This is a genomic window from Variovorax paradoxus NBRC 15149, from assembly GCF_001591365.1.
Classification (GTDB): domain Bacteria; phylum Pseudomonadota; class Gammaproteobacteria; order Burkholderiales; family Burkholderiaceae_C; genus Variovorax; species Variovorax paradoxus.
Genome location: NZ_BCUT01000001.1, coordinates 891,849 through 1,002,699, shown reverse-complemented (window position 1 = coordinate 1,002,699; position 110,851 = coordinate 891,849). Strand labels below are relative to the sequence as shown.

At 66.6% G+C, this 110,851-nt stretch carries 109 protein-coding genes, 1 other RNA gene and 1 pseudogene (2 of these 111 only partly in view); 47 read left to right on the top strand and 64 right to left on the bottom strand.

All coding sequences use genetic code 11. The features are described from left to right. Positions 1-1,425, bottom strand: partial view of a DNA gyrase subunit A gene (gene gyrA / locus VPA02S_RS04745; protein ID WP_012746763.1) — the 5' portion only. 1,221 nt of this gene lie to the left of the window's left edge; only the first 1,425 of its 2,646 coding nucleotides appear in the window; its start codon is at positions 1,423-1,425; its stop codon lies beyond the left edge, outside the window. 225 nt (positions 1,426-1,650) lie between these two features. On the opposite strand from gyrA, the gene ompA reads away from it, so the two are divergent. The 16 genes from ompA to ntrC all read left to right on the top strand — a co-directional run bounded on the left by ompA (position 1,651) and on the right by ntrC (position 18,057). Beyond that, the gene (gene ompA, locus VPA02S_RS04740) at positions 1,651-2,304 is read left to right on the top strand and encodes an outer membrane protein OmpA (RefSeq protein WP_012746764.1); all 654 of its coding nucleotides are present in this window, start codon (positions 1,651-1,653) and stop codon (positions 2,302-2,304) included. A gap of 126 nt (positions 2,305-2,430) precedes the next feature. Beyond that, the gene (ubiG, locus tag VPA02S_RS04735) at positions 2,431-3,159 is read left to right on the top strand and encodes a bifunctional 2-polyprenyl-6-hydroxyphenol methylase/3-demethylubiquinol 3-O-methyltransferase UbiG (protein ID WP_062362455.1); all 729 of its coding nucleotides are present in this window, start codon (positions 2,431-2,433) and stop codon (positions 3,157-3,159) included. Continuing rightward, complete coding sequence (locus VPA02S_RS04730) at positions 3,156-3,824, top strand: HAD-IA family hydrolase (RefSeq protein WP_062362452.1); 669 nt, start codon at positions 3,156-3,158, stop codon at positions 3,822-3,824. Before ubiG ends, VPA02S_RS04730 begins: the two co-directional genes overlap by 4 nt. Before the next feature lie 12 nt (positions 3,825-3,836). Then, positions 3,837-4,221: a transfer-messenger RNA gene (gene ssrA / locus VPA02S_RS04725) on the top strand. A gap of 139 nt (positions 4,222-4,360) precedes the next feature. Further along, positions 4,361-5,956: a class I SAM-dependent methyltransferase gene (locus VPA02S_RS04720; protein ID WP_244883378.1), complete on the top strand. Its 1,596-nt coding sequence runs from the start codon at positions 4,361-4,363 to the stop codon at positions 5,954-5,956. A gap of 41 nt (positions 5,957-5,997) precedes the next feature. Beyond that, positions 5,998-7,734 carry a gamma-glutamyltransferase gene (ggt, locus tag VPA02S_RS04715; protein WP_062362446.1) on the top strand — a complete coding sequence of 579 codons (1,737 nt, stop codon included), beginning with the start codon at positions 5,998-6,000 and terminating at the stop codon, positions 7,732-7,734. 60 nt (positions 7,735-7,794) lie between these two features. Then, positions 7,795-8,544 carry a pseudouridine synthase gene (locus tag VPA02S_RS04710; RefSeq protein ID WP_062362443.1) on the top strand — a complete coding sequence of 250 codons (750 nt, stop codon included), beginning with the start codon at positions 7,795-7,797 and terminating at the stop codon, positions 8,542-8,544. Between the two features lie 81 nt (positions 8,545-8,625). Beyond that, a complete protein-coding gene (locus VPA02S_RS04705) occupies positions 8,626-9,633 on the top strand; it encodes a YncE family protein (protein ID WP_012746770.1) in 1,008 nt (335 codons plus the stop codon). Continuing rightward, on the top strand, positions 9,617-10,429 hold the full coding sequence (locus VPA02S_RS04700; RefSeq protein WP_062362440.1) for a polysaccharide deacetylase family protein: 813 nt from the start codon (positions 9,617-9,619) through the stop codon (positions 10,427-10,429). Before VPA02S_RS04705 ends, VPA02S_RS04700 begins: the two co-directional genes overlap by 17 nt. Positions 10,430-10,439: 10 nt before the next feature. Beyond that, complete coding sequence (locus tag VPA02S_RS04695; protein ID WP_018903080.1) at positions 10,440-11,414, top strand: sterol desaturase family protein; 975 nt, start codon at positions 10,440-10,442, stop codon at positions 11,412-11,414. 38 nt (positions 11,415-11,452) lie between these two features. Further along, the gene (locus VPA02S_RS04690) at positions 11,453-12,337 is read left to right on the top strand and encodes an EI24 domain-containing protein (protein ID WP_062362437.1); all 885 of its coding nucleotides are present in this window, start codon (positions 11,453-11,455) and stop codon (positions 12,335-12,337) included. Continuing rightward, positions 12,334-13,134 carry a competence/damage-inducible protein A gene (locus VPA02S_RS04685; protein ID WP_174545052.1) on the top strand — a complete coding sequence of 267 codons (801 nt, stop codon included), beginning with the start codon at positions 12,334-12,336 and terminating at the stop codon, positions 13,132-13,134. The genes VPA02S_RS04690 and VPA02S_RS04685 overlap by 4 nt, the downstream gene beginning before the upstream one ends. A gap of 146 nt (positions 13,135-13,280) precedes the next feature. Then, positions 13,281-14,696, top strand: a complete 1,416-nt coding sequence (gene glnA, locus VPA02S_RS04680; RefSeq protein ID WP_012746775.1) for a type I glutamate--ammonia ligase — start codon at positions 13,281-13,283, stop codon at positions 14,694-14,696. 211 nt (positions 14,697-14,907) lie between these two features. Next, the gene (locus VPA02S_RS04675) at positions 14,908-15,414 is read left to right on the top strand and encodes a hypothetical protein (RefSeq protein ID WP_012746776.1); all 507 of its coding nucleotides are present in this window, start codon (positions 14,908-14,910) and stop codon (positions 15,412-15,414) included. Between the two features lie 4 nt (positions 15,415-15,418). Beyond that, a complete protein-coding gene (gene glnL, locus VPA02S_RS04670; protein ID WP_012746777.1) occupies positions 15,419-16,498 on the top strand; it encodes a nitrogen regulation protein NR(II) in 1,080 nt (359 codons plus the stop codon). Between the two features lie 23 nt (positions 16,499-16,521). Then, on the top strand, positions 16,522-18,057 hold the full coding sequence (gene ntrC / locus VPA02S_RS04665) for a nitrogen regulation protein NR(I) (RefSeq protein ID WP_012746778.1): 1,536 nt from the start codon (positions 16,522-16,524) through the stop codon (positions 18,055-18,057). A 142-nt stretch (positions 18,058-18,199) separates the two neighbouring features. Here the strand turns inward: ntrC and VPA02S_RS04660 are convergent, their stop codons facing one another. From VPA02S_RS04660 to VPA02S_RS04650, 3 genes are all read right to left on the bottom strand, one after another. Next, positions 18,200-18,712, bottom strand: a complete 513-nt coding sequence (locus tag VPA02S_RS04660) for a hypothetical protein (RefSeq protein ID WP_062362431.1) — start codon at positions 18,710-18,712, stop codon at positions 18,200-18,202. After that, positions 18,712-19,497: an exodeoxyribonuclease III gene (xth, locus tag VPA02S_RS04655; protein WP_012746780.1), complete on the bottom strand. Its 786-nt coding sequence runs from the start codon at positions 19,495-19,497 to the stop codon at positions 18,712-18,714. Before xth ends, VPA02S_RS04660 begins: the two co-directional genes overlap by 1 nt. 210 nt (positions 19,498-19,707) lie before the next feature. Next, positions 19,708-20,595 carry an SDR family NAD(P)-dependent oxidoreductase gene (locus VPA02S_RS04650; protein WP_062362429.1) on the bottom strand — a complete coding sequence of 296 codons (888 nt, stop codon included), beginning with the start codon at positions 20,593-20,595 and terminating at the stop codon, positions 19,708-19,710. A gap of 66 nt (positions 20,596-20,661) precedes the next feature. On the opposite strand from VPA02S_RS04650, the gene VPA02S_RS04645 reads away from it, so the two are divergent. Next, the gene (locus tag VPA02S_RS04645; RefSeq protein WP_062362426.1) at positions 20,662-21,147 is read left to right on the top strand and encodes a MarR family winged helix-turn-helix transcriptional regulator; all 486 of its coding nucleotides are present in this window, start codon (positions 20,662-20,664) and stop codon (positions 21,145-21,147) included. Between the two features lie 622 nt (positions 21,148-21,769). Here the strand turns inward: VPA02S_RS04645 and ggt (VPA02S_RS04640) are convergent. Further along, positions 21,770-23,401: a gamma-glutamyltransferase gene (gene ggt, locus VPA02S_RS04640; RefSeq protein WP_018903073.1), complete on the bottom strand. Its 1,632-nt coding sequence runs from the start codon at positions 23,399-23,401 to the stop codon at positions 21,770-21,772. 88 nt (positions 23,402-23,489) lie between these two features. Further along, positions 23,490-24,476, bottom strand: a complete 987-nt coding sequence (locus tag VPA02S_RS04635; protein ID WP_081247497.1) for a Bug family tripartite tricarboxylate transporter substrate binding protein — start codon at positions 24,474-24,476, stop codon at positions 23,490-23,492. Positions 24,477-24,578: 102 nt separating this feature from the next. Here VPA02S_RS04635 and VPA02S_RS04630 point away from each other — a divergent pair, with 102 nt between their 5' ends. Next, entirely contained in the window at positions 24,579-25,547 is a 969-nt protein-coding gene (locus VPA02S_RS04630; RefSeq protein WP_062362424.1) for a LysR family transcriptional regulator, read from the top strand. Between the two features lie 71 nt (positions 25,548-25,618). Here the strand turns inward: VPA02S_RS04630 and VPA02S_RS31290 are convergent, their stop codons facing one another. Further along, the gene (locus VPA02S_RS31290; protein WP_081247496.1) at positions 25,619-26,038 is read right to left on the bottom strand and encodes an Arm DNA-binding domain-containing protein; all 420 of its coding nucleotides are present in this window, start codon (positions 26,036-26,038) and stop codon (positions 25,619-25,621) included. 12 nt (positions 26,039-26,050) lie between these two features. Beyond that, positions 26,051-26,950, bottom strand: coding sequence for a LysR substrate-binding domain-containing protein (locus VPA02S_RS04625; protein WP_062364419.1), 900 nt, complete (start codon positions 26,948-26,950; stop codon positions 26,051-26,053). 103 nt (positions 26,951-27,053) lie between these two features. On the opposite strand from VPA02S_RS04625, the gene VPA02S_RS04620 reads away from it, so the two are divergent. From VPA02S_RS04620 to VPA02S_RS04610, 3 genes and pseudogenes are all read left to right on the top strand, one after another. Continuing rightward, positions 27,054-28,220: a mandelate racemase/muconate lactonizing enzyme family protein gene (locus tag VPA02S_RS04620; RefSeq protein ID WP_062362421.1), complete on the top strand. Its 1,167-nt coding sequence runs from the start codon at positions 27,054-27,056 to the stop codon at positions 28,218-28,220. 41 nt (positions 28,221-28,261) lie between these two features. After that, a complete protein-coding gene (locus VPA02S_RS04615) occupies positions 28,262-29,227 on the top strand; it encodes a tripartite tricarboxylate transporter substrate-binding protein (RefSeq protein WP_062362418.1) in 966 nt (321 codons plus the stop codon). Between the two features lie 98 nt (positions 29,228-29,325). Continuing rightward, positions 29,326-29,759: pseudogene (locus VPA02S_RS04610) on the top strand (phosphate acyltransferase); the annotation flags it as partial. A 743-nt stretch (positions 29,760-30,502) separates the two neighbouring features. On the opposite strand, the gene VPA02S_RS31280 reads toward VPA02S_RS04610, so the two are convergent. The 8 genes from VPA02S_RS31280 to VPA02S_RS04575 all read right to left on the bottom strand — a co-directional run bounded on the left by VPA02S_RS31280 (position 30,503) and on the right by VPA02S_RS04575 (position 39,202). After that, positions 30,503-32,179, bottom strand: a complete 1,677-nt coding sequence (locus tag VPA02S_RS31280) for a tannase/feruloyl esterase family alpha/beta hydrolase (protein ID WP_081247495.1) — start codon at positions 32,177-32,179, stop codon at positions 30,503-30,505. Positions 32,180-32,250: 71 nt separating this feature from the next. After that, the gene (locus tag VPA02S_RS04600) at positions 32,251-33,207 is read right to left on the bottom strand and encodes a Bug family tripartite tricarboxylate transporter substrate binding protein (RefSeq protein ID WP_062362411.1); all 957 of its coding nucleotides are present in this window, start codon (positions 33,205-33,207) and stop codon (positions 32,251-32,253) included. Positions 33,208-33,230: 23 nt separating this feature from the next. Beyond that, positions 33,231-33,428 (bottom strand): DUF2783 domain-containing protein, encoded by a 198-nt coding sequence (locus tag VPA02S_RS31275; protein WP_081247494.1) that lies wholly within the window; start codon positions 33,426-33,428, stop codon positions 33,231-33,233. 10 nt (positions 33,429-33,438) lie between these two features. Beyond that, on the bottom strand, positions 33,439-35,139 hold the full coding sequence (locus tag VPA02S_RS04595; protein ID WP_062362408.1) for an FAD-dependent oxidoreductase: 1,701 nt from the start codon (positions 35,137-35,139) through the stop codon (positions 33,439-33,441). Positions 35,140-35,233: 94 nt separating this feature from the next. Then, on the bottom strand, positions 35,234-36,193 hold the full coding sequence (locus VPA02S_RS04590; RefSeq protein WP_062364417.1) for an MBL fold metallo-hydrolase: 960 nt from the start codon (positions 36,191-36,193) through the stop codon (positions 35,234-35,236). Between the two features lie 510 nt (positions 36,194-36,703). Continuing rightward, a complete protein-coding gene (locus tag VPA02S_RS04585) occupies positions 36,704-37,489 on the bottom strand; it encodes an IclR family transcriptional regulator (RefSeq protein WP_162269812.1) in 786 nt (261 codons plus the stop codon). Between the two features lie 4 nt (positions 37,490-37,493). Beyond that, positions 37,494-38,309 carry an IclR family transcriptional regulator gene (locus VPA02S_RS31270; protein ID WP_081247492.1) on the bottom strand — a complete coding sequence of 272 codons (816 nt, stop codon included), beginning with the start codon at positions 38,307-38,309 and terminating at the stop codon, positions 37,494-37,496. Positions 38,310-38,443: 134 nt separating this feature from the next. Then, a complete protein-coding gene (locus tag VPA02S_RS04575; protein WP_062362400.1) occupies positions 38,444-39,202 on the bottom strand; it encodes an SDR family oxidoreductase in 759 nt (252 codons plus the stop codon). A gap of 114 nt (positions 39,203-39,316) precedes the next feature. On the opposite strand from VPA02S_RS04575, the gene VPA02S_RS04570 reads away from it, so the two are divergent. Next, the gene (locus VPA02S_RS04570; protein ID WP_278880785.1) at positions 39,317-39,901 is read left to right on the top strand and encodes a TetR/AcrR family transcriptional regulator; all 585 of its coding nucleotides are present in this window, start codon (positions 39,317-39,319) and stop codon (positions 39,899-39,901) included. 99 nt (positions 39,902-40,000) lie between these two features. On the opposite strand, the gene VPA02S_RS04565 is transcribed toward VPA02S_RS04570, so the two are convergent. From VPA02S_RS04565 to VPA02S_RS04550, 4 genes are all read right to left on the bottom strand, one after another. Beyond that, a complete protein-coding gene (locus VPA02S_RS04565; protein ID WP_062362397.1) occupies positions 40,001-41,326 on the bottom strand; it encodes an NAD(P)/FAD-dependent oxidoreductase in 1,326 nt (441 codons plus the stop codon). Positions 41,327-41,346: 20 nt separating this feature from the next. Continuing rightward, positions 41,347-42,066, bottom strand: coding sequence for a cupin domain-containing protein (locus tag VPA02S_RS04560; RefSeq protein ID WP_018903065.1), 720 nt, complete (start codon positions 42,064-42,066; stop codon positions 41,347-41,349). A gap of 41 nt (positions 42,067-42,107) precedes the next feature. Continuing rightward, positions 42,108-43,589 (bottom strand): aldehyde dehydrogenase family protein, encoded by a 1,482-nt coding sequence (locus tag VPA02S_RS04555; RefSeq protein ID WP_018903064.1) that lies wholly within the window; start codon positions 43,587-43,589, stop codon positions 42,108-42,110. A gap of 156 nt (positions 43,590-43,745) precedes the next feature. After that, positions 43,746-44,582: a nucleotidyltransferase gene (locus VPA02S_RS04550; protein WP_062362394.1), complete on the bottom strand. Its 837-nt coding sequence runs from the start codon at positions 44,580-44,582 to the stop codon at positions 43,746-43,748. A 130-nt stretch (positions 44,583-44,712) separates the two neighbouring features. Here VPA02S_RS04550 and VPA02S_RS04545 point away from each other — a divergent pair, with 130 nt between their 5' ends. The 8 genes from VPA02S_RS04545 to ligD all read left to right on the top strand — a co-directional run bounded on the left by VPA02S_RS04545 (position 44,713) and on the right by ligD (position 53,839). Then, complete coding sequence (locus tag VPA02S_RS04545; protein ID WP_012746795.1) at positions 44,713-45,489, top strand: metallophosphoesterase family protein; 777 nt, start codon at positions 44,713-44,715, stop codon at positions 45,487-45,489. Between the two features lie 144 nt (positions 45,490-45,633). Continuing rightward, complete coding sequence (locus VPA02S_RS04540) at positions 45,634-45,813, top strand: DUF3606 domain-containing protein (RefSeq protein ID WP_012746796.1); 180 nt, start codon at positions 45,634-45,636, stop codon at positions 45,811-45,813. Positions 45,814-45,865: 52 nt separating this feature from the next. Next, entirely contained in the window at positions 45,866-46,822 is a 957-nt protein-coding gene (locus VPA02S_RS04535; protein ID WP_062362391.1) for a cation diffusion facilitator family transporter, read from the top strand. A 79-nt stretch (positions 46,823-46,901) separates the two neighbouring features. Then, positions 46,902-47,081 (top strand): hypothetical protein, encoded by a 180-nt coding sequence (locus VPA02S_RS04530; RefSeq protein WP_062362388.1) that lies wholly within the window; start codon positions 46,902-46,904, stop codon positions 47,079-47,081. 174 nt (positions 47,082-47,255) lie between these two features. Next, the gene (locus VPA02S_RS04525) at positions 47,256-48,761 is read left to right on the top strand and encodes an ATPase domain-containing protein (protein WP_062364416.1); all 1,506 of its coding nucleotides are present in this window, start codon (positions 47,256-47,258) and stop codon (positions 48,759-48,761) included. A 65-nt stretch (positions 48,762-48,826) separates the two neighbouring features. Next, on the top strand, positions 48,827-50,314 hold the full coding sequence (locus VPA02S_RS04520; RefSeq protein ID WP_244883372.1) for a hybrid sensor histidine kinase/response regulator: 1,488 nt from the start codon (positions 48,827-48,829) through the stop codon (positions 50,312-50,314). After that, a complete protein-coding gene (locus VPA02S_RS04515; protein ID WP_012746801.1) occupies positions 50,304-51,317 on the top strand; it encodes a lysylphosphatidylglycerol synthase domain-containing protein in 1,014 nt (337 codons plus the stop codon). Before VPA02S_RS04520 ends, VPA02S_RS04515 begins: the two co-directional genes overlap by 11 nt. Then, positions 51,296-53,839, top strand: a complete 2,544-nt coding sequence (gene ligD, locus VPA02S_RS04510; RefSeq protein ID WP_062362384.1) for a DNA ligase D — start codon at positions 51,296-51,298, stop codon at positions 53,837-53,839. The genes VPA02S_RS04515 and ligD overlap by 22 nt, the downstream gene beginning before the upstream one ends. Here the strand turns inward: ligD and VPA02S_RS04505 are convergent. From VPA02S_RS04505 to VPA02S_RS04490, 4 genes are all read right to left on the bottom strand, one after another. After that, positions 53,826-54,065: a hypothetical protein gene (locus VPA02S_RS04505; RefSeq protein WP_012746803.1), complete on the bottom strand. Its 240-nt coding sequence runs from the start codon at positions 54,063-54,065 to the stop codon at positions 53,826-53,828. The two genes, ligD and VPA02S_RS04505, sit on opposite strands and share 14 nt — an antisense overlap. A 160-nt stretch (positions 54,066-54,225) precedes the next feature. Further along, entirely contained in the window at positions 54,226-55,347 is a 1,122-nt protein-coding gene (locus tag VPA02S_RS04500) for a phosphatidate phosphatase App1 family protein (RefSeq protein ID WP_062362381.1), read from the bottom strand. Next, on the bottom strand, positions 55,344-55,877 hold the full coding sequence (locus VPA02S_RS04495; RefSeq protein ID WP_012746805.1) for a dihydrofolate reductase: 534 nt from the start codon (positions 55,875-55,877) through the stop codon (positions 55,344-55,346). The genes VPA02S_RS04500 and VPA02S_RS04495 overlap by 4 nt, the downstream gene beginning before the upstream one ends. A gap of 4 nt (positions 55,878-55,881) precedes the next feature. After that, positions 55,882-56,721 (bottom strand): thymidylate synthase, encoded by an 840-nt coding sequence (locus VPA02S_RS04490; protein WP_062362379.1) that lies wholly within the window; start codon positions 56,719-56,721, stop codon positions 55,882-55,884. Positions 56,722-56,757: 36 nt separating this feature from the next. On the opposite strand from VPA02S_RS04490, the gene nthA reads away from it, so the two are divergent. Genes nthA through VPA02S_RS04475 form a run of 3 tightly spaced genes read left to right on the top strand, consistent with a single transcriptional unit; the run spans position 56,758 to position 58,420 of the window. Beyond that, positions 56,758-57,387, top strand: a complete 630-nt coding sequence (nthA, locus tag VPA02S_RS04485) for a nitrile hydratase subunit alpha (RefSeq protein ID WP_062362376.1) — start codon at positions 56,758-56,760, stop codon at positions 57,385-57,387. Next, a complete protein-coding gene (gene nthB, locus VPA02S_RS04480; protein WP_062362374.1) occupies positions 57,384-58,049 on the top strand; it encodes a nitrile hydratase subunit beta in 666 nt (221 codons plus the stop codon). The genes nthA and nthB overlap by 4 nt, the downstream gene beginning before the upstream one ends. After that, positions 58,046-58,420 carry a nitrile hydratase accessory protein gene (locus VPA02S_RS04475; RefSeq protein ID WP_062362372.1) on the top strand — a complete coding sequence of 125 codons (375 nt, stop codon included), beginning with the start codon at positions 58,046-58,048 and terminating at the stop codon, positions 58,418-58,420. Before nthB ends, VPA02S_RS04475 begins: the two co-directional genes overlap by 4 nt. On the opposite strand, the gene VPA02S_RS04470 is transcribed toward VPA02S_RS04475, so the two are convergent. Beyond that, a complete protein-coding gene (locus VPA02S_RS04470; RefSeq protein WP_062362370.1) occupies positions 58,417-59,850 on the bottom strand; it encodes an FAD-binding oxidoreductase in 1,434 nt (477 codons plus the stop codon). The two genes, VPA02S_RS04475 and VPA02S_RS04470, sit on opposite strands and share 4 nt — an antisense overlap. Next, entirely contained in the window at positions 59,847-60,254 is a 408-nt protein-coding gene (locus VPA02S_RS04465) for a DUF2069 domain-containing protein (protein WP_062362367.1), read from the bottom strand. The genes VPA02S_RS04470 and VPA02S_RS04465 overlap by 4 nt, the downstream gene beginning before the upstream one ends. Before the next feature lie 100 nt (positions 60,255-60,354). Between VPA02S_RS04465 and VPA02S_RS04460 the strand changes: the two genes are divergently transcribed. Next, positions 60,355-61,566: a YihY family inner membrane protein gene (locus VPA02S_RS04460; RefSeq protein ID WP_012746812.1), complete on the top strand. Its 1,212-nt coding sequence runs from the start codon at positions 60,355-60,357 to the stop codon at positions 61,564-61,566. Between the two features lie 6 nt (positions 61,567-61,572). On the opposite strand, the gene VPA02S_RS04455 is transcribed toward VPA02S_RS04460, so the two are convergent. After that, positions 61,573-61,911 (bottom strand): Mpo1-like protein, encoded by a 339-nt coding sequence (locus tag VPA02S_RS04455; RefSeq protein ID WP_062362366.1) that lies wholly within the window; start codon positions 61,909-61,911, stop codon positions 61,573-61,575. A gap of 101 nt (positions 61,912-62,012) precedes the next feature. Here VPA02S_RS04455 and VPA02S_RS04450 point away from each other — a divergent pair, with 101 nt between their 5' ends. Together VPA02S_RS04450 and VPA02S_RS04445 are read left to right on the top strand one after the other, a co-directional pair. After that, positions 62,013-62,396: a thioredoxin family protein gene (locus tag VPA02S_RS04450; protein ID WP_062362363.1), complete on the top strand. Its 384-nt coding sequence runs from the start codon at positions 62,013-62,015 to the stop codon at positions 62,394-62,396. A 13-nt stretch (positions 62,397-62,409) separates the two neighbouring features. Continuing rightward, on the top strand, positions 62,410-63,075 hold the full coding sequence (locus tag VPA02S_RS04445) for an NAD-dependent epimerase/dehydratase family protein (RefSeq protein WP_062362361.1): 666 nt from the start codon (positions 62,410-62,412) through the stop codon (positions 63,073-63,075). A 3-nt stretch (positions 63,076-63,078) separates the two neighbouring features. Here VPA02S_RS04445 and VPA02S_RS04440 read toward each other — a convergent pair whose 3' ends face one another. Further along, positions 63,079-64,017 carry a LysR family transcriptional regulator gene (locus VPA02S_RS04440; RefSeq protein ID WP_062364414.1) on the bottom strand — a complete coding sequence of 313 codons (939 nt, stop codon included), beginning with the start codon at positions 64,015-64,017 and terminating at the stop codon, positions 63,079-63,081. A gap of 111 nt (positions 64,018-64,128) precedes the next feature. On the opposite strand from VPA02S_RS04440, the gene VPA02S_RS04435 reads away from it, so the two are divergent. Together VPA02S_RS04435 and VPA02S_RS04430 are read left to right on the top strand one after the other, a co-directional pair. After that, complete coding sequence (locus VPA02S_RS04435) at positions 64,129-65,550, top strand: M20 family metallopeptidase (RefSeq protein WP_062362358.1); 1,422 nt, start codon at positions 64,129-64,131, stop codon at positions 65,548-65,550. 23 nt (positions 65,551-65,573) lie between these two features. After that, complete coding sequence (locus VPA02S_RS04430) at positions 65,574-66,557, top strand: Bug family tripartite tricarboxylate transporter substrate binding protein (protein WP_062362355.1); 984 nt, start codon at positions 65,574-65,576, stop codon at positions 66,555-66,557. 10 nt (positions 66,558-66,567) lie between these two features. On the opposite strand, the gene VPA02S_RS04425 is transcribed toward VPA02S_RS04430, so the two are convergent. Continuing rightward, the gene (locus VPA02S_RS04425) at positions 66,568-67,380 is read right to left on the bottom strand and encodes an alpha/beta fold hydrolase (protein ID WP_062362352.1); all 813 of its coding nucleotides are present in this window, start codon (positions 67,378-67,380) and stop codon (positions 66,568-66,570) included. Between the two features lie 333 nt (positions 67,381-67,713). Further along, the gene (locus tag VPA02S_RS04420; RefSeq protein ID WP_012746820.1) at positions 67,714-69,030 is read right to left on the bottom strand and encodes an O-acetylhomoserine aminocarboxypropyltransferase; all 1,317 of its coding nucleotides are present in this window, start codon (positions 69,028-69,030) and stop codon (positions 67,714-67,716) included. Positions 69,031-69,173: 143 nt separating this feature from the next. Here VPA02S_RS04420 and VPA02S_RS04415 point away from each other — a divergent pair, with 143 nt between their 5' ends. Further along, complete coding sequence (locus VPA02S_RS04415; protein WP_012746821.1) at positions 69,174-69,614, top strand: CBS domain-containing protein; 441 nt, start codon at positions 69,174-69,176, stop codon at positions 69,612-69,614. Positions 69,615-69,643: 29 nt separating this feature from the next. Here the strand turns inward: VPA02S_RS04415 and VPA02S_RS04410 are convergent, their stop codons facing one another. After that, on the bottom strand, positions 69,644-70,624 hold the full coding sequence (locus VPA02S_RS04410) for a Bug family tripartite tricarboxylate transporter substrate binding protein (RefSeq protein ID WP_086012196.1): 981 nt from the start codon (positions 70,622-70,624) through the stop codon (positions 69,644-69,646). Between the two features lie 8 nt (positions 70,625-70,632). Continuing rightward, positions 70,633-71,727 (bottom strand): adenosine deaminase, encoded by a 1,095-nt coding sequence (gene add / locus VPA02S_RS04405; RefSeq protein WP_174545051.1) that lies wholly within the window; start codon positions 71,725-71,727, stop codon positions 70,633-70,635. Between the two features lie 84 nt (positions 71,728-71,811). Between add and VPA02S_RS04400 the strand changes: the two genes are divergently transcribed. After that, on the top strand, positions 71,812-72,768 hold the full coding sequence (locus VPA02S_RS04400) for a LysR family transcriptional regulator (RefSeq protein WP_012746824.1): 957 nt from the start codon (positions 71,812-71,814) through the stop codon (positions 72,766-72,768). Between the two features lie 22 nt (positions 72,769-72,790). Here VPA02S_RS04400 and VPA02S_RS04395 read toward each other — a convergent pair whose 3' ends face one another. Continuing rightward, positions 72,791-74,008 carry a polyhydroxyalkanoate depolymerase gene (locus VPA02S_RS04395; RefSeq protein WP_012746825.1) on the bottom strand — a complete coding sequence of 406 codons (1,218 nt, stop codon included), beginning with the start codon at positions 74,006-74,008 and terminating at the stop codon, positions 72,791-72,793. 99 nt (positions 74,009-74,107) lie between these two features. On the opposite strand from VPA02S_RS04395, the gene VPA02S_RS04390 reads away from it, so the two are divergent. Next, positions 74,108-74,764, top strand: a complete 657-nt coding sequence (locus VPA02S_RS04390; protein ID WP_012746826.1) for a glutathione S-transferase — start codon at positions 74,108-74,110, stop codon at positions 74,762-74,764. Positions 74,765-74,789: 25 nt separating this feature from the next. Here the strand turns inward: VPA02S_RS04390 and VPA02S_RS04385 are convergent, their stop codons facing one another. Further along, positions 74,790-75,611 (bottom strand): IclR family transcriptional regulator domain-containing protein, encoded by an 822-nt coding sequence (locus VPA02S_RS04385; protein WP_012746827.1) that lies wholly within the window; start codon positions 75,609-75,611, stop codon positions 74,790-74,792. A gap of 112 nt (positions 75,612-75,723) precedes the next feature. Between VPA02S_RS04385 and VPA02S_RS04380 the strand changes: the two genes are divergently transcribed. Continuing rightward, positions 75,724-76,719: a Bug family tripartite tricarboxylate transporter substrate binding protein gene (locus tag VPA02S_RS04380; RefSeq protein WP_012746828.1), complete on the top strand. Its 996-nt coding sequence runs from the start codon at positions 75,724-75,726 to the stop codon at positions 76,717-76,719. Between the two features lie 22 nt (positions 76,720-76,741). After that, positions 76,742-78,091: a Rieske 2Fe-2S domain-containing protein gene (locus VPA02S_RS04375; protein WP_012746829.1), complete on the top strand. Its 1,350-nt coding sequence runs from the start codon at positions 76,742-76,744 to the stop codon at positions 78,089-78,091. On the opposite strand, the gene VPA02S_RS04370 is transcribed toward VPA02S_RS04375, so the two are convergent. Genes VPA02S_RS04370 through VPA02S_RS04350 form a run of 5 tightly spaced genes read right to left on the bottom strand, consistent with a single transcriptional unit; the run spans position 78,088 to position 81,604 of the window. Next, positions 78,088-78,435 (bottom strand): DOPA 4,5-dioxygenase family protein, encoded by a 348-nt coding sequence (locus tag VPA02S_RS04370; protein ID WP_012746830.1) that lies wholly within the window; start codon positions 78,433-78,435, stop codon positions 78,088-78,090. The genes VPA02S_RS04375 and VPA02S_RS04370 overlap by 4 nt on opposite strands. Before the next feature lie 21 nt (positions 78,436-78,456). After that, entirely contained in the window at positions 78,457-79,509 is a 1,053-nt protein-coding gene (locus VPA02S_RS04365; protein ID WP_012746831.1) for a polyketide cyclase, read from the bottom strand. 32 nt (positions 79,510-79,541) lie between these two features. After that, positions 79,542-80,501 carry an SAM-dependent methyltransferase gene (locus VPA02S_RS04360; protein ID WP_012746832.1) on the bottom strand — a complete coding sequence of 320 codons (960 nt, stop codon included), beginning with the start codon at positions 80,499-80,501 and terminating at the stop codon, positions 79,542-79,544. A gap of 14 nt (positions 80,502-80,515) precedes the next feature. Continuing rightward, positions 80,516-80,941, bottom strand: a complete 426-nt coding sequence (locus VPA02S_RS04355) for a thiol-disulfide oxidoreductase DCC family protein (RefSeq protein ID WP_012746833.1) — start codon at positions 80,939-80,941, stop codon at positions 80,516-80,518. 57 nt (positions 80,942-80,998) lie between these two features. Next, a complete protein-coding gene (locus VPA02S_RS04350) occupies positions 80,999-81,604 on the bottom strand; it encodes a GbsR/MarR family transcriptional regulator (RefSeq protein ID WP_012746834.1) in 606 nt (201 codons plus the stop codon). 118 nt (positions 81,605-81,722) lie between these two features. Here VPA02S_RS04350 and VPA02S_RS04345 point away from each other — a divergent pair, with 118 nt between their 5' ends. Continuing rightward, positions 81,723-82,817, top strand: coding sequence for a PA0069 family radical SAM protein (locus VPA02S_RS04345; protein ID WP_012746835.1), 1,095 nt, complete (start codon positions 81,723-81,725; stop codon positions 82,815-82,817). A gap of 240 nt (positions 82,818-83,057) precedes the next feature. Here the strand turns inward: VPA02S_RS04345 and gnd are convergent, their stop codons facing one another. Then, positions 83,058-84,482 carry a decarboxylating NADP(+)-dependent phosphogluconate dehydrogenase gene (gnd, locus tag VPA02S_RS04340; RefSeq protein WP_012746836.1) on the bottom strand — a complete coding sequence of 475 codons (1,425 nt, stop codon included), beginning with the start codon at positions 84,480-84,482 and terminating at the stop codon, positions 83,058-83,060. Positions 84,483-84,601: 119 nt separating this feature from the next. Between gnd and VPA02S_RS04335 the strand changes: the two genes are divergently transcribed. Together VPA02S_RS04335 and VPA02S_RS04330 are read left to right on the top strand one after the other, a co-directional pair. Further along, positions 84,602-85,576: an AraC-like ligand-binding domain-containing protein gene (locus VPA02S_RS04335; protein ID WP_012746837.1), complete on the top strand. Its 975-nt coding sequence runs from the start codon at positions 84,602-84,604 to the stop codon at positions 85,574-85,576. A 123-nt stretch (positions 85,577-85,699) separates the two neighbouring features. Next, positions 85,700-86,428 carry an alpha/beta fold hydrolase gene (locus VPA02S_RS04330; RefSeq protein WP_012746838.1) on the top strand — a complete coding sequence of 243 codons (729 nt, stop codon included), beginning with the start codon at positions 85,700-85,702 and terminating at the stop codon, positions 86,426-86,428. On the opposite strand, the gene VPA02S_RS04325 is transcribed toward VPA02S_RS04330, so the two are convergent. From VPA02S_RS04325 to VPA02S_RS04280, 10 genes are read right to left on the bottom strand one after another with little or no spacing between them, the layout of a single operon-like run. Further along, positions 86,425-87,036, bottom strand: coding sequence for a 3'-5' exonuclease (locus tag VPA02S_RS04325; RefSeq protein ID WP_012746839.1), 612 nt, complete (start codon positions 87,034-87,036; stop codon positions 86,425-86,427). The genes VPA02S_RS04330 and VPA02S_RS04325 overlap by 4 nt on opposite strands. Continuing rightward, positions 87,033-87,419 (bottom strand): TfoX/Sxy family protein, encoded by a 387-nt coding sequence (locus tag VPA02S_RS04320; protein WP_012746840.1) that lies wholly within the window; start codon positions 87,417-87,419, stop codon positions 87,033-87,035. Before VPA02S_RS04320 ends, VPA02S_RS04325 begins: the two co-directional genes overlap by 4 nt. Positions 87,420-87,438: 19 nt before the next feature. After that, positions 87,439-87,828: a VOC family protein gene (locus VPA02S_RS04315; RefSeq protein WP_012746841.1), complete on the bottom strand. Its 390-nt coding sequence runs from the start codon at positions 87,826-87,828 to the stop codon at positions 87,439-87,441. A 26-nt stretch (positions 87,829-87,854) separates the two neighbouring features. Then, the gene (locus VPA02S_RS04310) at positions 87,855-88,358 is read right to left on the bottom strand and encodes a GNAT family N-acetyltransferase (RefSeq protein ID WP_223262442.1); all 504 of its coding nucleotides are present in this window, start codon (positions 88,356-88,358) and stop codon (positions 87,855-87,857) included. Between the two features lie 36 nt (positions 88,359-88,394). Next, positions 88,395-89,270 (bottom strand): S-formylglutathione hydrolase, encoded by an 876-nt coding sequence (fghA, locus tag VPA02S_RS04305; protein WP_012746843.1) that lies wholly within the window; start codon positions 89,268-89,270, stop codon positions 88,395-88,397. Beyond that, positions 89,270-90,193 carry an alpha/beta fold hydrolase gene (locus VPA02S_RS04300; RefSeq protein ID WP_012746844.1) on the bottom strand — a complete coding sequence of 308 codons (924 nt, stop codon included), beginning with the start codon at positions 90,191-90,193 and terminating at the stop codon, positions 89,270-89,272. Before VPA02S_RS04300 ends, fghA begins: the two co-directional genes overlap by 1 nt. A gap of 21 nt (positions 90,194-90,214) precedes the next feature. Beyond that, a complete protein-coding gene (locus VPA02S_RS04295) occupies positions 90,215-91,321 on the bottom strand; it encodes an S-(hydroxymethyl)glutathione dehydrogenase/class III alcohol dehydrogenase (RefSeq protein ID WP_012746845.1) in 1,107 nt (368 codons plus the stop codon). A 41-nt stretch (positions 91,322-91,362) separates the two neighbouring features. Further along, positions 91,363-92,001, bottom strand: coding sequence for a glutathione S-transferase family protein (locus VPA02S_RS04290; protein ID WP_012746846.1), 639 nt, complete (start codon positions 91,999-92,001; stop codon positions 91,363-91,365). After that, positions 91,998-92,861 carry an aromatic ring-hydroxylating oxygenase subunit alpha gene (locus VPA02S_RS04285; protein ID WP_012746847.1) on the bottom strand — a complete coding sequence of 288 codons (864 nt, stop codon included), beginning with the start codon at positions 92,859-92,861 and terminating at the stop codon, positions 91,998-92,000. Before VPA02S_RS04285 ends, VPA02S_RS04290 begins: the two co-directional genes overlap by 4 nt. A 13-nt stretch (positions 92,862-92,874) precedes the next feature. Further along, on the bottom strand, positions 92,875-93,552 hold the full coding sequence (locus VPA02S_RS04280; protein ID WP_012746848.1) for a Rieske 2Fe-2S domain-containing protein: 678 nt from the start codon (positions 93,550-93,552) through the stop codon (positions 92,875-92,877). A gap of 55 nt (positions 93,553-93,607) precedes the next feature. Here VPA02S_RS04280 and aroQ point away from each other — a divergent pair, with 55 nt between their 5' ends. Next, complete coding sequence (aroQ, locus tag VPA02S_RS04275; protein ID WP_012746849.1) at positions 93,608-94,048, top strand: type II 3-dehydroquinate dehydratase; 441 nt, start codon at positions 93,608-93,610, stop codon at positions 94,046-94,048. A gap of 24 nt (positions 94,049-94,072) precedes the next feature. Here the strand turns inward: aroQ and VPA02S_RS04270 are convergent, their stop codons facing one another. From VPA02S_RS04270 to garD, 14 genes are all read right to left on the bottom strand, one after another. Beyond that, positions 94,073-95,620, bottom strand: a complete 1,548-nt coding sequence (locus VPA02S_RS04270) for a SpoVR family protein (RefSeq protein WP_012746850.1) — start codon at positions 95,618-95,620, stop codon at positions 94,073-94,075. Further along, positions 95,617-96,909 (bottom strand): YeaH/YhbH family protein, encoded by a 1,293-nt coding sequence (locus VPA02S_RS04265; protein ID WP_012746851.1) that lies wholly within the window; start codon positions 96,907-96,909, stop codon positions 95,617-95,619. The genes VPA02S_RS04270 and VPA02S_RS04265 overlap by 4 nt, the downstream gene beginning before the upstream one ends. A 69-nt stretch (positions 96,910-96,978) precedes the next feature. Beyond that, positions 96,979-98,901, bottom strand: coding sequence for a PrkA family serine protein kinase (locus VPA02S_RS04260; RefSeq protein ID WP_012746852.1), 1,923 nt, complete (start codon positions 98,899-98,901; stop codon positions 96,979-96,981). A 660-nt stretch (positions 98,902-99,561) separates the two neighbouring features. Next, positions 99,562-100,698: a molecular chaperone DnaJ gene (gene dnaJ / locus VPA02S_RS04255; protein ID WP_012746853.1), complete on the bottom strand. Its 1,137-nt coding sequence runs from the start codon at positions 100,696-100,698 to the stop codon at positions 99,562-99,564. A 97-nt stretch (positions 100,699-100,795) separates the two neighbouring features. Continuing rightward, complete coding sequence (gene dnaK, locus VPA02S_RS04250) at positions 100,796-102,733, bottom strand: molecular chaperone DnaK (protein WP_012746854.1); 1,938 nt, start codon at positions 102,731-102,733, stop codon at positions 100,796-100,798. A 112-nt stretch (positions 102,734-102,845) separates the two neighbouring features. Continuing rightward, entirely contained in the window at positions 102,846-103,421 is a 576-nt protein-coding gene (gene grpE, locus VPA02S_RS04245) for a nucleotide exchange factor GrpE (protein ID WP_027730027.1), read from the bottom strand. A gap of 167 nt (positions 103,422-103,588) precedes the next feature. Further along, a complete protein-coding gene (locus tag VPA02S_RS04240) occupies positions 103,589-103,939 on the bottom strand; it encodes an FKBP-type peptidyl-prolyl cis-trans isomerase (RefSeq protein ID WP_012746856.1) in 351 nt (116 codons plus the stop codon). A gap of 106 nt (positions 103,940-104,045) precedes the next feature. Beyond that, on the bottom strand, positions 104,046-104,510 hold the full coding sequence (locus VPA02S_RS04235; protein ID WP_012746857.1) for a winged helix-turn-helix transcriptional regulator: 465 nt from the start codon (positions 104,508-104,510) through the stop codon (positions 104,046-104,048). Between the two features lie 179 nt (positions 104,511-104,689). Further along, on the bottom strand, positions 104,690-105,541 hold the full coding sequence (gene asd / locus VPA02S_RS04230; RefSeq protein ID WP_012746858.1) for an archaetidylserine decarboxylase: 852 nt from the start codon (positions 105,539-105,541) through the stop codon (positions 104,690-104,692). 115 nt (positions 105,542-105,656) lie between these two features. Then, positions 105,657-106,649 carry a Bug family tripartite tricarboxylate transporter substrate binding protein gene (locus VPA02S_RS04225; RefSeq protein ID WP_012746859.1) on the bottom strand — a complete coding sequence of 331 codons (993 nt, stop codon included), beginning with the start codon at positions 106,647-106,649 and terminating at the stop codon, positions 105,657-105,659. Between the two features lie 40 nt (positions 106,650-106,689). Then, positions 106,690-107,781 (bottom strand): lactonase family protein, encoded by a 1,092-nt coding sequence (locus tag VPA02S_RS04220; protein WP_012746860.1) that lies wholly within the window; start codon positions 107,779-107,781, stop codon positions 106,690-106,692. Continuing rightward, positions 107,778-108,758 (bottom strand): tripartite tricarboxylate transporter substrate binding protein, encoded by a 981-nt coding sequence (locus VPA02S_RS04215; RefSeq protein ID WP_012746861.1) that lies wholly within the window; start codon positions 108,756-108,758, stop codon positions 107,778-107,780. Before VPA02S_RS04215 ends, VPA02S_RS04220 begins: the two co-directional genes overlap by 4 nt. A gap of 59 nt (positions 108,759-108,817) precedes the next feature. Beyond that, complete coding sequence (locus VPA02S_RS04210) at positions 108,818-109,579, bottom strand: SDR family NAD(P)-dependent oxidoreductase (RefSeq protein WP_012746862.1); 762 nt, start codon at positions 109,577-109,579, stop codon at positions 108,818-108,820. 17 nt (positions 109,580-109,596) lie between these two features. Next, positions 109,597-110,851, bottom strand: partial view of a galactarate dehydratase gene (gene garD, locus VPA02S_RS04205; protein ID WP_012746863.1) — the 3' portion only. 335 nt of this gene lie beyond the right edge of the window; the window shows 1,255 of its 1,590 coding nt (coding positions 336-1,590); its start codon lies off the right edge, out of view — the gene reads right to left on this strand; its stop codon occupies positions 109,597-109,599.

Below are 110,851 nucleotides of genomic sequence, written 5' to 3'. Positions count from 1 at the left end.
GGTCAGGCGCTGCAGGCGCATCTGCAGGATTTCCTGGGCCTGGGTTTCCGACAGGCGGTAGAGGCCGTCCGAGCCCATGCCGAACTCGCGCTCCAGGCCCTCGGGGCGGTAGTCGTCGGCATTGACCACGCCGCCGTCTGCGCGCGAGCGCGTCAGCATCTCGCGCACCAGCTTGCTGTCCCAGCTGCGGGTCATGAGCTCGGCCTTGGCGACCGGCGGAGTGGGCGACTCGCGGATGATGCGGATGAATTCGTCGATGTTGGCCAGGGCCACCGCCAGGCCTTCGAGCACGTGGCCGCGTTCGCGCGCCTTGCGCAGCGTGAAGACGGTGCGGCGCGTGACCACTTCGCGGCGGTGCTGCAGGAAGACCTCGATCAGGTCCTTCAGGTTGCACAGCTTGGGCTGGCCGTCGACCAGTGCCACCATGTTGATGCCGAAGGTGTCCTGCAGCTGGGTTTGCTTGTACAGGTTGTTGAGCACCACCTCGGGCACTTCGCCGCGCTTGAGCTCGATCACCAGGCGCATGCCCGACTTGTCGGACTCGTCCTGGATGTGGCTGATGCCTTCGATCTTCTTTTCGTGCACCAGCTCGGCCATGCGCTCCTGCAGCGTCTTCTTGTTGACCTGGTAGGGGAGCTCGTCGACGATGATCGCCTGGCGCTGGCCGCGGTCGATGTCCTCGAAGTGGCACTTGGCGCGCATCACGACCTTGCCGCGGCCGGTGCGGTAGCCGTCGCGCACGCCATTGATGCCGTAGATGATGCCGGCGGTGGGGAAGTCAGGCGCCGGCACGATTTCCATCAGCTCGTCGATGGTGGCCTGCGGATTGCGCAGCAGATGCAGGCAGGCGTCCACCACCTCATTGAGATTGTGCGGCGGAATATTGGTGGCCATGCCCACCGCAATACCGCCGGAACCATTCACCAGCAAATTCGGCAGTTTGCTCGGAAGGACCTTTGGTTCTTTTTCGGAGCCGTCGTAATTGTCCTGGAAATCGACAGTTTCCTTGTCGATATCGGCCAGCATTTCGTGCGCAATTTTGGCGAGGCGGATTTCCGTATACCGCATTGCAGCCGCGTTGTCGCCGTCGACCGACCCGAAGTTGCCTTGGCCGTCGACCAGCATATGGCGCATGGAAAAGTCCTGCGCCAGCCGCACGATGGTGTCGTAGACCGACTGGTCGCCGTGCGGGTGGTACTTGCCGATCACGTCGCCCACGATGCGGGCGGACTTCTTGTACGCCCGGTTCCAGTCGTTGTTGAGCTCGTGCATGGCATACAGCACGCGCCGGTGCACGGGCTTGAGGCCGTCGCGCGCATCGGGAAGCGCCCGGCCCACGATCACGCTCATGGCGTAATCGAGATAGCTGCTGCGCATTTCCTCTTCGAGACTGATGGGCAGGGTTTCTTTGGCGAAGGAGGTCATTGAGCAAGAGGCTGGCGGCAGGAAGGCGAAATTTTACGCTGTGAGGGGTGTCGCACCGCCGCAACACAAGGCCGCTATTCCGCCTCCGTCCTACGCTTCCGGGGTGTCCAGCGGCCTGTTTGCCAAAGACCCTATGGCACAATCGCCTCAACGTTTTGGGTGGTGGTCACTTAAAGCGTCCTTGATTCGCAGCGCGGCTGCGGCTTTTTCCCCAAGAGGAGAACCATGAAGAAACTGAATAAAGTGGCGATGATGTTTGCAGTCGCTGCGCTCGCCACTGCCGCCGGCGCGCAGACCCGTGTCACCGCTGCGGACGGCGGTCCTACGATCGACAACTGGCAAAACGGCACCGGCGAACTGGTTTGGAAGAACGGCACGAACGAACTGTGCTGGCGTGATGCCAACTGGACGCCGGCTACTGCCGCCGCCGGTTGCGACGGTGCTCTGGTTCCGGCTCCCGCCGCGACGCCTCCTGCCGCTGTGACGCCGCCTGCCGCTGTCGCACCGCCGGCCGTGGCTGCCTCGAAGGTCACCTTCGCTGCCGACGCATTCTTCGACTTCGACAAGTCGGTTCTCAAGCCTGAAGGTCGCGCCAAGCTGACCGACCTGGTTTCGAAGATCCGCGACGTCAACCTCGAAGTGATCATCGCCGTGGGCCACACCGACTCGATCGGTTCGGACGCCTACAACCAGCGTCTGTCGGTGCGCCGCGCCGAAGCCGTCAAGGCCTTCCTGGTCTCGAAGGGCATCGAACGCAACCGCGTCTACACCGAAGGCAAGGGCGAGAAGCAGCCTGTTGCGGACAACCGCACCAAGGAAGGCCGCGCCAAGAACCGTCGCGTGGAAATCGAAGTGGTTGGCACCCGCGCCACCAAGTGATTCGATTGAATCGCTAAAAGAAAACCCCGCCTCGGCGGGGTTTTTTTATGCCTGCCGAATTCCATCCGGCCGGTGTCAAGTGCGCCTCGATGTCCGACGGCGCATTCTCCGTTTCATAATCACGGCATGACAGATCATGTGAATGCCGACCCGGCGGAACTCGCCAAGTTTTCGGAGCTTGCCCACCGCTGGTGGGATTTGGACAGCGAATTCCGCCCGCTCCATGAAATCAATCCATTGCGACTGGAATGGATTGACGGTATTGCGCCGATTTCGCAGCGCCGGGTGCTCGATATCGGTTGCGGCGGCGGCGTTCTGGCCGATTCGATGGCCCGAAAGGGCGCGGACGTGCTCGGCATCGACCTGGCGAGCAAGGCGCTCAAGGTGGCGCGCCTGCATGCGCTCGAAGCCGGCACCCAGGGCGTCAAGTACCGGGAAGTCAGCGCCGAGGCGCTGGCTGCGGAGCAGCCCGGCAGTTTCGACGTCGTCACCTGCATGGAAATGCTGGAGCACGTACCCGAGCCCGCTTCGATCGTCCAGGCCTGTGCCACGCTCGTCAAGCCGGGCGGCTGGGTGTTCTTTTCCACCATCAACCGCAACCTGAAGTCGTTCATGCTTGCGATCGTCGGCGCCGAATACGTCCTGGGCATGCTGCCCCGGGGCACGCACGAATACGCGAAGCTGCTGCGCCCTAGCGAACTGGCGGCCCACTGCCGCGCGGCAGGCCTCGACCTGCGGCATACGCGCGGCATGGAACACAACCCGCTGACGCGGCGTTACTGGCTCAGCGCCGACACCAGCGTCAACTACATGTTCGCCACGCAGAAGCCGGCCTTGCCGGGCTCGCAGACGTGACGGCCACGGCAATCCAGGCCGTGCTGTTCGATCTGGACGGCACGCTGATAGACAGCGCGCCCGATCTCGGCGCCGCGGCCGACAAGATGCGCACGGATCGCGGGCTCGAGTCGTACCCGCTGGAGCGCTACCGGTTCATGGCGGGAGCCGGCGCCCGGGGCATGCTCGGCGTGGCTTTCGGCATCACGCCCGAGTCGCCGGAATTTCCTGCGTTGAGGGAAGAGTTCTTCGTTGCCTACGAAAACCGCATGCTGCTCAACACGCAGGTGTTCGACGGGGTGCAGCCGCTCATCGAAGCCATCCGCGCGCGCGGCCTGGCCTGGGGCGTCGTCACCAACAAGTCGGCGCGCTTCACCGATCCGCTGACGCACGCCATTCCGCTTTTCGGCAGCGCGGGCGCCATCGTGAGCGGCGACACCACGCCGTTCTCCAAGCCGCACCCCGAGCCCCTGCATGAAGCGGCACGCCGGCTTGGAATTCCGTCCAGCGCCTGCATCTACGTGGGAGACGACGAACGCGACATCATCGCGGGCCGGGCCGCAGGCATGCGAACCATTGCGGCTACCTATGGTTACATGGGGCCCCAGGCGGACGCCACGCTCTGGGAGGCCGATGCCGCAATTACTTCGCCCCTGGAGCTCTTGCAATTCCTCAACCCGGCCTAAAATGCTGTGCTTGGGGCTGCACTGGTTTCGACGTGGGTTCGGAGTCGCAGCGGGGCATGTCGAGCTGAATGCGCTCGTAAAACAGATTCAAACAAACTAACTGCAAACGACGAACGTTTCGCACTCGCTGCTTAATTGCCAGTGAGCCTTGCAACAGTTGGCCGATGGGCTGGGCAAGGGGGTCTGGAGCAATCCTGACCTCCCGGCTGCAAGGATAATTACATGGGCTGGCTTCGATCCGGGTACCTTGGGTCGGGGTGAGAAAATAGGGTGCTGGCGTCCGGTTTAGCGTGTGACTGCGCGACTCCGGAAGCGAGACTCAAATCAGATCACTAAACATGTAGAACTGCGCGATGAAGGCTTGCGGACGGGGGTTCAAATCCCCCCAGCTCCACCATCCACCGCAAAAAGCCAACCTTCGACCGGTTGGCTTTTTTTTGCCCGGCGCGAGGCTATAGTCAGCGGGAACCGACACACCATGGCCGCTGTTTCCCTGGCAAAGGGTGCTGCGGCCGGCCTCGATTCCAAAGGACGCCGTGCCCGATTCACTGACTTCCACGCTCACGAGCTACTACGACGCGGTGCCCTACGAATCGCACCCGTTCCCGCAAACTGCCGTCGAGCACCTGGAGGCCATTGCCTTTCTGTTCGGCCTTGAGGCACCGGCCCCGTCGACCGCGCGCGTGCTGGAACTCGGCTGCGCGGCCGGCGGCAACCTGATTCCGTTTGCGGCGCGCCACCCCGAAGCCAGCGCCCTGGGACTCGATCTGTCGACGGTGCAGGTCGAGCAGGGCCGCGAGGCCATCGCGCGTGCCGGACTGTCGAATGTGGAGCTGCGGGCGTTCAATCTGGCGGAGATCGATGCATCGTTCGGCCAGTTCGACTACATCATCTGCCACGGCGTCTACAGCTGGGTGCCGGGCCCGGTGCAGGACGCGATCCTGCGCGTGTGTTCGGAGAATCTGGCGCCCAATGGCGTTGCCTATGTCAGCTACAACGTCTACCCCGGCTGGAAGGCGAGGGAGATCGTGCGCGACGCGATGATCCTGCGCGGCGGCCCGCGCGACACGCCGGAGGAAAAGCTGTCCTATGCGCGCGGCATGCTCGAATTCCTCGAGCAGTCGGCGCGTCCCGGCAGCGTGCTCGGCAAGACGCTCGAGGAAACCATGCCGATCGTGCGCGGGGCCAACGGCTCCTACCTGCTGCACGAGTTCCTCGAGCCCTGCAACGCACCGTGCTACTTCAAGGAATTCGCGGCGCGCGCCGAGGCGAATGGCCTCGGCTACCTGGCAGAGGCCGAGCCGTCGACGATGTTCGTCCAGAACTACGGCGAGAAGGTCCGCGAGCCGCTGCTGCGCGAGTGCGGCGGCAGCCAGATCCTGATGGAGCAGTACCTCGACTTCCTCGTGAACCGCACCTTCCGCCAGACGCTGCTGGTGAAGCAGGGCCGCGCCGGGGACATCCGCTACCGGCTCGACCCGGCCCGCATTCGCGGCTTCGAGTTTGCCGGCGTGTTTGCCGCCGCAGACGGCAGCGCGCTCACGCTCGATGTGCGCGAGCAGCCATGCAATGCGCTGCGCAACCTGACGGTGACGCTGCGGCTGCCGGTGCACAAGGCCCTGGCGCAGGTGCTCGATGCGCGCTACCCCGCCAGCGTGCCGTTCGAGGGGCTGGTGGCCGCGGTACTCGCGCTGCTGGGCGAGCCGCGTTCGTCGGTCGAGCCCGTGGTGTTGTCGATGCTCGAGGAACTGGTGATCCTCGGCGCTGTGCGCGTGCGGCGCGCGCCCGTGCACGCCGCCGCGGAGGTCTCTGCCTTGCCGCGGGCGCTGCCGTCGGTGCGCAGTGCGCCCGGCCTGGCGCTGTCGGCCGGGAGCGCGGCGAACGCCTGCAACCAGTGGCACGAACTCGTGGGGCTTTCAGCGCTCGAGCGCTGCCTGCTGCCGCTGCTCGACGGCGCGCATTCGCACGGCATGCTGGCCGACCACCTGGCGGACGAAGTGGGCGCCGGGCGCCTGCGCTTCATCCAGAACGACCAGCCGCTGACCGATCCATCGGTCCTGAAGGAATTCGCACGGCAGCAGGTGGTGCTTGGCCTGGCCGCCTTGCGGCGCAAGGCGCTGCTCGTCGCGTGACCGTTACCGTTCCCATCGAACTCAAAAGAGGAAATTCACCCATGCAGAACCTCCACTGGACTCCGAACTTGCGCACCGCCGTGGCGGCTGCGCTCCTGCTCGCGGGCGCAAGCGCCTCGAATGCCGCGTCGCAGGCGCCGGTCGCGGCCGAGCACGGCATGGTCGTGAGCGCGCAGCACCTGGCCACCAAGGTCGGCGTCGACGTGCTCCGGCGCGGCGGCAACGCGGTCGATGCGGCGGTGGCCGTGGGCTATGCGCTGGCGGTGGTCTATCCGGCGGCCGGCAACCTGGGCGGCGGCGGCTTCATGACCGTGCAGCTGGCCGATGGCCGCAAGACGTTCCTCGACTTCCGCGAGAAGGCCCCGCTGGCCGCCACCGCCAACATGTACCTCGACAAGGACGGCAACGTCATCAAGGGCTTGAGCACCAACGGCCACCTGGCCGTCGGCGTGCCGGGCACGGTCTCGGGCATGGAATACGCGCGCGAGAAATACGGCACCATGAAGCGGGCCGATCTGATCGCTCCCTCGATCCAGCTGGCCGAGAAGGGCTTTGCGCTGGAGCAGGGCGACATCGACATGCTGCACACCTCCACCAACGACTTCAAGAAGGACCCGGTTTCCGGCGCCATCTTCCTGAACAAGGGCGAGCCCTTCGCAGTCGGCCAGAAGCTGGTGCAGAAGGACCTCGCCAAGACGCTGCGCGCCGTGAGCGCCAAGGGCGTCGACGGGTTCTACAAGGGCTGGGTCGGGCAGGCGATCGTGGCATCGAGCCAGGCCGGCAAGGGCATCATCACGCAGGCCGACCTCGACCAGTACAAGACGCGCGAGCTCGCACCGGTCGAGTGCGACTACCGCGGCTATCGCGTGGTGTCGGCGCCGCCGCCGAGCTCGGGCGGCGTGATCATCTGCGAGATGCTCAACATCCTCGAAGGCTATCCGCTCAAGGACCTGGGCTTTCGCTCGGCCGAGGCGGTGCACTACCAGATCGAGGCCATGCGCCATGCCTACGTGGACCGCAACAGCTACCTGGGCGACCCCGACTTCGTGAAGAACCCGCTCGAGCGCCTGCTCGACAAGGGCTACGCCGAGAAGATCCGCGCCGCCATCGACCCCAAGAAGGCCGGCGTCTCCAAGGACATCAAGCCCGGCGTCGCGCCGCACGAAGGCAGCAACACAACGCACTATTCGATCACCGACCAGCAGGGCAACGCGGTGTCGGTCACCTACACGCTGAACGACTGGTTCGGCGCCAAGGTCACGGCCGACAAGACCGGCGTGCTGCTGAACAACGAGATGGACGACTTCACCGCCAAGGTCGGCGTGCCCAACATGTACGGCCTGGTGCAGGGCGAGGCCAATGCCATCGCCCCGGGCAAGCGCCCGCTGAGCTCGATGAGCCCGACCATCGTCTCCAAGGATGGCAAGCCGGTGTTCGTGGTCGGCACGCCCGGCGGCAGCCGCATCATCACGGCGGTGCTGCACACCATCCTGAACGTGGTCGACTACGGCATGAACGTGCAGGAAGCCGTCGACGCGCCGCGCTTCCACCAGCAGTGGCTGCCCGACGTGACCAACGTCGAAACCTTCGCCCTGAGCCCTGACACCCGCAAGATCCTGACCGACATGGGCCACAACCTGGGCGTGCCGCAGCCGGCCAACCATCTGGCGGCGATCATCGTCGGCGCGCCTTCGCTGGGCGGCAAGCCGGTGGGTGCCAACCGTTTCTACGGCGCGAACGACCCGCGCCGCAACACGGGCCTCGCGGCAGGCTACTGAACCTGCGGCACACTCGAAGGCGGTCGTGCCCCTGTCGGTACGGCCGTTTTTTCATTTTTCATGCACCTGCAAGACATCCTCTATTCCCAGGGCTTCGGCACCCGCCGCGTGTGTGCGGGCCTGGTCCAGCAAGGCCACGTGAGCATTGCCGGCGCGGCCGTGACCGACCCCTTTGCCGACCTCGATCCCGAAGACCTGCTGTTCACCGTGCAGGGCACCGAATGGGCCTACCACGAGAAGGCCTACCTGATGCTGCACAAGCCCGCGGGCACCGAGTGCTCGCAGAAGCCCTCGACCTACCCGAGCATCTACACGCTGCTGCCGTCGCCGCTGCGGCTTCGGCCCAACAAGGGCGCGGTGCAGGGCGTGCAGGCCATCGGCCGGCTCGACCAGGACACCACCGGGCTGCTGCTTATGACGGACGACGGCCAGTTCATCCACAAGATGGGTTCGCCCAAGCACCATGTGCCCAAGGTCTACGAAGTCACGGCCAAGCACCCGGTGGACGCGGCCCAGATCGAGAAGCTGCTGGCCGGGGTAGTGCTCGACGACGACCCGAAGCCGGTGCGCGCGGCGGCCTGCGAATCCGACAGCCCGCTGCACCTGCGGCTGACGCTGACCGAGGGCAAGTACCACCAGGTCAAGCGCATGCTGGCGGCGGTCGGCAACCGGGTCGAGGGGCTGCACCGCTCCCGCATCGGCGACCTGGCGCTGCCGGGCGACCTGGCGGCCGGCCAGTGGCGCTGGCTCACGGCCGAGCAGGTCGCGGCGCTGCGGGCACCCGCCAAGCCGCCGAAAACGCCGAAATAAGGGCAGAAAGCGCGTCTTCCCGGTCAGCCAGTCCTAAGGCGCGGCCGTTAAGATTCCCAGCTCTCTCTCGGAACCTTTCCCTTGCGATTTCCTGCCCGACCGAATGGCCGCTTTTCGGCCTTCCTGTTCTCATGCCTCGCGGTCTGGCTGGCGCAAGCCGCCGCCGCCGCACCGCCCGAAGCCCCGCCGATCTTCGTGCTCAATTCGCTGGACGCCAGCGTCAGCGTGATCAGTCCAGTCGACTGGACCGAAAAGCAGCGCATCGCCACCGGCAAGGAGCCGCACCACCTCTACATGACGCCCGACGAAAAGTCGGTCATCGTGGCCAATTCGGCGGGCGATTCGCTCACTTTCCTGAACCCCAGGACGGCCGAGGTGCAGCGCGTGGTCTACGGCATCATCGATCCCTACCAGCTGCAGTTCTCGCGCGACATGAAGTGGTTCGTCACCGCGGGCAACCGCCTGAACCACGTCGACATCTACCGCTGGGACGGCAAGGACCTGAAGCTGGCCAAGCGCATCGCGTCGGGCAAGACGCCCAGCCACATCTGGATCGACAACACCAGCACCATCGCCTACGTGACCATGCAGGACAGCGACGAGCTGATCGCCATCGACCTGCCCACGCAGACCATCCGCTGGCGCGTGGCCACCGGCGCCATGCCGGCCGACATCTTCGGCGTCCACAACGACAAGACCCTGCTCGTGGGCCTGACCGGCAGCGACGGCGTGCAGGTGTTCGACGTGGCCGGTGCCGAGCCCAAGCTGGTCGGCAAGATCCCGACCGGCAAGGGCGCCCATGCCTTCCGCTCGGCTGGCGACGGCAAGAGCGTGTTCGTGAGCAACCGGGTGGCCAACACCATCAGCCGGATCGACCTGGCGACGCTGAAGGTCGGCGCCGTCTACCCGGTGCCGGGCGGGCCCGACTGCATGGACGTTTCGGCCGACGGCAAGACGCTGTATGTCACCTCGCGCTGGGCCAAGAAGCTCAGCGTGGTGGACCTGGTGAACAACAAGCTCGTGCGCCAGGTGAACGTCGGCCGTTCGCCGCACGGCGTCTGGACGCTGGACCATGGCAAGCGCATCTAGCCGCAGCAGCCGGGCCGCAGCCCTGCTGGCAATCGCCCTGGCGGCGGTGCCGGTTGCCTGGGCCCAGCAGGGCGCGCCCTGCGAGAAGCCGGTCTACCTGACCCTGGACACCGGCCACATGGGCGTGGCCCCGCTGGTGGCCGATGTGCTCAAGCGGCAGAACGTCCGCGTCACCTTCTTTGCTGCCGCCGAGCCCACGCTGACCGGCGGCGACAGCCTCGACAGCCAGTGGGCGCCGTGGTGGAAGGCGAGGGCGGCCGAAGGCAACGAATTCGCCTCCCACACCTACGACCACGCGTACTGGCGCGGCGACCTCAAGGGCGTGGCGCCGAGCTTCCGCATCAAGCCTTCGGCGGGCGCATTGGCGGGGCGCGAGTTCACCTGGAGCGCGGCCGAATACTGCGCCAACGTCAGCAAGGCCTCCGAGCGGCTGGCCCTCATCACCGGCAAGAAGCCGCTGCCGCTGTTCCGCGCACCGGGCGGCAAGACCTCGCCCCGGCTGCTGGCGGCGGCCAAGGCCTGCGGCTTCGAGCACGTGGGCTGGTCGCCGGCCGGCTTCCTCGGGGACGAGCTGCCGAGCGAGAAGTTCAGCAACGAAAAGCTTCTTTCGCAGGCGCTGGAGAGCATCCGCCCCGGCGACATCCTGCTCGCGCACCTGGGCATCTGGTCGCGCAAGGATCCGTGGGCGCCGGCCAACCTCGAACCGCTGATCGCCGGCCTCAAGGCCAAGGGCTTCTGCTTCGAGACGCTGCGCCAGCATCCGCAGTACCGCGCATGGATCGCGTCCCACCCCTGAGGCTGCTGCCGTGATCGATCGGTTGACGGACGCTTTTTCCGCGCTGCAGGGCTGGTTCTTCGAGACACTGGTCCAGCCGCTGGTGTTTGCCGTGGGCCTGGGCGGCTGGACCGAGGACGCCTTCGACGCCACCGGCTGGCTGCTGGTCGGGCTGATCCAGGTCGTGGTGCTGCTCGCGGTCATCGGGCCGCTGCAGCGCTGGCGCGCCGTCGAGCCGGTCACCGACCGCCGCGCGATCCGCATCGACGTGCTCTATACGCTGATCCATCGGCTGGGCCTGTTCCGGCTCGCGATGTTCTTCACGCTCGAGCCGTTCTTCGACGAGGGCATCGGCTTTTTGCGCACTGCGGGCTGGGGCACCTTCCACCTCGACGAGGTCTGGCCCGGCGTGACCGATGTGCCGTGGGTGGCCTTTGCGATCTATCTCGTGGTGCTCGACTTCGTGGGCTACTGGATCCACCGCGGCCAGCACCAGTTCAGGTGGTGGTGGGGCCTGCATTCGCTGCACCATTCGCAGCGCCAGATGACGATGTGGAGCGACGACCGCAACCACCTGCTCGACGACATCATCCACGACACGCTCATCGTCATCGTCGCGCAGCTCATTGGCGTGGCGCCGGGGCAGTTCATTGCGTTCGTGGCATTCACGCAGCTCAGCGAAAGCCTGCAGCATGCCAACCTGAGGCTGGCTTTCGGCGCCATCGGCGAGCGGCTGTGGATCAGTCCGCGCTTCCACCGGCTGCACCACAGCATCGGGCTGGGCCACGAATCGCGCGGCGCCCACACGCTGGGCGGGTGCAACTTCGGCGTCCTGCTGCCGTGGTGGGACATGCTCTTTCGCACCGCGAACTTCGAGGAGCGCTACGACCCCACGGGCATCCGCGACCAGGTGGAGCCCGGTGCGGACGGCCGCGTGCGCGACTACGGGCGCGGCTTCTGGGCCCAGCAATGGCTCGGGCTCAAGCGGATGGCTGGCCGCGGCTGAGCACCGGGCCCGAACCGGGCCGGTTATCCTCGCACCCAATGCGCCTGCTCCTCGATTCCTTCTGGCGCGCGGTCGCCTACTGCATGCTGCCGCGCGTGATCGTGCTGTCGCTGCTGCCGCTGGGCCTGATGGTGCTGCTGGCTGCAGGCTTCGGCTATTTCTACTGGGACGCGACCGTCGCCTGGACCCGCGACGCGCTCGACGCCTGGCCGCTGCTGTCGAGCTTCTGGGGCTGGATCGGACGGCTCTTCTCGGGCGACGTCACGGCCGTGCTGGCGCCGCTGGTGGTGGTGTTTGCCGCCACGCCGGTGATCGTGGTGGTTTCGCTGCTGATCGTGGCCGGCCTCATGGCAGGCCCGCTCACCGCGCTGGTCGCGCACCGCCGCTTTCCCGCGCTCGAACGCAAGAAGGGCGCGTCCTTCTTCGGCAGCGTGGCGCGCTCGCTCGGCCTCACGCTGCTGGCGCTGCTCGCGCTCGTGGTGTCGATGCCGCTCTGGCTCATTCCGCCGCTGGTGCTCATCTTGCCGCCGCTGATCTGGGGCTGGCTCACCTACCGCGTGATGAGCTTCGACGCGCTGGCCGAGCACGCGAGCCCCGAGGAGCGCGCCGCACTGCTGCGCGCGCACCGGCTGCCGCTGCTGTGCATCGGCGTGCTGTGCGGCTACCTGGGCGCGGCGCCCAGCATCGTCTGGGCCTCCGGCCTGCTGTTTGCCGCCGCCTTCTTCGTGCTGGTGCCGCTCGCGATCTGGATCTACACGCTGGTGTTTGCGTTTTCGGCGCTCTGGTTCGGCCACTACTGCCTCGACGCGCTGGCGCAGCTTCGCGCGCAACGCGGGGCCGCCACAGCTTCTTCCGGTCCGCCCGGCGGCGCACCCGCGGCCGAGACCGACCAGGCCCTTCTCTCCCAATGGAAATCCCCATGACCCGTGCATTCGGCCTGATCGTCGTCGGCGACGAAATCCTTTCCGGCAAGCGCGCCGACAAGCACATGCCCAAGGTCATCGCACTGCTCGCCGCGCGCGGCCTGCAGCTCGGCTGGGCCGAATACGTCGGCGACGTGCCCACGCGCATCACCGCCGCGCTCGGCCGGGCCTTCGCTTCGGGCGACATCGTCTTCTCGACCGGCGGCATCGGCGCCACGCCGGACGACCACACGCGCCAGTGCGCCGCGCAAGCCCTGCGGGTGCCGCTGGAACTGCATCCCGAGGCCGAACTGCTGATCCGCGAGCGCATGCAGGACACCGCGCGCGAGCAGGGCATTGCCTACGAACCCGACCGCCCCGACAACATTCACCGCCTCAACATGGGCGTGTTCCCGAAGGGCGCCGAGATTATCCGCAACCCCTACAACAAGATCCCGGGCTTCAGCGTCGAGCACGTCCACTTCGTGCCGGGCTTTCCGGTCATGGCCTGGCCAATGATCGAGTCGGTGCTCGACAGCCGCTATGCGCACCTGTTCACCAGCGGCCAGTCGGCCGAGAAGTCGGTCATCGTGTTCGGCGCGATGGAGGCAACGCTCACGCCGCTGATGCTCGCGATCGAGACGGCGCACCCCGGCATCAAGGTGTTCAGCCTGCCGAGCGTCGACCATCCGCAGTACGGCCGCCACATCGAACTTGGCGTGAAAGGCGACCCCACCCGCCTGGACGCCGCCTATGCGCAGCTGATCGAGGGTCTGCACGCCTATGATGCGAAGCTTGGCCCGGAATTGGTGCGGTAGTTTTTATTGCACCAATTTGGTGATTATTCGCCTTTTTTTGGGGTTTGCGCCTGTCGTCAAAGCCTGTTCCCGAGCGGCGACAATGGCATAGAAACTGCATCCTCCGTCCCTGTATTCCTAACCACCATCCAACTCAGGAGAAACTGATGGCAAAGACCGTCGCCGATGTACTCAAGCTCGTCAAGGAAAACGAGGTCAAGTTCATCGACTTCCGCTTCACCGACACCCGCGGCAAAGAGCAGCACGTGACCGTGCCCGTCTCGGCTTTCGATGAAGACAAATTCACTTCGGGCCATGCTTTCGACGGCTCGTCCATCGCTGGCTGGAAGGGAATCGAGGCTTCGGACATGCAGCTCATGCCCGACCCGAACACCGCCAACATCGATCCCTTCTTCGAAGAAACGACGCTGATCCTGACCTGCGACGTGATCGACCCCGCCGACGGCAAGGCCTACGAGCGCGACCCGCGTTCGCTCGCCAAGCGCGCCGAGGCCTACATGAAGGCTTCGGGCCTGGGCGACACCGCCTACTTCGGTCCGGAACCCGAATTCTTCGTGTTCGACGGCGTGCGCTGGAAGAACGACATGTCGGGCTGCTTCGTGAAGATCGACTCCGAAGAAGCCTCGTGGAACACCGACAAGGAATACGAGCACGGCAACACCGGCCACCGTCCCGCAGTCAAGGGCGGCTACTTCCCGGTGCCCCCGGTCGACAGCTTCCAGGACATGCGCTCGGAAATGTGCCTGGTGCTCGAATCGCTCGGCATCCCGGTCGAAGTGCATCACCATGAAGTGGCCAACGCCGGCCAGATGGAGCTCGGCACCAAGTTCAGCACGCTGGTGCAGCGCGCCGACTGGGTCCAGCTGCAGAAGTACGTGATCCACAACGTGGCCCACGCCTACGGCAAGACCGCCACCTTCATGCCCAAGCCCATCGTCGGCGACAACGGCTCGGGCATGCACGTGCACCAGTCGGTCTGGAAGGACGGCAAGAACCTGTTCGCCGGCGACGGCTATGCGGGCCTGTCGGACTTCGCGCTGCACTACATCGGCGGCATCATCAAGCACGCCCGTGCACTGAACGCCATCACGAACCCCGGCACCAACAGCTACAAGCGCCTGGTGCCCGGCTTCGAAGCCCCGGTGAAGCTGGCCTACTCGGCCAAGAACCGCTCGGCCTCGATCCGCATCCCGTTCGTGGCCAACCCGAAGGGCCGCCGCGTCGAAGCGCGCTTCCCCGATCCGCTGATGAACCCGTACCTCGGTTTCGCTGCGCTCCTGATGGCCGGCCTCGACGGCGTGGAAAACAAGATCCATCCGGGCGAAGCCGCCAGCAAGGACCTGTACCACCTGCCGCCGGAAGAAGACGCGCTGATCCCGACCGTGTGCCACAGCCTCGACCAGGCGCTGGAATACCTCGACAAGGACCGTGCGTTCCTGACCAAGGGCGGCGTGTTCACCGATGCCTACATCGATGCGTACATCGAACTGAAGATGCAGGAAGTCACGCGCTTCCGCATGGCGACCCATCCGGTCGAGTTCGACATGTACTACTCGCTGTAATTGGCCCACCCCCGAAGCGGCTCACTTCGTGCAGCCGCCTCCCCCTCTAGGGGGCAACACCGGCGGCCCGGCGGAGCCGGTTCCGCGGTGTTGCTGGAAGGGAATCGAAAAGGACGGCTTGGCCGTCCTTTTTTACTGGCGCGGAACATCTTGTCACCAGTGGCGTCGAATTGCAGGAAAATGCACCTTTGTCGCGCCACTACCGATTCTCATGAAGACTGCTTCTCTCATTTTCCTGGCCGGTTCATTGTTGGTCGCCTTGCCTGCGCTCGCCCAGGAGCGCGTGTGGCGCTGCGGCAATGAATACACCAACAATTCGACCATCGCCCAGCAAAAGGGCTGCAAGGTCATGGAAGGCGGCAACGTCACCGTCGTGCAGGGCACCAAGCCGTCGGGCGGCGGTTCGGCTGGCGGCAACTCGGCGCCCGCAGCCTCTCGTGCGCCCGCGGGCAGTCCGCGCGTCGAAGGCGTCGACCAGCGCGCACGCGATGGCGAAGCCCGCTCGGTGCTCGAAGCCGAGCTCAAGAAGGCCGAGGCCCGCCAGGCGGAGCTGCAGAAGGAATACAACAACGGCGAGCCCGAGAAGCAGGGCAGCGAAGGCCGCAACTACCAGAAGTACCTCGATCGCGTGGCTGAAATGAAGGCAGAGCTGGCCCGCAATGAGAGCGACATCGCGGGCATCCGCCGCGAACTCGGCCGCCTGCCGGCCAAGCAGTAGGGCCATGGCGTTCGGGAAGAAGGCGGCCGGCGCCACTCCGCGCTTTCAGTCCTTCGACCTGCTGTCCACGCTGATCGCGGTGGTCAGCACCAACGGTTCGGTGCTGTTTGCCAATGCGGCCCTCGAAGACGCGCTGGGCACCTCGCGCCGCACGCTCGAAGGTTCTCAGTTCGGTGCCTGCTTTCACGAGCCGCACGTGCTTCGCACCGCCATCGACGGTGCGCGCAGCAACGACTTCGCCACGCTGCGCTACGAGGCCTTCCTGCGCCGCGTCAATCATGAGCTGATGCCGGTGCAGGTCACGCTGGCGCAGGGCGACAAGACGGGCGAGCTCATCATCGAGATGTCGCCGCTCGAGCAGCAGGTGCGCCAGGACCGCGAGGAGCGCCTGCTCGACCAGGCGCAGGCCAACAAGGAGCTCATCCGCAACCTTGCGCACGAGATCAAGAACCCGCTCGGCGGCATCCGCGGCGCGGCGCAATTGCTGCAGATGGAGGTCGAATCGCGCGACCTCATCGAATACACGCAGGTCATCATCCACGAGGCCGACCGGCTGCAGACGCTGGTCGATCGGTTGCTGGCACCGCATCGGCGCCCGCACGTGGTGGGCGACGTGAACATCCACGAAGTCTGCGAGCGCGTGCGCTCGGTCATTCTTGCGGAGTTTCCGCGCGACCTGCACATCGAGCGCGACTTCGACGTGTCGATTCCCGAATTCCGCGGCGACCGCGAGCAGCTCATCCAGGCCACGCTCAACATCGTGCACAACGCGGCGCAGGCCCTGGCCGAGCGCCGCGCCGCGGGCGATGCGCAGATCACTTTCAAGACCCGCATCGCCCGGCAGGTGATATTCAACAAGCAGTGGTATCGATTGGCACTGGAATTGCATGTCATCGACAATGGACCGGGTGTGCCGGACACGATCAAGGACCGCATCTTCTATCCGCTCGTCTCGGGCAGGGAAGGCGGGACCGGGCTTGGATTGACGCTTGCACAAACTTTCGTGCAACAGCATCACGGCGTGATCGAGTGCGACAGCGTCCCGGGCCGAACCGATTTCAAGATATTGATTCCGCTGCCCTAGCAGCCACGGCAACAAGGAGATGCATGAAGCCGATCTGGATAGTTGATGACGACCAATCGATCCGCTTCGTGCTGGAGAAGGCCCTTTTGCGCGAAGACCTGCCGACGCGCAGCTTCACCAACGCGCGCGAGGTGCTGGCCGCCCTCGAACTCGCCGACGACGACGAACAGCAGGGCCCCCAGGTCCTGGTGAGCGACATCCGCATGCCCGGCGGTTCCGGGCTCGACCTGCTCGACAAGATCAAGGCCAAGCACCCGGGCCTGCCCGTCATCATCATGACGGCGTTTTCCGACCTCGACAGCGCCGTTTCGGCGTTCCAGGGCGGTGCCTTCGAATACCTGCCCAAGCCCTTCGACCTGCCGCGCGCCGTCGAGCTGATCCGCCGCGCCGTCGACGAAAGCCAGCGCGAGGAAGTGGCCGAGGAGCGCATGGTCGCCGCGCCCGAAATGCTGGGCCAGGCGCCCGCCATGCAGGACGTGTTCCGCGCCATCGGCCGGCTCTCGCAGAGCAACGTCACGGTGCTCATCACGGGCGAATCGGGCTCGGGCAAGGAACTGGTGGCGCGCGCGCTGCACAAGCATTCGCCGCGTGCCAACGGCCCCTTCGTGGCCATCAACACCGCGGCCATCCCCAAGGACCTGCTCGAGAGCGAGCTTTTCGGCCACGAGCGCGGTGCCTTCACCGGCGCGCAGACCATGCGGCGCGGCCGCTTCGAGCAGGCCGAGGGCGGCACGCTCTTTCTCGACGAGATCGGCGACATGCCCTTCGACCTGCAGACGCGCCTGTTGCGCGTGCTGAGCGACGGGCACTTCTACCGCGTGGGCGGCCACAACTCGGTCAAGGCCAACGTGCGCGTGATCGCGGCCACGCACCAGGACCTCGAGCAGCGCGTGAAGCTCGGCGGCTTCCGCGAAGACCTGTTCCACCGCCTCAACGTGATCCGCCTGCGCCTGCCGGCGCTGCGCGAGCGCGGCGAAGACGTGCCGGCGCTCACGCGCCACTTCCTGCAGGTGAGCGCGCGCCAGCTCGGCGTCGAGCCCAAGCGCATTTCCGATGCGGCGCTGGCCAAGCTGGCGTCGTTCAGCTTTCCGGGCAACGTGCGCCAGCTCGAGAACATCTGCCACTGGCTGACCGTGATGGCACCGGCCCAGCTGATCGAGGCCAAGGACCTGCCGCCCGAAGTCATGGCCGCGGCGGCCGGTGCGCCGGTGCAAGCCGCGGAAGGCACGGCCGCCACCGCGGTGCCCGCGCAAGCCGCACCGCTGCCGTCGCCCGGGCTCGAGCGCGAAGCGGCACCGGCGGCGGGCGGCGCTGCACCCGAGGCCACTGAAGGTTTGGTGGGCGCAAGCAGCTGGGAGAGCGGCCTGGAGATCGAAGCCCAGGCGCTGCTCGCGGCCGGGCGCACCGACGTCTGGGATGTGCTGTCGCGCCGTTTCGAGTCGCGGCTGATCCTCACGGCGCTGGCCAACACCCGCGGCCGACGGATCGAAGCCGCTCAGAAGCTGGGCATCGGCCGCAACACCATCACCCGCAAGATCCAGGAACTCGGGATCGAGTAGGCTGCCTCGGACAGAGAAGGAAGAGGGTGGCTGGGCCCCTTCCAGGAACACCGCGGAACCGGCTTTGCCGGGCCGCTGGTGTTGCCCCCGGTAGGGGGTGGCCTAGCGACACGAAGTGCGCGAAGACTGGGGGCGAGCCTATTTACCGGCTGCGCTGGCCCAGCGTCAGCGAGTCGAGCTGGAAGTTGCCGCTCTTGTCCCAGAGCCAGGTGTCCACGTAGGTGTGGCCGCCCAGGCGCCCCGGACTGGGCAGCGGGGACGCCGCCTTGATGAGTTCTGCAATCTTGCCCGGCACCTCGGGCGCATGGCTCGGCACGCGGCTGAAGGTGACGTTCTTGACGTTGCCTTCGGCATCGATGTCGGTCTCGACCACCACCACCGCATAGACGAGCGGTGGGATCTTTCCCTTGTAGATGCGCTGCGGATAGGCCTTGTAGATCTGGCGCGCGCCGGTCTTGCGGTAGGCCCGCACGGCGGGCGTCTGCGCGGTGATCAGCCGCACGGTCGGCACGTCGCCCCTTGTGCCGGGCACCTCGTCGGTGGCGGTAGCGGGCGGCTTGCCGTCGCCGGCCTTGTCCGCAGGCTTGAATGCGGAACAGGCGGCGAGCGCGAGCGCCGCCGCGACGATCGTGAGGGTGCGAAGGGTCATGGTCATCAAATTCCCTGGTCGAGATCGAGCACCACCGGTGCGTGGTCGCTCGGCTTTTCCCACTTGCGCGGCACGCGGTCGATGATGCAGCCCTTGACGCGCGGCACCAGCGGCTCGCTCACCAGGATGTGGTCGATGCGCAGGCCGCGGTTCTTCTGGTAGCCGAGCATCCGGTAGTCCCACCACGAAAAGCTTTTCTCGGGCTGCTCGAAGAGCCGGAAGCTGTCGACCAGGCCCAGCTGGAGCAGCGCCTTGAAATGCTCGCGCTCCTCGGTCGTGTGATGGATGGTTTCCGCCAGGCCCACGGGGTCGAAGCTGTCGCGGTCTTCGGGCGCGATGTTGAAGTCGCCCAGAAGCACCAGGTTCGGATGCGCCGCCATTTCGGCGCGCAGCCATTCGCGCAGCGCGCGCAGCCAGCCCATCTTGTATTCGAACTTGTCGGTGCCCGGCGCCTGGCCGTTGACGAAGTAGCCGTTCACGATGCGCAGCGGACCCGCCGGCGTTTCGACCGTGGCCGCGATCACGCGGGACTGGTCGTCGGTGAAGCCGCCGATGTTCCTTGCCACGTCGCGCATCGGCGCGAGGCTCAGGATGGCGACGCCGTTGTAGGTCTTCTGGCCGAACACGGCGGCCTCGTAGCCGGCGGACTTGAGCACGTCGAGCGGGAACTTGTCGTCGCTCATCTTGAGTTCCTGCAGGCACAGCACGTCGACCGGGTTGGCGATCAGCCAGTCGAGCACATGCTGCAGGCGGGCGGTCAGGGAATTGACATTCCAGGTGGCAATTTTCATGAAATATGGTAACCGATTGATTTACAAGGCTTTTTCCGTATTTGTAGCGTCTATTTTGTGCGTGCCCGGCGGCGTACCCGTTTTATGCTTCGCTGCGCTTGGTCCTGGGGGACGGAGTTGGCCAGCTTAGCAAAAGCTCTCGACTTTGCCTTGTGGCGCCCGGGGGGTGCGGCTGCGACTCAGCTGTCCACGGGCATGCGCGATCTCGGGCTATAGCTGTTTGAAGCCAATAGTTTCGAGGCGCTCCGAAAGCAGCGACCGTGTCCTGATCCAAAGCTCGTGCCGTGCGGCCGCATCATCGGCCGGTGCGGATGGATTCAGCGGCCGTGCATTCTTCACCGAGAAGTAGCCGCCGGTCGTGGGGTCAGTGTCTTCGGTGGCGAGCCTCACGATGATCTCCGCCCCTCTTCGAGGATCTCCCACGCCCAACCACTTCAGGACCTTGGCAAGGGGCTCCGCGAAGCCAAGCTCGCGGCCCAGGCCCGTCACATTGAACCCCGGGTCGAGGCAGTGGGCGGCGACGCCGGTGCCTTCGAGCTGACCCGCGAGTTCCAGCGAGAACATGATGTCCATGAGCTTGGTTTTGCCATACACCTTGGATGAGCCCGCGCGTGTGAACGGGCTCGTGTCCACAAGATCCTTGTCGGGCGTCAAGCCACCGCTTCGCCGAGATGCCTCGGATGCGACGGTCACGACTCTGGACGGGGCCGAGCGGATCAACGTGTCTCGCAAAATGTCCGTGAACAACCAGGGCGCTAGATAGTTCACCGCGATCATCTCGGCAAAGCCATCGCCGGTGATCCGTTGCTCGAAGGCGTGCAGCCCGGCATTGTTGATCAGTACGTCGATGCGGTCGTACCGGGCGGCGATCTCGGTGGCCACTGCCGCAACGGCGTGCACACTGCCAAAGTCGGCGTAGTGAAAGTCGACATGCGCACCGGGTGCCTCGGCCCGTATGCGGCCGAGCGTGCGGCTGGCCTTCGCCTTGTCCCGCGCCGTGAGTACCAGATGCGCTCCGCGCTTTGCCAGCTCGATGCTCGCGATCTCTCCGATTCCGCTGGTCGCACCGGTCACGACAATGGTGGGGCGTTCTTTCATCTGATTTCCATTTGATGGATAAATATCCACTATAAGCCACCTTCGCGAAGAGAGGACACACCCATCATGAAAACACCCAGGCAAAGGCCCGCCGCTCAGGACGCGGGCGGCCGTGAAGCCGTGGTCCTGGCGCTCGGCGAGCAGCTCAGCGCACTGCTCAGCGCCTCGCGCGCATTGACGATCGAGACGTCCGCGGAATTCCACCCCGACGTGCCATCCGCGGCATTTCACATTGCCCGTTGGCTTCACGCGTTCGGGCCGGCCAAGGCGAGCCGCATTGCCGAAGGCGTGGCGATGGACCGCAGCGCCACGAGCCGGTTGATCTCGAAGCTGGTCGAGCTGGAGTTGGCAGAAGTGAAGCCCGACCCGCTGGACGGTCGCGGCGTGGTCGTGAGCTTGAGCCGCCGCGGCAAGAGCGCGATCAGCCGTGCCGTTCACCGCAAAGGAGATGCACTGCATGCTCGCATCGAGCAGTGGAGCGATGCGGAGGTGAAGCAGCTTGCGTCATTGCTCCGGCGGTTCAATGGCCTGCCGGAGGAGGGCGGGGCTTGAAAGCAGGCTCCAGGCTTTTCTCGCAGGCATGCCGCTCAGCGGAGCCTTGCGCTCCGTTTGCCGATCGGCAGCCGCCACAGGTCGTAGCGCTCGTCCCCGCTCTTGACCGAACCCGCAAAGTGGCTGCTCAAGGAACTGGACGTGAAGACCAGATCGCCGCCCGCAGCGTGCGGCCGTCGGGCGACAGTGCAATGCCGTCTGGGGCCGGCAACCGACCGACGGCAATGGGGCGTTTGCGTGCCTATGGTTATCGTCGGTTGGCCTGCAGTGCCGGGCGAGGGGGCATCCCCGTGTAGGTGCGTGGTCTCAGCGTCCACACCAAAACCGCCACCACTGGGGTCGTGTGGCCCTCATCACCTGTCGCAATGGCCATTTGAAGAGTGACAGCGGTATCCATCCTCGGATGGGAAAGGCATGCGCCTGCATGCGGTGGGGCGTGCTTGAGGCCAGGCACTCTTTCCGATCGATCGCCCGCGCTCCAGACAGCTCACACAACCGCGCAATCAGACTCGACACCTCGTTGACGTGATGCCGGTGCGACATCCCGCCCGGCTTTTCTTGCGCTGCATCAGCGGCTCTTCAATTCCCTCCAGCACCTCAACAACAATTCGGACCCAGCCGATCAGCGCGCAGGATCCATGCGCAGCCGGTACGCCACGCCATCGCGGCCGGGGTCGGCGCCGCCATGCAGGCCATCGGCCTGTACCTGCACGCCGTGCACCCAGCCGATGGTGTAGTTGTATGGGTTGCGGCCAATGGCGTAGCCCTGTGCTTCCAGTGTGCGCGTGGTGGAGCGCGGAATGCGGTTGCACACGTCGATGGCGTTGCTGGTGGACGAGAAGCGCGGCGCCGACACGGCGGCCTGCATTTCCATGCCGTGGTCGATCACGTTGAGCAGCACCTGCAGCACGCCCATCGCGATCTGCGTGCCGCCCGGTGCGCCGAGCACCACGTCGAGCTCGCCGTCCTTGAAGGTCATGGTGGGGCAGGACGAGGTGAAGCGGCTCTTGCCCGGCTGGATGCTGCCGGCGCGGCCCGGGCGCGGGTCGAACACGCCCATGCAGCCGTTGTAGAGGAAGCCCATGCCCGGGGTGATGATGCCCGAGGGCATGGCGAGCGATTGGGTGAGGGACACGGCGTTGCCGTCAGCATCCACCACGCTCAGGTGGGTGGTGTCGCGCGGCACGGGCGCACCGGGGTTCACGCGCTCTACGCTGAAGCGATGGCCTGTGCGGATCTGCTCGGCCACTTCGCGGGCCATGTCCTTGGACAGCAACCGGTCCAGCGGCACGTCGAAGAACTTCGGGTCGCCGATGCAGCGGTCCTTGTCGATCGTCGCCTTCTTCATGGCCTCGCACACCGTCTGCAGATAGTCGGGGCTGTTGTGCTCGAGGCTCGCCAGATCGAAGTGCTCGAGGATGTTGAGCATCTCCAGCAGCATGGCGCCGCCGCCCGGGGGCTGGTTGGTGGTGATGGTGCGGTCGCGGTAGTGGCCCACCAGCGGCGCGTTGCGCTGCACCTGGTAGCGGGCCAGGTCCTCGTGCGTGATCAGCGCGCCCAGCGACTGCAGGTGCGCCACCATCTTGCGCGCCAGGTCGCCCTGGTAGAACGGGCGCGCGCCTTCCTCGGCAATCTGGCGCAGCACGGCAGCCATGCCTTCGTTGCGCAGCGGCGCACCGATGGGCTTGGGACGGCCGTCGGGGCGGCAGTACAGCTGGCGGCTGTCCTCGCAGTACTGCAGGCGCTCCAGGTTGCCGACGCGGCCCATGCTGGGCTCGTCGATCCAGAAGGCGTGCATGCCGGGGCGCACGAAGTAGCCGTCCGCGGCCCACCGGATGGCGGGCTCCACCACCTGCCGCCAAGGCAAGCGGCCGTGCGCCTGGTGCATGGCCTCCAGGCCCTTGAGCGTGGCCGGCGTGCCGATGGACTGGGGGCCGATGTCGTTGACGCGGCCCTTGAGGATGAAACCGAAGCCGTCCTTGGTCTCGCCCTCCAGCAGGTGCTCCCACATGTCTTCCCTGGCCGCCAGCGGCGCGGGCGAGTGGAAGTCGAAATATTCGTGCACCTGGGCGCCGGGCAGGTACACGGCGGCCGTGCCAAAACCTGCGATGCCGCACATCAGCGGATCGACCACCGTCTGCGCCAGCGCGGTGGCCACGGCGGCGTCCACCGCGTTGCCGCCTGCGCGCAGGACGTCGATGCCGGATTCGGCGGCCTCCGGCTGTGGGCAGACCACCATGGCTTCTTTTTTCATGAGGTGTGAGGACGAACCCCTTGCTGCATCGGCGACACAACAAAGGGTGAGGATGAGAAAAAGGGGCGGCCTTGCGCGGGTCGCCGGCTTACTTGGCGCTGAGGTTCAGCGCCCCGAGTGTGGGACCCCAGGCCTTGGCGTCACGCGCCGCCGTTTCCATGACCAGCGCGGAAGGGCCGGACATGGGGATTACGCCCATGCTCTTGAGCTTGGCCTGCACCTCGGGGCTGTTGTGGAAGGCTGTGGTCGTCTTGTTGAGCTTTTCCACGATGTCGGGCGGCGTGCCGGTGCGCGCCACCACGGCACTCCAGCCCATGTTGTCGAAGCCCTTCACGCCCAGCTCGCCAAGGGTCGGCACATCGGGCAGCTCGGGGGTGCGCTGTGGCGACAACACGGCCAGTGGATTGAGCTTGTGGTTCTTGATGTGGGGCAGGGCCGTGCCATACACCGGTGCCATCACTTCGGTCTGCCCACCGATGGTGGCCAGGATGCCGTCGGCCTCGCCCTTGTAAGGGATGTGGGTCATCGAAATGCCCAGGGCATTGCTCACCAACTCGACCGCCAGATGGGTGGAGTTGCCCAGTCCGGCGGACGCGAAGTTCAGCTTGCCGGGCGCCGCCTTGGCTTTTTCCGTCAGGTCCTTGAGCGTCTTGATGCCCGTGGCCGGGTTGGCCGACAGCACGAACGGCACCGTGGTCAGCATGGTCACGCCCACGAAATCTTTCTCGGGGTTATAGGGCAGCGGCTTGTAGGTGAACTGGTTGAGCACCATCAGCGACACGCTGCCGAGCAGCAGGGTGTAGCCATCGGCGGGCGCGTTCAGCGCGCTTTGCGCGGCGATGAGGCCGCCCGCACCGGGCTTGTTCTCCACCACGATGGTGGCGCCGATGGCCTTGCCTGCGTGCTCCGCCCACAGGCGTGCGATCGTGTCGCTGCTGCCGCCCGGGGCCTGCGATACGACCAGGCGCACGGGCCGGTTGGGGTAGGCGGCTTGCGCGTACACGGTGGTGGCCGTGGCGGCCGCGACCGCGACGCCCATCAGGATCTTGCAGACGTTCGTGATTGCTTCAGGCACAGGGATTCCTCTGAGGGTGCGACATAAAAGATGAAGTAATTTTCATGACAACCCTGCTATCCACCTAGTGAAAATGCAAAATGGATGCATGAAGGTTTACTCATGATTGAGCGTTCAGAAGGCCTCTCCTGGGCGCGGGGCATCAAGGTCCGGCACCTGGAGTCCTTTCTGGTGCTGGACGAGGCGGGCACGCTGACCGAGGCGGCGGTGCGGCTGCACATGACGCAATCGGCCATGTCGCACTGGCTGGCAGAGCTCGAACGCGTGGCGGGCACGCCGCTGGTGGTGCGCGGGCGCAAGGTGCAGCTGACGCCTGCGGGGCATCTGCTCAAGCGGCTGGCCATCACCGTGCTGGGCGATATCGCGCGCACCGGCCGCGAGATGCACGCGGTGGCCGCGGGGCGCGTGCCGCGTCTGAACGTGGGCAGCGTCTGGGCCGGCATTGCCGGCGGCCTGCCCGAAGCCGTGACCGCGTTCCAGCAGCGCCATGCCGATGTGGCCGTGTCCATCCACGACGGGCTGTTCGACGACCTGCTCAAGGGCCTGGACACGCGTGCCATGGATGCCGTGATCGGTGTTCTGGATGCAAGGGCGCACCAGCCGCAGCTGGCGCATCACGTGCTCTTCGACGACCAGGTGAGCATCGTCATCGGCCAGGGCAGCAAGCACTGGCACAGCAACCAGCCGCTGGGCTTTGCCGACGTGCTGCGCGAACAATGGGTGATGCCGCCCCTTGGCACGCTCACCCGCATCCAGATGGATGCCTATCTCATCGAGCAACAAGCATCGTGGCTGGTGCCCAAGGCGGAAACCGCCTCGCTGGCCATGATGCAGGCGCTGCTGCAAAAGGGCGACTATGTCGGCGTGTGTGCGGAATCCATGGCGGACTACATGGCCTCGCTGGGGCTGTTCCGGAAGGTCGCCATTGATTCGAACATCCGCTTCGGCCCGATCACCGTGGTGTGGAACCGCGAGCATGTCTCGGCCACGCTCATGGACTTCGTCGCTTGCCTCAAGGCGCATGCGCGGGGCTTGCCTGCCGCGCCAGTGCAGGCGCCGCCCGGCGCGTAGCCTCCGCGCCAGCGCTTTTCGCCCAGGTGGCAGCAGGCGTCTCCGCTCCATGATCGCGAGGCAAAGGGCCATCAGCGTCTCTGCCACAACCGCAGCTTCGGTAGCAAGTCGTTCTTTATCTCACGATCGCGCTGTGTGGCGGTGCTTGCGCGTAGGCGGCCATTTGTCACTTCCTGCCACGTCGAAGCAACGGCTCCGACGATTGAGAGCTTTTCTTGTTGCTTGTGATGAACGGGGCTGATACCACTTGCGACGAGCTTTCGTGCTTCCTGGTGGAGCTCGCGGGCGCGCTTCAGGCTGACGTCAGGGTTGCGGCCGAGGGCCAGCATGCTTTCACTGCTGTGCAGGGTGAACCTGTACCTCCACAACTTTGCGCCGGATGGCTTTACTAGCAACGACAGCCCGCCTGGCTCCACGAGCTTGAAGGCGGTCTCTTGAGCCTTGGCGTTCCCTATCTGTGTTTCGGTAAGTTGGCGGCGAACTAGGAACAGGAACGGCGCCGCTCACTTCCTGATCGCAGCACTCCAGAATTCATTCGCCGCCTTCCCCAAGAGCTCGCTGTCTCGGTAGAGCCTGATTTCCAGCGGAACGGCCCACTCGCTGCTCGCTGCGGCGACAAGGCGCCCTTGGCCGGTGTCTTCCTCCACGAGGGTCTGCGGCAGCCATGCGATGCCCCTGCCGTCCAGTGCCATCGTCCGGAGGACGGAGGCGAGATGGGCCGTGAAGACGGGCTGTACTGCTTGCGACTCCAGCCGTCGGCTCACGACGGCACGCATGATGCGCCCCAGCCCGGATTCGTCGCTGTACAAGAGCAACGGTACGGCGGATGCGCCTTTCCGTGAAAGCTGATGCAGCGGCTCGCCGGAGCCATTGGGCGCGGACACTGCGATCAGCATGTCTTCGCCGATCCTGGCTGATCTGTAGGGGTCAGCATCGAGTGCGCCATGGGCGTCGGGATGCGCGTGGCTCAGTACGAACTGAACCTTGCTCTGCAGCATCAGGGATTCGCAACGCTGAAGGACGTCGGACATGAGCTGCACCGGCCCGAGCGTGATGCTCGACTCGAGGCTGCGGATCCATCGCGGCAGGAAAGTCATGGAAAGCGCATGCGTGCACGCAATGCGCAGGGTGACCGAACTGGCCTCCGCAACCCTCCTCGCGTCACCGGGCACGCGCGCCACCCTCGCGGCCAACTCCTGCGCCACGCCGGCAAACCACTCGCCAACTTCGGTGAGTGTGGCGGGCTGCGTGCTGCGGTCGAACAAGTCGGCGCCGATCCACTCCTCCAGCGCGCGAATGCGACGGCTGAATGCGGGTTGGGAACTGTGGCGCTCATCTGCCGCGCGCGAGAAGTTCCCCGTTGCTGCCAACGCGAGGAAGTCATCAAGCCAGATCAGGTTCATGTCCGGTTCGTCCAGCGCATAGAAGTTGAGAAATTGAACATTGGCCGAAAAAGACGGCACGGCCGACCATTCAGTCTCCCACCCACCCCCTCTGGAGACACCCGTGAAGATCGTCGAAATCCGCGAGAAGACCATCCCCATCAGCTCGCCCATTCGCAATGCCTACATCGACTTTAGCAAGATGACCCTGAGCCTTGTCGCGGTGGTCACCGACGTGATCCGCGATGGCAAGCCCGTCGTTGGCTACGGCTTCAACTCGAACGGCCGCTACGGCCAGGGCAAGCTGATGCGCGAGCGATTCATTCCGCGCATCATGGAGCCGAAGCCGTCGTCCCTCGTCGACGACAGCGGCGACAACCTCGACCCGCACAAGATCTGGAACACGATGTTCACCAATGAGAAGCCGGGCGGCCATGGCGAGCGCTCGGTGGCCATTGGCACCATCGACATGGCGGTGTGGGACGCGGTGGCCAAGATCGAGGGCAAGCCGCTGTTCCAGTTGCTGGCCGACCGCTATGGCGACGGCAAGCCCAACCGCAAGATCTTCGTCTACGCGGCGGGCGGCTACTACTACCCGGGGCAGGACCATGGGAAGCTCCAGGACGAGATGCGCAGCTACATCGACCGTGGCTACACGGTCGTCAAGAAGAAGATCGGCGGCGCCTCGCTCGACGAAGACCTGCGCCGCATCGACTCGATCATGGAAGTGCTGCAGGACGGCCAGAAGCTCTGCGTCGACGCCAACGGGCGCTTCGACCTGGAAACCGCGATTGCCTATGCCAAGGCCCTGTCGCAGTACGACCTCTTCTGGTACGAGGAGCCGGGCGATCCGCTGGACTTCGAATTGCAGGCAGCCTTGCGCAATTTCTACAGGAACCCAATGGCCACTGGCGAAGATCTCTTCTCCATGCAGGATGCGCGCAACCTGATCCGCTACGGCGGCATGCGCCCCGACCGCGATTGGCTGCAGTTCGACTGCGCGCTCAGCTACGGCCTGGTGGAGTACCTGCGCACGCTGGAGATGTTGAAGGAACATGGCTGGTCGGCCAGCCGCTGCATCCCGCACGGCGGGCACCAGATGTCGCTGAACATCGCTGCCGGCCTTGGCCTCGGGGGCAACGAGTCGTACCCCGACCTGTTCCAGCCATTCGGCGGGTTCCCGGACGGCGTGAAGGTCGAGAACAGCTTCGTGACCCTGCCCGATCTGCCGGGCATCGGCTTCGAGGGCAAGGCCGATCTGTACCGCGAGATGCAGGCGCTTTCGGCCTGAAGCTCAGCAACAAGAACAGGAGACAAGACGTGATCAACTCAATGCGTTTCATCGCTGGCCTCGTCTGTGCCAGCGCCGCCTCCCTTGCTTTCGCCGAGTTTCCGGACAAGCCGATCACGCTGGTTGTTCCGTTCGCGGCAGGCGGACCTACGGACAAGATCGCCCGCGATCTCGCCGAGGCGCTGCGCAAGCCGCTGGGCCAAACGATCATCGTCGACAACGCCATCGGTGCGGGCGGCACGATCGGTTCGGCGAAGGTGGCGCGCTCTGCGCCGGATGGCTACACGCTGCTGGTCAATCACATCGGTATGGCGACTGCCCCAGCGCTGTACCGGAAGCTGAGTTACAAGGTACCCGACGACTTCGAGACGCTGGGCCTCATCAACGAAGCGCCTTCGGTTGTGATCGGCAAGCCGACCCTTGCTGCGAACAACTTTGCCGAGCTTCGCCAATGGATTGCTGCGAACGGTCGCAAGGTGAACATCGCCAATGCGGGGCTGGGCTCTGCCTCGCATCTCTGCGGCCTGATGCTCCAGAGCGCTCTTAAAACCACGATGACGTCAGTCCCCTACAAGGGAACGGCACCGGCCATGACTGACCTTATCGGCGGTCAGGTTGATCTGATGTGCGAACAGGCGGTCAATGCCGTGCCGCAGATCGAGGGCAAGAAGGTCAAGAGCTATGGCATCACCAGCTTGCAGCGCCTTTCGCTGCCGGCGCTCAAGGACACGTCGACCCTTTCCGAGTCGGGCCTCAAGGACTTCAACGTCCAGGTGTGGCATGGGCTCTACGCGCCAAAGGGAACGCCGGCGCCGGTCCTGGCCAAGCTGAACAGCGCGCTGCTCGCCGCCTTGAAAGATCCCGAGTTGATCAAGCGCGAGGAGGCTCTGGGCCTGACCGTCGTGACCGACGAGCGGCTCGATCCAGTCAACCACCGGAAATTCGTCGAAGCGGAAAAGAACCGCTGGGCCAAGGTGATCAAGGAGGCCGGCGAGTACGCCGACTGAGCCCTCAGGCGAGCTTCATCTGGTGGTCGTCGGCGTTCTTCTGCTGACTTTCAAAGGTTCAGCGCGGCCGGCGCCGCTTTTTTTTAACCCTAGCGGCCGTCTTCGGCATGATCTGCGGCACCTGGGGCACCACGCTGATCCACCTGCACTACATCGACCAGGTGATCGGCAAGCGCCCCGGCGGCTGCGAAAGCACGGCGAAATGCACGGCGACGTGGCGCTCGACAGCAGGCAGCGCGCCATCGTCATGCCGCACAGCGCGCTGGCGGGCGACGCCAACCTGCTGGTTTTTCCGAGCATCGACGCGGCCAATATTTCCTACAACCTGCTCAAGACCGCGGCCGGCGGCAATATCGCGATCGGCCCGGTGCTGCTCGGAGCCGCCAAACCTGTGCATATTCTCACGGCCAGCGCAACAGTTCGGCGCATCGTGAACATGACAGCCTTGACAGTCGCCGACGCAAACGCAGATCGTTTGCATGGTACTAACGGAGGTCACTTGGACGAGCAGAACTCAGCCACGTCACTTTAGATGCATGGCAAGTTGGACTTTAGCGGCTTGCGCACTGAGAGTGGAACTGGACGCCGCGATGATGGCGACGGCCACGATCGAGCCTCTCTTCAGGAGTCGCCCCTTTTCTGGCCGGGTTGTCATTGGCCCGTCTGAGGATGCAGTCGACAGAGTCGTTGGCCTCAGGTAGGCGGCAGAAGTCCACGGGGGTCGTCCTGTCGGCGATCGATTCCAGCCTCGAATCCGCAAACACGAGGGTTCGATCAACAGGGATGCATGCCGGGTCGCCCAACGATGGTCGCGTCTTGAACAATTGCTCCGGCGATAGTGGCTTGTCTAGCTTCGTAGGATCGAGGCGCAGGCCAAGCATCTGGCCGAGATAGGTGGCGCGCTGGGGAAATGTTCGACCACTCAACGTGATCCGGCGATCAAGACCTTCCCGCCTATCGCTTGCGATCGTCGTCATCGGTCCGGCAAAGAATCTGGTGTCGTCCGGGTCCCGCCCGGCGCGCTCAGCCGCTTCACGAAATGCGGCGCGCTGCGCGCGTGCATCGTCGATAGTGAAAGCCGCGCCAATGACGCCGCTGGCGTTTCCACAGTGACTGCGCCGGACTTATAAAAACACAAGGGCGTCCCCGCATCACCGCAGAGGACGCCGAGCGTTGTCACTCGCGCGCCGTCGCCACCGAAGACCTGGTTAATTGTCGGACCGCACGGCGCCTCGGACTAGGCGCTCGTTTGGTCCGTCCACTCAGGAACGCGCGCTACGGAGCAGTGCAGGTATAGCTAGCAGCGCTGTTGACATCGCCACCAGAGACGTAACGCGGGTACTGCGGATACTGGCAAACGGGGATGGATTTCGCCGCGCCGGTGCTGGTCTTGCTGTTGAAGGTGAGTTGCGTCGGTGCAGAGCCGGCCTCCACCCACTTCACAATCGCATCGTCCCATCTGACTTGAGTCAGGGCTTGCGACCCTCCGTGACCGGTGCCAGGAATGACGAAGTACCGGCTGGAGGTCGACGGATCAGCCAGCCCCATGCCTTTGGCGATGGAGTACACGGTGTTCACGTTTCGAGTGTGCTCGTTGATCGACAAGAGCCCGTCAGCGCCATCGTGGTAGGTGAGAAACTTCTTTCCGCTCGCGATGAATTTTGCGATGGCAATCTTGTCTACGTCCGCGCCGACGGACTGGAGGCCGGCCACGACTGGGCCGTAGTCCACATTGACGTCAAAGGTCGCCTGTTTTGCTGCAGTCAACCACGCCGCGTCGCCTGTTGCCATGGCGACGTACCCACCCCCGAGACCGCCGAACGACGCGGGATTTGCACTTGCCCAGCCATAGGGAGAGTAAATCGTATTACCCGTTGCATCCGTCCAGCCTCCCGCGAAGAGCTTTTGAACTGTCGGAAGCTGTGTCGGCGTCAAGCAGACCGCTGGGTCAGTACTTGCCAAAGGCTGCCCGCAGACCTGAGTGGACGGGTCAAAGGTGCACCTCGAAGGATTCGAGATCACCCCGTCGGCCAAGTTATCTGCCGCGTCACAGGAGGCCACTGCTGCTTTGTATACGGCGCTCCACTGAGCGCCGCTCGGCATTACAGGGGTTCCAGCAAGACCTGCCATGCTCGTCCACGCGACCGTCTGCCCAGGCATGCTGAAACCGTAGCAACCGGATACGGCCCCATCGAATTCTTCAGGCCAACGTTGAATTGCAATCGCAGCGTTGCGGCCTCCGTTCGAGCATCCAACGAAGTACCGATACTTCGCATCCTGCTTGAAAAACTCCTTAATCACCCCTTTGGCGAAGTACAACGTGGTGCCGAGCGAGGCATACGAGTAGTCATCCATGGACTGCTTTCCAGCTTCTGTCCCGTCAAAGAAGACCGCAGGCGCAGCCTGTCCAGTAACCCCAGCGCGATTGCCACCGTTGGACGACGCGTAAACAGCAGCCTGCGCTGTGACAGCGTACGTGACTGCAGTAATTGCTCCCGAACTGTTCTTGGTGAAGGCTGAGCGAATTTGCCCGTCAAATCCTCCGCCGCCTTGCTGATAGTAGCGCCCACTCCAGTTATCTGGGACCACGACCTCTATATCAAGATAGGGGGCGCGGGTCGCCAGTACCTGGCACATGCCGGTCGTGCCGAGAGAGGCATCACCCTCGATGCGGTTGGCCGCAGTCACGGTTGCCGAAGCGAATGTCTTTCCGACTATCGAAGTGCAGGTCGCCTTGAGAGCATCAACGCTCGGCAGGGCGTTGGGATCTGTGCCGGTGTTCCCACCGCCACCATTGCTGCCATTGCCGCCGCCGGTGCCGACTGGAAACACGAAGGGTAGGCCAACACCGCTATTGCTGCCACCGCCACAAGCTGCCAGTATGAGAGTCACGGACAGCGCGACAGCCGTGCACAACCTTGTTGAAAGAAGTTTTCGAGGGAATCCGATCATTGCTTGTCTCCTGAAGTTAAAGAAGTGACGGCTCTCTGCGTCGTCGAGTTGCGGACCTTGTGACTGGTCTCTTAATCGATCCTGATGTTGTTGGCCTTGATGAGGCGACCCCAGCGCTCGCGCTCGTCTTTCACGTACTTCGCCATGTCGGACGGTGTCCCGGGCAGCCCCTCGACGCCAAGCCCAAGAAAGCGTTCTTTCACAGGCTTCGAGTTCAAGGCCTCGACCAGCGCCTTGTTGAGCTTTGCCACGGTTTCCGGCGGAGTCCCGCTCGGTACGGAGAGTCCTTGCCATGCGTAAGCTTCGAAATCGGACAGCCCCTGCTCGGACAGCGTCGGAACGTCCGGCAGCGTGGCAATGCGCTTTGAGCTCGCGACACCGATGGCCTTGACCTTGCCGGCCAGCACGAACTGATTGCCGCTCGCCGTGTCGACCATCATGAAGGGGACCTGACCGCCCAGGATGTCCTGCATCGCGGGCGCCGCGCCGCGGTAGGCAACATGCGTCATCGCGATCCCGGTTTTCTCACGCAGCAGTTCGGCCGCCAGGTGATGAGGACTGCCTGCGCCGGCCGATGCGTAGTTGACGCCGCCGGGTTGCGCTTTAGCCCAGGCGATGAACTCCTTGAAGTTCTTCGCCGGCACTTGCGGCCCGACCACCAGCACAAGCGGAAAGCGCGCCAACATGCCAACCGGCGAGAGGTCGTGTTCTGCGTTGTAGCTGAGCTTGGAGAACAGGAACGGGTTGGCCGCAAGGGTGGCAAAGTCGGCGGTCAGCATGATGCTGCCGTAGTCTTTCGAGCGGGCCGCGTAGTCGGCAGCAATATTGGTTGCCGCGCCAGGCTTGTTGTTGATCACGACCGGCCGCGAGAGGATTTTCCCCATCGTCTCGGCTGTGGCGCGTGCCACGGAGTCGGATCCGCCGCCAGCCGCGTAGCCGACCACCCACTCGATGGGCTTGCTGTCCTGCGCGAATGCCAGATGAGCGGTTGCTGCGAGCGCAAGGCTCGTTAGGATCGATCGAATCATGGAAAAGTCTCCGTTGGTTGTGTTCAAGGGGATCTGGCGGGACGGGCTGCCGCGAATGCTTGGCGCAGAACGCTTGGCGACCCGATGTGATTTGCAAGGACGAGCAGCAAGCGCGCATTGAATGCGTGGCTTTCTTCGGTCGAGAGTCCCTGATGCGCTTCGATCAGCGCTTCGTAGAAATCATCTGGCGCTTCAAGGTGCGGCGAAGTAATCAGTTCCATGAGGTCTTCTTCAATTGATGGCCAGAGCGCGCATCAGAGCCTGATGAATCTGATCAGCGCTCGGCTGGCGCCAGCGTGCGCAGACATGCTGGTCGGGGCGCAGCAGGTAGGCAGTGTCGGGGCGCAGGTCATATCGCTGGGTCAGCAGGCCGTCCGCGTCGGTGAGGTCAGCCTCGCCGATGCCTGATCCGGTCGCGATACGCAACACCTTCAGCGACATGCCCTTCAAGTCGAGATCCTGAATACGGCGCGTCAACGAGTTGGCCGCTGGGCCCGCGGCCAGCAGAATCGTGAACCCTTGGGCAAGTTCGCGCAGCAACCAGCCATTGCTGCCGTCGGCCCGGATGATGGGCGCGTCTGCTGCCGCCGCTCCGGGCACCATGCAACCCAAAAAGCTCTCGGCGTCCGCAGTATTGAGAGCCGAGCCATGAAAGGTCGCCGGCACCGACAGCCGGCCACTGTTGACGAGCGTGCGAGCAAACGGCTGGGACTTGGACAGCTCGAGCACCGCGTCGCGGAAGAGCCGGCTGATGTCGCTCTTGGGCGTGATGAAGTCGGTGGCACGCGTTGAGTTGCGAATGTTTTCGTCGGCAGCGTATTCGCGCTCATCGGCATAGGTATCGAGCAGAGCATCGGGCGCCATCTTTGTAACAACGGCTGCGAGCTTCCACGCCAGGTTCTCGGCATCCTGCACGCCGGAGTTCGCGCCGCGCGCCCCGAAGGGAGATACGCCATGCGCGGAGTCGCCTGCGAAGATCACGCGGCCGTGACGGAAGTGTTCCATCCGCAGGCAAGAGAAGGTATATACGCTGGCCCATTCGAGTTCGAACTCGGCGTCTTTCATCGTCGAGTGCTCCAGCAGTGCCTTCACACGCGGGATGATGTTCTCTGGCTTCTTTTCCTCCTCCGGGTCGGCGTCCCAACCAAGCTGGAAGTCAATGCGCCATACGTCGTCAGGTTGCCGATGCAGCAGCACGCTCTGGTTCGGATGAAACACCGGATCGAACCAGAACCAGCGCTCGGTCGGCGCCTCGTGCTTCATCTTGACGTCGGCAATCAGGAAGCGGTCGCGGAACGTGCGCCCCTTGCTCTCCTGGCCGATCAGCTTGCGAACTGCCGAGCGCCCGCCATCGCAGGCGGCGACGTAGTCGGCCTCCAATTCATAAGAACCATCGGGCGTTTCGACCGTTAGCACGACGTGGTCGTGGTGTTGCGCGACACCGGTGACGTTGTTCTTCCAGCGCAGGTCGATCAGAGGCAACTGCGCGGCGCGCTGCGCAAGGTAACCCTCGACGTAGTACTGCTGCAGGTTGACGAAGGCAGGGCGGCTATAGCCGGTTTCGGGCAGCAGGTCGAAGCTGTAGACCTCTTCTTCCTTGAAGAACACCTTGCCGACGTTCCAAGATACCCCCTTGTCGACCATTCGGTCGCCGCAGCCCAATCGGTCGAATATTTCAAGCGTTCGCTTGGCGAAGCAGATGGCGCGCGAGCCGGTGGACAGCGTGTTGTCGTTGTCCAGAAGCACGACCGGGATCTCGCGCTGTGCGAGGTCGATAGCAAGCGCAAGGCCGACGGGACCCGCTCCCACCACAACGACGGGTCGCCGCACGGGGTGCGAGACGTCCTGGTCCGGATGCCGTGTGTAGTCGAATGCGAGCTTCTGATAGTCGAGCTCGTCCCGCCCGCCAGCGGCGAGTTCTTTGAATTGCATCTATGGCTCCTGGTGAGGCGACCCTGAGGGTCGCCGGTGCTCGGTCGGCACTGCGATCTGTGAAGGCGTGAACCGAAGCGAACGAATGGGGCGTTCAGCCTTCGAGTGCTTCCCACATCTCGATATCGCGCTCGGCCGTCCAGATGCGCGGATCCGGATGCCGTGTGAGCTCGTCGTAGCAGCGTGTCACGTCGAAGGGCATGCAATGGTCGAAGATGACCCAGTGGCCATACTTGGGCTTCAGCTTGGCGAAGGTTTCCGTGTAGACCGTCTTGAGGTCTTTGCCGGCTGCTACGCCCGCTTCAACGCTTCCACGCACATCGGCTATGAACCCAGCAGTGGCCTGGAGGCCGGCGGCGACCTGCTCCTCACCAACAAGGGCGGGGCCTCGACCAGGAATCAAAGCGGTCGGCTTTAGCGCCGCGACGTTCTCAAGCGTCTGTGGCCAGTCTTTGAAGTAGGCGTCACCGGCATACGGTGTGGCGTCGAATTCGACCAAGTCGCCGCTAAGGAGCACGCGGTCCCGCGGTAGCCAAACCACGGTGTCGCCCTTGGTGTGGCCGCGGCCCAACTGCAGCAGTTGGACCTCCACCTTCCCGAGCCATAACGTCATCTTCTTGTTGAACGTCATGGTCGGCCATGTGAGGCCGGGAGGAGTGCTTTCCACATTGCGGAAAAGTCGTGGGAAACGGCCGATCTCGCTCGCCTTGTCCTGTTCGCCACGTTCAACGATCAGGTCACGGGTGTCCTGGCTCGAAATGACCTCTTGCGGATTGAAACCGCTGGCGCCGAGCACGCGCACGGCGTGGTAGTGGGTCAGCACGACGTACCTGATCGGTTTGTCGGTGACCTCGCGGATGCGGCGTACCACGTCCTGGGCCATTGCCGGTGTGGCTTGCGTGTCGGCAACCAGCACGGCGTCATCGCCCACGACGATGCCTGTGTTCGGGTCGCCCTCGGCGGTGTACGCGTAGGCGTGTTCCGAAAGCCGTGTGAATGTGACCTCCTTCTCCTTGAGATCGGCGTGGGAGGCAAATTGCTTGGGGGTGGCCATGTAGGGGGTCTCCAGGTCAGACATTCGTGTAGGTCAAACGCGTCTGCATTGTCGATTGTTGGTTCTACGATGGCAAATGCATTCGCTATGGGTGAAGATGGTGTTTTCCCTAGCCAGTAGGCGGGACCACCCGCGGAGTTGTGCCGACCACCTCTCTGACGTGCGGAGGAAAATCGTTCTGGTTTTGTGAACTGGCGCCTTGCAGTTCAAGGCGATACGTGCCCAGAACGTATCGAAGGGCAAGTCAGGAAGACACGGGCAGGCCTGGCCTGTTCACCACGAGGAGGCGGTACTCGCCAGCTGCAAGTCTTGGTCGACAACGCAGCGCGCGCCGCCCAGAGACCTCAAGTCAGTGAGGCCGGTCAACGGCATGCGACCTCTCCAAGGGCGCTTTGGAAAGCTCGATCGATCAACTGACGAGACGCGGCGAGCATTCGAGGAGCGATTCTCAGCAGAATGCTCCGCCGCGGTCAGAAACGGGGGACAGGCTGGGGCTGGTTGGGCTGGCGCTCAGTCTTGAGAAATCGAGGAGCAGTAGTCTGCCAGCGCGGTCGCAATCGAGCCGCCCCAGCGTGCATCGAAATTTTCTTCGCTCCCGAAGACGAGGGCTACCAAGTCGAGACGCCCGTTCGCATTGAGGATGGGAGCGGCGAGGGCATTGATTCCAGGAATTGGATTTCCCATCGCGCGCGCCATCCCTCGCGCCCGTATCTCGGCGATCTCTTTCATGAAGCTTGCCTTGGCCAGCTCCTCATCGGCGCTCGCCAGTGCCAAACGTTGAAGTTCAATCTCGAGGAGGCGCTCCGTCACGTTCGGCTGCATGTAGGTGGCGAACACGCGACCCGTTGCGGTTGAGACCATCGACATCACACTTCCTACGCGAAGATTGGTTTCCAGCGGAAAATCGACCGCGCTCATCTGAACGATGGTGGGCCCCAGCTGTCCCCAAACGGCGAGTGCGACCGTGTGCTGCACTTTTTGTTTGAATGGACCCAGCGCTTCTTCTGCGCGACGCAGCGCAGGCGATTGCGCTAGTCCAGCCAAGCCCAGGCGCAATGCCAGCGCGCCGAGTTGATAGCGCCCCGTGCGAAGGTCTTGCTCAACCAATCGGATCTTGCAGAAGCTGACGAGGTAAGGATGTGCCTTGGCCGCAGCCATGCCGGCTTCTCGGGCAACATCGCGCAAGAGCATCGGCCCTGCATGACGACTCAGAACCCGCAAAAGCTGTCCCCCAATCTCAATCGATTGAATGCCTTTGCGGTCGTCGCTTGCTTCGGAAATGGTGCTACCGGACATCGTGCTAGCTTGGGACAGAGGGGAGTGGCTCAACACTGCTTGGCGCGTGATTCGGTAGGCCGAGCCGGTCAGAGAGCGTCCGCGTTGCTCGGCGCAGCGCGCTGGGGACTGAGCCCTCCCAATCGGCATCAATATTGCCCACTCTGCCCGTGACGGTGATTGCGCAAACCATTGTCGATGCATGATTGAAAACTGGCGCGCTAAAGGAAACAAGGCCGGGTACCGGTTGATCGGAGATGCGGGCAATTCCGTGACGCTGAGCATCCTCCACAGCGTGTACGAAGGCGTCGTCTTGAGGCATGCCTCGCCTTGCTTGCTCGATGTCGAGTGCTTTCTGAACGACCTGTTGGGGCAAAAATGCGCAGAAGGCACGACCTGTGGCCGAAGTCGTCAGCGCGAGCGTGGCGCCCTCGTAGAGCGTGGCGTGCAAAGGCGCATCTCCGCGCAAGACTCTGATCACCGTCGGGCCGGCGCTTCCCCATACCGACAATGCAACTGTCTGATCAAGTTCCAAGCGCAGCTGAGCGATCGAATTCAGTGCCAATTCGATGGGATCAAGACTGCGCAGCTCGCTGAGCCCTAAATCAATCGCGAACTGGTCCAAGCTGTATTGCTTGGTAAGTGGATCCTGTTTCACAAGGCCCATGCGCGCAAAGCTGGTTAGATACGCATGCGCGAGGCTGGCTGACATGCCTGCAGCGGATGACAGGGTTCCAAGTTCCACCGAGTTGCGAAGCCGGCTCAGAACTTCCAGAAGGCGTCCCGCCGTCTCCACCGATTTGATTCCCCGACTCTCCTGCACACTCGCCTGGTCTCGCATGGTCGAAAGTGTAAGGGAGGTCTCTTACCAGGCTCATCGGATGATGACGGTCTCTGACGGAGTGCATCCTTTTCTTCCTGGGAGGGCGTTTTCAAGACCAAGTTGTGGCGCGGACTCGGCGCGATTCGCGTCGTTCAGTTTCGTGAAGCGCTCACGGCGGAGAGCATTCCCAGGACACTGGCGTACGTGCCATTGGCTTCTGCGTACCGGATGAACTTGGCGCGTTCTACGACAATTTCCTGAGCCTCAGGCTCGTCGCGCAGAAGTGCCATGGTTTCTGAAAGAAATTCTTCCAGCGGCATGGACTGCTCGTCGTTTTCCTGGCCCAGCAACGTTGTTCGCACGCCCGGTGGCGCCACTTCGATGACTTGGACAGAGGCGTCCGCCACCTGGATGCGCAGGCTCTCGGTGAAGGAGTGAAGGGCGGCTTTCGTTGCGTTGTAGGTGGGCGTGGCCGGCAGTGGAACGAATGCGAGCGAAGAGGTGACGTTCACGATCACCGCGTCGCTCTTGTCCACCAGTTGCGGCAAGAAGGCGTAGACCATCCGAATCGTGCCAAGCAGGTTGACCGAGACGGTGTCTTCGGCGATCTGGAGGGAGGTCGGCTCAAGAAGATCTTCCCAAAGCATGATGCCCGCGTTGTTGACCAGTACGTTCAGTTCGGGGTACTTGCTCGCCACCGTTTTGCTCGCGCGGGTGATGGATGCGGCGTCTGCGACGTCGAGCTCGAGCGCTTCAATGCCCGGGTGCTCATTGGTGATCTGGCCGAGCAGGTCTTTGCGTCGACCCGCGACAATGACCTTGTTGCCCGCCTGATGAAAGCGCAGCGCCAAGCCCAGTCCGATGCCCGAGGTGCCGCCGGTGATCAAGATCGTGTTGCCTGTGAACTTCATGGATTTCCTATGGGGAGAGATAGATAAAATGAGCCAAAACGGACAGTTGTCCATTTGCCGAACCATACCGGACAATTGTCCGCTTTGCAAGTGAGCTTGATGGAGGGGGCGCGAGTGCCGAAGAAGATGGACCCGCAACTGCGTTCGGACGCACTGCAGAACCGCGAACGGATCCTGCAAGTGGCAATTGCCGAACTGACACGATCAGTGGACGTTCCGCTGAGCGCCATCGCGAAGAAGGCCGGCGTTGGGCAAGCGACCTTCTATCGAAACTTCCCCAGTCGAGACGCGCTGGTGTGGGAGGTTTATCGCTACGAGATGGCGCAGGTCGCGGACCTTGCCGAGCAACTGCTCCAGACCAGTCCGCCGCAACAAGCGCTGCGGGAATGGATGGACCGTCTCGCCCAGTACGCCATGACCAAGGCCGGCCTGGCCGATGCCTTGCGCCAAGCTTCCAGTGCACCGGAGTGCTCGGAGGAGTCCCGATATGCGCCAGTGATCGGCGCTGCTCAACGCCTGCTTCAGGCCAACGAGAAAGCCGGAACCATTCGGCCAGGCGTCACCACGGATGACTTTTTTCTGGCCATTGCAGGCATTTGGCAAATCGACTCCAAGGGCGACTGGCAACCACGCCTGAAGCGACTCATGGATCTCGTCATGGACGGACTGCGCGCGGGTGCGCCCGCGCGTGCTTCCTAGTTTCTGTTCGTCTTCGCATCGCGGCGATGAAGGGGCGGCGGGTCACGCCGCTCCATACGCAAAGCAAATAACGTTTCGGCGGCCCGCCGCAGGCGCAGCCTAGAAATCAGCGACCTTGCCCCATGCCGAGCCGCTGAACCGTCCTGGCCCGTACGGTGCAGGATCGACGATCGGTTCGGCGCCGCTGGCAAGGTCGGCAATCAGGTGGCCGGCGCCGGGGCCGATGCCGAAGCCGTGCCCCGAAAAGCCCGCGGCCAGGATGAACCCCGGCATGCCGGGCACCTCGCCGATGCCGGGAACACCGTCCGGCGTGCTGTCGATGTAGCCGGCCCAGGCATGCGTGATCCTGGCGTCGCGCAGCTGGGGCAGCAGTTCGATGGCGCGGCGGTGGGTCTCCCTTACCGTGGGCAGATCGGGCTTCGGATCGAGGATGCGCACGCGCTCCATCGGCGTTGGCGCATCGAGCCGCCAGCGCGCCAGCGTTTCATGGCCGCTGCGGATGGCTTCCAGGCCGCCCGGGCGAAGGTTGCGCCAGCGCTTGGCGAACATGGGCACGAATTGCGGCGCGAAGCGCATGAACTGCCCGGTCGGGTCCACGCGCGCGCGGCCGCTGATGGCCAGTGCATAGCGTCCGTCGTTGCGGCGCGTGGCGGACACGCCCGCGCTCACCACGGCATCCGGCAGGCGCTGCTCCACAGGGGACACGCTCAGGATGGATTGGCGGATCGAGGCCTGCGGAAAGCGGATGCCCAGTTGCCGGCAGAACGAAGACGCCCAGGCGCCGCCCGCCATCACGACCGTCCTGGTCTTGATGACCCCGGCTTCCGTGACCACGCCGCTGACCCGTCCGCCTTCGGTCTCGATGCCGCGCGCCGCGCAGTTCTGGTGGACGCTGCCGCCGAGCTTGATGAGCGCAGCGGCCACGGCCGGCGCGGCCTTGCCAGGATCGGCGGTGCCATCGCTGGGCGAGAAGACGCCGCCTTTCCAGGCGCGGCCGGTCGCATGGCCGCGCTCGGCGGCCTCGCGGGCGCTCAGCATGTGGGTCGTCACGCCGGCGGTCTTTGCAAACTCGCGCCAGCTGGCCCAGCGGGAAATCTCGGCCTCGTCGTTGCTGAGGTACAGCAGCCCGCAGCGATGAAAGCCGGTGTCCTCACCGCTCTCGGCGGCAAAGCGTTCCCAGAGCTCGAGGCTCTTGGTTGCCAGCGGCAGTTCGCGGGCATCGCGGTTCTGCTGCCGGCACCAGCCCCAGTTGCGGCTCGACTGCTCGGCGCCGATCCGGCCCTTCTCCACCAGGGCGACCGACAGGCCGCGCTGGGCCAGGTAATAGGCGCTGAAGACGCCGATGATGCCGCCGCCGATCACGACGACATCGGCCGAAGCCGGCAGCGTGGGCGAAGTCTGGATGTGTTGCAGCGGAGGCGACATGATGGATCTCGCTCGCCCGCTCAAGCCGCAACGCTTTGGCACACGTAGAACTTTGCCACGCGATCGCTGCTTTCCCAGCCGATCGGTGCGCCCTGTGGCACGAAAAGCGCGTCGCCCTTTGCCGTGGAAAGCACGCTGCCATCAGGCGCTGCGAAGCGCACGCTGCCGGCCAGCAGATGCATGAACTCGTTCATGCGGTGCGGCCGAACGATGCGGTGGTAGGGGGTCGAGTCCCAGGCGCCGGCGCTGTACTGCGCGCCATCGTCGATGAAGACCTTGTCGCTGCGGCATTCCGGCTGGGGGCCCAGCAGCACTTCCGCGGGCAGCGTGGCCGTGGGCTTGAAGTCGGCGTCGGCATGCAGCGGGAAGACGCCGCGCTTCGTCGGCCTCTCGCAAGCGGCGGCGCAGAACACGAAGCGCACGCGGGATCCGGCCTGGATGCGAAGCGAGGTCCCGCATCCGATGACGGCGCCCGCCTCGGGGCCGACCACCAGCGGGGCCGCGCCGGCTGCCGTCAGGGTCAGCTCGCCCTCGACCACGACGATGGTTTCGATGTTGGGATAGCTGGCGACTTCGAGCTCGCCGATGAAGCTGGTGCGGCCCGCGCTCATCGTGCCAGGTCCTTCCCACGCGATCTCGCGGTGCCGCGCAAAGGGATCGTCCTTGCCGAACGGCGCCCTGCGGAAGGCGGTGGAAAGGGGGGCGCCGCCGGCGCGGTGCAGTACGAGGGCCACGGTCATGATTGCTCCTGCGCGATGCGCAATGTCTTCCTTGAAATCTGTCATTCGGCGGCGGGTGCCGGGGCATCCTGGAAGCCGAGAATGGCCTTGGTTTCCAGGTACTCCTCGAGACCTTCGATGCCGTATTCGCGGCCGTTTCCGGAGCGCTTGTAGCCACCGAAGGGCGCATGCGGATTCCAGGCCGGATAGTTGATGTGCACCTGCCCGGACCGGATCCGCGCCGCCACGGCGCGCGCCGCGGCAAGGTCCTTGCCTTGCACGTGGGCGCCCAGGCCATAGACGGTGTCGTTCGCAATTTCCACGGCCTCGTCCACGCTGTCGTAGGGAATCAACGCGAGCACCGGCCCGAAGATCTCCTCCTGCGCGATCTGCATCCGGGAATGCACCGCGCTGAAGATGGTCGGTCGGCAGTAGAAGCCGCGGCTCAAGCCCTCCGGCCGGCCGAGGCCGCCGCAGACAAGCTGCGCGCCTTCGGCGATGCCGATGCCGATCATTTCCTGCACGCGATGGAACTGAGCGCGGTTTGCCACCGGGCCGTGCGTGGTCTGCTGCGAACGCGGATCGCCCACCACCATGGCGGATGCCGCTTCGCGCGCGATCTGCTCGACCTCGTGCAGGCGCGCTCGGGGCACGATCATGCGCGTCGGCGCGCTGCAGGACTGGCCGACGTTGCGAAAGCCCGCCGCCACGCCTCCCGGTACGGCGCGCGCCACGTCCGCATCCGGCAGGATGAGGTTGGGAGATTTCCCGCCGAGTTCCTGGGCCACGCGCTTCACCGTGGGTGCCGCTGCCTGGGCCACCAGGACGCCGGCCCTTGTCGAACCGGTGAACGAGATCATGTCCACCTCCGGATGCTGCGCCAGGGCCGCGCCGACCTCCGGTCCGCTGCCATTCACGAGGTTGAACACACCGGGCGGAATGCCGGCGTCTTGCATCACTTCGGCAAAGAGCAGGGCGCTCAGGGGCGACAGCTCGCTGGGTTTCAGGACGACCGTGCATCCGGCTGCGAGGGCGGCGCCGACCTTGGCGGTGATCTGGTAGAGCGGCCAGTTCCAGGGGGTGATGAGGCCGCACACGCCGATGGCCTCGCGCACGATGGCCATCTCCCCGCGATGGGTGACAAACGCATAGCCGCGCGCATTGTCGCGGGCCACGCGGATGTGCTCCGCGGCAGACGGCACCTGCGTGCGGCGCGCGAAGTCGATGGCCGCGCCCATCTCCAGCGAGATCGCCTGGGCGAACAGTTCTGCGCGCTCGAGGACCAGCGCGTGGATGCGGTCGAGGAGCAAGGCCCTGCTCTGGGCCGGACTCGCGGACCAGGCCGCGAATGCGCGCCGCGCTGCGGCCACGGCTGCGGCGGCATCCCCGGCACTGCCCAGCGCGATCTCCGCGACCGGCTCCTCGGTCGACGGGTCGACGACGCTGGCGCGAGTCTGCGTTTCGGGCAGGACCCACTCGCCGCCGACAAACATGCGGTCCAGGCGGCCAGCGCGCCCCAGGTGGTCGACGATCGATGAGTTCATGGATGGGGCCTTCTTTGCATGCCCAAAATCTTAGGCCGCGCGCCCCTCGCGCCGGTGCTTCAATGGGGGTCCTGCACAAAGCAGGCTGCCGTTGTGCGAGCCGCGACAGCAGATCCTGCCGTCGTGCAGTGTCAGCGGCTTCCACGCCGCCTGCTCCTATTGCGATCTTCGGTCCGCAATGGCCTCGGTCCAGCCGGCCACGTCTTCGGCCGTCATGGTGCTGGCGGCGGTGAGGCGGCCGTCCACGTAGCCCAATTGCTCGACGTCGTGAAGGTACTGCTCGCGCGACAGGAGGGTGCCGGCGCACACGTGCTCGTTCGGCGCCGGCGGCTCTCGCACCTCTTCGGCCAGCCGCGCCATCAGCCGCTCCATCACCCAGCCGGGAATGCGCTGCCGCTCGCCGGGGTAGATGTAGCCGAACAAGGTCAGGTGGGCCAGCAGCACCCGCCAGTGCGGGCCAAAGCGCTCGAGCAGGCCGGGCCAGTCCAGCCGCTCGGCGGTGGCCTGCAGCAGGTGGGCGATGTCGCCGCCGTCGTAGCGCTCGCGCTCCATGATGAAGGCCTTGGACAGCAGGCTGTCCTCCACGTTGGCAACGAGCACCGGCACGCCCAGGACTGCGGCGCGGCTGTTGCCGCGGAACCAGCGCTCGTCCACCGGCATGAGGCCGTTGCCCGAGTTGAAGATCAGGTCGATGAACTCCGGCCCGTCGTGCACCTTGGCGAGCCAGTGCGGATGGCTCATCTCGGTGCGCCAGCCGTGCTGCTGCATCAGTTGCGCGATGCGTTCGTAGTCCGCGCGGCGGATGAACAGGTCCAGGTCCTTGGTCGAGCGGCGGATGCCTGTGTGGCAGGCATGCGCGAAGGCGCCGCCGACCAGGAAGGGAATGTCCGCACCGTTCAGCGCGCGCAGCGTCTGCCGGTAGAAGTCGGCCACGCGGGGCTCGACTTCTTCTGCTTCTTCCAGCGAAAGCGCAAGACCGGCCGTGGGCTCCATTCAGGCAATGTAGAGCCGGCCCGCAGGCGGGCTCGGAGCAAACGGCCCCATCGGTCGTCGGCAGGCGCCTACAGCCGCCGCAGGATGAGGCCGATCACGGCCGGCGGCATCCGGGCGCAGGCTTGCTGCAATGCCCAATCCGAAATCTTCCTCCCATGTCCGGTTCGCCGCAGTGGGCGACATCCATGTCCACAAGGACGCGGCGGGCACGCTGCGCAGCTTCTTCGCGCAGGCCGCCGACGAGGCCGACGCGCTGCTGCTGTGCGGCGATCTCACCGACTACGGCACGGCCGAGGAAGCCAAGGTGCTGGCCGAGGAACTCGGTGCCGTCCCGATCCCCATCGTCGCCGTCCTGGGCAACCACGACTTCGAATCCGGCACGCCCGAACGGGTGACCGAGGCGCTCACGCATGCCGGCGTTTGCGTGCTCGATGGCGCGGCCTGCGAGATCGAAGGCGTGGGCATTGCCGGTACCAAGGGCTTTGCCGGCGGCTTCGGACGCGGTTCGCTGGGGGCCTGGGGCGAACCGGCGATCAAGCTGTTCGTGCAGGAGGCGCTCAACGAGGCGATGAAGCTGGAGTCGGCGCTGGCCAAGCTGCGCACCCGGCGCCGCATTGCGCTGCTGCACTACGCGCCGATCGCCGGCACGGTGCAGGGCGAGCCGGTGGAGATATTTCCATTCCTGGGCAGCAGCCGCCTGGAAGAGCCGCTGCTGCGCTATCCGATGGATGCGGTGTTCCACGGCCATGCGCACCGCGGCACGCTCGAGGGGCGAACCATCAGCGGCGTGCCGGTCTACAACGTCGCCAAGCCCCTGCTGCAGCGCAGCCGGCCCGACGCGCCGCCTTTCTTCCTGTACGAGCTGCCGCGCGAGCCGGCCACGGAAGAGGAACCGGCGGCGACATAGGCCGGGCGCGTTCATGAAACATCCCGAAACCGCGGCAGGCGACAGCATGTAGAACCTGTCCTGCACGAGCCATGGCATCCGGCTGGCATGGCGGCGTTGCTGCGCGGTGAAACTTCCGTCTCCAACCCACCTGGAGATCCCGCGATGCCGGACGACATGGAGATCCGCGTCCCACAGGACGACGAGCGAATCGACATCACCGACCTGAAAGAGGTCGACTACTGGACGAAGTGCTTTGGCGTCAGCGAGGCCCGCCTGCGCATGGCGGTCGCCTCGGCGGGGACCATGAAGGACGATCTGCGGATCTACCTCGGCCTTCCCTGAAGGCCGGGGCTGAACGCAAGGGCCGAGCGGCGCCCCTTCGTCCGAAACCCTGATGGCTGCCGAATCGAAGCTTGCGATCTACGGCGCCATCGCGGCCAATGTGGCCATTGCCGCCACCAAGTTCACCGTGGCCGGCATCACCGGCAGTTCGGCCATGCTGTCCGAAGGCATCCATTCGGCGGTCGACACCTTCAACGGCGTCCTGCTGCTGGTGGGCATCCGGCTGAGCCAGCGGCCCGCGACCGCCGAGCATCCCTTCGGCCACGGCAAGGAGCTGTACTTCTGGAGCCTGATCGTCGCGGTGCTGATCTTCGGGCTGGGCGGCGGCGTGTCGTTCTACGAGGGCATCCAGCACATCCGCAAGCCGGAGCCGATGCGCGATCCGGGCTGGAACTACGTGGTGCTGGGGCTGGCCGCATTGTTCGAAGGCGCGAGCTTCCTGGTTGCGCTGCGGCAGTTCCGCGTGCAGTCGCGCGGCGCGCCGTTCTGGCGCGCGCTCGGGCAGAGCAAGGACCCGACCACCTACACCGTGCTGGCCGAGGATTCGGCGGCGCTGGCCGGGCTGGCGGTGGCGGCCTTGGGCATCTACTTCAGCCACCGGCTCGGCATGCCGGCGCTGGACGGCGCGGCCTCGGTGGTGATCGGGCTGCTGCTGGCCGGCGTGGCGGTGCTGCTGATCAGCCAGGCCCGCGGGCTGCTGATCGGCGAGGGCATCCGCCCCGAGACCGCGCGCGCCATCCGCGCCCTGGCCATGGAACAGCCGAGCGTGCAGGACGTGGGCCACGTGCTGTCGATGTACATCGGCCCCGACGAGGTGCTGGCCGTGGTCGACCTCAATTTCAGGGAGGGCACGGCGACCGGAGAGGCCGCCGATGCCATCGCCGTAATCGAGCAGCAGGTGCGCGGGCGCTTCCCGATGATCAGGCGGCTCTTCATCGAGGCGAGCGAGGCGCCCGTGGATGAAGACGCGGCTTCCGCGCGGACCGGCGGGATCGTCGGCGTTGGCTGACGACTGCTGCCGCCATTGCCTGAGCGCTCCCATGCCGCTGGCACTCCACTGTCGGGGCTCATTCAGGAGGTTGCCAGCCATGAACAAGCCATCGCCCAGGCGCCGCGAGCGCTCCCCCGACGAACCGGAGATCACCCAGGAGGAATCCGTGCCCACCGACGGCAGCGACACCGAGGGCGAGGAGCAGATGAAGAAGGTCGGCAACAGGAAGCTCCAGGATCCGGGCGATGCCGAGCGCAAGACGCCCGACAAGTCCTGAGGCCGTGCGCGGCCCGCGCGCAGCGGCCGCGGCGCAGTGGCGTTGTCTTGTGCCGAAGAAGGGCGATGCCCTACAACCCGGGGGCCGCGCCTCTTGATAAAAATCCTTGCGCCAGCAGATCGCAAGCAGAACAGGGCAGAAAGGACTGTCTGCCCAACGATGGAGGAAGAAGAAATGAAGCTCGACGGTACGGCCGTGCCGTCCGCCCAGGACGGCCTGATCAAAGTCGGTGTTCCCGGCCTCGACGATGTTCTTGGCGGCGGGCTCACGTCCAACCGCCTCTACCTGGTCGAGGGCACGCCCGGTGCCGGCAAGACCACCATCGCGCTTCAGTTCCTGATCGAAGGCGTGAAGCGCGGCGAGTCGGTGCTGTATGTCACCTTGTCGGAAACTGCGCAGGAGCTCAAGGGCGTGGCGCGCTCCCATGGCTGGGACCTCCGCGGCATCGAGGTGCGCGAGATGCTTCCGTCGGAGACCGCACTCGAGCCCGACGAGCAGTACACGATGTTCCACCCGTCCGAGGTCGAGCTCAGCGAGACGACCCTTCGCATCCTCTCGGACGTCGATGTGCTCAAGCCTTCGCGCGTGGTGTTCGACTCGCTGTCCGAACTGCGCCTGCTGGCCGGCAGCTCGCTGCGCTACCGGCGGCAGATCCTCGCGCTCAAGCAGTTCTTCGCGGGCCGCCAGTGCACGGTGCTGCTGCTGGACGACATGACCGCCATGAAGCACGACCTGCAGGTGCAGAGCATTGCCCATGCGGTGATCCGGCTCGAGCAGATCAGCTCCGACTACGGCGCCGCGCGGCGCCGGCTGGTGGTCAGCAAGTATCGGGGCCAGCAGTTCCGCGGCGGCTACCACGACTACCGCATCGAGCGCGGCGGCCTGCGCGTCTTTCCGCGCCTGGTCGCTTCCGAGCATCCCTCGGCGCCGGCGGTGGCGCCGGCGCGCATTCCCAGCGGCCTGGAAGCGCTCGATGCGCTGCTGGGCGGCGGCCTGGAACGCGGCACGAGCACGCTGTTCGTCGGCGCGCCGGGCACGGGAAAGTCGACGGTGGCCGTGCAGTTTGCGCTGGCGGCGGCGCAGCGCGGCGAATGCGCGGCCCTCTTCATCTTCGACGAGAGCATCCACACGCTGCGCACGCGCTGCGAAAGCATGGGCATGGACCTCGGGCCATACATCGAATCCGGCCGCATCAAGGTGCGGCAGGTCGACCCCGCCGAGCTGTCGCCGGGCGAGTTCGTGCACCTGATCCGGCTGGCGGTGGTGGAGTGCGGCGCGGCGGTGGTGGTGATCGACAGCCTCAACGGCTACCTCAACGCGATGCCCGACGAGCGCTTCCTGATCGTGCAGCTGCACGAGCTGCTTTCCTACCTGGGCCAGGCCGGCGTCGCCACGCTGCTGGTGGGCGCGCAGCATGGCCTCATCGGCATGCAGATGAAGACGCCGGTGGATGCGAGCTACCTGGCGGACGCGGTGGTGCTGCTGCGCTACTTCGAGCTGGAGGGCGAGGTGCGCCAGGCGATCTCGGTGCTGAAGAAGCGCGGCGGCGCGCACGAGCGCAGCATCCGCGATTTCTCGATGACCGCCACGGGCCTCAAGGTGGGCGAGCCGCTGCGTCATTTCAGGGGCATCCTGACGGGCATCCCCATTCCCACCGACGGCGCGCAGCACGCATCGTGAGCCCGCCCGCCGCATCCGCCGAGCAGCGCATCCTGTTGCGGACCGCCACCTCCAGGGACGCCCTCATGGCAAGCGCCGTACTGGCCCGCGCACAGATTGCGGCCCATACCTGCGACAGCCTGTGCGAGCTCGTGCAGGGCATCAAGGAAGGCGCCGGCACCATCATGGTGGCGGAAGAAGTGCTGGCCGATCCGGCCGCGGCCGCGCTGGCCGAAGTGCTGGGCTCGCAGCCGCCGTGGTCCGATCTGCCGGTGCTCGTTCTGGCGCGCCAGGGCGCCGATTCGCCCGTCATCGCCAAGGCCATGGACCGGCTCGCGAACGTCACCGTGATCGAGCGGCCGATGCGCGTGGCCTCGCTGATCAGCACGGTCCGCACGGCGCTCAGGGCGCGCAACCGGCAGTACCAGCTGCGCGAGCTGCTCGACGGCCTGCGCGAATCCGACCAGCGCAAGACCGAGTTCCTTGCAACGCTGGCGCACGAGCTGCGCAACCCGCTCGCGCCGATGAGCACCGCGCTCACGCTCCTGATGCGCAAGCCGCACGAGCCCGCGGAAGCGCGGCGCTACTACGAGCTCATGGGGCGGCAGATCGACCACATGGTGCGGCTCGTGAACGACCTGATGGAGGTCTCGCGCATCACGCGCGGCAAGATCGAGCTGCGCATGGAAGCGGTGGCGCTCGAAGCAGTGATCGAGGACGCCATCGAGCTGAGCCGGCCGCTGCTCGAAGGCGCCAGGCACACGTTGGGCAAGCAGCTGTGCAGCGAGCCGGTGGTGGTGCGCGGCGACGGCGTTCGCCTCACGCAGGTGTTCTCGAACCTGCTCAACAACGCCGCGAAGTACACCGCGCCCGGCGGAAAGATCCGCATCGAGCTGCGCCGGGAAGGGCGCGAGGCCGTGGTGGAGGTCTGGGACAACGGCACCGGCATTGCGCCGGACATGCTGAAGTCGATCTTCGAGATGTTCGTACAGGTGAGCGGCACCTCCAAGGCGGCGCAGGGCGGCCTGGGCATCGGCCTCACGCTGGTGAAGAGCCTGGTCGAGCTCCACGGCGGCAGCGTCGAGGCAAGCAGCGCGGGCCTGGGCCGGGGCGCGATGTTCTGCGTGCGCCTGCCGCTCGCCCGGGTCGAGAGCGGCGTGCCCGCGTCGCCGGCACCGGCTGTTCGCGGCTGGCCGGCCTGGTTGCCGGGCACGGTGCTGATCGTCGACGACAACCGGGACGCGGCCGATGCGCTGGGCGAGCTGTTGCGCTCGATGGGCGCCACCACGCGCGTGGCCTACAGCGGCGATGCCGCGCTGCGCATGGTGGCCGAGGGGCCGGCACCCGGGCTCGCGATCCTGGACATCGGCATGCCGGGCATGGACGGCTGCGAGCTCGCAATCCGGCTGCGCGCCAACCCCGCGCTGGCCGGATTGATCCTGGTCGCGCTGACCGGCTGGGGCCAGCACGGCGACAAGGAGCGCATCGCGCTGGCGGGGTTCGACCACCACTTGCTCAAGCCGCTGGACCTGGCGGCGCTGATCTCGACCCTGGGGCCGCACCATGAACCATGACGCGACCACGCTTTCGGCGGCGGACCATCCGGCCGGCCGGCTGTCGCTGTGGCGCCGCAGCCGCCGATGGCTGCTGCCGCTGCTGGGGCTCGTGGTGCTGGGCCTGCTGCTGTCGCATGCGCACAAGGTCGACTGGGCCGGCGCATGGGAGGCGCTGCAGCGCTATCCGGCGATGCTGCTGCTGGGCGTGTGGGCCATCACGACCGCCAGCCATGCGCTCTACGGATGCTTCGACCTCATCGGCCGGCGGCACACGCGCCACCGCGTGCCGCGCTGGCGCACCTGGGCCATCGCGGTGACGAGCTATGCCTTCAACCTCAACCTGGGCTCGCTGGTCGGCGGCATCGGGATGCGCGCCCGGCTCTATGCGCGCGCCGGCCTCGATGAAGCCGTGGTGGCGCAGATCGTCGGCGTGAGCCTGGCCACCAACTGGCTCGGCTACGGGCTGCTGGCGGGTGGCCTGTTCGCCGCGGGCATCATCACGCCGCCGCGCCAGGCCAGCATCGGGGCCGACGCGTTGCGCGCGCTGGGCGTGCTGATGATCCTTCTTGCGGCGGCGTACGTGGCGGCCTGCGCCTTTTTGCGCGGGCGCCAGTGGCAGCTGAGGGGGCGGCGGGTGAGGCTCCCTTCGGCACGGCTTGCGGTCGTCCAGCTCACGCTCTCCACCGCCAACTGGGCATTGATGGGCTGCGCGATGTACCTGCTGCTGGGCCGGCAGGTGCCCTACGCCACCACGCTGAGCGTGCTGCTGGCCGCGTCCATCGTCGGCGTGATCACGCCGATCCCGGCCGGGCTCGGCGTGCTCGAGGCCGTGTACCTGGCGCTGCTCTCGGGCACCGTGCGCCAGGGCGCGCTGATGGGGGCCGTGCTGGCCTACCGCGCGCTCTACTACCTGCTGCCGCTGGCTGGCGGCCTGGTGCTCTACCTGCTGCTCGAACGCTACGCGGCAAGCCACCCGCTGGACACGGAGGCCGACACACCATGGCGCGCGCAAACCCCCTGAAGCGCTACAAGGAAAAGCGCAACTTCGGCGCCACCCCCGAGCCCGCGGAGGGCGGCGCATCGGCGCCCGGCGTGCTGCAGTTCGTGGTGCAGAAGCACTGGGCGACCCGGCTGCACTACGACTTCCGCATCGAGCTCGATGGCGCCATGAAGAGCTGGGCCGTGCCCAAGGGCCCGAGCTACGACACGCACGACAAGCGCATGGCCGTGCATGTGGAGGACCATCCCATCGCCTACAACCAGTTCGAGGGCGAGATACCGCCACGGCAGTACGGCGCGGGCAAGGTGATCATCTGGGACAAGGGCAGCTGGACGCCCATCGGCGATCCGCGCAAGGGCTACAGGGCGGGGCGCCTCAAGTTCGAGCTGCACGGCTATAAGCTGCGGGGCAAGTGGACGCTGGTGCGCATGCACGGCAAGGCCGATGAAAAGCAGGACGCGTGGCTCTTGATCAAGGAGCACGACGAGTACGCCCGCCCGGCCGCGGAGTTCAGCGTGGTCGACCAGTTCCCGGACAGCGTGGCGCAGATGCCGATGCCTGCTGCTGCGGTCTCGGCGCCCGCCGAGGCGCCGGCCGCACCGGCCAGAAAGCGCGGCGGCAAGGCATCGGCCAGCGGCATGCCCGCCGATGCGGTGAAGGCCGCCATGCCGGCCAAGCTCTCGCCGCTGCTCGCCACGCTGGTCGACGGCCCGCCGCACGATCCCCAGAACTGGCTGTACGAGATCAAGTTCGACGGCTACCGCCTGCTCGCGCGCATCGATGCGAAGGGCGGCGTGCAGCTCGTCACGCGCAACGGCCATGACTGGAGCAGCCGCATGCCGCACCTGGTGCGCGCGATCGAGCGCATGAAGCTCGCGCCCGGCTGGCTCGATGGCGAGATCGTGGTGCTCAACGAGTCCGGCGGCACGGACTTCCAGGCCCTGCAGAACGCCTTCGACAGCGAGAACACGCGCAACATCGTCTACTTCCTGTTCGACCTGCCGTACTACGGCGGCTTCGATCTCACCGGCGTGCCGCTGGTCGAGCGGCGCGGCCTGCTGCAGGCGCTGCTGGCCAAGGCGCCGCCCGAAATCCGCTTCAGCGAGATCTTCGATGCGCCGCCCGAGGACATCGTGGCTTCGGCCTGCAAGATCGGGCTCGAAGGCGTGATCGGAAAGCGCAAGAACAGCACGTACGCCTCGCGCCGCTCGCCCGACTGGATCAAGCTCAAGTGCTCGCAGCGGCAGGAGTTCGTCATCGGCGGCTATACCGATCCGAAGGGCTCGCGCGTGGGCATTGGCGCACTGCTGATCGGCGTGCACGACGACAAGGGCGACCTCATCTACGCCGGCGCGGTGGGCGCGGGCTTCAACGGCCGGACGCTCGCCGACATGCTCGAAAGATTGAAGCCGCTCGGCATCGACAAGCGGCCGTTCAAGAACCCGACCGAGAACGACCGACGCGCGCACTGGGTCAAGCCGGTGCTGCTGGCCGAGGTCACGTTTTCCGAATGGACGAAGGACGGCCATGTGCGGCATCCGGTGTTCCACAGCGTGCGCTCGGACAAGCCCGCGAAGGCCATCGTCCGCGAGAAGCCGGTGCACCCGGCGGGCGCCGGCCGCGAAGCGGAGGCTGAGCCCGAACCCGCCGCCACCATGCCCGCCAACTTCAAGGTCTCGCATGCCGACCGCGTGGTCGATCCGTCGACCGGCATCACCAAGGTGGAGGTGGTGCGCTTCTACGGCCTGGTCGCGCCGCTGATGATGCCGCACCTGAAGGGCCGGCCCGTGTCGTTCGTGCGCGCGCCGCAGGGCATCGGCGGCCAGCTGTTCTTCCAGAAGCACCTGGAGCTGGGGCAGATGGCCGGCGTGCGGCAGCTCGATGCGGCGCTGTGGCCCAAGCACCCCGAGCTGATCGAGATCGCGGGGCCGCTCGGGCTGCTGAGTGCGGCGCAGATGAACGTCGTCGAGTTCCATACCTGGAACGGCCTGAAGACGCTCATCGGCAAGCCCGACCGCATGACCTTCGACCTCGACCCGGGTGAGGGCGTCGGCTGGCCCATGGTGCTGCAGGCCGCCGAGCTGATGCGCGTGGTGCTCGACGAACTGGGCCTGGCGCCGTTCTGCAAGACCAGCGGCGGCAAGGGGCTGCACGTGGTGGTGCCGCTCAAGCGGCAGTACGACTGGGACACCATCAAGGATTTCTCGCAGGCCATCGTGCGGCACATGGCGCGCACCCTGCCGCAGATGTTCGTCGCCAAGAGCGGGCCGGACAACCGCGTCGGCCGCATCTTCATCGACTACCTGCGCAACGGCTTCGGCGCGACCACCATCTGCGCCTGGTCGGTGCGGGCGCGCCCCGGCATGGGGGTGTCGGTGCCGGTGGAATGGCAGGAGGTTCCCACGCTCACGAGCGGTGCGCAGTGGACCCTGCGGAACATCCATGCACGGCTCGACCGCGGCAACGATCCGTGGGCTGCGTATGCAAAGGCTGCAAAGAGTCCGGGAGCCGCAATGAAGCTGCTGGGCTTCAGAGTTCGATGAAGGCCGAGGTGGCCTTGTTCAGCGCCAGCTTGCCCTTGGCGGTGATCGATTCCACCTGGGCGAGATGGCGTATCGCCCGGTCGTCCGGCGCGTGGCTGGACGGCGGAATGAAAGCGGTCACCAGCTCGGCCGCACGCAGCACGCGCAGCCTGTCGATGTCGGCTGGCGTGTGGACGACGTATGGCAATTTCTGCTCGGCGATGACCCGAAGAAACTCCATGGACATGAGCCGTCTCCTTGTCTGGATGGTGGAGTGACATTCTGCGGAAAAAATCACAGTTCTGCCTAGTCCCTGCGAGGCACATGACTTTCCAGTGTGTACCTAAGTGTTCTTTTGTTGGCTGTGCTGGAAACCAAGGTGCCGATGGTGTTCCGGCGGCGGGCGCTCACCTTGCCAGCTGGATCGGTGCCGGGGGCCGTTCGGGGGAAAGAATCTGCCAGAGGCCGGGCGCCACGCCTTCGAAGGCGGCCGCATAGCGCTTGGCGCGGCCGTCCTCGCCGGTCACGTCGCGTATCGCGATGCTGTCGATGCGGCCGGGGTGGGCGCGCGCGACCTGTCCGTAGATCTCGGGATCGCTCTCGCCCGAATCGCCCACCAGCATGAACCGGCGCTGCGGAAAGTCGGCCAGCAGGCGCTCGATCACGCCGAGCTTGTGCGTGCGCGAATCCTGCTCGCCGGGGATGAGCGTGCGCCAGGTCGTGCTTTCGCGCAGGTGCATGCTGCCCAAGGGAAAGTCTGCATCGCGAAGGAAATCGGCGAGCGCGCGGTACAGCTGTATCGGGCTGGCCGAAAGATAGTGGAAGCGCGTGTCCGGCGCCTTGGCCAGCGCGCGGTAGTACGCCGCCATGCCGGGGGCCGCCTCGAAGCGCCGCGCAAAGGTGTTCAGCAGCATCTCGCGCCGGTCGCGCACCTGGGTGCGCTTGATGGTGTCGTCGATGTCCGAAATGACCGACAGCCCCTGCGCGGGAACGATCAGCGCCTCGCCCCTGAAGCGGTGCAGCAGCTCGCCGGGCCCGGTCACGGCATGGAACTTCAGCCACTCGCTCGAAGGCGAGAGGCGGGGCACGTCGATGACGATGCGCATGTTCATGCGGCCGTCCGCGCCCGAAGGCGGCGTGGCCACGCGCGCGGCGCTGCCGTCGAAGTCGAGTTCGAACACCTTGCCTTCTTCCGACTCGGCGTGGAACAGCGCGGTGCGCTGGTTGAAGCGCAGCCGCGCCGCCGGCGAGAGCTTCTTGAGGTTCAGGCCCAGGTAGCGCGCGAACGCGGCATTCAGGCCCCAGCGGCGCTCGGGTTCGTAGACCCAGGCATGGATGTCGACTTCGAGCCGGCCATCGGCGGTGGGGCGCGCGGTGCCGGGGATGAAGAGCGCTTCCTGGTCGGGATCGAGCCGCTCGGCCGCGCGCAGCGCCTGCATGGGCGCCAGGCCGCAAAGCAATGCGGCGCCGACCATGAGGGAGCGGCGCCGCAGCGGCGGGGCGACGGCGCGCGGCTCCTCTGCGTTCATGCCTTCGATGGCGCGATGCGTTCGTAGGTCACGAAGCTGTAGTTGAGGCCCTCCTTCGCCGAGACATGCGCTTCGCGCTTGGTTTCGCGCCAGGCGGAGGGGGAGAGCTCCGGCGCATGCGCATCGCCTTCGTAGTCGTGCGCGAGCTCGGTCACGACCACCTGCTGCGCGAGCGGCTCGGCCTCGGCGTAGATCTGCGCGCCGCCGATGATCCACACGTCGGGCACCTGCGATTCCTCGCACAGCGCAAGCGCTTCCTGCAGGCTGCCCACGCGCCACGCGCCTTCGGCCTTCCAGTCGTCCTGCCGCGTCACGACGATGTTGCGGCGGCCCGGCAGCGGCCGGAAGCGCGGCGGCAGCGAATCCCAGGTCTTGCGGCCCATGACGACCGGGGCGCCGGCCGTCTGCTGCTTGAAGTGCACCATGTCTTCGGGCAGGTGCCAGGGAATGGTGCCCTTGGCGCCGATCACGCCGTTGGCGGCGCGCGCGAAGATCAGGTGGATGCGCGGTGTCGTGGCGAGCTCGGACATGGGCCTACACCGCCACCGGTGCCTTGATGGGATCGTGGTGCCGGTAGTCGAGCACCTCGAAGTCTTCGTACTGGTAGTCGAAGATCGAGGCCGGCTTGCGCTTGATGTGCAGCGTGGGATAGGGGTAGGGCGTGCGGCTCAGCTGCAGCGCCACCTGCTCGGCATGGTTGCTGTAGATGTGGCAGTCGCCGCCGGTCCAGATGAAGTCGCCTACGTCGAGATCGCACTGCTGCGCCACCATGTGCGTGAGCAGCGCGTAGCTTGCGATGTTGAAGGGCACGCCCAGGAAGATGTCGGCGCTGCGCTGGTAGAGCTGGCAGCTCAGCTTGCCGCGCTCGCCCGGTGCCTGCGGCGGCGCCACGTAGAACTGGAAGAAGGCATGGCAGGGCATGAGCGCCATCTTCGAGAGCTCGGCCACGTTCCATGCGCTCACGATGATGCGGCGCGAATCGGGGTTGGTCTTCAGGGTCTTGATGACTTCGGAGATCTGGTCGATGTGGCCGCCGTCCGGCGTCGGCCAGCTGCGCCACTGCACGCCGTACACCGGGCCCAGGTCGCCATCCTCGCGCGCCCACTCGTCCCAGATGGTGACGCCGCGCTCCTTGAGCCAGTTGTTGTTGCTGGAGCCGGTCAGGAACCACAGCAGTTCCTGGATGATGGACTTCAGGTGCACCTTCTTGGTGGTCACCAGCGGAAAGCCTTCGTTCAGGTCGAAGCGCATCTGGTGGCCGAACACGCTCTTGGTGCCCGTGCCGGTGCGGTCGCTCTTGTGGACGCCGTGCGTGTCCACATGGCGCATGAAGTCTTCGTACTGGGAGCGGACGGGGCGGGCGGGCGAGGTCATGTTGGGAATTTTACGGGGCGGCGCTAGCATTGGCCGATGACCGGCCATGACCACTCCCACGAACACAGCGAACTCGGCGAAATGGACCTGCGCGTGCGGGCGCTCGAGAGCGTGCTCACCCAGAAGGGCTACATCGATCCGGCCGCACTCGACGTGCTGATCGACACCTACCAGACCCGCATCGGCCCGCGCAACGGCGCGCGCGTGGTGGCCAGGGCCTGGGTCGACCCAGTGTTCCACGACTGGCTGCTGAAGGATGCCACGGCCGCCATCGCTTCGCTGGGCTACACCGGCCGCCAGGGCGAGCACATGGTGGCGGTGGAGAACACCGCCGAGCAGCACCACATGGTCGTCTGCACCCTGTGCAGCTGCTATCCCTGGCCGGTGCTCGGCCTGCCGCCCACCTGGTACAAGAGCGCGCCGTACCGCTCGCGGGCCGTGAAGGACCCGCGCGGCGTGCTGGCCGATTTCGGCACGGTGCTGCCCGAATCGACGCGCATCCGGGTCTGGGATTCGACCGCCGAGGTGCGCTACCTCGTGATCCCGCAGCGCCCCGAAGGCACCGAAGGCATGAGCGAGGAACAGCTTGCCGCGCTGGTCACGCGCGACTCGATGATCGGCACACGGCGGGTGGAAGCGCCCGCAACGCCTGGGAGCGCCGCATGAGCTATGTCACGCATGCCGACCTCGGCGGCCAGCCCGGTTTCGGCCCGGTCACGCCCGAGCCCGAGGGCGAGCTGTTCCATGCCGCGTGGGAGCCGCGCGCGCTGGCGCTCACGCTGGCCATGGGCGCCACCGGCTCCTGGAACATCGATGCGAGCCGCGCCGTGCGAGAGACACTGCCGAACTACCGCGACCTGAGCTACTACCAGGTATGGCTTGGCGCGCTCGAGCAGTTGATGCTGCAGCGCGGGCAGGTTTTTCCCGACGAGATCGCGACTGGCGAGATGCGCCATCCGGCCGCGCCGGTCGCCCGCGTGCTGCAAGCCGGGAACGTGCCCGCGGTGCTCGCCAAGGGTTCGCCGACCGAGCGCGCCGCGCCAGGCCCTGCGCGCTTCGCCGTCGGGCAGACCGTGCGCATGCGCGCCGGCAAGGTCGACCACCACACGCGGCTGCCGGGCTACGTGCAGGGCAAGCGCGGCGTGATCGAGCATGTGCATGGCGCGCATGTGTTTGCCGACGCACATGCGCAAGGCCAGGGCGAGCAGCCGCAGTGGCTCTACACCGTGGTCTTCGACGAGGCCGAACTCTGGGGCGACGGCGCGACGCGTCAGAACCTCGCGGTGTCGGTCGATGCCTGGGAAAGCTACCTCGAGCCCGCCGCATGAACAGCGGTGTGCCACCGCTCGCGCTCGCCCCTGGCATGCCGCGCGATGCCGACGGTCCGGTGTTCAATGCACCCTGGGAAGCCCAGGCCTTTGCGATGACGCTGGCGTTGCACGAGCGTGGCCTGTTCACCTGGAGCGAGTGGGCCGAAGTGCTTGCGGCGCAGATCGCGGCCGCGCAGGCCGCGGGCGACCCCGACACCGGCAACACCTACTACCGCCACTGGCTCGCCGCGCTCGAAAGCCTGGTCGCGCGCAAGGGCGCCAGCTCCGAAGACGAACTCGCGCGTTACCGCCACGCCTGGGACCATGCGGCCGACCGCACGCCGCACGGGCAGCCGATCGAGCTGCGCGGCGAGGACTTTCCCGGTTAGACGCGAATCACGCGGCCCGGGTTGAGGATGTTCTTCGGATCGAGCCCGCGCTTGATCGCCCGCATCATCTCCAGCGCCACCGGCGACTTGTGCTTCTCGAGCTTGTCGACCTTGAGCGAGCCCACGCCATGCTCGGCCGAGAACGAGCCGCCGAACTTCTCGACCGCGTCGTACACCAGCGTGTTGATGCGCTCTTCCTCGTTCTTCAAGAAGGCCTTGGTGTCGATGTTCTCGGGCGCCTGCACGTTGTAGTGCAGGTTGCCGTCGCCCAGGTGGCCGAAGTTCACCAGCCGCACGCCGGCAATCTCGCGCGCCAGCAGTGCGTCGGTTTCCGCCACGAAGGCCGGAATGCGCGATACGGGAATCGAGATGTCGTGCTTGATGTTCAGGCCTTCTTCGGCCTGCGCGAGCGGAATGCTCTCGCGGATGTGCCAGAGCTGGTGCGCCTGCGCGAGGTTCTCGGCCACCACCGCATCGGTCACGCAGCCGTCTTCGAAAGCCGTTTCGAGCAGCGCCTCGAAGCGCGCGCGCGCATGGTCTTCGGATTCGCTGTCGGAGTTCTCCAGCAGCACACAGTACGGCACGGCCTCATCGCCGATGAAGGGCACGCGCAGCTGCGGCATGTGCTTGTCGACCAGGCTCAATGCAAACCGGCCCATCACCTCGAAGCCCGTGAGGCCCGAGCCCAGCTGCCTGTGCGCAAGGCCCAGCAGCGTGACCGCGTGGTCGAGCGAGGGCACCGCGGCCCAAGCCGTGAGCTGCGCGGCGGGCAGCGGGTAGAGCTTCATGGTGGCCGCGGTGATGATGCCGAGCGTGCCTTCGCTGCCGATCATCAGGTCGCGCAGGTCGTAGCCGGTGTTGTCCTTGCGCAGGCCGCTGGTGCCTTCCCAGATATCGCCCTGCGGCGTGACCACCTCGAGGCCCAGGCACAGCTCGCGCGTGTTGCCGTAGCGCACCACCTGCGTGCCGCCGGCATTGGTCGCCAGGTTGCCGCCGATGGTGCAGCTGCCCTCGGCCGCAAGGCTCAGCGGAAACAGGAAGCCCTGCTTCTCGGCCGCCTCCTGCAGCGTCTGCAGGATGCAGCCGGCCTCCACCGTCATCGTGAGGTTGGCGGCGTCGATGGTGCGGATGGCGTTCAGCCGCTGCAGGCTCAGCACCACCTGCGTGCCGCTGCCGTCGGGAATGGAGCCCACGGCCAGGCCGGTGTTGCCGCCCTGCGGCACGATGGCCGTGCCCGCCGCGGCGCAGGCCTTGACCACCTCGGCCACCTGCTGTGCATTGGCCGGCCGCACCACGGCCAGCGACTTGCCGCGTGCGCGCTTGCGCCAGTCCTGTTCGTAGGCCGTGAGGTCGCCCTCGTTCAGCACGTGCTGCGCACCCACGATGGCGCGCAGTTGATCGACGAGGGAAGCGGAAGAAGAAGTCGTCATGGGGTGGAAATCTCCAGTTGGCGGGCCGCCTTGGCATTGCGCAGGCGCAGCCGCACGTGCCAGGCGCAGGCCGCAAAGAGCATGAGGCACAGCAGCACCTCGATGAGCGCGAGCACCTGCCCCACGCCGTTGGTGTCGCTCCAGGCGCGCACCACGCCCTCGGTGAAATAGAGCCAGATCATCAGGCTGACCCAGCGGTAGGTGTACATGCGGTTCTTGTAGAGCCCCGCGAGCGGAATGACCAGCGGCAGCACCTTGAGCGCCAGCAGCGAGCCGCCCGGCCGCAGCGGCGCGAGCCACAGCTCCCAGGCCAGGCCCAGCACGATCAGGCCCGCAAGGCTGCCCACGGCGAGCCAGCGGGTGGCGCTGACGGAAGAAGAGGCTTGCGGCGTGATGGTTGTCATGGGCAGAACACCGCGGAACCGGGTTGGCCGGGCCGGCTTTTTCGAGCGCAGGCCACGGCGACACGAAGTGCGCGAAGACGAGGGAAGGATTCGGGTTCTTATGATACCGGCCATGAATCGTCGTCAGCTCTGGAGGGATCTTTCGCGCTTTCCGTGGGGCAACACCGCGGCGGTGCTGGGCGAGCGTTTCCGCGAAGACCGGCTCGGCCTCACGGCCAGCAGCCTCACCTTCACCACCACCATCGCGATGGTGCCGTTCTTCACGGTGGCGCTGGCGCTCTTCACCGTGTTCCCGATGTTCGCCAAGCTGCAGGGGCGGCTGCAGCGCTGGCTCATCGAGAGCCTGATTCCCGACAACATCGCGCGCCAGGTGCTGGGCTACCTGAACCAGTTCTCGAGCAAGGCCGGGGGCCTCGGCATCGCGGGCCTGGTGGTGCTCTTGATCACCGCCATTGCGCTGATCCTCACCATCGACAAGACGCTCAACAACATCTGGCGCGTGCGCTCGCCCCGGCCCTTTGCGCAGCGCGTGCTGATCTACTGGGCCGCCATCACGCTCGGGCCGCTGATCCTGGCGGTGAGCCTTTCGACCACCTCGTACGTGTTTGCCGCATCGCGCGACGTGGTGGGCGGAAGCATCCTCAAGCTGTTCTTCGACACCTTCGAATTCGTGCTGCTCGCGGCCGGCATGGCCTCGCTCTACCACTACGTGCCCAACACCAACGTGCGCTGGTCGCATGCCTGGGCCGGCGGCTTCTTCGTGGCGGCCGCCATCGAGATCGCCAAGCGCGTGCTGGGCTACTACCTGAGCCTGGTGCCGACCTATTCGGTGCTCTACGGCGCCTTCGCCACCGTGCCGATCCTGCTGGTGTGGATCTACGTGGCCTGGGTGATCGTGCTGCTGGGCGCGGTCATCGCGGCCTACCTGCCGAGCCTGCTGACCGGCGTTGCGCGCCGGGGCGGGCGGGCCGGGTGGCCCCTGCAACTGGCCATGGAGGTGCTGCAGCACCTGGCGCGGGCGCGCGCCACGCCGGCCAAGGGCATGGGCGCCACCGAACTCGTCACGCGCATGCGGGTCGATGCGCTGCAGGTGGTGCCGGTGCTCGAAACGCTGGTGGCGCTGGACTGGATCGCGCCGCTCGCCGAGGAAACCGCCAATGAAGATCCGCGTTATGTGCTGCTGGCCGATCCGTCCACGCCGATCGAGCCGCTGCTGAGGGAACTGCTGATGCCGCGCGCCGAACCGCTCGAAGACCTCTGGCGCAAAGGCCCGCTGCACTCGCTGCGCCTGGGCGACGTGCTCCTGATTTGATAGCCCTCAGAGCTTGACCTTGCCGAGCCAGATGTCGCGGTACATCGCCCAGTCGCCCATGAAGCTGTAGAGCGGGCGCTTGAACGAGGCGGGTTTGTTCTTCTCGAAGCCGAAGTGCCCGACCCAGGCAAAGCCGTAGCCCGCGACCAGCCCGGCCAGCAGCCAGAGCGGGTTGAATGTGACGACCAGCGCCACCAGGCACAGCAGCGAGATCGTCGAGCCCGCGAAGTGCAGGCGCCGGCAGGTGCGGTTGGCGTGCTCGCTCAGGTAGAAGGGGTAGAACTCCGCGAAGCTCTTGAAACGTCGCGGATCGACAGCAGATTCCGGGGCAGTCGTGGTGTTCATCGTGCGGGTCTCCTGAACGCCGGAGGCGCTTTGTCCATAATAGCCACGCCCCTTGGGCCGCACCACTGCGGCTTCGTATTCACACCTGCACCGCATCAACCTTGAGCGCCCTTCCTGCCGCCCCCGTTTCCGCCGAGCCGGCCAGCGATGCGCCGTGGGTCGTGTGCCTTTGCGCCGAATGGTGCGGCACCTGCCGCGACTACCGGCCGCTGCTCGAGCAGGTGGCGCGGGCGCATCCGCAGTTCCGCTTTGCCTGGGTCGACATCGAGGACCACGCCGAGATTGCCGACGCCTTCGACGTCGAGACCTTTCCCACGCTACTGATCGCCGGTGCCGACGGCACCCGCTTCCTGGGCCCGCTGCTGCCGCATGCCGAGACGCTCTCGCGCATGCTCGGTGCGTTGCAGGCGCCGCAGCCTTCCAGCCTCGACGTCGACCTGCTGCTGGCGGTGCTCGAGAAGCGTCCCGGCGACTTCGCGGTCTGACCGCGCCCCCAAGATGAACATCCTGATCTTCGGCGCCACCGGCATGGTGGGGCAGGGCGTGCTGCGCGAATGCCTGCTGGCGCCCGACGTGGCGCGCGTGGTCGCGGTCGGCCGCAGGGCCACCGGGCAGCAGCATCCGAAGCTGCAGGACCTGGTCATCAAGAACATGAGCGACTACAGCGGTGTCGAGCCGCAGCTGCAGGGCTTTGACGCCTGCTTCTTCTGCCTCGGCGTGTCGTCGGTGGGCATGAACGAGGCCGACTACAAGCGCATCACCTACGACCTCACGATGGCCGCTGCCACCGTGCTCGCGCGGCTCAACCCGGGCATGACCTTCACCTATGTGACGGGTGCGGGCACCGACAGCAGCGAGCGCGGCAGCCGCATGTGGGCGCGCGTGAAGGGCGCGACCGAAAACGCCCTGCTCAGGCTGCCGTTCAAGGCCGCCTACATGTTCCGCCCCGGCATGATCCAGCCGCTGCACGGCGTGCGTTCGAAGACGCCGCTCTACCAGGCCGCGATCATGGTGCTCAAGCCGGTGCTCGGGCTGGCCCACCGGCTCTGGCCCGACAGGGTGACGACCACCGAGAAGGTGGGCCGCGCCATGCTGGCCGTGGCACGGCACGGCGCGCCGAAGGTGCTGCTCGACCCGGCCGACATCAACGCGCTGGGCCGCTGAGGCTCAGGCGCTCGACCGCGCGCGGCCCAGCTTGCGCCGGCCCGCGCTGGCAATGGCATGCACCAGGTGTTGTACGAACGCCTGCGCCAGCGGCGTGAGCGTGCGGCCTTCGAGCGCCAGCACCTGCAGCTGCCGCTGCTGCAGCGGCGCCTCGGCGAACGGGCGCGCCACCACCGTGCCTGCATCGATGAGATGCGTGACCGTGAGGTGCCCCGACAGCATCACGTCCGGCGTGCGCAACAGCGGCAGCAGCACCGATGAAAAATTGCTTACGAAGATCGCGCGGTATTGCAGCCCCTGCAGGCTGCACGCCTGGTCGAACAGCTGCCGCGCGGTCACGCCCTTGTCGCCCACGGCCAGCGGATAGCGCACGGCGTCGGCCACGGACACCACGCGCTGGCGCGCCAGCGGATGGTCGGGGCGCAGCACCGCGAACACCGGCGCATTGGCCGAGTGCTCGATCTTCAGGCCGGGCTCCGGCGCCACCACGTACTTGAGCGCGATGTCGGCCTCGCCGCGCGCGAGCAGCGCGCTCACGCCATCGGGCGAGCCCACGTGGAGCTCGAGCTGCGTGCCCGGATTCGCCGACTCGAAGCTGCGCATGACCTGCGGCATGAAATGCGCGGCGAAGCCTTCGGTGCAGGCCATGCGGATGCGGTGCGCGCTGCGGCCGCCGAGGTCGCGCACCTGCTCGATGACCTGCTCGATGTCGAGCTGCGCATTGCGCAGGTGCGCCGCGAGCCGCTCGCCCGCCGCGGTGAGAGCCATGCCCCGGGCGTGGCGCTCGAACAGGGGCGTGCCCAGGCTGTCCTCGAGCTTGGCGATCTGCCGGCTGACCGCCGACGAGGCCACGAACAGCCGCGCCGCGGCCTGGCTGACCGAGCCGCTGCGCGCCACTTCGAGGAAATGGCGCATCGGAATGCTGAGGAGCGGTGGTGCCATGGCGATTGGAGCGTTGCCTTGAAGGCAATAGTAGCTTGCGAATTCGGTGCTGGAAGCATTGCCCTGCAGGCCTTGTACTTGCTGCATCCCACGCCAACAGGAAATCCCCTCATGCAACGTACCGAGAGCCTTGCCGCGGCCGCCGCCTATTTCGACGACGGCGGCTTCTTTGCCGACCTGCAGCGGCGCGTCGCCTTCCGCACCGAGAGCGACACCGGCGCCGCCACGCCCGCGCTCGGCGCCTACCTGCGCGACGAGCTGGTGCCGCCGTTGGCCGCGCTGGGCTTCGAATGCGAGATCGTCGAGAACCCGGTGGCGGGCGGCGGGCCCTTCCTGATCGCGCGCCGCATCGAAGACCCTGCATTGCCCACCGTGCTGAGCTATGGCCACGGCGACGTGGTGAGCGGGCAGGACGCGCAGTGGGACGAAGGCCTCGGCCCCTGGGCGCTCACCGTGCGCGGCGACCGCTGGTACGGGCGCGGCACGGCCGACAACAAGGGCCAGCACAGCATCGCGCTCGGCGGGCTGGCGGCCGCACTGCGCGCGCGGGGCGGGCGCCTGGGCTACAACATCACCTGGCTCATCGAGACCGGCGAAGAGGCCGCGTCGCCGGGCCTGCATGCGGTGTGCGAGCAGCAGCGCGAGCGGCTGCGCGCCGACCTGTTCATCGCGAGCGACGGGCCGCGCGTGAGCGCCGCGCGGCCCACGCTGTTCCTGGGCTCGCGCGGCGCCGTCAACTTCAGCCTGCGGCTGCGCGCCAGGGCGCGGGGCTACCACTCGGGCAACTGGGGCGGCGTGCTCGCCAATCCTGCCACCGTGCTGAGCCATGCGGTGGCCTCGCTGGTGGATGCGCGCGGGCGCATCCTGGTCGAGGCCTTGCGGCCGGCTGGAATTCCGCAGGGCGTGCGCGAGGCGCTGGCCGATATCGCCATTGGCGGTGGCGCCGACGATCCCGCGCTCGACGAAGGCTGGGGCGAGCCCGGCCTCCGCCCGGCCGAGCGGCTGGTGGCGTGGAACACCATCGAGGTGCTCGCGCTCGGCGCCGGCTCGCCGCAGCGGCCCGTCAATGCGATTCCGTCCGAGGCGGTGGCGCATTGCCAGCTGCGCTTCGTGGTCGGCACGCCGTGGCGCGAACTCGCGAGCATCGTGCGCGCCCACCTCGGCGCGCATGGTTTCGGCGATGTGGAAGTGAAGGTCACGCTCGAAGGCGCGGCCACGCGGCTCGACGTGCAGAACCCCTGGGTCGACTGGGCCCGGCGCTCCATCGAAAAGAGCAGCGGCCAGCGCGTCGACCTGCTGCCCAACCTCGCGGGCTCGCTGCCCAACGATGTCTTTGCCGACCTGCTGGGCCTGCCCACGCTGTGGGTGCCGCATTCCTACCCGGCCTGCGCGCAGCACGCGCCCAACGAGCACCTGCTGGCGCCGCTGGCGCGCGAGGGCCTGCAGATCATGGCCGGCCTCTACTGGGACCTGGGCGAGCCGGGGCTCGCGCCGTGGGCCGCCGGTAAAACGCCGCACACCGCGGCCGCCTGATTTCTCTTTCTGGACGAACCCCAATGAAAACTGCTCTCTTCCATCGGCTTCGTGGCCTGCTGGCCTGCACCTTGGCGCTCGTCGCCTTCCATGCGCCCGCGCAGGAAAAATGGCCCGACAGGCCCGTGAAGCTGGTCGTGCCCTTTCCGCCGGGCGGCGGCACCGACATCGTCGCGCGCGCGATGGGCCAGGGCCTGTCGGAGCGGCTCGGCCAGCCCGTGGTCATCGACAACAAGCCCGGCGCCGCCACCATCATCGGCACCGATGCGGTCGCCAAGGCCGCGCCCGACGGCTACACGCTGCTGCTCTCGGGCTCCACCAGCTACAGCGTGAACCCCGCGCTGCGCGCCAGGCTTCCCTACGATCCGGTGCGCGACCTCGCGCCCATTGCCATCGTTGCGCGCACGCCGCTGGTGCTGGTGGTGGGGGCGGGCACGCCATGGCGTTCGCTGCCCGAGCTCATCGCCGCCGCCAAGGCCAAGCCGAAGAGCATCCGCTACGCCACCTTCGGCGCCGGCTCGGGCCCGCACCTCGCGGGCGAGCTGCTTGCGCTGGCCGCGGGCATCCAGCTGCAGGACATTCCGTACAAGGGCAGCAGCCAGGGTTCGATGGCGGTGATCGGCGGCGAGATCGAGGTCGGCATCGACACCGTGGCGGCCGTGGCGCCGCATGTGCGCTCGGGCAAGCTGCGCGCCCTGGGCATCGTGGGCGCGGCGCGCTCGAGCATGCTGCCGGAGGTGCGCACGCTGGCCGAGCAGGGGCTGCCCGATGCCACCTTCGACGCCTGGTACGGCTTTGCCGCGCCGGCGCACACGCCGCCACCGGTGCTCGACAAACTGGCGCGCGCCGTCACGGCCACGATGGGCAGCGCGGCCCTGCAGGCGCAGCTGCGCGCGCAGGGCATGGAGCCCGTCGTCATCGGCGCGGCGGCGTTCCGCAGCCAGATGGAGGGCGAGATTTCCCGCTACCGCGCGCTGGCGCACCGCGCGGGCATCGCGGCGGAATAGAAGCGGCGCTTCAGGCGGGCGCGGCGATGAAGTCGCGCAGCGCGAACAGCACTTCGTCGGGCGCCTCGCTCATCAGTGCGTGGCCCGCATGCACGGTCACCACCTTGGCGTTGCGGGCCTTGCCCACCAGCGCCTTGGTGGCGCGCGGCGGCGTCATCTGGTCGGCGTCGCCGAGCAGGAACAGCACGGGGCACTGCACCGCTTCGATCGCTTTTTCGCCGTTCGCGTAGTCGTTGCAGGCCTTGAAGCCGATGTGGAACACGTTGGCATCGCGGTTGCTCGCGAGCACGCGCCGCATCAGCGCGCGCGAGCTGCCGTAGAGCCAGGTGCCGGGGCCAAGCGAGGAGGGCGGCGGCGCGAGCAGCGAATGCGAGAAGGTGTTGACCATTGCGATGGCGCGCTGCGGATCGTTGAGCGCGCCGTCGAGCAGCGCGGGCGACACGGCCATCGGATAGGCGGTGCCCACCATTGCCAGATGGGTCACCCGTTCGGGCGCGCGCGAGGCGGCCTCGAGCGCGATCAGCGAGCCGAAGCTGTGGCCCACGAGCACAGCCTTCTGCACGCCGGCCGCGTCGAGCAGCGCGAGCACGAACTGCGCCGCGTCTTCCACGCTGGCGGGCGGCGGGCCTTCGCTCCTGCAGTGGCCGGGCAGGTCGACGGCCAGCACGTTCCAGCCGTGGTTGGCGAACCAGCGGCTTTGCAGGATCCACACGCTGTGGTCGTTGAGTACGCCGTGAATGAACACCACGGTCGGCTTGTTCGCATCGAAAGCCTTGCCGCCGGTGTAGCAGTAGGTGGCGTGGCTGTTGACGGTGTAGTTCATGTCAGTTGCTCCACGGGGGCGTCTTGTTCTTGGCGCTGTTGTTCAGGGTGCGTGCACAGATCACCGGGTACTCCCCTCCGCGAATGTCCCCCGGCCTTCGGCCTCCTCCTTGATTTCGCTGCGGGGAGCACCCGATGCTCTGTGCACCAGGGCACGCTCTGGGTGCACCGCTGATCAACGACCGCTCCGCATAACGCTCCCGCTGATGGGGTGCCTTGCGCAGCGAAATAAAGGAGGAGGCCGCAGGCCGGAGGACATTCGCGGAGCAAGGTACCCCGTCGGCGGGAGCGCGCCCTGAACGACGGACAACACGACACAACGAAAAGCAAGCCCTCATGCCGAGACCCCCGCCTTTTCCGCAGCCTTGAGCGCACGCTTCAGGTCGTCGATCAGATCGGCCGGGTCCTCGAGCCCGATCGAAAGCCGGATCGTCCCTTGGGAAATTCCGGCCCCCGCGAGCGCCTCGTCGGTCATGCGGAAGTGCGTGGTGCTCGCCGGATGGATCACCAGGCTGCGGCAGTCGCCCACGTTCGCCAGATGGCTGAAGAGCTTCAGCGCCTCGATGAACGCCTTGCCCTGCGCGCGGCTGCCCTTGATGTCGAAGCTGAACACCGCGCCGGCGCCGCGTGCGCCGTGGCGCAACAGCTTCTGCGCCAGCGCATGGCTCGGGTGCGATTCGATCAGCGGATGGCCCACGCGCGACACGAAAGGGTGGCTCGCGAGGAACTCGACCACCTTCTGCGTGTTGTCGATGTGCCGCTCCATGCGCAGCGGCAGCGTCTCGATGCCCTGCAGGATCAGCCAGGCCGTGTGCGGGCTCATCGAGGCGCCGAAGTCGCGCAGCCCTTCGCGCCGGGCGCGCAGCAGGAACGCGCCCACCGTGCTTTCCTCGCTGAAGACCATGTTGTGAAAGCCGTCATAGGCCTGGGTCAGCTCGGCGAATTTGCCCGATTTTTCCCAGTCGAAGCTGCCGCCGTCGACCACCACCCCGCCAATCACCGTGCCATGGCCCGAGAGGAACTTGGTGGCCGAGTGGTAGACCAGGTCGGCCCCCCAGTCGAAGGGCTTGATGAGATAGGGCGAGGTGAGCGTGGAGTCGACCAGCAGCGGCACGCCGGCCGCGTGCGCGATGTCGCTCACCGCGGGAATGTCGAGCACGTCCAGGCCCGGGTTGCCCACGGTTTCGCCGAACAGCAGCTTGGTTTCGGGCCGGATCGCGGCGCGCCAGCCGTCCAGGTCGCCGGGCTTCACGAAGGTGGTTTCGATGCCGAAGCGCCGCATCGTGTAGTGCAGCAGGTTCTGCGAGCCGCCGTAGAGCGCGGTGCTTGCCACGATGTGGGAGCCCGCGCCCATGAGCGTGGCGATCGACAGGTGCAGCGCGGCCTGGCCGCTGGCGGTGGCAATGGCGCCGATGCCGCCTTCGAGCGCCGAAACGCGCTGCTCGAGCACCGCGTTGGTCGGATTGCTGATGCGCGAGTAGACGTGGCCCGCGCGCTCCAGGTTGAAGAGCGCCGCCGCATGGTCGCTCGACTCGAAGACGAAGGAGGTGGTGAGGTGGATCGGCACCGCCCGCGCGCCGGTGGCGGGGTCGGGCGCGGCGCCGGCGTGCAGCGCCAGGGTGTCGAAGCCGGGGTCGGAGTAGCCGGGCATGGGAGCCTTTCTGGGTTCGTTCGCAATGCCCCGTTACGTCTGCTAATCATGCGCGCGCAACATGGGCGTGGGAGTCGGCGCCGATTGTGGGCTATATTCAAATCGGCACCGCCGCCGAGAACGATTTCCGAGAGGAGCACACGATGAAAGTCAGCGACATCCTTCGCGTCAAGGGCAACACGCTCTTCACCATCACGCCTGACGACCTGCTGGCCGAAGCCGTCAAGACCATGGCGGAAAAGGACATTGGCTCCCTGGTGGTCATGGAACACGGCGACCTGGTCGGCATGCTCACCTTCAGGGAAGTGATCCTGGCCATTGTCGACAACGGCGGCCAGGTGGGCGGCACGCTGGTGCGCAAGGCCATGGACGATGCGCCCGTGACCTGCACGCTCGAAACCGACCTCGACGAAATCCGCCGCATCATGCTGGAGCGCCACGCGCGCTACATGCCCGTGATGGACAAGCGCATGCTGATGGGCGTGATCAGCTTCTACGACGTGGCCAAGGCGGTGGTGGACAGCCAGAACTTCGAGAACAAGATGCTCAAGGCCTACATCCGCGACTGGCCCGAAGAGCAGTAGCCGGCCGCGCCCAGCTCCGGGCGGCGGACTTATTCCTTGATATTGGCCGACTGCACGATCTTCTGGTTGCGGGCGTATTCGGCCTGGACGAACTGGCCGAACTGCTCGGGCGTGCCGCTGCCGGGCAGGGCGCCCTGTTCGTTGAGCTTGGCCCGCACCTGCTCCTCGGCGAGCACGGCATTCAATTCCTGGTTGAGGCGGGCCACGACGGCCGGCGGGGTGCGGGCGGGGGCGAAGATGCCGGTCCAGCTCACCATGTCGTAGCCCTTGAGGCCCGGCATCTCGTTGAAGGTGGGCACATTGGGCAGCGCGGCAAGGCGCTGGCTGCCGGTGATGCCGAGCGCCTTCAGGCGGCCGCCGCCCACATGCGGAATGGCGCTGGTGCTGACCAGCATCGCCAGGTCGACCTGGTTGCCGATCACGTCGGTGGCAATCTGGGCGCCGCCGCGGTAGGGCACATGGGTCACGAAGATGCCGCTGCGCTGCTTGAGCAGTTCCATCGCCAGCTGCAGCACCGTGCCCACGCCCGAGGTGGCGTAGTTGTAGGCGCCGGGCTTGGCCTTGGCGAGCTTGACGAAGTCGGCATAGGTGTTGGCGTCCAGGCCGGGCCGCGCCACCAGCACCATGGGCGCAGTGTTGAGCATCCCGACCGGCGCCAGGTCCTTGAGCGGATCGAACTTGAAGGCCGAGGGGTTGACCAGCCGCCCGATGGCGATGGCGCTGTCGGGCCCGACCACCAGCGTGTAGCCGTCGGGCGCCGCGTTCACGGCCTTGGCCACGCCGATGGCGCCGCCCGCGCCGCTCACGTTCTCGATCACCACCGACTGCTTCAGCCGCTCGCCCAGCCGCGTGGCGACGAGGCGCGCGTTGACGTCCACGCTGCCGCCCGCGGTGTAGGGAACGATCAGCGTGATCGGCTTGGCCGTGGGCCAGGCGCCCTGCGCGAGTGCCGCCATCGGCAGCATCGAGCAGAGGGTGGCGGCAAGAAGAAGGCGGCGGGGGTTGTTCATGGCGTGGTTCATTGCGGGTGGGCGGGATGCTGCGGCACCGGCGCAAGGCCGGCGCGCAGCGTGTCGAACTCGCGGCTCCATTGCGTGCGCCATGCGCGGCGCTGGGTATCGTCGATCCATGCGCCTTCGAGCCCGTTGTGCATGAAGCCGCGCAGCTCGTCCAGCCCGAAGCCGAAGTCGCGCGCCATCATCAGCCAGGCCTCGGTGGGCGTGACCTTGTGCAGCGTCGGGTCGTCGGTGTTGGGATGGATGCGCAGGCCCAGGCCGGGCATGCGGCGGATGGGATGGTCGAGCGCCCAGCGCTCCGGGGGCAGCGTGCGCAGGTAGTAGGAGTTGGTGGGCACCACGGTGAAGATCACGCCGCGCTCGGCGCACTGGCGCGCGAAATCGGGCTGGTCGACCACCGTGTAGCCGTGGTCGATGCGGTCGACCTGCAGCACGTCGAGCGCGGTGCGTACGTTGGTCCATGGCATGCCGAACTCGCCCGCATGCGCGGTGGCCTTGAGCCCCGCGCGCCGCGCCTCGGCATAGGCGCGCGCGAAGAGTTCGGGCGGCCGGTCGACTTCGCGGTAGTCGATGCCGATGCCGATCACCTCGTCGCAGCGGTGGGCCTTGACCCATTCCACCATCTCGACGGCGGCTTCCGGGCTGGCCTCGCGGTCGATCGCGGCAATGAGCCGGCCGGTGATGCCGAACTCCTGCTGCGCGTCATGGATCGCGCGGACGATCGCGCCCTGCGCCATCGGGTAGGCGATGCCGGAGGCGTGCACCGTGCCGGTGGGGTTCCAGAAGAACTCGGCATAGCGCACGTTGTGCGCCGCCGCGTCCTCGAGGTATTCGCGCGTCAACTGGTAGAGGTCGCCGGGGCTGCGCACCAGCTGCGCATCGAGCGCGCGCAGCACGCGCAGCACGCCCACCGGTTTTTCGCCGCGCGTGTAGAAGCCTTCGATCTCCTCGGCCGCGAGCGGCGAGCCGGCGCGATGGTTGAGCTGCTTGAAGGTCTCGTGGCGCACCGTGCCGAACAGGTGGCAGTGCAGCTCCACCTTGGGAATCGCATGCAGCATCGATTCCAGCGTGAGGGGCGGCGGGGCGGGGCGGGTCATGCCGGCCAGTCTAGGCAAGGGCGCCTCATAAACAAAATTTTGAATTTCTATAATTTGATTCATTGAATAGATAACAGGAACGCCATGGCCTCCCTGCCGCTCCGGGCGCTCACGCTGCGCCAGCTTCAGTTCTTCTCTGTGCTGGTGGAAGAAGGGCACTTCGGCCGCGCGGCGCGCCGGCTGGCCATCACCCAGCCGGCGCTCAGCAACGCGATCAAGCAGATGGAAAAACTGCTCGGCGCCGAGCTGCTGACCCGTTCCACCCACCGCCTCGAGCTCACGCCGGTGGGCGCCGAGGTGCTGGCGCGCACCGATTTCCTGGTCAACACCTTCGAGGTGGCGCTGCGCGACATCGAGAGCACCGTGCAGCGCGGCCGGGCTTTCGTGCGCGTGGGCGTGATCCCGTCGGCCAGCGCGCGCGTGATGGCCGCGGCCAGCGAGTTCCTCCAGGCCGGCGCGCGCGAGCTCGAGATCGCCTGGCGCGATGCGCCTTCGACCACCTTGCTGGCCGAACTGCGCAGCGGCCAGCTCGACATGGCGGTGGCCGCCATCACCGAGCCGCCGGGCGGGCTGGCCTGCGTCGACCTGTTCCGCGATCCGCTGGTGCTGGTGGTGCGCCGCGGCCATGCGCTGGCGGCGGCCGGGGACGCGAGCTGGGAGGCCATCGGCAAGGAACGGCTGGTGCTGTTCGAGAGCGGCAGCATGCCGGCGCTCGGCAACCCGGCGCGCGCGCAGTTCGAGCAAGGCCCCGAGCCCTACCGCGTGAGCTATTCCGAAACGCTCTATGCGCTGGTGCGCAGTGGCCAGGCGCTGGGGCTGATGCCGCGGCTCTACACCACGCTGCTGCGCGACCCCGAACTGGTGGTGCTGCCGCTCTTGAAGCCGCGCGTCGAGCGCCGCGTGGTGCTGGCCTACCTGCCGGGGCCGATGCGCAACGTGGCGGCGCAGGAACTGATCGCGTTCCTGCGCGAGCGGCTGCCGCAGGCGGGCGAAGCGGCGGTGCGGCGCGTGGCCTCGAAGGAGCGGCGCAGCCGGCGCTGAAGCCGGGCGTCCGGCCGAAGGCTCAGTGCAGCTCGGCCGCGGCGTGGATGGTTTCGCGCACGCGCGGGTAGATCTGCGCGTTCCACTTGCTGCCGCTGAAAACGCCGTAGTGCCCCACGCCGGCCTGCAGGTGATGCACCTTGAGGTAGGGCCGGATGCCGGTGCAGAGGTCTTGCGCCGCCACCGTCTGGCCGACCGAGCAGATGTCGTCGCGCTCGCCTTCCACCGTGAGCAGCGCGGTGCGGCGGATGGCCGCCGGGTTCACCGTACGCTCGCCCACGGTGAGCACGCCGCGCGGCAGGTCGTAGGTCTGGAACACGCGCTCCACGGTCTCCAGGTAGAACTCGGCCGGCAGGTCGTTCACCGCCAGGTACTCGTCGTAGAAGGTGCCGATGGTGCGGGCCTTCTCGGTGTCGCCCTCGACCAGGTGGCGGACCATGTCCTGGAACTGCTTCTTGTGGCGCTCGGGGTTCATGCTCAGGAAGGCCGAGAGCTGCAGGAAGCCCGGGTACACGCGCCGCATCATGCCGGCATGCGGCCACGGCACGTGGCTGATGAGGTTTCGGCGGAACCACTCGATCGGCTTGCTGTTGGCGAGCTCGTTCACCCCCGTGGGGTTGATGCGGCAATCGACCGGGCCGGCCATGAGCGTGAGGCTGCGCGGCGTGGCGGGGTTGTCGTCCTCGGCCATCAGCGCCGTGGCCGCCAGCGCGGACACGCAGGGCTGGCAGACCGCGACCATGTGCACGCCGGGACCGACGGCTTCGAGAAACCGGATGAGCTGCAGCGTGTAGTCGTCCAGGCTGAAGCCGCCGTGCCACAGCGGCACGTCGCGCGCGTTGTGCCAGTCGGTCAGGTACACGTCGTGGTCGCGCAGCAGGGTGCGCACGGTTTCGCGCAGCAGCGTCGCGAAATGGCCCGACAGTGGTGCGACCAGCAGCACGGGCGGGTGCACGGCCTGCGTGTCCTTGCGGAAATGCAGCAGCGTGCCGAAGGGCGAGACCAGCGTTTTCTCCTCGTGCACCGGGGTTTCCACGCCATCGACCGGCACGCTGGCAATGCCGTAGTCGGGGCGCGAATGGGTCAGCCGCATGCGCGAAAACACCTCGAACTGCGCGGCCATGCGCCGCATCATGGTGCGGTCGGTGCCGTCCTTCCAGAGGGCCTGGCCGAGGTACTGGGCTGCGAGCCGGGAGGGCGAAAGCAGGTCGGCTTGGTTCTGGTAGGCCCGGTACAACATGAAAGTAGTACAGGCAAGTTGCGGGCCAAGCGGTGGCACAAGCCTTGCACGCCCCGTGGGAGCCAACCGGCAGCAGGCAGTCCGCCAAGGAGATCCACGATGGCCAAACCCGTTCTCACGATCAGCAGCAAGAACTACGGCGCCTGGGCGCTGCGCGGCTGGCTGATGTGCAGGCTGGCCGGGCTCGACTTCAGCGAGAAGATCATCCCGCCCGACGACCCGGCCATGAAGGCCGAGATGCTGCTGCTCTCGTCGTCGATGCTGGTGCCCTCGCTGCAGCACGGCGGCGTCAAGGTGTGGGACACGCTGGCCATCGGCGAATACCTGAACGAGATCAAGCCCAAGAGCGGGCTGCTGCCGGTCGACATCCAGGCGCGCGCGCATTGCCGCGCCATCTGCGGCGAGATGCATTCGGGCTTTGCCTCGATGCGCGGCGCCTTGCCGATGAACATCAAGGCCCGGTTCCGCGGCTTCAAGATCTGGTCGCGCGCGCAGGCCGACATCGACCGCATCGTCGCCATCTGGCGCGAATGCCTCAAGACCTACGGCGGCCCCTTTCTCTTCGGCAAGCAGCCCGGCATAGCCGACGCCATGTATGCGCCGGTGGTCACGCGCTTCCTGAGCTACGACGTGCCGCTCGACAGCGTTTGCGCCGCCTACTGCAAGCGTGTGATGGACCTGCCCGCCATGCAGGAGTGGGTGGCCGCCGCGAAGGAAGAGCCCGAGGAAATCGACGAGCTCGACGCCGAGTTCTAGGCAGGTTTTCCGAGCGGGTTCTTCTTCAAGCCGGCGGCGGCCCGAAGCCCGCCTGCCGCAGCGTGCGCTCGATGCTCTGCGCCGCCTGCTGCAGGTCGGCCAGGTGCGCCGAGACGATCTCGCGCTCGGTCTTCACGGCCGGCAGCCACGCGCAGCTCAGGCAGCCCACCACGAGCGAGTCCAGGCGCACCGGCACCGAGAGCGCGCCGAAGCGGTCGGGCGAGTCCATGCTCGTCGACGCGGGGTCGCGCACCACGTAGCCCTGGTCGCGCGCATGGGCCATCATGCGCCGGATGTTCTCGGGGCGGCGCGCGGCGCGGTCGGTGTCGCTCGGCGAGCGGGCCAGCGCCGCGAGAATCTCGCGCCGCTCCTCTTCGGGGCAGAACGACAGGTAGCAGCGCCCGAGCGACGACAGCAGCATCGGCGGCCTGAAACCCAGCGCCCGGTAGTTCACCGCCAGGCCATTGCGCGGCCGGTCCGTGTCCAGGATGAGCATGGCCGTGCCGTCGCGCACGCCCAGGTCGATGGGCCACGGCACCAGGCGCTGCAGCGTGGCGCGCGACTGCGCCGCCAGCGCCGACAGGCTTGCGCGCCATTGCACCGCGGGCCCCGATTCGCCGGCGGCCGAGGCCGGCACATAGCGCTTGTCGAGTTCGCTGCGCTCGGCCCATCCGGCCTGCTGCAGTGTCTTCAGGATGCGCAGCAGCGTGGCCTTCGAGAGGCCGGTCTGGCGATGCAGCTCCGACAGCGTGGCGGCCGACGAGCGCTGGATGGCCAGCATCACGTCGAGTCCGCGGCGCAGCGCATCGATCGATTTCACGCTTCGGACGCCGGTGGTGTCGGACATGCGGAACTCCAGAAAAAGGTTCACCTGGTGAAACTATATCTTCTGGCTTCGGCGGCGTGTTCCTACAGTGCGTCGACCCCACCCGTCGTCCCACTGAAAAGGAACAGAGAGCATGAAGTTCACCCGTCGCGAAGCGGCCCGTGCCGCCGCCGCCATCGCCGCATCGGGCCTTGCCCTGCTGGCCGCCGGCGGCGCCATGGCGCAGGCCTGGCCGGGCAGGCCGATCACCATCGTCGTTTCCTATCCCGCGGGCGGCGACACCGATGCGGTCGCGCGCATCTATGCCGAGAAACTCTCGCTGCGCATCGGGCAGCCGGTGCTCGTGGACAACCGGCCCGGTGCCAGCGGCATGATCGGCAACGCCTGGGTCGCCAAGGCCGCACCGGACGGCTACACGCTGCTGTTCACCCCCAGCACTTTTCCGATCGCGCAGCATGTGCTGAAGGCCGGCCCCGGCGTGGCGCACGACGTGGTCAAGGATTTCACGCCCATCGTGAAGACCGGCAACATCCCGCTGCTGCTGGTGACCGCGCCGTCCACCGGCATCAAGAACGTGGCGCAGCTGGTGGCCGACGCCCGGGCCGGCAAGGCGCTGAGCTACGGCACGCCGGGCGCGGGCTCGCCGATGCACATCGCGGGCGAGCTCTTCAACAAGGACGCCGGAACGCAGATTGCCCACGCGCCCTATCGCGGCGTGGCGCCGGTGGTGAACGATGCGCTCGGCGGACACGTGGGCGTGGGCTGGATCACCCCCGGCGCGGTGGCGGGCCACATCGCCGGCGGCAAGCTCGTTGCGCTGGCGGTGGCCGAGCGCCAGCGCACCAAGCTGATGCCCGCCGTGCCCACGCTGATCGAGCTTGGCTACAAGGACGTGGATGTCAGCGCCTGGATGGGCCTGCTGGGCCCCAAGGGCATGCCGGTGGAGCTGGTGCAGGCCCTGAACCGCCACTTCAACGAAGTGCTGAAGATGCCCGACGTGCAGGCCCGCATGGCTGCGCTCGGCATCGAGCCGATCGGCGGCGCGCCCTCGGTGCTGGCGCAGCAGATCGCGGACGACGACCAGCGCTTCGGCAAGCTGGTGAAGGAATTCGGCATCCGCGCCGAATGAGCTGGAACAAGGAGACAAGCACATGCTGAGCGAAGAGAAGAACCGCCTGCTGACCGAGGTCGGGCCGGGCAAGCCGATGGGCGACTACCTGCGCCGCTACTGGCATCCGGTTGCCGGAGCCAGCGAGTTCGACGACAAGGCCGTCAAGCCGCTGCGCATCCTGGGCGAGGACCTGGTGCTCTACAAGGACCTGGGCGGCAACTACGGGCTCGTGGACCGCCGCTGCCCGCATCGCAATGCCGACATGTCCTACGGCTTTGTCGAGCAATGCGGCTTGCGCTGCAGCTACCACGGCTGGCAGTACGACCAGAGCGGCCAGTGCGTGCACCAGCCCTTCGAGGAAACGCTGGACCCGGACGCGCGCATGCGCAGGAACACGAAGATCAAGGCCTACCCGGTGCAGGAAAAGGCCGGGCTGCTCTGGGCCTACATGGGGCCGCAGCCCGCACCGCTGCTGCCCGACTGGGAGCTGTTCAACTTCAGGAATGGTTTCGCGCAGGCCGTGTTCGCAGAGATACCCTGCAACTGGTTCCAGTGCCAGGAAAATTCCATCGACCCCGTGCATTTCGAATGGACGCACAACAACTGGACCACGCGCCTGCAGGGCGACGAAGGCCCCTATGTGCCAACCCACCTGAAGCTCGCGTTCGATGAGTTCGAGCACGGCTTCGTCTACCGGCGGTTGCGCGGCGGCGAGAGCGAGGACAACGTGATGTGGACCACGGGCCGCGTCACGCTGTGGCCCAACGGCTTCTTCCTTGGCCACCACTTCGAATGGCGCGTGCCCATCGACGACCACAACACCCTGAGCGTGCTGTGGGTGCTGAGCCGCGTGCCGACCGAGCAGGAGCCCTACGTGCAGGAGCGCATTCCGTCCTGGTACGGCCCGATCAAGGATCCGGCCACCGGCCGCTGGATCACGAGCCACGTGGCCAACCAGGACTTCGTGGTGTGGGTGGGGCAGGGCACGGTCACCGACCGCACCCGCGAAAAGCTCGGCCAGAGCGACAAGGGCATCGTGATGATGCGCCGCCGCTTCTTCGAGGAACTGGAGGCGATGCAGGCCGATCCGGCGCACGAGCCCAAGGGCGTGATCCGCGACACTGCGATGAACCGCAATGTGCCGCTGCCTTCGGCCTGCCGCGACGAGATGCTCCATGGCCTGCCGCGCGCGGAGCTTGCCGCCCATCCGCTGCTGGGGCCCTACCTGAAGGACTTCTTCGGGCAGGCCGGGCAGCCCGAGCACGTGCGCGCGGCCTACGAACGCGCGATCGGCCAGAAGGTGGAGGGCGCGAAATTCTTCAAGGTGCACGGCAGCGCGGCGGAGCACCACACGCTGCAACCCACGAGCGAAGAAGAACAGGCGGGCTAACGCCGGAACATCCGCAGATCGAGCGGGTTTTCCTCGCCGAGCCACATCGCATGCGCCGTGTGGTCGGCAAAGTCGTCGCCCGTGACGCCGTGCACGAAGATGTCGAGGCCGTTGCGGTGCGCCTCGAGCCATTCGATCACCTGGTCGAACTCCGCCGCGTCGAACGCCAGCTGGCAGCTCCAGCGCGTGTGGGGCCCCACCAGCCGTTCGTGCACGCGGCCGACCACCACCATCAGTTCGCGGCCCGCCTGTTCGCACAGCTGCCGGGCCTCGGCCACCGTGGCGGGGTCGAAGTAGACGTGGGCGTGGTATTGCGGATAGAGGTTTTCGGGGCGGCGCGGCATGGTCCGGTCATTGTGGCCCGTTCAGGCGGCGGCCGCTTCGGCCGTTTCGCTGCGCGCCTTGTAGAAGCGCAGGATGTGCTCGGAGAAGTCGCCCAGGAGGAACTGCGCCACGCGGTCGGCATACCAGTTGAAGCGCGTGCTCACGCGCCAGGACACATCGATGCGAAGCTCCGTGCCGCCCTCGTGCGGTGTGAGCGTGTAGGCCGAGTCGCGCAGGTCGAAATAGTGGCCGCCGATCACCACGTGGTCGTCCAGCGCGCCGGCGGGAAAGGAATCGGGCGAGAAGCGGTAGCGCCACTTCACGCGCTGCAGCGGCCGCCACTCGGTGATGATCTCGTCGAAGTGCACATCCTTTTGCCACTGCACCTTGCGCACGCGGCCTTCGGGCGTGTCTTGGGTCACGCCCGCCACCGGCATCGGCACGCCGATGCGGTAGGCCCAGGCATCGCCGACCTCGCTCGGGCGGATGCCCTGCGCATTGTTGAGTTCATGCCACACGCGTTCGGCGGGCGCGGCAATGAAGAGGGTGCGCGAGGTGCCCGAGACCTGCTCGGGGTTGGGCCACTGTGGCTCGACGGCGCCGAAGACCAGCGGCAGCAAGGCGAAGCTGTAGAGCGCAGGCCTGGGCCAGTTCGTGACGCGGCAGACGATGCCCATCGCGAGGCCGCCGAGGCTGCCCATGAACGCGAACAGCGGAATGATCACGACCGCACAGACGAGGCCTTCGATGAAGATGGCCAATGTGCCGGCCAGGAACAGGGCCGTGGAGATCCAGGGCATCCAGAGGTAGTAGCCCCAGCTGCGCCGTCCGATGCGCTCGGCCATGTAGACCGTGACCGCGCCGCACACGGCAGGCGCGAGGTAGATGAACGAGCCGAGCATCGCCGAGAAGCGCTGGCCCGGTCCACCGCTGAATGCGATGCGCAGCAGCAATGCCACCAGGGCACCGGCCAGCGCAGGCCAGAACCAGGCGAAGGGCATGTGGCGGATGGAGATGCCGCTCATCGCAGGCGCGGCGGCGGGCGCCGGCGCGGCCGGGCCAGGCCGCTGGGTGTCATCGGGTTCGGTGCTCATTTCAATCTCTTCTCCTCGTCATGTGTTGGTTTTCAGTCGCTGCGCCTGGCCGTCACCATGCAGTAGTCGAAATCGCGCCAGAAAAGGCCCAGCACCAGCGCGCAGTAGCTGGCCACGATGTGCTTGCGGCGCCAGGGGCTGAGCCGCCCGCGCGCCTTCCAGAGTTCGGCCAGCGCGAAGCGCGTGGCCAGCACCGGGATGTGCAGCGCGCTGGGCGCCACGCGCCAGCGCAGCGACCGCACCTCGATGTCGTCGAAGCCGTGGTCGCGCAGCGCGGCGACGAAATCGTCCCGCACCGCCAGCGTGGGCACGGCCCAGCTGTCGGCCCACAGGCGGTGCAGCCAGCCGGCGCTGCGGCCGGGCTTCTCGCGCAGCAGGAAGCCGTCGATCACCGCGAGCCGTGCACCGGGCTTCAGCAGGCGGGCCGCCTCGCGCACGAAATCGGCCTTGGCCGTGCCGCTCGCGTAGCAGGCGCTTTCCACGGCCCAGGCGCCGTCGGCCTGTGCGGTGGGCAGGCCAGTGCGCGTGTAGTCGGCCTCGATGTGCGCCACGCGGTCGGCCACGCCGGCGCCGGCATCGAGCCGCAGCGCGATGCGGTTCTGCACCGCCACGTTGGTGACCGTGACGGCAAAGAGCGACGGGTCGTCGCCCACCAGCGTGCGCGCGGTGGCCCCGGCGCCGCAGCCAAGGTCGACCACGCAGCGGCGCTCTGCGCTTTGGTGCGCTGGCCGGGGCTGGTCGAGCTTGAGCGCGCGGCCGACGGCGCGGTTCATTTCCACCAGCATGCCTTCGCGCCGCAGCGGATTCAGCCCGAGCCGCCAGAAGCCGAAGTGCATGTTGTAGCTGGGACTCCATGCGCGGTAGTCGTCGGCCACCTCGGTGAAATAGTCCTGCGTGTCGGCCTTGGTGATGGAGGCTTCGGGTGCCGCGGATGCCGGAGGCGCAGTGCGGGTGGCCGCAGGACGGAAATCGGGCTGGAAGACCTTGGTCACGAGAGCTCCTTTTTTCAGATCCGGCAATTGCCGCCGGCGCAGGTGCGGGATGAGCGCGCGGCCTTGCCCGCGAGCAGGGTCACCAGCCAGCGCGGCAGCCGGTAGCGGTTGCGCGCGAGCACCGCATAGGCGCGGTCGGCCAGCGGCGCGATGAGCGGCAGGTCGAGCAGCAGGCTGCCGCTTGGCAGCCCGACGGCATCGCGACAGGCGCGGATGGCGGGAACGCCCACGAACAGCTGCCCTGCGGCGTCGACGGCGTGAATGGCAGTCATGAGCGCCTCGCGCGGGGCGGGGCCGGTATTGAAACCGGCGGGTGAGCAGTCGACGAGGTTCAGGCGGGCCGAGGCATCGCGCGCCTTCATTGCGTTCATTTCTGCCGTGCAAAGGACGCAGGTGGCATCGAAGTAGACGGTCAGCGGGTAGGTGGCGATGGTGCGCATGAGTTTGTTTTCGTTGTTTCTGTCAAAACAGAAATGATGAGGCAAAAAAAGAGCGGCTCAGATCATCGGCAGGCTGGCGTGGTGGGCATCGGGGTCGTCGCCATCCTTCTTGGGAGCCGCGGGCGTGGCCGCCGGCGCCGCATCGCCGCGAACGAATTTCTGCACGCTGGCCCCGAGCGTCAGCACCTTGTCGAGCGTGCCGGGCGAGAGCCGCAGCATCTCGTCGGCCCAGGTGGCGAGCTTGCTCATGAGGTCCATGGTGGAGCGGATGCGGTCCTGCGCATCGGCGGGCTCCTTCTGGAAGTCGGGGCTGGAGACGATCTCGCGCAGCACGCGGATGGTCGGGTCGAACTCGCGCTCCTTGCGCTCGCGCACCACGGTGCGGAACAGTTCCCAGACGTCGACGCTGGTTTCGAAATAGTCGCGCCGGTCGCCCAGGATGTGCGTCACGCGCACGAGGTTCCAGGCCTGCAGTTCCTTCAGGCTGTTGCTCACGTTGGAGCGGGCCACGCCCAGCGTGTCGGAGAGCTCTTCTGCATGCATGGGCTTGCCGTGCGCGAACAGCAGCGCGTGGATCTGAGAGACCGTGCGGTTGACGCCCCACATGGAGCCCATTTCTCCCCAGTGGAGAACGAACTTGCGTTGGATGTCGGTGAGTTCCATGCCTCGGAGTCTAGGATTTTAGAAATTTCTGTCAATAGAGAAACTAAAAATCAGCTTGCCTGCGGAAAAGCTTTGGAATACTGTGTAAACATACAGTATTCGAGAGAAAGGACCTGCCATGCCGGCCGCCCGGATTCCCATCCATGCCATCAAGGGCCGCGGCGCGGCCACGCACCTGGCGCACCGCTTTTCGCGCGACGAGCGCAATGCCTTCGACGACGGCTGGGGCACGCTCGAAGAAGGCGCGGCCGAAGCCGAAGAACTGCCGCGGCTTGCCACCGAAGTGCGCTTCGAGGACGTGAAGTCGGTGCTCAACGAAAACGACTCGCCCGATATTTCGTTCGACCGCTCGCTCAACCCGTACCGCGGCTGCGAGCACGGCTGCATCTACTGCTTTGCGCGGCCCACGCACAGCTACCTCAACCTCTCGCCGGGGCTCGACTTCGAGACCAGGCTCATCGCCAAGCGCAACATCGTCGAGGTGCTGCGTGCCGAACTCGGCCGCAGGAGCTACCGGCCCAGCCACATCGCGATCGGCACCGCCACCGATTGCTACCAGCCCATCGAACGCGAACTGCGGCTCACCCGTTCGGTGATCGAGCTGCTGAAGGAAACGCGGCATCCGTTTGCGCTGGTCACGAAATCGAGCGCGGTGGAGCGCGACCTCGACCTGATCGCGCCCATGGCCGCCGAGCACCTGGCCGCGGTGTACATCACCGTGACCACGCTCGACGGCGAGCTGGCCCGCAAGCTGGAGCCGCGCGCCGCCGCGCCGCACCGGCGGCTGCGCACCATACGCACCCTGGCCGAGGCGGGCGTGCCGGTGGGTGTGAGCGTGGCGCCGCAGATTCCCTTCGTCAACGAAGACATGGAACAGGTGCTCGAAGCCGCCTGGGCCGCCGGTGCGCGCAACGCCTTCTACACGGTGATCCGGCTGCCCTGGGAGGTGGCGCCGCTCTTCAAGCAATGGCTCGAGCTGCACTACCCGCAGCGCGCGGACCGCATCATGGCGCGCATCCACGAGATGCGCGGCGGCAAGGACTACGACGCCGACTTCGCCACGCGCATGAAGGGCTCCGGCCTCTGGGCCGACCTGATCCGCCAGCGCTTCGAGAAGGCGGCGAACCGCATCGGCTTCAACCGCGAGCGCATTGCGCTCGACCTCGGCGCGTTCCGGCCGCCTGGCGCGGCGGGGCAGGGCAGCCTGTTCTAGGATGGGCCGCGGCGGTGGCGCCTGTCCCGACGGAAGGTGGATTCAAGTCCCGCCGATGCGCGGAGAAATATCCCCGCGGTTTCACCAGGAAGGGTATGTATGAACGGGCCGTCGCTGGTCGTGATGGGTGTTTCGGGCTGCAGCAAATCGAGCCTCGGCGCCGCGCTGCGCGACCGAGCCGCTGGTGGCACCGGTCGGGCAAGTGAAGGCCTGGTTGCCGGCGGTCTGATTTGCAGGGGGTCAGCCGATGACTTCCGGCCAGTTGGTGTGGAAGAACTCGCCGGCCGGCTTGTCCACGCGCTCGTAGGTGTGGGCCCCGAAGAAGTCCCGCTGCGCCTGCAGCAGGTTCGCGGGCAGCCGCTCGGTGCGGTAGCTGTCGTAGTAGGCGAGCGAGGCACTGAACGCCGGCACCGGAATGCCGTTGCCCACCGCCAGCGCCACCACCTCGCGCCAGTTCTGCTGCGTGCGGTTGAGCAGGTCCTTGAAGAAGGGGTCGAGCATCAGGTTGCCCAGTGACGGGTCGGCGCGGTAGGCGTCGGTGATGCGGTTCAGGAAGCGCGCGCGGATGATGCAGCCGCCGCGCCAGATGGCCGCGATGCCGCCGAGGTCGAGCTTCCACGCCTTCTTCTCGCCCATGGTCTGGATCAGGTCGAAGCCCTGCGTGTAGCTGACCACCTTCGACGCATAGAGCGCATCGTGCACCTTGGCCACCAGCGCCTTCTTGCCGAGCGAGAGTTCGACCTTCGGCCCCTGCAGCAGCTTGCTGGCCGCCACGCGCGCTGTCTTCTGCGACGACAGCACGCGCGCCTCCACGGCGGCGTTGATGGTGCTGATGACCACCGCGTTCTCGGCCGCGTTGACCAGCGTCCACTGCCCCGTGCCCTTCTGGCCGGCCTTGTCGAGAATGAGTTCGACGATCGGCTGGCCGGTTTCCGGGTCCTTCTGCTCGAGCGCCTTGGCGGTGATCTGGATCAGGTAGCTCTGCAGCTCGCCCTCGTTCCATTCGTTGAAGACCGCGGCCATCTCGTCGGTGCTGAAGCCGGCCGCCTTGAACAGGCTGTAGGCCTCGCAGATCAGCTGCATGTCGCCGTACTCGATGCCGTTGTGCACCATCTTCACGTAATGGCCCGCGCCGCCGGGGCCGATGTGGATCACGCAGGGCTCGCCGTCGACCTTGGCCGCGATGCTCTCGAAGATCGGTTTCATCACTTCCCAGGTGGAAAGCGGGCCGCCCGGCATGATCGACGGACCCTTGCGCGCGCCTTCCTCGCCGCCCGAGACGCCGGCGCCGATGAAGCGCAGGCCCTTGGTGGCAAGGTACGCATCGCGGCGCTCGGTGTCGGTGTAGAGGCTGTTGCCGCCGTCGATCACGATGTCGTCCTTGTCGAGCAGCGGGATCAGCTGCTCGATGACCTGGTCGACCGGTGCGCCGGCCTTCACCATGATCTGGATCTTGCGCGGCCGTGCCAGGCTCTGCACGAACTCTTCCAGCGTCTTCGCGCCGACCAGCTTCTTGCCGGGGTTGGCGGCCACGAAGGCCTCGGTGGTGGCTTCGGTGCGGTTGTACACGCTGACCTGGAAGCCGCGGCTTTCCACGTTCAGCACCAGGTTCTGGCCCATCACGGCCAGGCCGATCAATCCGAAATCGCTCTTGTTGTTGCTCATGGCCCTTCTTTCGTCTGCGGTGGATGTGACGGGCATTGTGCCGGGGGCGCCGGGGCGCTGCCGTGGGAGGGCGTCTATACCCGCTTGGCAAGCGCGCGCGGCTTGGGTATGTTGGCGCGATGAACGCAAATGCCTCGCCCGCGGTCCACACCTGGTCCACCGACGCCGTGCCGCCGGCGCAGCGGCTGGACTACTGGATCGGCGCGGTGTGCGAAGGCTTTCTCGAAATGGACGTGACCAGCTCCCTGGCCGGCAGCTTTGGCGCCACGCTCGAATCCGCACCGCTGGGCGCCATCGGCGTGAACCGGGTCCGCGGCAGCGCGCAGGACGTGTACCGCAGGCGCCGGGCCATTGCCCAGAGCCGCAGCAACTACTACTACCTGCTGTGCAAGACCGATTCGCCCTGGGTCGCCGTGCAGGACGGCCGCTCGGCGCGCATGCTGCCGGGCGATCTGGTGCTGGTCGATTCGCGGCGCTGCTATGAACTTCGCCTGCTCCAGTCCGCCGATACGCTGTCGCTCGAACTGCCGACCGCGTGGGTCGAGTCGTGGCTCCCCGATGCCGGCGGGCAGGTGGCGCGGCGCATCGACGGGCAGTCCGGCTGGGGCCGTGTGCTGAGCGGCTTTGCCCAGCAGCTTTCTCCGCAGGGCGCTTTGAAGCCGCCGCTGCCCGCGGCCTTGCTGACCGATCACCTTGGCGGGTTGCTCGCACTTGCCGCCGGCACGGCATGCGATGCGGGCGGGTCGGCCGCGCCCAGCGAAAGCGCCCGTGCCGCGCTGCGCCGCCGCGTGCTCGACGCCACGCGCGAACGCCATGCCGAGCCGGGCCTGACGGCTGCCGGCGTGGCGCGCGGACTGGGCATCTCGGAGCGCAGCCTGCACCGCTGCCTGTGCGAAGGGTCGACCACCTTCGCCGCCGCGCTGACCGGCTTTCGCATGCAGGTGGCGCGGCGGATGCTCGGCGATGCGCGCTTCGATCGCCTGAGCATTGCGGAAATCGGCTTGCGCGTCGGGCTCGCCGATGCGTCCCACTTCGTTCGCCAATTCAGCCGGCATCTCGGCATGACGCCGGGTGCCTGGCGGCGCCAGCGCTGAGGCAAAAGCAAGGCAGCGCAGGCGCAAATCGGCCATGGGCCTGGCAGCCAGCGGCCATTCGCGCCGCCCCGTGTTTCCTAAAGTCGTCCCAATTCAACGACGACGATAAAGAAGGAGACACCCATGTCCGACACCTATGTCCTGATCCACGGCGCCTGGCACACCGGCGCCGAGATGGAGGCCGTGGCCGCCGGCCTGCGCGAGCCCGGCCACCACGTGCATTGCCCCACGCTCGCGGGAAACCGCCCCGGCGACGACCGCTCGCGCACCAGCCTCGTCGATGCGATCGACTCGGCCGTTCGCTTCATCGAGGAGCACGACCTGGTGGACGTTCGCCTGGTGGGCCACAGCTACGGCGGCATGGTGATCTCGGGCGTGGCGGACCGCATCGCGCAGCGGCTGCGGCGCCTGGTCTACGTCAACGCCTTCGTGCCGCTCGATGGTGAATCGCTCAACGACATGGTGCCCCCGCACTACGTCGCGATGTTCGACGCCGTGGCCGCGGCCAATGGCAATGCGGTGAGCCTGCCGTTCGAGATCTGGCGCGAAGCCTTCATCAACGACGCAGACCTGCCGCTCGCGCAGGCCAGCTACGAGCGGCTGAACCCGCATCCCTACCGCACCTTCACCGACAAGATCCGGCTGCGCGAGCCGCTGGCGGCGCTGCAGATCGGCAAGTCGTACCTCAACTGCCTGCAGGACACGGCCATGCCGCACGGCTTGCCGTGGCATCCGCGCCTGTCGGAGCGGCTCGGCTTGTTCAGGCTGGTGGAGTGCCCCGGCAGCCACGAGATGTTCTTCTCGAACCCGAAGCGCCTGGCGCAGGCGATCCTGGAGGCGGGGCGGGACTAGGGCTTGCCGAACAGCGCATCGAACACGCGGATCGATGCATAGGCGTCGTTGGCCGCGTAGCGCATCTGCGCTTCGGTCAGCTGCCTGTTGGCCCAGTTCGAGGTGGTCGCCTTGCGCGACTTGACGAAGCGCTGGTTGAAGACCAGCGCCACGGCCGCCTTCACGCCGACCGACTTGCGGTAGCCGCGGTGGCGGAACTCGCTGTCGATGTCGAACACCGCCTTCGGCTCGATGTTGAGGCGGTTGCGTATCAGCGTGAGATCGGTCGAAAGGCCGAAGCCGACCTTGCGCAGTTCGGTGGAAGCAATCAGCGTTGCGACCACCGGATTGCATTCGGTGCGGTGCAGCTGGAACAGCCAGGCCATTTCGCGCGTGGCGAACTGCACCACGTGCGGGCCGCCCGAGACCTCGTTCTTCGCGAAGGTGGGCTTGGATTCGGTGTCGAAGCCGGCCACGCCGGCGGCCAGCAATTCGGCGGCGGCATGTTCGGCGTCCTGCAGCGTGGAGACGACCACGATGTCTTTCAGGCCCAGGCCCTCGAAGGGTTCGAGCAGCGCGATCTGCTCGCGTTCGGGGAGGGGCGGCAATGCGGGAGGGTTGTCGCTCACGAGGAGGCTGCTTTCTTTTTCTTCTTCACCGGGGCTTTCCTGGCGGTTTTCTTCTTCGGCGGCTGGCCCGAACGCAGGGCTGCCTCGTAGGCACGGCGGCCCCAGAGCGCGGCTTCCTCGCGGTCTTCGAAAAGATCGGCCGGCGCGAGCCGGTACGACATCGGCATGGCCTTGCCTTCGCGCACATAGGTGAAGGGCGGCAGGTCCAGCTTGTCGAAATGCTCGGCGCTGCCGGCATCGGACTTGAGGTAGAGCGTGTCCTTGGCGACAAGCGCGATCATGCGGCCCTCGTGCCAGACGCCGTGGCCGCCGAACATGCGGCGGGTTTCGATGCGGCCGAGGCGCTCGAAGACTTCGTGCAGGCTTTGTACGAATTCGCTCATCGGGCAGGCTTTGCGCGGTTCATGCGGTGATCTCGATGCGGTTGCCGTCGGGGTCGAGCACCACGCTCTCGTAGTAGCCGTCGCCGGTGCGGCGCGGGCCGTCGAGCAGCGGGTAGCCGTCCGACTTGAGCCGCTGCGTCAGTGCGTCGACGGCAGCCTCCGAACCCACGCTGATGGCCAGGTGCGTCCAGCCCATGCGCTGGGCGCCGGGTTCGGCGGGCACCGGCGAGAGCGTGCGGGTGGTCATGGCCTCGATGCGCGCGCCGTCGCCCAGGCTCAGGAAGCAAGAGGCAAAGCCCTTGGCCGGATTGGCATAGCCCGCCCCGGCCGTGGCGCCGAAGTAGTCGACGTAGAAGCGCTTGCAGCGTTCGAGATCGGTGGTCCAGAGGGCGATGTGATCGATGCGCATGGAGAAAGGGCAGGGGAAGAAGGCGCTCAGCCGGTGCGACGCGGCTGCCGCGGCGGGCTCGCCGGATACCAATGGTAGGCGACCCGTTCGCGTCCGCTGGCCGGGTGCCGGTCGACCGCGCCGCGCACCAGGCCGTAGCGTTCGTAGAAGCGCTGCGCCGCGGTGTTGCTGGTGGCCACGTGAAGCTTCCAGCCGAGCGGCATGCGCACGCTGGCCTCGTCGAGCAGCGCCTGCCCCAGGCCCTGGTTGCGAAGATGCGGTTCGACGAACAGCTGCGCCACATATTCGCGCCGCACCAGCAGCACCATGAAGGCGAGCACCTGGCCTTCGCGCTCGGCCAGCACCACGTCCGCGGGCGGTACGAATTCGGTTTGCACGCGCCGCAGCCAATGCGTGATCGGCTCGATGACGGCGGCATTCCGGTTGGCCGCGATCCAGGCGCGGCGCCAGATGCCGGCCAGCGCCAGGCTCTCTTCGGCGGCGCCGTCGCGGGACCGCAACTGGAAGGCGGGAATCTGTGCTGCGGACATGCGCCCCATGATAAGCCGGCCGTGGGCCGCGGTCGATCAGCCGCGCAGCGTTTGCGCGTGGTGCGCGATGTGGTCCGCCATGAAGGTCTGGATGAAGTAGTAGCCGTGGTCGTAGCCCGCATGGCGGCGCAGCGTGAGCGGCTGGCCGGCGGCAAAGCAGGCGGCCTCGAAGGCTTCGGGGTTGAGCTGCTCGGCCAGGAATTTGTCGGCCAGTCCCTGGTCGACCAATATGCCTTGCGGATAGGGCGCGGCGGTCTGCGACTTCATGAGCGCGCTGGCGTCGTGCGCGAGCCATTGCGCGCGGTCGCCGCCGGGCTCGCCCAGGTAGCCGCCGAACGCCTTCTGGCCCCACGGGCATTGCGTGGGCGCGCAGATGGGCGCAAAGGCCGACAGCGACTTGAAGCGCCCCGGATGCCGCAGCGCCAGCGTGAGCGCGCCGTGGCCGCCCATCGAATGGCCGAAGATGCCCAGGTGCTGGTCGTCGATGGCGAAGTGCCGCCCCACCAGCGGCAGCAGCTCGTGCACGATCCAGCTTTCCATGCGCCAGTGGGTGGACCAGGGCGCTTCGGTGGCATCGAGGTAGAAGCCCGCGCCAACGCCGAAGTCCCAGTGGGCGGTGGCGCCGGGCAGGTTTTCGGCAATGCTGCCGCGCGGGCTGGTGTCGGGCGCGATCAGCGCCAGGCCCAGGCTGGCGGCCATGCGCTGCGCGCCGGCCTTCACTGCAAAGGTTTCCTCGTTGCAGGTCAGCCCCGCAAGGTAAAGAAGGGCCGGCACGCGCTCCTGCGCAGCCTGCGGCGGCAGGTAGACCGAAAAGCGCATCGGCAGGCCGATCTCGTGCGAGGCATGCTCGTGGAAGCTCTGCACGCCGCCGAAGGCATGGTGCTCGGAAAGGGTCTTGAGGGAGTCGGTCATCAGAGGGTGTTGTGGTGCCGCAAGGCGGGCACGAGTTCGAGCACGGCGTCGGCAAAGATGCGCGGCGCCTCCTGCGGCAGGTTGTGGCCCGCGCCGGGCACCAGGCGGTGCGAACGCGGGCCGCTGAAGCGCTGCGCATGGGCCGAGGCATCGGCGGGCGGCCGCACGCCGTCGTCGATGCCGTCGAAGGTGATGGTGGGCACGGTGATCGCGGGCTGCGCGGCCAGGCGGCGTTCGATGTCCGCATAGGCCGGGTCGCCCGCCACCAAGCCGAAGCGGTGCCGGTACGAGTGGATCACCACCTCGACGAAATCAGGATGGTCGAAGGCCGCGGCGCTGCGCTCGAAGGTGGCGTCGTCGAACTTCCAGGTCGGCGACCAGAGCCGCCACAGCAGCCGCGTGAGCGCCCTGCGGTCCTTGGCGAGGCCGGCGCGGCCGCGCTCGCTGTGGAAGTAGTACTGGTACCAGAGGCTGTGCTCGTTTTCGGGCGTGTCCGGCTCCATCGCCTTGGCGATGTTCTGGATGTTGTAGCTGTTGAGCGAGACCAGGCCCGCGCAGCGCCCGGGCCACAGCGCCGCCGCCACGCAGGCGGCGCGGCCGCCCCAGTCGTAGCCGGCGAGCACCGCGCGGTCGATCTCCAGCGCGTCGAGCAGCGCGAGCAAATCGGCGCCGAAGGCCGCCTGTTCGCCCGAGCGCGGCGTGGCATCGTGCAGGAAGCGCGTGGAACCGTAGCCGCGCATGTACGGGACGATCACGCGGCAGCCTTGCCCGGCGAGCATCGGCGCGACTTCCGCATAGGTGTGGATGTCGTACGGAAAGCCGTGCATCAGCAGCACGGGCGGGCCGTCCGAGGGCCCCGTTTCGTAATAGGCGATCTCGAGGACGCCCGCTTCGATCTTGCGCAGGGGTTCCATGCGGTTCATGGCGGGCGCTCTCCTAGAAGGCTAGTAGAGAACCACGCCGCGGATCGATTCGCCGCGCTTCATGAGGTCGAAGCCCTTGTTGATGTCTTCGAGCGGCATGGTGTGGGTGATCAGGTCGTCGATGTTGATCTTGCCTTCCATGTACCAGTCGACGATCTTGGGCACGTCGGTGCGCCCGCGCGCGCCGCCGAAGGCCGAGCCTTCCCACTTGCGGCCCGTGACCAGCTGGAACGGCCGCGTGCTGATCTCCGCGCCGGCCTCGGCCACGCCGATGATGATGCTGCGGCCCCAGCCCTTGTGCGTGCATTCGAGTGCCTGGCGCATCACCTTGGTGTTGCCGATGCACTCGAAGCTGTAGTCGGCGCCGCCGTCGGTCAGCTGCACGATCGCATCGACGATGTTCTCGTGCTCCTTCGGGTTGAGGAAGTGCGTCATGCCGAACTTGCGCGCCATGGCCTCGCGCTCGGGGTTCAGGTCGACGCCGATGATCTTGTCGGCGCCCACCATCTTGGCGCCCTGGATCACGTTCAGGCCGATACCGCCGAGGCCGAACACCACCACGTTGGCGCCGGCTTCCACCTTGGCCGTGAAGATCACCGCGCCGATGCCGGTGGTCACGCCGCAGCCGATGTAGCAGACCTTGTCGAAGGGCGCGTCCTCGCGGATCTTGGCCAGCGAGATCTCGGGGGCGACCGTGTAGTTGCTGAAGGTGCTCGTGCCCATGTAGTGGAAGATGGGCTTGCCGTCCATGCTGAAGCGGCTGGTGGCATCGGGCATCAGGCCCTTGCCCTGCGTGCCGCGGATCAGCTGGCACAGGTTGGTCTTGCGCGACAGGCAGAACTTGCACTGGCGGCATTCGGGCGTGTAGAGCGGAATGACGTGGTCGCCCTTTTTCAGCGTGGTGACGCCGGGGCCCACGTCGACCACGATGCCCGCGCCCTCATGGCCGAGGATGGCCGGGAAGATGCCTTCGGGGTCGGCGCCCGAGAGCGTGTAGTAGTCGGTGTGGCAGATGCCGGTGGCCTTGATCTCGACCAGCACCTCGCCGAATTTCGGCCCTTCGAGGTCGACGGTTTCGATGGTGAGCGGGGCTCCGGATTTCCAGGCGACGGCAGCTTTGGTTTTCATGGCGCTTCAGGGCAAAGGGACAAGGATAGCGAGGCCGGCGTTCAGGCCGCCCCGGCGGCAAAGATACCCGACATTCCGATGAAGCCGGGCAGGTGGCGAAAGTTCCAGATCCAGTGTCGCAGGGCGGGGTATTCGTCCAGCGAAATGCCGCCTTCGCCAGCGAGGGCCGCATAGGGAAAGCAGGCCAGGTCGGCCACGGTCGCATGCGGGCCGGCCAGCCACTGGCGGCCCTCGCTGGCGCGCTCGGCCAAATGGTCGTCCAGCAGGCGGAAGGCCGCATGCGCGCCGCGCCGGCAGGCCTCGATGTCGATGTTCTCGTAGCCGAAGGCGTCGTGCAGCCGCGCGGCCGAGGCGGTGCGGGTGAGCTCGTCGGCCATGGCAAACCACATCGCGGCCTGGCCGCGCAGCTGCGGATCGGCGGGGTACCAGCGGCCCTCGGCGTCGTGCTTGCTCGCGAGATAGACGAGGATGGCCTGCGCGTCGCGCAGCAAGAAGCCGTCGTCGTCGATCACCGGAAGCTGGCCCAGCGGATCGACCTCTGCCAGGAACGCGGCCGACCGGTGCTCGCGGCCCGGATGGAAGTCGACCGGCACGCGCTGGTAGTCGAGGCCGAGCCAGGCAAGCATCTGCCGCACCTTGAAGCAGTTGCCCGACAGGGCGTAGTCGTAGAGCCGGATCATGCCGCCTGCCTCACGCCAAAGCGCATGCCGCGCTCGCGCAGCCAGCGCCGGTAGGTGACGGAGGAGGTGTCGCCTCGCGTCGGCGTTTCGGCGCGGCCTTCGAGCGGCATGCGCTTGAAGGCGTGGTTCTCCAGGATCGGCTTGTCCTGCCCGAAGATCGTCTGCTGGAACGCGATGAGCTCGGCATCGGTGGAGCTGTCGTCGTAGCAGGCCAAGAGCGTATGGGCGATCACGTGCTCGTCGTCCAGCGGCTGCAGGAACAGGCCGATGGCATCGAGCTCGCCGTCGCGCGAGCTCGACTTGTAGAGCATGGCCGAGAGCGGCTGCATCACCCGGTACTTGTAGAGCACTTCGCTGCCGCTGCCGTGGGCGGCCGAGGCGCGGGGCTGCCAGAAGCGGCAGTCGGTGGCCCAGATCTCGTGCGTGGCGGGATCGACCTGCACCTGGTACTTGGCCACTTCGGTGTGCGGCACCTGGCCCAGGAAGCCGGCATGCACGAAGGGGAAGTGCGCCATGTCGAGGAAGTTCTCGATCACGCGCAAGCCCGACACCGCCACGCCGATGGCGCCGCAGTCGATGATGCGGCGCCCGGCTTCGCCGTATTCGGGAAAGTCGAACAGCGGCCGTGCGGGCCGGCCGCTCGGGCAGACCCAGAGATGGCCGTGGCGCGCCTGGACCGAGAGCGCGCGTGTGCCGAGCCGGCATTGCGGCATGTCGGCGTCATCGGTCCACAGCTGCAGCGTTTCGCCGAGCAGGCGAACTGCGCGGGGCCGCGCTTCGGAGCTGCCGGCGAGCGCGGCCGCGGGGCCTGCGACCAGCCAGTCGTCGAGCATGTTGGGGTCATCGGTGACGAAGGGCATGGGGTTCTTCCGGTCAGGCTTGCGGCTGCTGTTGTTCTTCGATTTCGCCGCGCAGGGCGCGCGCGGCGGCGTGCAGCTTCTTCATGGCGCCGCTGCCGGGCGCGGCGGGCGTCCAGAGGTGAATGAAGGCGAGCTGCGGCTGTGCATCGAGCATCAGCGCGGCGGCATCGACCTTGCCGAGCGCGCCGCGCAAAGCAGGCGGCGCCTCCGACCCGAATCCGCGCGCCGCGAGCGCATCGCGCACGCGGGCCACGCCGGCGCGCACGCTGAGCGTGCGGCAGAACGACCACCCGGCCGGCACGGCATCGCCCGGCGGCGGAGAAGGCGGCGTCTCGGCCGCGAGGCTCACCCACAGCATGCCGGCCGCCTCGGCCGCATGGAACACCTTCGCGCACACATTGCGCGGCGCTGGCATGCCGGGATGGGCGGGAATGCTCGCGCACTGGCCGTTTCCGGCGTCGTATTGCCAGCCGTGGTACGCGCAGGCGAGGCGGTCCTGCAGCACCTGCCCCAGCGTGAAGCGCACGCTGCGGTGCGGGCAGCGGTTTTCCCAGGCCTGCGCGGCGCCGCTGGCCGCACGCCAGAGGGCCAGCTCCTGGCCTTCGGCAAAGCCCGCGACGATGTTGGCGCCGGGGCGCAGTTCGGCCGAGCGGGCCACGGGATGCCAGGTTGGAATGCTGTCTGTGCTCATGATGCGCACCACCTTAGCGCAACCATAATGGCGGCATCCCAGGAAGCCATTCACCATGAAGAAAATACTCGTCCTCAACGGCCCCAATCTCAACCTGCTCGGCACCCGCGAGCCCGAGCAATACGGACGCGACACGCTGGCCGACGTCGAGCGCCTGTGCCAGGAGGCCGGCGCAAAGCACGGCGTGGAGATCGAATGCCGCCAGTCGAACCACGAGGGCGTGCTGATCGACTGGATCCACGAGGCCGGCCGCGAAGTGGCCGCGGGCCACATGCTGGGCGTGGTGATGAACCCGGGCGCCTACACCCACACCTCGATCGCGCTGCACGACGCCATCAAGGGCGCGAGCGTGCCGCTGATCGAGCTGCACATCTCGAACGTGCACGCGCGCGAGGAATTCCGCCACCACTCGTACATCTCGCCCGCGGCGCGCGGCATCATCGTGGGTCTTGGCGTGAAGGGCTACGTGCTGGCCATTGCGGCCCTGGTGCCCTGACGAGCCCGCTGCGGCGCCGGCCGCTCAGTCGGTTTGCCGCGGGGCCGCGGCCTTCCAGCTGCGGGTGATGTGGCCCTGGGCATCGACGCTCTCCAGGTGCACGTCGAAGCCCCAGAGCCGCGCGACGTGCTTGAGCACCTCTTCGGCATCGTCGTGCAGCGGCAGGTTGTTGCGCTGCGTGTGGCGCAGCGTCAGCGCGCGATCGCCGCGCATGTTGACGTTCCACACCTGGATGTCGGGCTCCCTGCTGCCGATGTCGTACTGGCGTGACAGCGATTCGCGCAGCGCGTGGTAGCCGCTGTCGTCGTGGATGGCGGACACCTCCAGCTCGGGTTCGCTCTGGTGGTCGCGGATCGCGAACAGCCTGAAATCGCGCATGGTCTTGGGACTCAGGAACTGGCCGACGAAGCTCTCGTCCTTGAAGTTGCGCATGGCGTAGTCGAGCGTCTTGACCCAGTCGGTGCCCGCGAAGTCGGGGAACCAGCGGCGGTCTTCCTCGGTGGGCTTTTCGCAGACGCGCCGCAGCTCGGTGAACATCGAGAAACCCAGTGCATAGGGGTTGATGCCGCTGTAGGCGCGATGCCCGACGGGCGGCTGGAAGATCACGCCGGTGTGCGAGCTGAGCCATTCCATCATGAAGCCGTCGGCGAGCTGGCCGCGGTCGTACATGGTGTTCAGCAGGGTGTAGTGCCAGAACGTGGCCCAGCCCTCGTTCATGACCTGGGTCTGGCGCTGCGGATAGAAATACTGCGCGATCTTGCGCACGATGCGCACCACCTCGCGCTGCCAGGGCTCGAGCAGCGCGGCGTTCTTCTCGATGAAATAGAGCAGGTTCTCCTGCGGCTCCGAGGGGAAGCGGCGGGACGAGTCGGATTCGGTGGTGTGTTCGCTCTTGCGCGGCAGCGTGCGCCAGAGGTCGTTGACCTGCTGCTGCATGTAGCGCTCGCGTTCGGCACGCTGCGTGCCTTCCTGCGCCAGCGAGCGCTTCTGCGGGCGGCGGTAGCGGTCGACGCCGTAGTTCATCAGCGCGTGGCAGGAGTCGAGCAGCTGCTCCACCGCATCGAGGCCGTGCCGTTCCTCGCATTCGGCGATGTAGTGCCGCGCATAGACGAGGTAGTCGATGATCGAGGACGCATCGGTCCACATCCGGAACAGGTAGTTGCCCTTGAAGAAGCTGTTGTGGCCATAGGCCGCATGCGCGATCACCAGGGCCTGCATGGCCATGGTGTTTTCTTCCATCAGGTAGGCAATGCAGGGGTCCGAGTTGATGACGATCTCGTAGGCCAGCCCCATGTGGCCGCGGCGGTAGTTCTTTTCAGTGGCGATGAACTGCTTGCCGTACGACCAGTGGCGATAGATCATGGGCATGCCGACGCTGGCATAGGCATCCATCATCTGCTCGGCGGTGATCACCTCGAGCTGGTTGGGATACACGTCCAGGCCGAAGCTCCTGGCCGTCTTCGCGATCTCGGTGTGGTAGGTCTCGATGAGATCGAAGGTCCAGTCCGACGGACTGGGCAGGCGTTCCAGGCGTTCGGTGCCGCGCGCGAGGGGAGGGTGGTCGGAGGTCATGCGGGCACTCCCTCCTTCTTGAAGAGGTCGCGGAAGACGGGGTAGATGTCCCGCGCGTCGGAGACCTTGCGCATCGCAAAATTGGGCTCGATGCCTTCGAGCTGCGCGTATTCCTGCCACAGGTTCTGCTCGGTCTCGGCCACCTGCACATAGGCGTAGTAGCGCACCACCGGCAGGATGTGGTCGACCAGCAGCTCGCGGCAGCGCCCGCTGTCCTGGTGCCAGTTGTCGCCGTCGCTCGCCTGCGCGCCGTAGACGTTCCACTCGCCGCTTGGATAGCGCGCCTTGATGATCTCGTCCATCAGCACCAGCGCGCTCGACACCACGGTGCCGCCGGTTTCGGTGGCATGGAAGAACTCTTCCTCGGTGACTTCCTGCGCCTGCGTGTGGTGGCGCAGGAACACGAGGTCGATGGTTTCGTAGTGCCGCGTGAGGAACATGTACAGCAGCATGAAGAAGCGCTTGGCCATGTCCTTGCGCGCCTCGTCCATCGATCCCGACACGTCCATGAGGCAGAACATCACGGCCTTGGCGCTGGGCACGGGCGTCTTCACGCGGTTGCGGTAGCGCAGGTCGATCGGATCGATGTAGGGCACGTGGCGCGAGGTGCGGCGCAACTCGGCGATCCGCTCCTCGGTCTCGAGGATTTCCTTCTGGATCAAGGGCTGCTCGACCTGCGGATGCTGCCGCAGGTGCAGCAGGTGCGTCTCCAGTCGGCGCAGCTCCTTGCGCGGCTCGCCGCCCAGCGCGATGCGCCGCGCCAGGGCGCCGCGCATCGAGCGCACCACGTGCAGGTTGTTGGGCGAGCCATCGCTCGTGAAGCCGGCCCGGTGGCTCTTCCATTCGGGCACCTCGGCGATCTGGGTGCGGATGAGGTGCGGCAGCGCCAGGTCATCGAAGAACACGCGCATGAACTCCTCGCGCGTGAGGCGGAAGACGAAGTCGTCCTCGCCTTCGCCGCTGTCTGCGGCCTCGCCGCTTCCCGAGCCGCCGCCGGCCTGCCCCTCCGGACGCGCAATGCGGTCGCCCTTCAGGTATTCCTGATTGCCCGGGTGCACGTACTCGCGGTCGCCGCCGCGGGCATGGCCGAAGACGGGTTCGGACACGTCGTGGCGCGGCAGGGTGACATCTTCGCCTTGCTCCAGTTCGCGGATGTTGCGCCCGCTGACCGCGCGCCGCACAGCCTCCTGGATCTGCCCTCGGTAGCGCCTGAGGAAGCGCTCGCGGTTGCCAATGGACTTGTTCTTGCCCGAAAGCCGGCGGTCGATGATCTGCTGCAGGATGGCCACGATGTTGTCAAAGCTCCTTGCAAAAAGGGGGCGAAGCCTGCTGTGGGGCTCCGCCGCTGTGAACTGCCGCTATGAACTCTTGCGCACGCGCAGGTACCACTCGCAGAGCAGGCGAACCTGCTTGGCCGTATAGCCTTTCTCGACCATGCGGGTCACGAAGTCCTCGTGCTTCTTCTGCTCGTCGGCGCTGCTCTTGGTGTTGAAGCTGATCACCGGCAGGAGTTCCTCGGTGTTGGAGAACATCTTCTTCTCGATCACCGCGCGCAGCTTCTCGTAGCTGGTCCAGGCCGGGTTGCGGCCGGCGTTGCCGGCGCGCGCGCGCAGCACGAAGTTGACGATCTCGTTGCGGAAGTCCTTCGGATTGCCGATGCCCGCGGGCCGTTCGATCTTCTCGAGCTCGGCGTTGAGCGAGGCGCGGTCGAACACTTCGCCGGTGTCCACGTCGCGGAACTCCTGGTCCTGGATCCAGTAGTCGGCATAGGTGACGTAGCGGTCGAAGATGTTCTGGCCGTACTCGCTGTAGCTCTCCAGGTAGGCGGTCTGGATTTCCTTGCCGATGAATTCCGCGTAGCGCGGCGCCAGCAGCTCCTTGATGTAGCTGATGTACTTCTGCTCGGTTTCCGGCGGAAACTGCTCGCGCTCGATCTGCTGCTCGAGCACGTACATCAGGTGCACCGGGTTGGCGGCCACCTCGGAGCTGTCGAAGTTGAACACCTTCGAGATGATCTTGAACGCGAAGCGGGTCGAGACGCCGCTCATGCCTTCGTCGACGCCGGCGTAGTCGCGGTATTCCTGGATCGACTTGGCCTTGGGGTCGGTGTCCTTGAGGTTCTCGCCGTCGTAGACCTGCATCTTGCTGTAGATGCTCGAGTTCTCGGGCTCCTTCAGCCGCGTGAGCACCGAGAGCTGCGCCATCATGCGCAGCGTGCCCGGGGCGCAGGGCGCCTTGGCGAGCGACGAGTTGCGCACCAGCTTCTCGTAGATTTTGATTTCTTCGGAGGCGCGCAGGCAGTAGGGCACCTTGACGATGTAGATGCGGTCGAGGAAAGCCTCGTTGTTCTTGTTGTTGCGGAAGGCCTTCCATTCGCTCTCGTTGCTGTGCGCCAGCACGATGCCGTCGAACGGAATGGCGCCGAAGCCCTCGGTCCCTTTGAAGTTGCTTTCCTGCGTGGCCGTGAGCAGCGGGTGCAGCACCTTGATGGGCGCCTTGAACATTTCCACGAACTCCAGCAGGCCCTGGTTGGCCAGGCACAGGCCGCCCGAATAGGCGTAGGCGTCGGGGTCGTCCTGCGCATAGGTCTCGAGCTTGCGGATGTCGATCTTGCCGACCAGCGAGGAGATGTCCTGGTTGTTCTCGTCGCCCGGCTCGGTCTTGGCCACGGCGATCTGCCGCAGTACCGACGGGTAGCGCTTGACCACCTTGAACTGGCGGATGTCGCCGCCGTACTCCTCGAGCCGCTTCACGGCCCAGGGCGAGAGGATGCGGTTCAGGTAGCGGCGCGGGATGCCGTATTCCTTTTCGAGGATCTCGCCATCTTCGGCGGCGTCGAACAGGCCGAGCGGCGTCTCGTTGACCGGCGAACCCTGGATGGCATAGAAGGGCACATGCTCCATGAGCTGCTTCAGGCGCTCGGCGATCGAGCTCTTGCCGCCGCCGACCGGGCCGAGCAGATAGAGGATCTGCTTCTTTTCCTCCAGGCCCTGCGCGGCATGCCTGAAGTACGACACCACCTGCTCGATGGCGTCCTCCATGCCGTAGAACTCCTTGAACGCCGGGTAGATCTTGATGACCTTGTTCGCGAAGATCCGCGAAAGCCGGGAATCGTTGCGCGTGTCGACCAGCTCGGGTTCGCCGATGGCCTTGAGCATCCGCTCGGACGCAGTGGCATACGCGGTGGGGTCGCGTTTGCAGATATCCAGGAAGTCCTGCAGCGAGAGAACTTCCTCGCGGGTGCGCTCGTAACGGGCGGCAAAGTTGCTGATCACATCCATGGTCACGCCTCCATCAGGTCTGCGGGTTTATTGGACCCGAAGCCAGCAGCCGCAACGCGTAGCAACTTTTTAAAGGTGTACCGCCCATGGCTGCAAGCCATCGAAACTCCCTTAATCTCCATCTGCACAAACAGCATAAAGCAAAGAGTGCACCCGGAAAATTCTTTGTTAAATCAGAACCACAGTGCCGAGTAAAGTTCCTGAGAAAAACCCGCAGCATTTGGCAATTCCAGCTAAATTTCAGGGTTCGGGCTATCGATCTCAGCGCCACCCTGCCGCCCAGTGAAAATACCTATGGCGATCGGCATATGCAGTCATTGCATCTTTTCCGGCGAAAGCACCTCCTAATGAGCCCCCGGCGGCTCAAAGCAGTTACACACCAATAACGCGCCGGGTCGTGTTTAGGTTTATTGCTCAATCGAAAAATATATAAAAGCAATCTGCGCGCCATCTTTTGATGGGCATGTCGCGCATGTGGGCGTGGGAAAGCGCGCCAAGGCGTGGTCGGCGGGGTTCCGAGGGGGTGTCGTCAATGGTGCGCGGCACCGAACGAGGTCGGCAGGCACCGTTCGCGTGCGCGAAGCAGCGCGGCACCCAAGCGAGTGCGCGCCGCGCTTTCTAACTGCTTGAAAAGACAGGGGAATCGGCTGCGCCGGGCCTTCAGCTGAAGAATTCCTTGGCCTTGTCGAACCAGCCCTTGTCGGTCGGGCTGTGCTTGTCGCCGCCCTTCTTGAGCGATTCGTCCAGCTCCTTGAGCAGCTTGCGCTGGTGCTCGGTGAGCTTGACCGGCGTTTCGACGCGCACGTGGCAGTACAGGTCGCCCGGATAGCTGGAGCGCACGCCCTTGATGCCCTTGCCGCGCAGGCGGAACTGCTTGCCGCTCTGGGTGCCATCGGGAATGTCGATGGCGGCGGCGCCCTTGAGCGTGGGCACGCTGATCTCGCCGCCCAGCGCCGCGGTGGTCATGCTCACGGGCACGACGCAGTGCAGGTCGTCGCCATCGCGCTCGAACAGCTCGTGCTTCTTGAGCCGGATCTCGATATACAGGTCGCCCGGCGGCCCGCCGTTGGTGCCCGGTTCGCCGTTGCCGGTGCTGCGGATGCGCATGCCGTCGTCGATGCCGGCCGGGATCTTGACCTCGAGCGTCTTGTTGTTCTTGATCTTGCCCTGGCCATGGCACACGGTGCAGGGCTCGGGAATGATCTTGCCGCTGCCGTGGCAGGTCGGGCAGGTCTGCTGCACGCTGAAGAAGCCTTGGCGCATCTGCACGGCGCCGGCGCCGTGGCAGGTGGTGCAGGTGATGGGCTTGGTGCCAGGCTTGGCGCCGGTGCCCTTGCAGGTGCCGCAGTCGTCCCAGCTCGGGATGCGGATCTGCGCTTCCTTGCCCTCGGCCGCTTCTTCCAGCGTGACCTCCATCGCATAGCTCAGGTCGCTGCCGCGGAACACCTGGCGCCCGCCGCTGGTGCGCCCGCGCGCGCCGCCGAACACGTCGCCGAAGATGTCGCCAAAGGCCTCCGCAAAGCCGCCGAAGCCTTCGGCACCGGGGCCGCCGCGCATGTTGGGGTCGACGCCGGCGTGGCCGTACTGGTCGTAGGCCGCGCGCTTCTGCGCGTCAGACAGCATTTCGTAGGCTTCCTTGACCTCCTTGAACTTGGTCTCGGCGTCCTTGGTGGTATCGCCGTGGTTGCGGTCCGGGTGGTGCTTCATCGCAAGCTTGCGATAAGCCTTCTTGATTTCCTCCTCGCTCGCGTTCTTGGGAACGCCGAGGGTTTCGTAGTAGTCGCGTTTTGTGGCCATGGCTGGTTCGGTCGGGGCGGGCGGGAAGCCGTAACTTGAAGCGAGAAAGGCTGGAACACCCGGTCAGGTGGTCCAGCCTCGTTCGAAGGACTGAAGATCAGCCCTTCTTGACTTCCTTGACCTCGGCGTCGACCACGTTGTCGTCGGCCGGTGCGCTTGCAGCTTCCGGGCCAGCAGCGGCACCCGGGCCGCCGGCGGCGCCTGCCGCGGCCTGCGCATCGGCATACATCTTTTCGCCGAGCTTCTGGCTTGCGGTCATCAGCGTGTTGGTCTTTTCCTCGATCGAGGCCTTGTCCTCGCCCTTGAGGGCTTCTTCCAGATCCTTGATCGCGGCTTCGATCTTTTCCTTCTCGCCGGCGTCCAGGCTCGCGCCGTGCTCGCCGAGCGACTTCTTCACGCTGTGCACCATGGCTTCGCCCTGGTTGCGGGCCTGCGCGAGCTCGACCTTCTTCTTGTCCTCGGCCGCGTTGAGCTCGGCGTCCTTCACCATCTTCTGGATCTCGTCTTCCGACAGGCCCGAGTTCGCCTTGATGGTGATCTTGTTTTCCTTGCCGGTGCCCTTGTCCTTGGCGCCCACGTGCAGGATGCCGTTGGCGTCGATGTCGAAGCTCACCTCGATCTGCGGCGTGCCGCGCGCTGCCGGCGGGATGCCCTCGAGGTTGAATTCGCCCAGCAGCTTGTTGCCCGAGGCGATCTCGCGCTCGCCCTGGAACACCTTGATGGTCACGGCCGGCTGGTTGTCCTCGGCGGTGGAGAAGGTCTGCGCGAACTTCGTCGGGATCGTGGTGTTCTTCGTGATCATCTTGGTCATCACGCCGCCCATGGTCTCGATGCCGAGCGACAGCGGGGTCACGTCCAGCAGCAGCACGTCCTTGCGGTCGCCCGAGAGCACCTGGCCCTGGATGGCGGCGCCGACGGCCACGGCTTCATCGGGGTTCACGTCCTTGCGCGGCTCCTTGCCGAAGAAGGCCTTGACCTTTTCCTGCACCTTGGGCATGCGGGTCATGCCGCCGACCAGGATCACGTCGTTGATGTCCGACACGCTGATGCCGGCGTCCTTGATGGCCAGGCGGCAGGGCGCGATGGTGCGCTCGACCAGCTCGTCGACCAGGCTTTCGAGCTTGGCGCGCGTGAGCTTGATGTTCAGGTGCTTCGGACCCGAGGCGTCGGCCGTGATGTAGGGCAGGTTGATGTCGGTCTGCGCGCTGTTCGACAGCTCGATCTTGGCCTTTTCGGCGGCTTCCTTCAGGCGCTGCAGCGCGAGCACGTCCTTGCCCAGGTCCACGCCTTGCTCTTTCTTGAACTCGGCAATGATGTAGTCGATGATGCGCTGGTCGAAGTCTTCGCCGCCCAGGAAGGTGTCGCCGTTGGTCGACAGCACTTCGAACTGCTTCTCGCCGTCGACATCCGCGATTTCGATGATCGAGATGTCGAAGGTGCCGCCGCCCAGGTCATACACGGCGATCTTGCGGTCGGCCTTGTCCTGCTTGTCCAGGCCGAAGGCCAGCGCCGCGGCGGTCGGTTCGTTGATGATGCGCTTGACGTCCAGGCCTGCGATGCGGCCGGCGTCCTTGGTGGCCTGGCGCTGCGCGTCGTTGAAGTAGGCCGGCACCGTGATCACGGCTTCGGTCACGGGCTCGCCGAGATAGTCTTCGGCGGTCTTCTTCATCTTGCGCAGGATGTCGGCGCTGACCTGCTGGGGCGCGATCTTCTTGCCGCGCACTTCCACCCACGCGTCGCCGTTGTCGGCCTTCGCGATCGTGTAGGGCATCAGGTCGATGTCCTTCTGGACTTCCTTCTCCTCGAACTTGCGGCCGATCAGGCGCTTGATCGCGTACAGCGTGTTCTTGGGATTGGTCACGGCCTGGCGCTTGGCCGAGGCACCGACCAGCACTTCGCCGTCTTCCTGGTAGGCCACGATCGACGGCGTGGTGCGCGCACCTTCCGAGTTCTCGATCACACGCGTGGTGTTGCCTTCCATGATCGACACGCACGAGTTGGTGGTGCCGAGGTCGATGCCGATGATCTTTGCCATGTTCTTACTCCTGAAAGCCTGAAAAATATGTTGTTATGAACTTGTGGATAACCCGGCGCGATTCAAGGTATGAAGCGGGGATTTCCTGTGGGAATCGTGTGTACCGCGCCGCTTACTTGGGGGCGCTGACCGTGACCAGCGCCGGGCGCAGCACGCGGTCGTTGATGGTGTAGCCCTTCTGGAGCACGGTCACCACGGTGTTGGGCTCCTGCTCGGGAGCGGGCACCACCGAGATGGCCTGGTGCTGGTGCGGGTCGAACTTGGCGCCGGGGGCCGGGGCCACCTCGATCACCTTGTTGCGTTCGAGCGCGCTCTTGAGCTGGCGCAGCGTGGCTTCGGCGCCTTCGCGGATCTGCTCGGGCGTGGCGTCCTTGACGGCCAGGCCGGCTTCGAGGCTGTCGGTCACCGGCAGCAGGCTCTCGGCGAAGGCTTCGACCGCGAACTTGCGCGCCTTGGTGATCTCGTCGTCGGCGCGGCGGCGGGCGTTCTGGACGTCGGCCTGGGCGCGCAGGTACTGGTCGGACAGCTCGGCGTTCTTGGCCTGCAGGGCAGCGAGTTCGCCCTGGGCCACGGCCAGCGCATCCTGCGCCTCCGCTTCGTTGGCAGCCTGTGCGGCTTCCAGTTCTTCGGGGCTTGGCTCGCCTTGCAGCATTTGCGAATTCTGTGCGGATTGTTGCGGGTCAGACATTTTTCAAAGAACCGGCGGGGGGCCGGGAAACAAACGATAGCCAGCCACTTGGGGCTGGTCAGGGGCTTTTCAAGCGAAAAAATGCGGCCGGAAGGCCGCAACGGGGACAAAAGCGCCGACGGGAGGGCGTAGCGGCACGCAGCGCGCGCGGCCCCCGGGGGGCGAGTTCAGTGCGCGTCGAGGAGTTCGACGTCGAACTTCAGGGTGGCGTTCGGGGGGATCACGCCGCCTGCGCCGCGTGCGCCATAGCCCAGCGAAGCGGGAATGATCAGCGTGCGCTTGCCGCCGATCTTCATGCCGGCAACGCCTTCGTCCCAGCCCTTGATGACCTGGCCTGCGCCCAGCGAGAACGCGAACGGGTCGTTGCGGTCGCGGCTCGAGTCGAACTTGGCGCCTTGCACGCCGTCGTTGTAGAGCCAGCCGGTGTAGTGCACGTGCACGTGCTGGCCGGCCTTGGCTTCTGCGCCGTCGCCCACGGTGGTGTCTTCGTATTGCAGGCCGGAGGGAGTGGTAGGCATGTTGAACGCTCCTTGCGTCAATGGGAGGATGGAAGGTGGATGGATGGATAAACGGACCGAAGGCGCGGAGTTTACCGACGCCCCGGCAGCGGCCCGGCCGGCCTGCTCAATTGCCAGTGTCAAGAGGCGGGACGGAGGAGGGCGGGGAGGGCGCCGCAGGCGGGGCGGAGGGGGGTGCGCCCGGGGAAGAGGAAGAAGGAGGCGCCGAAGGCGAAGACGACGAAGGCGATGAAGGCACAGCAGGCGTGGGCGCCGCCGGTGCCGCGGCCTTCTTGACCTGGCCCAGCTGCCATTTGCCCGCGAAGGCCTGCAGGTCCGAGAGCCGCTTGAGAAGGTCCTGTCCGCTCACCGTGAGGCTGTAGCCGTCGCCGCCGTGGCTCACGAGGCCCGCCTCGCGCAGTTCCTTGATGCGGGTGTTGAGCGTGTTGGGGGTGATGCTGCCGACGCTGTCCTGCAGCAGCCGGAAGGTCTGGGCATGGCCGTCGCGCAGCGCCCAGAGCACGCGAAGTGCGTAGCGGGCCTCGAGAAGCGCAAGCAGCTGGCTGACGGCTGCGTTTTCCTTGGTACTCATCGACATCATCTCCTCGGGGCTGGGCGGGCCGTCGGTCCTGGGCAGGGCCGGTGCCTCGCGTTCTTGTTGGCTCGCTATCAGGGACCGCGCATTGCGTCGGCGACTATAGCGCAAGGATCACGATGCTACTAGTTTTATAGCTACGGGTGCATGCTGCATGCGGGCCGTGAGACAAAGCTTCACAAATTCGCGAGATTGGCCATGGCCTCGCCCAGCCGGACCGGCCGGGTGGGCGCCCAGTCGGGGTTGAAGGCCAGCGGGGGCGGCGGGAACAGCATGACGACGGTGGAGCCGAGCAGGAAGCGGCCCATCTCCTCGCCCTGCTTGAGCAGGATCTGCTGGTCGGCGTAGTGCCATTCGCGCAGCTCGCCGCCGCGCGGCGGATTGACCACGCCGTGCCACACGGTCGCCATGCTGCCGACGATGGTGGCACCCACCAGCACCAGCACGAAGGGCCCGTGCGCCGATTCGAAGACGCACACCACGCGCTCGTTGCGCGCGAACAGCCCGGGCACGCCGCGCGCGGTGACCGGGTTGACCGAGAACAGGTCGCCGGGCACGTGGATCATGCGCACCAGGCGCCCGTCGCAGGGCATGTGGATGCGGTGGTAGTCCTTCGGGCTCAGGTACAGCGTGGCGAAGCTGCCATGCGCGAAGCGCGCCGCGAGCACCGCGTCGCCGCCGACCAGCGCGGTGGTGCTGTAGTTGTGGCCTTTGGCCTGGAAGATCTGGTCGCCCTCGATGGCGCCGAACTGGCTGATGGCGCCGTCCACCGGGCACACGAGGTCGGCCTGCGCAAGAGGCCGCACGCCGGGCTTGAGCGCGCGCGTGAAGAACTGGTTGAAGCTCTTGTAGTGGTTGATGTCGGATTCGAGCGCCTCGCCCATGTCGACACCGTACTTGGCAACGAAGCGCCGGATGATCCAGGTGGTGACGGCGCCGCGTTCCTTGCCCGCGACCCAGCCGGCGAAGTTCGTCAGGGCCTGCTTGGGGAACAGGTATTGGGGCAGTACGGCAGAGCGGTCGGACACGTGTGGGAGGCCTGGAATGCCTGGAGTGCGAATCGGAGGGGCATTCTATAAAGCGCCCGGCAGCCCGGGCGTAGGAGGCTTCCCTTGTATCCGTCGCGCTGTTTCCCGGTTGGCGTCAGTCCGCCTTGATGCCCGCGGCCTTGATCACCTGCGCCCACTTCTCGACCTCGGCCTTCTGGAAGGCCGCGATCTTTGCCGTGGAGAGGTCGGCCGGCTCCATGCCGAAGCCCTTGAGCTTTTCCTGCATCTCGGGCGTTGCGAGGATCTTGCGGATCTCGGTGTGCAGCCGCTCGACGATGGGCGCCGGCGTACCCGCGGGCACGAAGATCGCCTGCCACGACAGCACCTCGAAGTCCTGCAATCCCGCAATGCCGGATTCCGCGACCGTCGGCACGTCGGGCATCGAGGCCAGGCGCTTGGCCGAGGTCACGGCAATGGCGCGCAGCTTGCCGCTCTGGATGTGCGGACCCGCCACCACGGTGGTGTCGAACATCATGTCGACCTGCCCGCCGATCACGTCCTGGATCGCCGGGCCGCTCCCCTTGTAGGGAATGTGCGTGAACTTCACGCCCGACTTGAACGCCAGCAGCTCGAGCGACAGGTGCTGCGAGGTGCCGGTGCCGGCCGAGGCCGACGAGAGCCCGCCCGACTTGGTCTTGCTGGCTTCCAGCACGTCCTTCAGCGTCTTGTAGGGGCTGGCCTGGTTGACCACCAGCACCAGCGGGTTGGTGCCGATCAGCGTCACCGGCGCGAACGACTTCTGCGGGTCGTAGCCGAGCTTCGGATACAGGCTCACGTTGATCGCGTGCGAGCTGATCGTGCCGCCCACCATCATGAAGCCGTCGGGCGCTGCGCGCGAGCCGATTTCCGAGCCCACGCTGCCGCCGGCGCCGCCTTTGTTGTCGATGATCACGCTCGTGCCCAGCACCGGGCCGAGCTTCTGGCCGATCAGGCGGGCCAGCACGTCGGTGGTGCCGCCCGCGGGAAAGGGCACGAGGTAGGTGATGGCCTTGCCCGTGGGCCAGTTGCCGGGGCCCTGCGCGAACGCGGGCAGGCCCGCGGCGAGCGAAGAGGCGAGGGCGGTGCGAATCAATGTGCGGCGTTGCATTGCAATATCTCCTTTGATGATGTGGATGGCGGCCGCCACCTCAGGGTGCGTCGACGATCTCGATCCAGTTCGGGTTCTTGCCCGCGGTGATGCGCGAGGGCTTGCCCAGCGCACCGGTCGCGGAATCGATGGGGTACAGCGAAATGCCGTGCGACTCCTGCCCGGCGGCAATCAGGTAGCGGCCGCTCGAATCGATCGCGAAGCCGCGCGGCCCTTTCTCGGTCGGCGTCTGGCCGAGCGGCTGCAGCTGGCCGCTCGCCGCGTCCACCTTGAACGCCGAGAGCGTGCTCGAGGTGCGCTCGGAGGCGTACAGGTAGCGCCCGTCGGGCGTCAGGTGCAGGTCGGCCGCCCAGGGCTTGCCCGTGAAGCCCGGCGGCAGCGTGGTGGTGCTCTGCTCCAGCTTGAGCGCGCCGCGCGCCGCGTCCCAGGCGTACACGTGCAGGGACGCGTCGAGCTCGTTCAGCAGGTAGACGTGCCGCTGCGCCTTGTCCCAGACGAAGTGGCGCGGTCCCGACTTGGCGGTGCTCATGGTCAGCGGCGGATCATTGGCCGCGAGCAGCCCCTTGTCCGCATCGAAGCGCCAGCTCGACACGTTGTCGCCGCCCAGGCTGGTGGCGAGCACGAAGCGGTTGTTCGCATCGGCGTGGACCGCGTGCGCGTTCGGGCCCGTCTGCACCAGCTGCTGGATCGGCCCCACCGCGCCGTCCTTGCCGATGGCGTTGACCGAGATCTTTCCGCCCTGGTAGGAGGCCGCGAAGAGCCACTTGCCGCTCGCGTCGAGGTCGATGTTGGCCATGCTGTCGGCCAGCGGCGCCTCGCCGAGCTTCTGCAGCTTGCCGGTGGCCGCGTCGATCGACATGCTGACCACGCGGAACGGCTGCGAGCGCAGCGCGGCGTAGAGCACGCGCTTGTCAGGGCTCACGGCCATTGGCATGACCGTGCCGCCGACGTTGAGCGTCTGCACCGGCTTGAGCACGCCTTCGGCGCGATCCAGCTCGAGCACGGAGATCTCCTGGCTGTCGGCGTTGGACACGTAGACCCAGGTGGCGGCCCAGGCCTGGCCCATGGCGGCCACGGACAGCAGCGCGACCGCGCCCTGGAGCGCGCGAAGGATGGGAGTGCGGCGGTTCATGGCTTGATGTTCAGTTTGGCGATCAGCGCCTTGAAGTAGGCGTTGTCCTTGGCCAGGGTTTCCTTGAACACCGCGCCGTCCGTGTAGACGTAGCCGAGGTTCTGCCGGTCCATCACCTCGTGCATGAGCGGCTCGGCGGCCGTCTTGGCCGTGATCTCGCGCAGCTTGGCCATCACTTCGGGCGGCGTGTTCTTGGGGGCGCCGAGGCCGCGCCAGGTGCCGATCGACAGGTCGATGCCGCGCTCCTTGGCGGTGGGCACCTTGTCGAAGCCCTTCACGCGCTTGTCGGCCATGACCATCAGCACCTTGAGCTTGCCGGACTGCACATGCGTCGTGACCTCGGCCGGGCTCACCGCCACGGCCTCGATGTGCCCGCCCAGCAGCGCCAGCACCGCGGGCGCCGCACCCTGGAACGGGATGTGGCCGAACCTGGCGCCGGTCTTGTCCTCGAGCGCCGCGGCGGCCAGGTGCCAGATCGAACCGTTGCCCGAATTGCCGACGCGCACGCTCTCGGGCGACTTCTTCGCCGCCGCGAGGAATTCCTCGATCGTGTTCCACGGCGCATCGGCCTTGACGGTGATGGCGGCCGGGTCGGCATTGAGCTGCGCGATCGGCTGGAAGTCGTCGTAGTTGAACTTGGCCAGGCCCAGGTGCGGCAGCGTCAGCAGTTCCACCGTGAGCACCGCGAGCTTGTAGCCGTCGGGCCGGGCGTTGATCACCTCGGTCCAGCCGATGGCGCCGCCCGCGCCCGGACGGTTGACGATCACGATGCTCTGCGAAATGTGCTTGCGGCTGGCCTCGGAGAAGGCGCGCGCCAGGCCGTCGGTGCCGCCGCCCGGCTGGTAGGGCACCAGCAGCTCGATCGTGCGGTTCGGAAAGTCGCCGGCCTGCGCCGCGGCAGTCGCGGCGAACCCGAGCGACAGGGCGGCCGCAGCCGAAAGGGTGGCGAGGCCGCCAAGGAATCTGCTTCTCTTCATGAGGTGTTGTCTCCGTTATTGATCTGATTCCGGTGTCTCGAAAAAGCGCGCCTGCCGCGTCAGGGCATGTACTGCCCGCCGTTCACTTCGATCACCTGGCCCGTCACGTAGCCCGAGAGCTGCTCCGAAGCCAGGTAGAGGAAGGCGCCCACGCATTCGTCGGGCGAGCCGATGCGGCCCATGGGAATGGCGGTGCGGAACGATTCGAGCATGGCGGGCGTCGAGAAGCGGTCCTGGAACGGCGTCTGGATGACACCCGGTGCCACGGCGTTCACGCGGATCCTGTCGCCGACGAGTTCCCGGGCGAGCCCGTGCGTGGCCGTGCTCACGAAGCCCTTGGAGCCCGCATACAGGTAGGCGCCCGGCCCGCCGCCGGTGCGCGCCGCGACCGAGGTCACGTTGATGATGTTGCCGCCGCCGTGCGTGCGCATCAGCGGCACCGCCTCGCGCGCAAACGCGAGCACCGAGCGTGCGTTGATGTGCATCACCTCGTCGAACAGCGCATCGTCGAACTCGGCGATGGGCACGCGCTTGACCAGGCTGCCGGCATTGTTCACCAGCACGTCGATGCGGCCGAGGCGCGATGCCGCCTGCTTGACGCACTCGCGGATCGCGCCCGTGTCGCGCACGTCGGCCTGCAGCGTGAAGGCGTCGCCGCCGGCCTGGCGGATGGTCTCGACGACTTGGTTGGCGGCGTCGGCCGAGCTGTTGTAGTGCACCGCCACGCGCATGCCGCGCGCCGCGAACGCAATGGCCACGGCAGCGCCGATGCCGGTGCTGGCGCCGGTGACGAGTGCGGTCTTGCCCTTGAGGTCTTCCATGGTGTTTCCTTTCGAAGTCAGGTCACGGGGGCCGGGTTGAACAGCACAAGCGCGTTGTGCAGCTTCCACTGTTCGGCCCAGGTCTTCTTGCGGCCGCTGGCCACGTCGAGCATCAGGCGGAACATCTCCCAGCCGATGTCCTCGATGGTGGCGTCGCCGTCGGCGATGCGGCCCGCGTTCACGTCCATCAGGTCGTGCCAGCGGCGCGCCAGGTCGCTGCGCGTGGCCACCTTGATCACCGGCACCTCGGCCAGGCCGTAGGGCGTGCCGCGGCCGGTGGTGAACACATGCAGGTTCATGCCGGCGGCCAGCTGCAGCGTGCCGCAGATGAAGTCGCTGGCGGGCGTGGCGGCGTAGAGCAGGCCCTTTTGCTTCGCTTTCTCGCCCGGCGCAACCACGCCCGAGATCGGCGCGCTGCCGCTCTTGACGATCGAGCCCATCGCCTTTTCGACGATGTTCGAGAGCCCGCCCTTCTTGTTGCCGGGCGTGGTGTTGGCGCTGCGGTCGACGCGGCCGCGGTCCAGGTAGGCGTCGTACCAGGCCATCTCGCGGATCATGGCCTCGGCCACCTCGGGCGTGGTGGCGCGCGAGGTGAGCTGGTCGATGCCGTCGCGCACCTCGGTCACTTCCGAGAACATCACGGTGGCGCCGGCGCGCACCAGCAGGTCGGTGCAAAAGCCCACGGCCGGGTTGGCCGTGACGCCCGAGAAGGCATCGCTGCCGCCGCACTGCACGCCCACCACCAGCTCGCTCGCGGGCACGGTCTCGCGCCGGCGGGCGTTGAGCCGCTCCAGGTGCTCTTCGGCCTGCCGCATGATCGAATCGATCATCGACATGAACCCGACGTGCGCGTCATCCTGCAGGCACACCACGTCGAGCTTGGCGTTGGCCGTTTCGCCGACGTCGGCCACGTTGCGCTCGTCCACCAGCGCGATGCTGCCAGGCGGCAGCAGGCGCTCGGGCTGCAGCTTCTCGCAGCCCAGGCTGATGACCATCACCTCGCCGCCGAAGTTCGGGTTGAGGCTGATGTTGCGCAGCGTGCGGATCGGGATGACGGCGTCGGGCGCATCGATGGCCACGCCGCAGCCGTAGCTGTGCGAGAGGCCCACCACGTCGTCGACGTTGGGGTACTTGGGCAGCAGCTCGGCCTTGATGCGCTGCACGGCAAAGTCGACCACGCCCGCCACGCACTGCACGGTCTGCGTGATGGCGAGGATGTTGCGCGTGCCCACCGAGCCGTCGAGGTTGCGGTAGCCCTCGAAGGTGTAGCCC

Bases quoted from the DNA above. Each gene is read 5' to 3' on its own strand.
- VPA02S_RS04330 (WP_012746838.1), top strand. From the start codon at position 85,700: ATGTCCGACACCTATGTCCTGATCCACGGCGCCTGGCACACCGGCGCC.
- VPA02S_RS04210 (WP_012746862.1), bottom strand. From the start codon at position 109,579: ATGGAAGACCTCAAGGGCAAGACCGCACTCGTCACCGGCGCCAGCACC.
- VPA02S_RS04370 (WP_012746830.1), bottom strand. From the start codon at position 78,435: ATGCCGCGCCGCCCCGAAAACCTCTATCCGCAATACCACGCCCACGTC.
- VPA02S_RS04550 (WP_062362394.1), bottom strand. From the start codon at position 44,582: ATGGAGCCCACGGCCGGTCTTGCGCTTTCGCTGGAAGAAGCAGAAGAA.
- VPA02S_RS04295 (WP_012746845.1), bottom strand. From the start codon at position 91,321: ATGAAAACCAAAGCTGCCGTCGCCTGGAAATCCGGAGCCCCGCTCACC.
- VPA02S_RS04310 (WP_223262442.1), bottom strand. From the start codon at position 88,358: ATGTCCGCAGCACAGATTCCCGCCTTCCAGTTGCGGTCCCGCGACGGC.
- VPA02S_RS04335 (WP_012746837.1), top strand. From the start codon at position 84,602: ATGAACGCAAATGCCTCGCCCGCGGTCCACACCTGGTCCACCGACGCC.
- dnaJ (WP_012746853.1), bottom strand. From the start codon at position 100,698: ATGGCCACAAAACGCGACTACTACGAAACCCTCGGCGTTCCCAAGAAC.
- VPA02S_RS04260 (WP_012746852.1), bottom strand. From the start codon at position 98,901: ATGGATGTGATCAGCAACTTTGCCGCCCGTTACGAGCGCACCCGCGAG.
- VPA02S_RS04455 (WP_062362366.1), bottom strand. From the start codon at position 61,911: ATGAACACCACGACTGCCCCGGAATCTGCTGTCGATCCGCGACGTTTC.
- VPA02S_RS04565 (WP_062362397.1), bottom strand. From the start codon at position 41,326: ATGTCGCCTCCGCTGCAACACATCCAGACTTCGCCCACGCTGCCGGCT.
- VPA02S_RS04410 (WP_086012196.1), bottom strand. From the start codon at position 70,624: ATGAACAACCCCCGCCGCCTTCTTCTTGCCGCCACCCTCTGCTCGATG.
- VPA02S_RS31275 (WP_081247494.1), bottom strand. From the start codon at position 33,428: ATGGAACTGATTACTTCGCCGCACCTTGAAGCGCCAGATGATTTCTAC.
- VPA02S_RS04630 (WP_062362424.1), top strand. From the start codon at position 24,579: ATGATTGAGCGTTCAGAAGGCCTCTCCTGGGCGCGGGGCATCAAGGTC.
- VPA02S_RS04585 (WP_162269812.1), bottom strand. From the start codon at position 37,489: ATGTCCGGTAGCACCATTTCCGAAGCAAGCGACGACCGCAAAGGCATT.
- grpE (WP_027730027.1), bottom strand. From the start codon at position 103,421: ATGTCTGACCCGCAACAATCCGCACAGAATTCGCAAATGCTGCAAGGC.
- VPA02S_RS04425 (WP_062362352.1), bottom strand. From the start codon at position 67,380: ATGAACTACACCGTCAACAGCCACGCCACCTACTGCTACACCGGCGGC.
- VPA02S_RS31280 (WP_081247495.1), bottom strand. From the start codon at position 32,179: ATGATCGGATTCCCTCGAAAACTTCTTTCAACAAGGTTGTGCACGGCT.
- aroQ (WP_012746849.1), top strand. From the start codon at position 93,608: ATGAAGAAAATACTCGTCCTCAACGGCCCCAATCTCAACCTGCTCGGC.
- ggt (WP_018903073.1), bottom strand. From the start codon at position 23,401: ATGAAAAAAGAAGCCATGGTGGTCTGCCCACAGCCGGAGGCCGCCGAA.
- VPA02S_RS04415 (WP_012746821.1), top strand. From the start codon at position 69,174: ATGAAAGTCAGCGACATCCTTCGCGTCAAGGGCAACACGCTCTTCACC.
- VPA02S_RS04540 (WP_012746796.1), top strand. From the start codon at position 45,634: ATGCCGGACGACATGGAGATCCGCGTCCCACAGGACGACGAGCGAATC.
- VPA02S_RS04500 (WP_062362381.1), bottom strand. From the start codon at position 55,347: ATGAACGCAGAGGAGCCGCGCGCCGTCGCCCCGCCGCTGCGGCGCCGC.
- VPA02S_RS04495 (WP_012746805.1), bottom strand. From the start codon at position 55,877: ATGTCCGAGCTCGCCACGACACCGCGCATCCACCTGATCTTCGCGCGC.
- glnA (WP_012746775.1), top strand. From the start codon at position 13,281: ATGGCAAAGACCGTCGCCGATGTACTCAAGCTCGTCAAGGAAAACGAG.
- VPA02S_RS04240 (WP_012746856.1), bottom strand. From the start codon at position 103,939: ATGCCTACCACTCCCTCCGGCCTGCAATACGAAGACACCACCGTGGGC.
- VPA02S_RS04690 (WP_062362437.1), top strand. From the start codon at position 11,453: ATGCGCCTGCTCCTCGATTCCTTCTGGCGCGCGGTCGCCTACTGCATG.
- ubiG (WP_062362455.1), top strand. From the start codon at position 2,431: ATGACAGATCATGTGAATGCCGACCCGGCGGAACTCGCCAAGTTTTCG.
- VPA02S_RS04615 (WP_062362418.1), top strand. From the start codon at position 28,262: ATGCGTTTCATCGCTGGCCTCGTCTGTGCCAGCGCCGCCTCCCTTGCT.
- VPA02S_RS31270 (WP_081247492.1), bottom strand. From the start codon at position 38,309: ATGCGAGACCAGGCGAGTGTGCAGGAGAGTCGGGGAATCAAATCGGTG.
- VPA02S_RS04660 (WP_062362431.1), bottom strand. From the start codon at position 18,712: ATGACCATGACCCTTCGCACCCTCACGATCGTCGCGGCGGCGCTCGCG.
- VPA02S_RS04440 (WP_062364414.1), bottom strand. From the start codon at position 64,017: ATGGCACCACCGCTCCTCAGCATTCCGATGCGCCATTTCCTCGAAGTG.
- VPA02S_RS04560 (WP_018903065.1), bottom strand. From the start codon at position 42,066: ATGACCGTGGCCCTCGTACTGCACCGCGCCGGCGGCGCCCCCCTTTCC.
- VPA02S_RS04520 (WP_244883372.1), top strand. From the start codon at position 48,827: ATGGCAAGCGCCGTACTGGCCCGCGCACAGATTGCGGCCCATACCTGC.
- VPA02S_RS04685 (WP_174545052.1), top strand. From the start codon at position 12,334: ATGACCCGTGCATTCGGCCTGATCGTCGTCGGCGACGAAATCCTTTCC.
- VPA02S_RS04595 (WP_062362408.1), bottom strand. From the start codon at position 35,139: ATGCAATTCAAAGAACTCGCCGCTGGCGGGCGGGACGAGCTCGACTAT.
- ntrC (WP_012746778.1), top strand. From the start codon at position 16,522: ATGAAGCCGATCTGGATAGTTGATGACGACCAATCGATCCGCTTCGTG.
- VPA02S_RS04600 (WP_062362411.1), bottom strand. From the start codon at position 33,207: ATGATTCGATCGATCCTAACGAGCCTTGCGCTCGCAGCAACCGCTCAT.
- VPA02S_RS04345 (WP_012746835.1), top strand. From the start codon at position 81,723: ATGCCGGCCGCCCGGATTCCCATCCATGCCATCAAGGGCCGCGGCGCG.
- VPA02S_RS04530 (WP_062362388.1), top strand. From the start codon at position 46,902: ATGAACAAGCCATCGCCCAGGCGCCGCGAGCGCTCCCCCGACGAACCG.
- VPA02S_RS04470 (WP_062362370.1), bottom strand. From the start codon at position 59,850: ATGACGACTTCTTCTTCCGCTTCCCTCGTCGATCAACTGCGCGCCATC.
- dnaK (WP_012746854.1), bottom strand. From the start codon at position 102,733: ATGGCAAAGATCATCGGCATCGACCTCGGCACCACCAACTCGTGCGTG.
- VPA02S_RS04465 (WP_062362367.1), bottom strand. From the start codon at position 60,254: ATGACAACCATCACGCCGCAAGCCTCTTCTTCCGTCAGCGCCACCCGC.
- VPA02S_RS04710 (WP_062362443.1), top strand. From the start codon at position 7,795: ATGCACCTGCAAGACATCCTCTATTCCCAGGGCTTCGGCACCCGCCGC.
- VPA02S_RS04365 (WP_012746831.1), bottom strand. From the start codon at position 79,509: ATGAGCACCGAACCCGATGACACCCAGCGGCCTGGCCCGGCCGCGCCG.
- VPA02S_RS04535 (WP_062362391.1), top strand. From the start codon at position 45,866: ATGGCTGCCGAATCGAAGCTTGCGATCTACGGCGCCATCGCGGCCAAT.
- VPA02S_RS04445 (WP_062362361.1), top strand. From the start codon at position 62,410: ATGAACATCCTGATCTTCGGCGCCACCGGCATGGTGGGGCAGGGCGTG.
- VPA02S_RS04225 (WP_012746859.1), bottom strand. From the start codon at position 106,649: ATGCAACGCCGCACATTGATTCGCACCGCCCTCGCCTCTTCGCTCGCC.
- VPA02S_RS04430 (WP_062362355.1), top strand. From the start codon at position 65,574: ATGAAAACTGCTCTCTTCCATCGGCTTCGTGGCCTGCTGGCCTGCACC.
- VPA02S_RS04400 (WP_012746824.1), top strand. From the start codon at position 71,812: ATGGCCTCCCTGCCGCTCCGGGCGCTCACGCTGCGCCAGCTTCAGTTC.
- glnL (WP_012746777.1), top strand. From the start codon at position 15,419: ATGGCGTTCGGGAAGAAGGCGGCCGGCGCCACTCCGCGCTTTCAGTCC.
- VPA02S_RS04320 (WP_012746840.1), bottom strand. From the start codon at position 87,419: ATGAGCGAATTCGTACAAAGCCTGCACGAAGTCTTCGAGCGCCTCGGC.
- VPA02S_RS04300 (WP_012746844.1), bottom strand. From the start codon at position 90,193: ATGAACCGCATGGAACCCCTGCGCAAGATCGAAGCGGGCGTCCTCGAG.
- VPA02S_RS04490 (WP_062362379.1), bottom strand. From the start codon at position 56,721: ATGACCTCGCCCGCCCGCCCCGTCCGCTCCCAGTACGAAGACTTCATG.
- ligD (WP_062362384.1), top strand. From the start codon at position 51,296: ATGGCGCGCGCAAACCCCCTGAAGCGCTACAAGGAAAAGCGCAACTTC.
- VPA02S_RS04515 (WP_012746801.1), top strand. From the start codon at position 50,304: ATGAACCATGACGCGACCACGCTTTCGGCGGCGGACCATCCGGCCGGC.
- VPA02S_RS04650 (WP_062362429.1), bottom strand. From the start codon at position 20,595: ATGAAAGAACGCCCCACCATTGTCGTGACCGGTGCGACCAGCGGAATC.
- add (WP_174545051.1), bottom strand. From the start codon at position 71,727: ATGACCCGCCCCGCCCCGCCGCCCCTCACGCTGGAATCGATGCTGCAT.
- VPA02S_RS04475 (WP_062362372.1), top strand. From the start codon at position 58,046: ATGAACAGCGGTGTGCCACCGCTCGCGCTCGCCCCTGGCATGCCGCGC.
- VPA02S_RS04355 (WP_012746833.1), bottom strand. From the start codon at position 80,941: ATGCGCACCATCGCCACCTACCCGCTGACCGTCTACTTCGATGCCACC.
- VPA02S_RS04315 (WP_012746841.1), bottom strand. From the start codon at position 87,828: ATGCGCATCGATCACATCGCCCTCTGGACCACCGATCTCGAACGCTGC.
- VPA02S_RS04385 (WP_012746827.1), bottom strand. From the start codon at position 75,611: ATGTCCGACACCACCGGCGTCCGAAGCGTGAAATCGATCGATGCGCTG.
- VPA02S_RS04235 (WP_012746857.1), bottom strand. From the start codon at position 104,510: ATGAGTACCAAGGAAAACGCAGCCGTCAGCCAGCTGCTTGCGCTTCTC.
- VPA02S_RS04290 (WP_012746846.1), bottom strand. From the start codon at position 92,001: ATGATCCGGCTCTACGACTACGCCCTGTCGGGCAACTGCTTCAAGGTG.
- ggt (WP_062362446.1), top strand. From the start codon at position 5,998: ATGCAGAACCTCCACTGGACTCCGAACTTGCGCACCGCCGTGGCGGCT.
- VPA02S_RS04220 (WP_012746860.1), bottom strand. From the start codon at position 107,781: ATGAACCGCCGCACTCCCATCCTTCGCGCGCTCCAGGGCGCGGTCGCG.
- VPA02S_RS04575 (WP_062362400.1), bottom strand. From the start codon at position 39,202: ATGAAGTTCACAGGCAACACGATCTTGATCACCGGCGGCACCTCGGGC.
- VPA02S_RS04700 (WP_062362440.1), top strand. From the start codon at position 9,617: ATGGCAAGCGCATCTAGCCGCAGCAGCCGGGCCGCAGCCCTGCTGGCA.
- ompA (WP_012746764.1), top strand. From the start codon at position 1,651: ATGAAGAAACTGAATAAAGTGGCGATGATGTTTGCAGTCGCTGCGCTC.
- VPA02S_RS04270 (WP_012746850.1), bottom strand. From the start codon at position 95,620: ATGACCTCCGACCACCCTCCCCTCGCGCGCGGCACCGAACGCCTGGAA.
- nthB (WP_062362374.1), top strand. From the start codon at position 57,384: ATGAGCTATGTCACGCATGCCGACCTCGGCGGCCAGCCCGGTTTCGGC.
- VPA02S_RS04285 (WP_012746847.1), bottom strand. From the start codon at position 92,861: ATGCCCTTCGTCACCGATGACCCCAACATGCTCGACGACTGGCTGGTC.
- VPA02S_RS04280 (WP_012746848.1), bottom strand. From the start codon at position 93,552: ATGAGCACAGACAGCATTCCAACCTGGCATCCCGTGGCCCGCTCGGCC.
- VPA02S_RS04435 (WP_062362358.1), top strand. From the start codon at position 64,129: ATGCAACGTACCGAGAGCCTTGCCGCGGCCGCCGCCTATTTCGACGAC.
- xth (WP_012746780.1), bottom strand. From the start codon at position 19,497: ATGAAAATTGCCACCTGGAATGTCAATTCCCTGACCGCCCGCCTGCAG.
- VPA02S_RS04395 (WP_012746825.1), bottom strand. From the start codon at position 74,008: ATGTTGTACCGGGCCTACCAGAACCAAGCCGACCTGCTTTCGCCCTCC.
- VPA02S_RS04625 (WP_062364419.1), bottom strand. From the start codon at position 26,950: ATGAACCTGATCTGGCTTGATGACTTCCTCGCGTTGGCAGCAACGGGG.
- fghA (WP_012746843.1), bottom strand. From the start codon at position 89,270: ATGACCGACTCCCTCAAGACCCTTTCCGAGCACCATGCCTTCGGCGGC.
- VPA02S_RS04555 (WP_018903064.1), bottom strand. From the start codon at position 43,589: ATGAACTCATCGATCGTCGACCACCTGGGGCGCGCTGGCCGCCTGGAC.
- VPA02S_RS04460 (WP_012746812.1), top strand. From the start codon at position 60,355: ATGATACCGGCCATGAATCGTCGTCAGCTCTGGAGGGATCTTTCGCGC.
- nthA (WP_062362376.1), top strand. From the start codon at position 56,758: ATGACCGGCCATGACCACTCCCACGAACACAGCGAACTCGGCGAAATG.
- VPA02S_RS04505 (WP_012746803.1), bottom strand. From the start codon at position 54,065: ATGTCCATGGAGTTTCTTCGGGTCATCGCCGAGCAGAAATTGCCATAC.
- gnd (WP_012746836.1), bottom strand. From the start codon at position 84,482: ATGAGCAACAACAAGAGCGATTTCGGATTGATCGGCCTGGCCGTGATG.
- VPA02S_RS04350 (WP_012746834.1), bottom strand. From the start codon at position 81,604: ATGGAACTCACCGACATCCAACGCAAGTTCGTTCTCCACTGGGGAGAA.
- VPA02S_RS04390 (WP_012746826.1), top strand. From the start codon at position 74,108: ATGGCCAAACCCGTTCTCACGATCAGCAGCAAGAACTACGGCGCCTGG.
- VPA02S_RS04545 (WP_012746795.1), top strand. From the start codon at position 44,713: ATGCCCAATCCGAAATCTTCCTCCCATGTCCGGTTCGCCGCAGTGGGC.
- VPA02S_RS04525 (WP_062364416.1), top strand. From the start codon at position 47,256: ATGAAGCTCGACGGTACGGCCGTGCCGTCCGCCCAGGACGGCCTGATC.
- VPA02S_RS04645 (WP_062362426.1), top strand. From the start codon at position 20,662: ATGAAAACACCCAGGCAAAGGCCCGCCGCTCAGGACGCGGGCGGCCGT.
- VPA02S_RS04675 (WP_012746776.1), top strand. From the start codon at position 14,908: ATGAAGACTGCTTCTCTCATTTTCCTGGCCGGTTCATTGTTGGTCGCC.
- VPA02S_RS04420 (WP_012746820.1), bottom strand. From the start codon at position 69,030: ATGCCCGGCTACTCCGACCCCGGCTTCGACACCCTGGCGCTGCACGCC.
- VPA02S_RS04375 (WP_012746829.1), top strand. From the start codon at position 76,742: ATGCTGAGCGAAGAGAAGAACCGCCTGCTGACCGAGGTCGGGCCGGGC.
- VPA02S_RS04590 (WP_062364417.1), bottom strand. From the start codon at position 36,193: ATGGCCACCCCCAAGCAATTTGCCTCCCACGCCGATCTCAAGGAGAAG.
- VPA02S_RS04380 (WP_012746828.1), top strand. From the start codon at position 75,724: ATGAAGTTCACCCGTCGCGAAGCGGCCCGTGCCGCCGCCGCCATCGCC.
- VPA02S_RS04215 (WP_012746861.1), bottom strand. From the start codon at position 108,758: ATGAAGAGAAGCAGATTCCTTGGCGGCCTCGCCACCCTTTCGGCTGCG.